Origin of the sequence: Nocardioides sp. SLBN-35 (assembly GCF_006715725.1) — a bacterium.
GTDB lineage: Bacteria > Actinomycetota > Actinomycetes > Propionibacteriales > Nocardioidaceae > Nocardioides.
Genome location: NZ_VFNU01000001.1, coordinates 2,980,227 through 3,089,437 on the forward strand (window position 1 = coordinate 2,980,227; position 109,211 = coordinate 3,089,437).

120 protein-coding genes and 1 riboswitch (2 of these 121 cut by a window edge) are annotated in these 109,211 nt (G+C 72.1%); of the genes, 39 read left to right on the forward strand and 81 right to left on the reverse strand.

The features are described from left to right. From FBY23_RS14445 to FBY23_RS14485, 9 genes are all read right to left on the reverse strand, one after another. On the reverse strand, window positions 1-1,107 hold the 5' portion of the coding sequence (locus tag FBY23_RS14445) for an urease subunit alpha (RefSeq protein WP_141798776.1). The gene continues 600 nt to the left of window position 1, outside the view; the window shows 1,107 of its 1,707 coding nt (coding positions 1-1,107); its start codon is at window positions 1,105-1,107; its stop codon lies beyond the left edge, outside the window. Beyond that, a complete protein-coding gene (gene ureB, locus FBY23_RS14450; protein WP_260805970.1) occupies window positions 1,100-1,438 on the reverse strand; it encodes an urease subunit beta in 339 nt (112 codons plus the stop codon). The genes FBY23_RS14445 and ureB overlap by 8 nt, the downstream gene beginning before the upstream one ends. 10 nt (window positions 1,439-1,448) lie before the next feature. Next, complete coding sequence (locus FBY23_RS14455; RefSeq protein ID WP_141798777.1) at window positions 1,449-1,751, reverse strand: urease subunit gamma; 303 nt, start codon at window positions 1,749-1,751, stop codon at window positions 1,449-1,451. 6 nt (window positions 1,752-1,757) lie between these two features. Next, window positions 1,758-2,438, reverse strand: a complete 681-nt coding sequence (locus FBY23_RS14460; RefSeq protein WP_141798778.1) for an ATP-binding cassette domain-containing protein — start codon at window positions 2,436-2,438, stop codon at window positions 1,758-1,760. Next, complete coding sequence (gene urtD, locus FBY23_RS14465) at window positions 2,431-3,183, reverse strand: urea ABC transporter ATP-binding protein UrtD (RefSeq protein WP_141798779.1); 753 nt, start codon at window positions 3,181-3,183, stop codon at window positions 2,431-2,433. Before urtD ends, FBY23_RS14460 begins: the two co-directional genes overlap by 8 nt. Continuing rightward, window positions 3,180-4,310, reverse strand: coding sequence for an urea ABC transporter permease subunit UrtC (urtC, locus tag FBY23_RS14470; RefSeq protein WP_141798780.1), 1,131 nt, complete (start codon window positions 4,308-4,310; stop codon window positions 3,180-3,182). The genes urtD and urtC overlap by 4 nt, the downstream gene beginning before the upstream one ends. Then, window positions 4,307-5,191 carry an urea ABC transporter permease subunit UrtB gene (urtB, locus tag FBY23_RS14475; RefSeq protein ID WP_141798781.1) on the reverse strand — a complete coding sequence of 295 codons (885 nt, stop codon included), beginning with the start codon at window positions 5,189-5,191 and terminating at the stop codon, window positions 4,307-4,309. The genes urtC and urtB overlap by 4 nt, the downstream gene beginning before the upstream one ends. Before the next feature lie 88 nt (window positions 5,192-5,279). Next, on the reverse strand, window positions 5,280-6,527 hold the full coding sequence (urtA, locus tag FBY23_RS14480) for an urea ABC transporter substrate-binding protein (RefSeq protein WP_260805971.1): 1,248 nt from the start codon (window positions 6,525-6,527) through the stop codon (window positions 5,280-5,282). 162 nt (window positions 6,528-6,689) lie between these two features. Beyond that, window positions 6,690-7,616 carry a 5'-3' exonuclease gene (locus FBY23_RS14485; RefSeq protein ID WP_141798783.1) on the reverse strand — a complete coding sequence of 309 codons (927 nt, stop codon included), beginning with the start codon at window positions 7,614-7,616 and terminating at the stop codon, window positions 6,690-6,692. Window positions 7,617-7,644: 28 nt separating this feature from the next. On the opposite strand from FBY23_RS14485, the gene FBY23_RS14490 reads away from it, so the two are divergent. The 4 genes from FBY23_RS14490 (at window position 7,645) to FBY23_RS14505 (ending at window position 11,380) form a co-directional block, all read left to right on the forward strand. Beyond that, a complete protein-coding gene (locus FBY23_RS14490; protein ID WP_141798784.1) occupies window positions 7,645-8,109 on the forward strand; it encodes an Lrp/AsnC family transcriptional regulator in 465 nt (154 codons plus the stop codon). 402 nt (window positions 8,110-8,511) lie between these two features. Beyond that, window positions 8,512-10,095, forward strand: coding sequence for an apolipoprotein N-acyltransferase (gene lnt / locus FBY23_RS14495; protein WP_141798785.1), 1,584 nt, complete (start codon window positions 8,512-8,514; stop codon window positions 10,093-10,095). Window positions 10,096-10,123: 28 nt separating this feature from the next. Beyond that, on the forward strand, window positions 10,124-10,873 hold the full coding sequence (locus FBY23_RS14500; protein ID WP_260806581.1) for a polyprenol monophosphomannose synthase: 750 nt from the start codon (window positions 10,124-10,126) through the stop codon (window positions 10,871-10,873). Window positions 10,874-10,894: 21 nt separating this feature from the next. After that, on the forward strand, window positions 10,895-11,380 hold the full coding sequence (locus tag FBY23_RS14505) for an FxsA family protein (protein WP_141798787.1): 486 nt from the start codon (window positions 10,895-10,897) through the stop codon (window positions 11,378-11,380). 12 nt (window positions 11,381-11,392) lie between these two features. Here FBY23_RS14505 and FBY23_RS14510 read toward each other — a convergent pair whose 3' ends face one another. The 4 genes from FBY23_RS14510 to FBY23_RS14525 form a co-directional block, all read right to left on the reverse strand. Beyond that, complete coding sequence (locus FBY23_RS14510; RefSeq protein WP_141007454.1) at window positions 11,393-11,782, reverse strand: RNA polymerase-binding protein RbpA; 390 nt, start codon at window positions 11,780-11,782, stop codon at window positions 11,393-11,395. Between the two features lie 113 nt (window positions 11,783-11,895). After that, entirely contained in the window at window positions 11,896-13,251 is a 1,356-nt protein-coding gene (locus FBY23_RS14515) for an MFS transporter (RefSeq protein ID WP_141798788.1), read from the reverse strand. Further along, entirely contained in the window at window positions 13,248-14,039 is a 792-nt protein-coding gene (locus FBY23_RS14520; protein WP_141798789.1) for a glycerophosphodiester phosphodiesterase, read from the reverse strand. The genes FBY23_RS14515 and FBY23_RS14520 overlap by 4 nt, the downstream gene beginning before the upstream one ends. Further along, on the reverse strand, window positions 14,039-15,580 hold the full coding sequence (locus FBY23_RS14525; RefSeq protein WP_141798790.1) for a UDP-N-acetylglucosamine 1-carboxyvinyltransferase: 1,542 nt from the start codon (window positions 15,578-15,580) through the stop codon (window positions 14,039-14,041). The genes FBY23_RS14520 and FBY23_RS14525 overlap by 1 nt, the downstream gene beginning before the upstream one ends. Window positions 15,581-15,644: 64 nt before the next feature. Here FBY23_RS14525 and FBY23_RS14530 point away from each other — a divergent pair, with 64 nt between their 5' ends. Both FBY23_RS14530 and FBY23_RS14535 read left to right on the forward strand, forming a co-directional pair. Then, complete coding sequence (locus tag FBY23_RS14530) at window positions 15,645-16,661, forward strand: zinc-dependent alcohol dehydrogenase family protein (protein ID WP_141798791.1); 1,017 nt, start codon at window positions 15,645-15,647, stop codon at window positions 16,659-16,661. Beyond that, the gene (locus tag FBY23_RS14535; protein ID WP_260805972.1) at window positions 16,658-17,458 is read left to right on the forward strand and encodes a maleylpyruvate isomerase family mycothiol-dependent enzyme; all 801 of its coding nucleotides are present in this window, start codon (window positions 16,658-16,660) and stop codon (window positions 17,456-17,458) included. Before FBY23_RS14530 ends, FBY23_RS14535 begins: the two co-directional genes overlap by 4 nt. Here the strand turns inward: FBY23_RS14535 and FBY23_RS25970 are convergent. Then, the gene (locus tag FBY23_RS25970) at window positions 17,443-17,598 is read right to left on the reverse strand and encodes a hypothetical protein (RefSeq protein ID WP_160158242.1); all 156 of its coding nucleotides are present in this window, start codon (window positions 17,596-17,598) and stop codon (window positions 17,443-17,445) included. The two genes, FBY23_RS14535 and FBY23_RS25970, sit on opposite strands and share 16 nt — an antisense overlap. 120 nt (window positions 17,599-17,718) lie before the next feature. Between FBY23_RS25970 and FBY23_RS14540 the strand changes: the two genes are divergently transcribed. Beyond that, complete coding sequence (locus FBY23_RS14540) at window positions 17,719-18,579, forward strand: SDR family oxidoreductase (protein ID WP_141798792.1); 861 nt, start codon at window positions 17,719-17,721, stop codon at window positions 18,577-18,579. Here FBY23_RS14540 and FBY23_RS14545 read toward each other — a convergent pair. The 4 genes from FBY23_RS14545 to FBY23_RS14560 are packed head-to-tail and all read right to left on the reverse strand — an operon-like array spanning window position 18,557 to window position 22,031. Next, window positions 18,557-20,146, reverse strand: a complete 1,590-nt coding sequence (locus tag FBY23_RS14545) for an FAD-binding oxidoreductase (RefSeq protein ID WP_141798793.1) — start codon at window positions 20,144-20,146, stop codon at window positions 18,557-18,559. The two genes, FBY23_RS14540 and FBY23_RS14545, sit on opposite strands and share 23 nt — an antisense overlap. After that, a complete protein-coding gene (locus tag FBY23_RS14550; RefSeq protein ID WP_141798794.1) occupies window positions 20,143-20,766 on the reverse strand; it encodes a TetR/AcrR family transcriptional regulator in 624 nt (207 codons plus the stop codon). Before FBY23_RS14550 ends, FBY23_RS14545 begins: the two co-directional genes overlap by 4 nt. Before the next feature lie 51 nt (window positions 20,767-20,817). Next, window positions 20,818-21,213, reverse strand: a complete 396-nt coding sequence (locus tag FBY23_RS14555; protein ID WP_141798795.1) for a hypothetical protein — start codon at window positions 21,211-21,213, stop codon at window positions 20,818-20,820. Further along, window positions 21,210-22,031 (reverse strand): alpha/beta fold hydrolase, encoded by an 822-nt coding sequence (locus tag FBY23_RS14560; RefSeq protein WP_160158243.1) that lies wholly within the window; start codon window positions 22,029-22,031, stop codon window positions 21,210-21,212. The genes FBY23_RS14555 and FBY23_RS14560 overlap by 4 nt, the downstream gene beginning before the upstream one ends. Before the next feature lie 39 nt (window positions 22,032-22,070). Between FBY23_RS14560 and FBY23_RS14565 the strand changes: the two genes are divergently transcribed. From FBY23_RS14565 to FBY23_RS14580, 4 genes are all read left to right on the forward strand, one after another. Continuing rightward, window positions 22,071-22,580: a helix-turn-helix transcriptional regulator gene (locus FBY23_RS14565; protein WP_141798797.1), complete on the forward strand. Its 510-nt coding sequence runs from the start codon at window positions 22,071-22,073 to the stop codon at window positions 22,578-22,580. Window positions 22,581-22,585: 5 nt separating this feature from the next. Further along, window positions 22,586-22,996 carry a VOC family protein gene (locus FBY23_RS14570; protein ID WP_174245213.1) on the forward strand — a complete coding sequence of 137 codons (411 nt, stop codon included), beginning with the start codon at window positions 22,586-22,588 and terminating at the stop codon, window positions 22,994-22,996. Between the two features lie 11 nt (window positions 22,997-23,007). After that, window positions 23,008-23,472, forward strand: coding sequence for a pyridoxamine 5'-phosphate oxidase family protein (locus FBY23_RS14575; protein WP_141798799.1), 465 nt, complete (start codon window positions 23,008-23,010; stop codon window positions 23,470-23,472). A gap of 92 nt (window positions 23,473-23,564) precedes the next feature. Next, entirely contained in the window at window positions 23,565-24,035 is a 471-nt protein-coding gene (locus tag FBY23_RS14580) for a nuclear transport factor 2 family protein (protein ID WP_141798800.1), read from the forward strand. Here the strand turns inward: FBY23_RS14580 and FBY23_RS14585 are convergent, their stop codons facing one another. From FBY23_RS14585 to helR, 4 genes are read right to left on the reverse strand one after another with little or no spacing between them, the layout of a single operon-like run. Further along, window positions 24,036-25,199 carry a sulfotransferase gene (locus FBY23_RS14585; protein ID WP_141798801.1) on the reverse strand — a complete coding sequence of 388 codons (1,164 nt, stop codon included), beginning with the start codon at window positions 25,197-25,199 and terminating at the stop codon, window positions 24,036-24,038. Then, complete coding sequence (locus tag FBY23_RS14590) at window positions 25,199-25,990, reverse strand: SDR family oxidoreductase (protein WP_141798802.1); 792 nt, start codon at window positions 25,988-25,990, stop codon at window positions 25,199-25,201. The genes FBY23_RS14585 and FBY23_RS14590 overlap by 1 nt, the downstream gene beginning before the upstream one ends. Continuing rightward, window positions 25,987-27,183 (reverse strand): hypothetical protein, encoded by a 1,197-nt coding sequence (locus FBY23_RS14595; protein WP_222117824.1) that lies wholly within the window; start codon window positions 27,181-27,183, stop codon window positions 25,987-25,989. Before FBY23_RS14595 ends, FBY23_RS14590 begins: the two co-directional genes overlap by 4 nt. A gap of 48 nt (window positions 27,184-27,231) precedes the next feature. Then, window positions 27,232-29,388, reverse strand: coding sequence for an RNA polymerase recycling motor ATPase HelR (gene helR, locus FBY23_RS14600; RefSeq protein ID WP_260805973.1), 2,157 nt, complete (start codon window positions 29,386-29,388; stop codon window positions 27,232-27,234). 150 nt (window positions 29,389-29,538) lie between these two features. Here helR and FBY23_RS14605 point away from each other — a divergent pair, with 150 nt between their 5' ends. After that, entirely contained in the window at window positions 29,539-30,000 is a 462-nt protein-coding gene (locus FBY23_RS14605; RefSeq protein ID WP_141798804.1) for a VOC family protein, read from the forward strand. A 380-nt stretch (window positions 30,001-30,380) separates the two neighbouring features. Here FBY23_RS14605 and FBY23_RS14610 read toward each other — a convergent pair whose 3' ends face one another. Continuing rightward, on the reverse strand, window positions 30,381-31,379 hold the full coding sequence (locus tag FBY23_RS14610) for an IS110 family transposase (protein WP_222117825.1): 999 nt from the start codon (window positions 31,377-31,379) through the stop codon (window positions 30,381-30,383). A gap of 197 nt (window positions 31,380-31,576) precedes the next feature. On the opposite strand from FBY23_RS14610, the gene FBY23_RS14615 reads away from it, so the two are divergent. Together FBY23_RS14615 and FBY23_RS14620 are read left to right on the forward strand one after the other, a co-directional pair. Beyond that, on the forward strand, window positions 31,577-32,323 hold the full coding sequence (locus FBY23_RS14615; RefSeq protein WP_141798805.1) for an SDR family oxidoreductase: 747 nt from the start codon (window positions 31,577-31,579) through the stop codon (window positions 32,321-32,323). 52 nt (window positions 32,324-32,375) lie between these two features. Next, complete coding sequence (locus tag FBY23_RS14620; protein ID WP_141798806.1) at window positions 32,376-32,798, forward strand: DUF3224 domain-containing protein; 423 nt, start codon at window positions 32,376-32,378, stop codon at window positions 32,796-32,798. A 2-nt stretch (window positions 32,799-32,800) separates the two neighbouring features. Here the strand turns inward: FBY23_RS14620 and FBY23_RS14625 are convergent, their stop codons facing one another. Both FBY23_RS14625 and FBY23_RS14630 read right to left on the reverse strand, forming a co-directional pair. After that, complete coding sequence (locus FBY23_RS14625; protein ID WP_141798807.1) at window positions 32,801-33,568, reverse strand: hypothetical protein; 768 nt, start codon at window positions 33,566-33,568, stop codon at window positions 32,801-32,803. Beyond that, the gene (locus tag FBY23_RS14630; protein ID WP_141798808.1) at window positions 33,565-34,128 is read right to left on the reverse strand and encodes an RNA polymerase sigma factor; all 564 of its coding nucleotides are present in this window, start codon (window positions 34,126-34,128) and stop codon (window positions 33,565-33,567) included. Before FBY23_RS14630 ends, FBY23_RS14625 begins: the two co-directional genes overlap by 4 nt. 59 nt (window positions 34,129-34,187) lie before the next feature. On the opposite strand from FBY23_RS14630, the gene FBY23_RS14635 reads away from it, so the two are divergent. Both FBY23_RS14635 and FBY23_RS14640 read left to right on the forward strand, forming a co-directional pair. Next, a complete protein-coding gene (locus FBY23_RS14635) occupies window positions 34,188-34,661 on the forward strand; it encodes a hypothetical protein (RefSeq protein WP_141798809.1) in 474 nt (157 codons plus the stop codon). An 18-nt stretch (window positions 34,662-34,679) separates the two neighbouring features. Then, on the forward strand, window positions 34,680-35,234 hold the full coding sequence (locus FBY23_RS14640) for a DapH/DapD/GlmU-related protein (protein WP_222117826.1): 555 nt from the start codon (window positions 34,680-34,682) through the stop codon (window positions 35,232-35,234). Here the strand turns inward: FBY23_RS14640 and FBY23_RS14645 are convergent. From FBY23_RS14645 to FBY23_RS14660, 4 genes are read right to left on the reverse strand one after another with little or no spacing between them, the layout of a single operon-like run. Further along, window positions 35,218-35,991 (reverse strand): hypothetical protein, encoded by a 774-nt coding sequence (locus tag FBY23_RS14645; RefSeq protein WP_141798810.1) that lies wholly within the window; start codon window positions 35,989-35,991, stop codon window positions 35,218-35,220. The two genes, FBY23_RS14640 and FBY23_RS14645, sit on opposite strands and share 17 nt — an antisense overlap. Then, a complete protein-coding gene (locus tag FBY23_RS14650; RefSeq protein ID WP_141798811.1) occupies window positions 35,991-36,500 on the reverse strand; it encodes a hypothetical protein in 510 nt (169 codons plus the stop codon). The genes FBY23_RS14645 and FBY23_RS14650 overlap by 1 nt, the downstream gene beginning before the upstream one ends. Before the next feature lie 2 nt (window positions 36,501-36,502). Then, complete coding sequence (locus FBY23_RS14655) at window positions 36,503-36,841, reverse strand: type II toxin-antitoxin system PemK/MazF family toxin (RefSeq protein ID WP_141798812.1); 339 nt, start codon at window positions 36,839-36,841, stop codon at window positions 36,503-36,505. Next, the gene (locus tag FBY23_RS14660) at window positions 36,825-37,022 is read right to left on the reverse strand and encodes a hypothetical protein (RefSeq protein ID WP_174245214.1); all 198 of its coding nucleotides are present in this window, start codon (window positions 37,020-37,022) and stop codon (window positions 36,825-36,827) included. The genes FBY23_RS14655 and FBY23_RS14660 overlap by 17 nt, the downstream gene beginning before the upstream one ends. Before the next feature lie 74 nt (window positions 37,023-37,096). Here FBY23_RS14660 and FBY23_RS14665 point away from each other — a divergent pair, with 74 nt between their 5' ends. Continuing rightward, window positions 37,097-37,732, forward strand: a complete 636-nt coding sequence (locus tag FBY23_RS14665; protein WP_141798814.1) for a hypothetical protein — start codon at window positions 37,097-37,099, stop codon at window positions 37,730-37,732. Here the strand turns inward: FBY23_RS14665 and FBY23_RS14670 are convergent. The 4 genes from FBY23_RS14670 to FBY23_RS14685 form a co-directional block, all read right to left on the reverse strand. After that, window positions 37,729-38,484 carry a class I SAM-dependent methyltransferase gene (locus FBY23_RS14670; RefSeq protein WP_141798815.1) on the reverse strand — a complete coding sequence of 252 codons (756 nt, stop codon included), beginning with the start codon at window positions 38,482-38,484 and terminating at the stop codon, window positions 37,729-37,731. The genes FBY23_RS14665 and FBY23_RS14670 overlap by 4 nt on opposite strands. A 241-nt stretch (window positions 38,485-38,725) precedes the next feature. Beyond that, window positions 38,726-39,277, reverse strand: a complete 552-nt coding sequence (locus FBY23_RS14675) for an AAA family ATPase (protein WP_160158244.1) — start codon at window positions 39,275-39,277, stop codon at window positions 38,726-38,728. A gap of 308 nt (window positions 39,278-39,585) precedes the next feature. Then, the gene (locus tag FBY23_RS14680) at window positions 39,586-39,975 is read right to left on the reverse strand and encodes a hypothetical protein (protein ID WP_141798817.1); all 390 of its coding nucleotides are present in this window, start codon (window positions 39,973-39,975) and stop codon (window positions 39,586-39,588) included. A 305-nt stretch (window positions 39,976-40,280) separates the two neighbouring features. Beyond that, complete coding sequence (locus FBY23_RS14685) at window positions 40,281-40,502, reverse strand: hypothetical protein (RefSeq protein WP_141798818.1); 222 nt, start codon at window positions 40,500-40,502, stop codon at window positions 40,281-40,283. 141 nt (window positions 40,503-40,643) lie between these two features. On the opposite strand from FBY23_RS14685, the gene FBY23_RS14690 reads away from it, so the two are divergent. Both FBY23_RS14690 and FBY23_RS14695 read left to right on the forward strand, forming a co-directional pair. Next, window positions 40,644-40,862, forward strand: a complete 219-nt coding sequence (locus tag FBY23_RS14690; RefSeq protein WP_141798819.1) for a hypothetical protein — start codon at window positions 40,644-40,646, stop codon at window positions 40,860-40,862. Between the two features lie 5 nt (window positions 40,863-40,867). Then, entirely contained in the window at window positions 40,868-41,836 is a 969-nt protein-coding gene (locus tag FBY23_RS14695; protein ID WP_141798820.1) for a hypothetical protein, read from the forward strand. 179 nt (window positions 41,837-42,015) lie between these two features. Here the strand turns inward: FBY23_RS14695 and FBY23_RS14700 are convergent, their stop codons facing one another. From FBY23_RS14700 to FBY23_RS14710, 3 genes are all read right to left on the reverse strand, one after another. Continuing rightward, a complete protein-coding gene (locus tag FBY23_RS14700; protein ID WP_141798821.1) occupies window positions 42,016-42,300 on the reverse strand; it encodes a type II toxin-antitoxin system RelE/ParE family toxin in 285 nt (94 codons plus the stop codon). After that, window positions 42,297-42,563 (reverse strand): type II toxin-antitoxin system Phd/YefM family antitoxin, encoded by a 267-nt coding sequence (locus FBY23_RS14705; protein WP_141798822.1) that lies wholly within the window; start codon window positions 42,561-42,563, stop codon window positions 42,297-42,299. The genes FBY23_RS14700 and FBY23_RS14705 overlap by 4 nt, the downstream gene beginning before the upstream one ends. Before the next feature lie 147 nt (window positions 42,564-42,710). Continuing rightward, window positions 42,711-43,109, reverse strand: a complete 399-nt coding sequence (locus tag FBY23_RS14710) for a response regulator transcription factor (protein WP_141798823.1) — start codon at window positions 43,107-43,109, stop codon at window positions 42,711-42,713. A gap of 361 nt (window positions 43,110-43,470) precedes the next feature. Between FBY23_RS14710 and FBY23_RS14715 the strand changes: the two genes are divergently transcribed. Together FBY23_RS14715 and FBY23_RS14720 are read left to right on the forward strand one after the other, a co-directional pair. Then, window positions 43,471-43,707, forward strand: a complete 237-nt coding sequence (locus FBY23_RS14715; RefSeq protein ID WP_141798824.1) for an SPOR domain-containing protein — start codon at window positions 43,471-43,473, stop codon at window positions 43,705-43,707. Between the two features lie 149 nt (window positions 43,708-43,856). Further along, window positions 43,857-44,249: a VOC family protein gene (locus tag FBY23_RS14720; RefSeq protein ID WP_141798825.1), complete on the forward strand. Its 393-nt coding sequence runs from the start codon at window positions 43,857-43,859 to the stop codon at window positions 44,247-44,249. A gap of 20 nt (window positions 44,250-44,269) precedes the next feature. Here FBY23_RS14720 and FBY23_RS14725 read toward each other — a convergent pair whose 3' ends face one another. Genes FBY23_RS14725 through FBY23_RS14745 form a run of 5 tightly spaced genes read right to left on the reverse strand, consistent with a single transcriptional unit; the run spans window position 44,270 to window position 49,427 of the window. Beyond that, the gene (locus FBY23_RS14725; RefSeq protein WP_260805974.1) at window positions 44,270-44,827 is read right to left on the reverse strand and encodes a DinB family protein; all 558 of its coding nucleotides are present in this window, start codon (window positions 44,825-44,827) and stop codon (window positions 44,270-44,272) included. Further along, complete coding sequence (locus FBY23_RS14730) at window positions 44,824-45,459, reverse strand: HD family hydrolase (RefSeq protein ID WP_141798826.1); 636 nt, start codon at window positions 45,457-45,459, stop codon at window positions 44,824-44,826. The genes FBY23_RS14725 and FBY23_RS14730 overlap by 4 nt, the downstream gene beginning before the upstream one ends. Window positions 45,460-45,475: 16 nt before the next feature. Then, complete coding sequence (locus FBY23_RS14735; RefSeq protein WP_141798827.1) at window positions 45,476-46,903, reverse strand: carboxyl transferase domain-containing protein; 1,428 nt, start codon at window positions 46,901-46,903, stop codon at window positions 45,476-45,478. Beyond that, window positions 46,900-48,084 carry a CaiB/BaiF CoA-transferase family protein gene (locus tag FBY23_RS14740; RefSeq protein WP_141798828.1) on the reverse strand — a complete coding sequence of 395 codons (1,185 nt, stop codon included), beginning with the start codon at window positions 48,082-48,084 and terminating at the stop codon, window positions 46,900-46,902. Before FBY23_RS14740 ends, FBY23_RS14735 begins: the two co-directional genes overlap by 4 nt. Before the next feature lie 11 nt (window positions 48,085-48,095). Continuing rightward, window positions 48,096-49,427, reverse strand: a complete 1,332-nt coding sequence (locus FBY23_RS14745) for an SLC13 family permease (protein ID WP_141798829.1) — start codon at window positions 49,425-49,427, stop codon at window positions 48,096-48,098. Window positions 49,428-49,558: 131 nt separating this feature from the next. Here FBY23_RS14745 and FBY23_RS14750 point away from each other — a divergent pair, with 131 nt between their 5' ends. Together FBY23_RS14750 and FBY23_RS14755 are read left to right on the forward strand one after the other, a co-directional pair. Further along, on the forward strand, window positions 49,559-50,266 hold the full coding sequence (locus FBY23_RS14750) for a FadR/GntR family transcriptional regulator (RefSeq protein ID WP_141798830.1): 708 nt from the start codon (window positions 49,559-49,561) through the stop codon (window positions 50,264-50,266). Then, entirely contained in the window at window positions 50,263-51,021 is a 759-nt protein-coding gene (locus tag FBY23_RS14755) for a sulfite exporter TauE/SafE family protein (RefSeq protein ID WP_141798831.1), read from the forward strand. The genes FBY23_RS14750 and FBY23_RS14755 overlap by 4 nt, the downstream gene beginning before the upstream one ends. A gap of 25 nt (window positions 51,022-51,046) precedes the next feature. On the opposite strand, the gene FBY23_RS14760 is transcribed toward FBY23_RS14755, so the two are convergent. Beyond that, on the reverse strand, window positions 51,047-51,340 hold the full coding sequence (locus tag FBY23_RS14760; RefSeq protein WP_141798832.1) for an antibiotic biosynthesis monooxygenase: 294 nt from the start codon (window positions 51,338-51,340) through the stop codon (window positions 51,047-51,049). Between the two features lie 22 nt (window positions 51,341-51,362). Next, the gene (locus tag FBY23_RS14765) at window positions 51,363-51,950 is read right to left on the reverse strand and encodes a TetR/AcrR family transcriptional regulator (RefSeq protein ID WP_222117827.1); all 588 of its coding nucleotides are present in this window, start codon (window positions 51,948-51,950) and stop codon (window positions 51,363-51,365) included. A 130-nt stretch (window positions 51,951-52,080) separates the two neighbouring features. Here FBY23_RS14765 and FBY23_RS14770 point away from each other — a divergent pair, with 130 nt between their 5' ends. Together FBY23_RS14770 and FBY23_RS14775 are read left to right on the forward strand one after the other, a co-directional pair. Next, complete coding sequence (locus tag FBY23_RS14770; protein ID WP_222117828.1) at window positions 52,081-53,748, forward strand: AMP-binding protein; 1,668 nt, start codon at window positions 52,081-52,083, stop codon at window positions 53,746-53,748. Next, a complete protein-coding gene (locus FBY23_RS14775; RefSeq protein WP_141798834.1) occupies window positions 53,745-54,293 on the forward strand; it encodes a hypothetical protein in 549 nt (182 codons plus the stop codon). The genes FBY23_RS14770 and FBY23_RS14775 overlap by 4 nt, the downstream gene beginning before the upstream one ends. Here FBY23_RS14775 and FBY23_RS14780 read toward each other — a convergent pair whose 3' ends face one another. Beyond that, window positions 54,294-55,166, reverse strand: coding sequence for an LLM class F420-dependent oxidoreductase (locus FBY23_RS14780; protein ID WP_141798835.1), 873 nt, complete (start codon window positions 55,164-55,166; stop codon window positions 54,294-54,296). It abuts the gene before it with no gap. A 59-nt stretch (window positions 55,167-55,225) separates the two neighbouring features. Between FBY23_RS14780 and FBY23_RS14785 the strand changes: the two genes are divergently transcribed. The 3 genes from FBY23_RS14785 (at window position 55,226) to FBY23_RS14795 (ending at window position 58,553) form a co-directional block, all read left to right on the forward strand. Beyond that, window positions 55,226-55,918 (forward strand): peptidylprolyl isomerase, encoded by a 693-nt coding sequence (locus tag FBY23_RS14785; protein WP_222117829.1) that lies wholly within the window; start codon window positions 55,226-55,228, stop codon window positions 55,916-55,918. A gap of 95 nt (window positions 55,919-56,013) precedes the next feature. Continuing rightward, window positions 56,014-57,351 (forward strand): hypothetical protein, encoded by a 1,338-nt coding sequence (locus FBY23_RS14790; RefSeq protein ID WP_141798837.1) that lies wholly within the window; start codon window positions 56,014-56,016, stop codon window positions 57,349-57,351. A gap of 77 nt (window positions 57,352-57,428) precedes the next feature. Then, window positions 57,429-58,553: an acetate/propionate family kinase gene (locus tag FBY23_RS14795; protein WP_141798838.1), complete on the forward strand. Its 1,125-nt coding sequence runs from the start codon at window positions 57,429-57,431 to the stop codon at window positions 58,551-58,553. Here FBY23_RS14795 and FBY23_RS14800 read toward each other — a convergent pair. Both FBY23_RS14800 and FBY23_RS14805 read right to left on the reverse strand, forming a co-directional pair. Continuing rightward, window positions 58,539-60,929: a phosphoketolase gene (locus FBY23_RS14800; protein ID WP_141798839.1), complete on the reverse strand. Its 2,391-nt coding sequence runs from the start codon at window positions 60,927-60,929 to the stop codon at window positions 58,539-58,541. The genes FBY23_RS14795 and FBY23_RS14800 overlap by 15 nt on opposite strands. Before the next feature lie 64 nt (window positions 60,930-60,993). Further along, window positions 60,994-61,875, reverse strand: a complete 882-nt coding sequence (locus tag FBY23_RS14805; RefSeq protein WP_141798840.1) for an oxidoreductase — start codon at window positions 61,873-61,875, stop codon at window positions 60,994-60,996. Window positions 61,876-61,940: 65 nt separating this feature from the next. On the opposite strand from FBY23_RS14805, the gene pepN reads away from it, so the two are divergent. From pepN to FBY23_RS14820, 3 genes are read left to right on the forward strand one after another with little or no spacing between them, the layout of a single operon-like run. Then, complete coding sequence (gene pepN / locus FBY23_RS14810) at window positions 61,941-64,370, forward strand: aminopeptidase N (RefSeq protein WP_141798841.1); 2,430 nt, start codon at window positions 61,941-61,943, stop codon at window positions 64,368-64,370. Continuing rightward, a complete protein-coding gene (locus FBY23_RS14815) occupies window positions 64,367-65,188 on the forward strand; it encodes a formate dehydrogenase accessory sulfurtransferase FdhD (protein ID WP_260805975.1) in 822 nt (273 codons plus the stop codon). Before pepN ends, FBY23_RS14815 begins: the two co-directional genes overlap by 4 nt. A 60-nt stretch (window positions 65,189-65,248) precedes the next feature. Then, window positions 65,249-66,655: a DNA recombination protein RmuC gene (locus tag FBY23_RS14820; protein WP_222117830.1), complete on the forward strand. Its 1,407-nt coding sequence runs from the start codon at window positions 65,249-65,251 to the stop codon at window positions 66,653-66,655. On the opposite strand, the gene FBY23_RS14825 is transcribed toward FBY23_RS14820, so the two are convergent. From FBY23_RS14825 to FBY23_RS14900, 16 genes are all read right to left on the reverse strand, one after another. After that, the gene (locus tag FBY23_RS14825; protein ID WP_260805976.1) at window positions 66,656-67,498 is read right to left on the reverse strand and encodes a thioesterase family protein; all 843 of its coding nucleotides are present in this window, start codon (window positions 67,496-67,498) and stop codon (window positions 66,656-66,658) included. A 22-nt stretch (window positions 67,499-67,520) separates the two neighbouring features. Then, window positions 67,521-68,879 carry a serine hydrolase gene (locus FBY23_RS26705; RefSeq protein WP_160158245.1) on the reverse strand — a complete coding sequence of 453 codons (1,359 nt, stop codon included), beginning with the start codon at window positions 68,877-68,879 and terminating at the stop codon, window positions 67,521-67,523. Beyond that, window positions 68,876-71,707, reverse strand: coding sequence for an aminomethyl-transferring glycine dehydrogenase (gene gcvP, locus FBY23_RS14835; protein ID WP_141798844.1), 2,832 nt, complete (start codon window positions 71,705-71,707; stop codon window positions 68,876-68,878). The genes FBY23_RS26705 and gcvP overlap by 4 nt, the downstream gene beginning before the upstream one ends. Before the next feature lie 85 nt (window positions 71,708-71,792). Then, a riboswitch (glycine riboswitch) is annotated at window positions 71,793-71,883 on the reverse strand. A 33-nt stretch (window positions 71,884-71,916) separates the two neighbouring features. Then, entirely contained in the window at window positions 71,917-72,615 is a 699-nt protein-coding gene (locus FBY23_RS14840) for a MerR family transcriptional regulator (protein WP_396954497.1), read from the reverse strand. Between the two features lie 53 nt (window positions 72,616-72,668). Beyond that, a complete protein-coding gene (locus FBY23_RS14845) occupies window positions 72,669-73,139 on the reverse strand; it encodes a bifunctional nuclease family protein (protein WP_141798846.1) in 471 nt (156 codons plus the stop codon). A 41-nt stretch (window positions 73,140-73,180) separates the two neighbouring features. Beyond that, window positions 73,181-73,912, reverse strand: coding sequence for a MerR family transcriptional regulator (locus tag FBY23_RS14850; protein ID WP_141798847.1), 732 nt, complete (start codon window positions 73,910-73,912; stop codon window positions 73,181-73,183). 13 nt (window positions 73,913-73,925) lie between these two features. Further along, entirely contained in the window at window positions 73,926-74,444 is a 519-nt protein-coding gene (locus FBY23_RS14855; RefSeq protein ID WP_141798848.1) for an FHA domain-containing protein, read from the reverse strand. Window positions 74,445-74,484: 40 nt separating this feature from the next. After that, window positions 74,485-74,874 (reverse strand): glycine cleavage system protein GcvH, encoded by a 390-nt coding sequence (gcvH, locus tag FBY23_RS14860; protein WP_141798849.1) that lies wholly within the window; start codon window positions 74,872-74,874, stop codon window positions 74,485-74,487. A 10-nt stretch (window positions 74,875-74,884) separates the two neighbouring features. Continuing rightward, on the reverse strand, window positions 74,885-75,640 hold the full coding sequence (locus FBY23_RS14865; protein WP_141798850.1) for a DUF881 domain-containing protein: 756 nt from the start codon (window positions 75,638-75,640) through the stop codon (window positions 74,885-74,887). After that, window positions 75,633-75,965, reverse strand: a complete 333-nt coding sequence (locus FBY23_RS14870) for a small basic family protein (protein ID WP_141798851.1) — start codon at window positions 75,963-75,965, stop codon at window positions 75,633-75,635. The genes FBY23_RS14865 and FBY23_RS14870 overlap by 8 nt, the downstream gene beginning before the upstream one ends. After that, entirely contained in the window at window positions 75,962-76,840 is an 879-nt protein-coding gene (locus FBY23_RS14875) for a DUF881 domain-containing protein (protein WP_141798852.1), read from the reverse strand. Before FBY23_RS14875 ends, FBY23_RS14870 begins: the two co-directional genes overlap by 4 nt. Next, on the reverse strand, window positions 76,833-77,411 hold the full coding sequence (locus tag FBY23_RS14880) for a CDP-alcohol phosphatidyltransferase family protein (protein WP_260805977.1): 579 nt from the start codon (window positions 77,409-77,411) through the stop codon (window positions 76,833-76,835). Before FBY23_RS14880 ends, FBY23_RS14875 begins: the two co-directional genes overlap by 8 nt. A gap of 38 nt (window positions 77,412-77,449) precedes the next feature. Further along, entirely contained in the window at window positions 77,450-78,514 is a 1,065-nt protein-coding gene (locus FBY23_RS14885) for a hemolysin family protein (protein WP_141798853.1), read from the reverse strand. Continuing rightward, a complete protein-coding gene (locus tag FBY23_RS14890; protein ID WP_141798854.1) occupies window positions 78,507-79,853 on the reverse strand; it encodes a hemolysin family protein in 1,347 nt (448 codons plus the stop codon). The genes FBY23_RS14885 and FBY23_RS14890 overlap by 8 nt, the downstream gene beginning before the upstream one ends. Continuing rightward, window positions 79,850-81,709, reverse strand: a complete 1,860-nt coding sequence (locus tag FBY23_RS14895; RefSeq protein WP_141798855.1) for an acetoacetate--CoA ligase — start codon at window positions 81,707-81,709, stop codon at window positions 79,850-79,852. Before FBY23_RS14895 ends, FBY23_RS14890 begins: the two co-directional genes overlap by 4 nt. Window positions 81,710-81,716: 7 nt before the next feature. Then, window positions 81,717-82,379, reverse strand: coding sequence for a DapH/DapD/GlmU-related protein (locus FBY23_RS14900; protein ID WP_141798856.1), 663 nt, complete (start codon window positions 82,377-82,379; stop codon window positions 81,717-81,719). A gap of 80 nt (window positions 82,380-82,459) precedes the next feature. Between FBY23_RS14900 and FBY23_RS14905 the strand changes: the two genes are divergently transcribed. From FBY23_RS14905 to FBY23_RS14915, 3 genes are read left to right on the forward strand one after another with little or no spacing between them, the layout of a single operon-like run. Further along, entirely contained in the window at window positions 82,460-83,608 is a 1,149-nt protein-coding gene (locus tag FBY23_RS14905; RefSeq protein ID WP_160158246.1) for a CDP-glycerol glycerophosphotransferase family protein, read from the forward strand. Window positions 83,609-83,620: 12 nt separating this feature from the next. Next, window positions 83,621-84,961 carry a DUF2786 domain-containing protein gene (locus FBY23_RS14910; RefSeq protein ID WP_141798858.1) on the forward strand — a complete coding sequence of 447 codons (1,341 nt, stop codon included), beginning with the start codon at window positions 83,621-83,623 and terminating at the stop codon, window positions 84,959-84,961. 60 nt (window positions 84,962-85,021) lie between these two features. Next, a complete protein-coding gene (locus FBY23_RS14915) occupies window positions 85,022-86,230 on the forward strand; it encodes a cytochrome P450 (protein ID WP_141798859.1) in 1,209 nt (402 codons plus the stop codon). Between the two features lie 5 nt (window positions 86,231-86,235). Here FBY23_RS14915 and FBY23_RS14920 read toward each other — a convergent pair whose 3' ends face one another. Continuing rightward, window positions 86,236-86,607 (reverse strand): hotdog fold thioesterase, encoded by a 372-nt coding sequence (locus tag FBY23_RS14920; protein WP_141798860.1) that lies wholly within the window; start codon window positions 86,605-86,607, stop codon window positions 86,236-86,238. Continuing rightward, window positions 86,604-87,458, reverse strand: coding sequence for an NAD(P)-dependent oxidoreductase (locus FBY23_RS14925; RefSeq protein WP_141798861.1), 855 nt, complete (start codon window positions 87,456-87,458; stop codon window positions 86,604-86,606). Before FBY23_RS14925 ends, FBY23_RS14920 begins: the two co-directional genes overlap by 4 nt. Before the next feature lie 102 nt (window positions 87,459-87,560). On the opposite strand from FBY23_RS14925, the gene FBY23_RS14930 reads away from it, so the two are divergent. Together FBY23_RS14930 and FBY23_RS14935 are read left to right on the forward strand one after the other, a co-directional pair. After that, complete coding sequence (locus tag FBY23_RS14930) at window positions 87,561-88,295, forward strand: PaaX family transcriptional regulator C-terminal domain-containing protein (RefSeq protein ID WP_141798862.1); 735 nt, start codon at window positions 87,561-87,563, stop codon at window positions 88,293-88,295. 17 nt (window positions 88,296-88,312) lie between these two features. Continuing rightward, a complete protein-coding gene (locus FBY23_RS14935; protein ID WP_222117831.1) occupies window positions 88,313-89,314 on the forward strand; it encodes a cation diffusion facilitator family transporter in 1,002 nt (333 codons plus the stop codon). Here FBY23_RS14935 and FBY23_RS14940 read toward each other — a convergent pair. Together FBY23_RS14940 and FBY23_RS14945 are read right to left on the reverse strand one after the other, a co-directional pair. Then, window positions 89,311-90,279, reverse strand: a complete 969-nt coding sequence (locus tag FBY23_RS14940; RefSeq protein WP_141798863.1) for a diiron oxygenase — start codon at window positions 90,277-90,279, stop codon at window positions 89,311-89,313. The genes FBY23_RS14935 and FBY23_RS14940 overlap by 4 nt on opposite strands. Window positions 90,280-90,450: 171 nt before the next feature. Next, window positions 90,451-91,248, reverse strand: coding sequence for an SDR family NAD(P)-dependent oxidoreductase (locus FBY23_RS14945; RefSeq protein ID WP_141798864.1), 798 nt, complete (start codon window positions 91,246-91,248; stop codon window positions 90,451-90,453). Between the two features lie 115 nt (window positions 91,249-91,363). Here FBY23_RS14945 and FBY23_RS14950 point away from each other — a divergent pair, with 115 nt between their 5' ends. Beyond that, window positions 91,364-91,966 carry a TetR family transcriptional regulator gene (locus FBY23_RS14950; RefSeq protein WP_222117832.1) on the forward strand — a complete coding sequence of 201 codons (603 nt, stop codon included), beginning with the start codon at window positions 91,364-91,366 and terminating at the stop codon, window positions 91,964-91,966. Here the strand turns inward: FBY23_RS14950 and FBY23_RS14955 are convergent. The 4 genes from FBY23_RS14955 to FBY23_RS14970 all read right to left on the reverse strand — a co-directional run bounded on the left by FBY23_RS14955 (window position 91,944) and on the right by FBY23_RS14970 (window position 95,937). Beyond that, a complete protein-coding gene (locus FBY23_RS14955) occupies window positions 91,944-93,272 on the reverse strand; it encodes a cytosine permease (RefSeq protein ID WP_141798866.1) in 1,329 nt (442 codons plus the stop codon). The two genes, FBY23_RS14950 and FBY23_RS14955, sit on opposite strands and share 23 nt — an antisense overlap. Window positions 93,273-93,430: 158 nt before the next feature. Then, window positions 93,431-94,129 (reverse strand): GntR family transcriptional regulator, encoded by a 699-nt coding sequence (locus FBY23_RS14960; RefSeq protein ID WP_222117833.1) that lies wholly within the window; start codon window positions 94,127-94,129, stop codon window positions 93,431-93,433. Between the two features lie 5 nt (window positions 94,130-94,134). Beyond that, window positions 94,135-95,151, reverse strand: coding sequence for an NADP-dependent oxidoreductase (locus FBY23_RS14965; RefSeq protein WP_141798868.1), 1,017 nt, complete (start codon window positions 95,149-95,151; stop codon window positions 94,135-94,137). A 9-nt stretch (window positions 95,152-95,160) separates the two neighbouring features. Beyond that, window positions 95,161-95,937 carry a helix-turn-helix domain-containing protein gene (locus FBY23_RS14970; RefSeq protein ID WP_141798869.1) on the reverse strand — a complete coding sequence of 259 codons (777 nt, stop codon included), beginning with the start codon at window positions 95,935-95,937 and terminating at the stop codon, window positions 95,161-95,163. Window positions 95,938-96,061: 124 nt separating this feature from the next. Here FBY23_RS14970 and FBY23_RS14975 point away from each other — a divergent pair, with 124 nt between their 5' ends. Further along, window positions 96,062-96,412 (forward strand): nuclear transport factor 2 family protein, encoded by a 351-nt coding sequence (locus FBY23_RS14975; RefSeq protein ID WP_141798870.1) that lies wholly within the window; start codon window positions 96,062-96,064, stop codon window positions 96,410-96,412. Window positions 96,413-96,467: 55 nt separating this feature from the next. Here FBY23_RS14975 and FBY23_RS14980 read toward each other — a convergent pair whose 3' ends face one another. Together FBY23_RS14980 and FBY23_RS26435 are read right to left on the reverse strand one after the other, a co-directional pair. Further along, on the reverse strand, window positions 96,468-97,343 hold the full coding sequence (locus FBY23_RS14980) for a helix-turn-helix domain-containing protein (RefSeq protein WP_141798871.1): 876 nt from the start codon (window positions 97,341-97,343) through the stop codon (window positions 96,468-96,470). 118 nt (window positions 97,344-97,461) lie between these two features. Further along, complete coding sequence (locus FBY23_RS26435) at window positions 97,462-98,304, reverse strand: helix-turn-helix transcriptional regulator (RefSeq protein WP_222117834.1); 843 nt, start codon at window positions 98,302-98,304, stop codon at window positions 97,462-97,464. Window positions 98,305-98,488: 184 nt separating this feature from the next. On the opposite strand from FBY23_RS26435, the gene FBY23_RS14990 reads away from it, so the two are divergent. Next, a complete protein-coding gene (locus tag FBY23_RS14990) occupies window positions 98,489-98,695 on the forward strand; it encodes a hypothetical protein (protein WP_141798872.1) in 207 nt (68 codons plus the stop codon). Here FBY23_RS14990 and FBY23_RS14995 read toward each other — a convergent pair. The 9 genes from FBY23_RS14995 to FBY23_RS15035 form a co-directional block, all read right to left on the reverse strand. Next, entirely contained in the window at window positions 98,674-100,134 is a 1,461-nt protein-coding gene (locus FBY23_RS14995; protein WP_160158247.1) for an oligosaccharide flippase family protein, read from the reverse strand. The two genes, FBY23_RS14990 and FBY23_RS14995, sit on opposite strands and share 22 nt — an antisense overlap. Continuing rightward, complete coding sequence (locus tag FBY23_RS15000) at window positions 100,131-101,234, reverse strand: GNAT family N-acetyltransferase (protein WP_160158248.1); 1,104 nt, start codon at window positions 101,232-101,234, stop codon at window positions 100,131-100,133. The genes FBY23_RS14995 and FBY23_RS15000 overlap by 4 nt, the downstream gene beginning before the upstream one ends. Next, window positions 101,216-101,974, reverse strand: coding sequence for an aminoglycoside phosphotransferase family protein (locus FBY23_RS15005; protein WP_160158249.1), 759 nt, complete (start codon window positions 101,972-101,974; stop codon window positions 101,216-101,218). Before FBY23_RS15005 ends, FBY23_RS15000 begins: the two co-directional genes overlap by 19 nt. Beyond that, a complete protein-coding gene (galE, locus tag FBY23_RS15010) occupies window positions 101,971-102,981 on the reverse strand; it encodes a UDP-glucose 4-epimerase GalE (RefSeq protein ID WP_141798875.1) in 1,011 nt (336 codons plus the stop codon). Before galE ends, FBY23_RS15005 begins: the two co-directional genes overlap by 4 nt. Before the next feature lie 4 nt (window positions 102,982-102,985). Then, window positions 102,986-103,786 carry a hypothetical protein gene (locus tag FBY23_RS15015; protein WP_141798876.1) on the reverse strand — a complete coding sequence of 267 codons (801 nt, stop codon included), beginning with the start codon at window positions 103,784-103,786 and terminating at the stop codon, window positions 102,986-102,988. Continuing rightward, window positions 103,783-104,883 carry a glycosyltransferase family 4 protein gene (locus FBY23_RS15020; protein WP_141798877.1) on the reverse strand — a complete coding sequence of 367 codons (1,101 nt, stop codon included), beginning with the start codon at window positions 104,881-104,883 and terminating at the stop codon, window positions 103,783-103,785. Before FBY23_RS15020 ends, FBY23_RS15015 begins: the two co-directional genes overlap by 4 nt. Then, entirely contained in the window at window positions 104,880-105,995 is a 1,116-nt protein-coding gene (locus FBY23_RS15025) for a glycosyltransferase family 4 protein (protein ID WP_141798878.1), read from the reverse strand. The genes FBY23_RS15020 and FBY23_RS15025 overlap by 4 nt, the downstream gene beginning before the upstream one ends. A 2-nt stretch (window positions 105,996-105,997) precedes the next feature. Further along, window positions 105,998-108,784 carry an oligosaccharide flippase family protein gene (locus tag FBY23_RS15030; RefSeq protein ID WP_141798879.1) on the reverse strand — a complete coding sequence of 929 codons (2,787 nt, stop codon included), beginning with the start codon at window positions 108,782-108,784 and terminating at the stop codon, window positions 105,998-106,000. A gap of 113 nt (window positions 108,785-108,897) precedes the next feature. Then, window positions 108,898-109,211, reverse strand: partial view of a cellulase family glycosylhydrolase gene (locus FBY23_RS15035; RefSeq protein ID WP_141798880.1) — the 3' end only. 832 nt of this gene lie beyond the right edge of the window; 314 of the gene's 1,146 nt are visible here — the last part of the coding sequence; its start codon lies off the right edge, out of view; it ends in the stop codon at window positions 108,898-108,900.

A 109,211-nucleotide genomic window follows, 5' to 3' on the forward strand; every position in this document is an offset into this window, starting at 1 on the left:
GCGTCCCATCGCCTGGGCGTCCGAGGAGGTGATCGACAGGGCGCCGATGTCGTGCAGCAGGTCCTCGGCCGCGATGGTCGTCGCCCGGATGCGTGACTCGGCGAAGGCGAGGTCCTCGGGCACCTGGGGGTTGAGGTGGTGGCAGACCATGAGCATGTCGAGGTGCTCGGCGACGGTGTTGACCGTGTGCGGAAGGGTCGGATTGGTCGAGCCTGGGATGACGTGCGGGAGGCCGGCGACCGTGAGGATGTCCGGCGCGTGGCCACCGCCCGCGCCCTCGGCGTGGAAGGCGTGGATGCCGCGTCCGGCGATCGCGCCGATGGTCGACTCGACGTACCCGGCCTCGTTGAGGCTGTCGGAGTGCAGGGCGACCTGCAGGCCGAACTCGTCGGCGGCGCGGAGCGACGCGTCGATCGCCGCGGGGGTCGAGCCCCAGTCCTCGTGGACCTTGTACCCCGCCGCGCCGGCGAGCGCCTGCTCGGCGAGCCCGCCGGCACTGACCGTGTTGCCCTTTCCGAACAGGAGCACGTTGAGCGGCACGGAGTCCAGCGCCCGGTGGACCGTCGTCAGGTGCCAGGCACCGGGCGTCACGGTGGTCGCCTTCGAGCCCTCCGAGGGGCCGGTGCCGCCACCCGCGATCGTCGTGGTGCCGGTGGCGAGCGCCTCGACGAGCTGCGAGCGCGACAGCAGGTGGACGTGCACGTCGATCGCGCCGGCGGTGAGGATCTTGCCCTCGCCGGCGATCACGTCCGTGCCAGGTCCGATCACCAGGTCCGGGTGCACGCCGTCGGCGATGTCAGGGTTGCCGGACCGGCCGAGCGCGACGATCCGGCCGGCGCGGATCCCGACGTCGGCGTGGACGACGCCCCAGTGGTCGAGCACGAGCGCGTTCGTGATCACCGTGTCGAGGGCGCCCTCGGCCGAGGTGCGGGTCGATTGCGCCATCGACTCGCGGATCGACTTGCCGCCGCCGAAGACCGCCTCCTCGCCGCCGACCACCCAGTCCTGCTCCACCTCGATCCACAGGTCGGTGTCACCCAGGCGGACCTGGTCGCCGACGGTGGGGCCGTAGAGGGCTGCATACGCGGCCCTGCTGATCTCAACCATCGAGCATGCCTCCGTCCGCACGCACCTGGATGCCGCGGACGACCCGGGCGCCGCGCAGCGCGACGATCGCGACCTCCTGTGACGCACCGGGCTCGAACCTTCGCGAGGTCCCCGACGGCACGTCCAGCCGGAACCCGTGCGCCGCAGCCCGGTCGAAGGACAACGCCGAGTTCGCGTCGGGAAGGTGCAGGTGCGACCCGATCTGGACCGGGCGGTCACCGGTGTTGGTGATCACGAGCAGACATCGCTCTGCTCCGGACCGGTCGGCGTTGAGTGCCACGGTGCCGGCCCCGGGACGGGTGGCCCCGGGGCCGTCGGTCAGGATTCCCACTGCTGGCTCCTCAGGCGATCGGGTGGTGGAGGGTGACGAGCTTGCGCCCGTCGTCGAACGTGGCCTCGACCTGGACGTCGAGGAGCATCTCCGCGACACCGGGCATGACCTGGTCGCGGACCAGCACCTCACGCCCGCGCTCCATCAGGTCGACGACGGTGCCGCCGGCGCGGGCCTCCTCGATGACCCAGCACGACAGCAACGCGACGGCCTCCGGGTAGTTCAGGAGCAGGCCGCGGGCGAGCCGGTCGCGCGCGACCATGCCGGCGACGCTGAGCAGCAGCTTCTCCGTGTCGGCGGGAGTGAGGTGCATGAAGCCTCACACCGCCATCGCCGTGCGGACCGCGTCCAGAGCGCCCGCGCCGCCGACGCCGCTGGAGGTCACCCGGCCGGACTCGAGCACTGCATACGCGTCGGTGCTGCGCAGGGCGAACCCCACGTGCTGCTCCACGAGCAGCACGGACAGGTCGCCCCGCGCGGTCAGCGCCGTGATCACCGATTCGATCTCGGCGACGACGTTGGGCTGGATGCCCTCGGTCGGCTCGTCGAGGATGAGCAGTCGTGGCTTCGTGAGCAGCGTCCGGGCGATCGCCAGCTGCTGCCGCTGGCCGCCGGACAACAGGCCGGCACGCTGGGTGAGCAGGTCGCGCAGCGCGGGGAAGGTGTCCAGCACCCCGTCGATCGCGGATCGTTGCGTGGTGACCAGCTGGAGGTTCTCCAGGGTGGTCATCTGGGGGAACGACAGCTGGCCCTGCGGCACGTAGCCCAGGCCGCGGGCGACCCGCTTGTGGGGGCGCAGGCGGGTGACGTCCTCGCCGTCGAGCAGGACCTGGCCTCGCATCACGGGCAGCAGGCCGACGGCGACGCGCAGGAGGGTGGTCTTGCCTGCTCCGTTGTGGCCCATCACGGCCACGGCACCACCCTCCGGCACGCGGAGCGAGACGTCCTCCAGGACCCGGGTCCGGCCGTAGCCGGCCGTCACGTCGCGCAGCTCAAGCATGGTCCGCCTCCTCGGCAGTGCGGCCCAGGTAGACCTCCTGGACCCTCGGGTCGGTCTGGATCTCGGCGACTGTGCCCTCGGCGAGGACCTTGCCGGCGTGCATGACCGTCACGACGTCGGCGTAGCTCCGCACGAACTCCATGTCGTGCTCGATGACCACGATGGTCCGCTCGCCGCCGATCCGGCGGAGCAGGTCGCCGGTCTGCTCACGCTCCTCGGCGCTCATCCCAGCCACCGGCTCGTCGAGCAGCATCACCCGCGCGTCCTGCACGAGCAGCATGCCGATCTCCAGCCACTGCTTCTGCCCGTGGGCGAGGACGCCCGCGGGCCGGTCCCGCAGCGCGGTCAGCCCGATCGTCTCGAGCGCCTCCTCGACGTACGACGGCGTGCCCCGGCGAGCCAGCCCCATCTGCCAGGCCCGGCGATGGATCCCACCGGCGATGTCGAGGTTCTGCAGGACGGAGAGGCCCTCGAAGACCGTGGCCGTCTGGAAGGTGCGTCCGATGCCGGAGCGCACGATCCGGTGCGGCTTGGTCCGCAGCAGGTCCCGGTTGCGGTGGCGGACCAGTCCGGTCGCGGGCACCAGCCCGGTCACGGCGTCGACCAGCGTGGTCTTGCCGGCGCCGTTGGGCCCGATCAGGAAGTGCAGTCGGCCCTGGAGCAGGGTGAGGTCGACGTCGTCGACCGCCCGGAACCCGTCGAACTCGACACACACTCCGCGGACCTCGAGGTAGTCGTCCTTCACCGAGCCACCTCCGGCTCGTCTCCTGCCGCGACCGCCGCGACGCGGGTGCGGCGGGGAAGCGGTCGCAGGGCCCGCAGCCGGCCGCGCACCTGGGACCCGATGCTGCCCAGTCCGGCGGGGAGGAACAGGATCACCACGATGAAGAGCAACCCCAGGAAGTAGGTCCACTGATCGGGGAAGGACTCCGAGAGGGCGGTCCGGCCGAACCCGACGGCGATCGCGCCGAGTGCCGGCCCGAGCAGCAGGGCGCGTCCCCCGAGAGCGACGCCCGCGAGCAGGAAGATCGATGCGGTCGCGTCGACGTCGGAGGGGGAGATGATCCCGGTGATCGGCGCGAACAGCGCACCGCCGATGCTGGCCATCACCGCCGCGAGCGCGAAGGCGACCAGCTTGATGTTGGCCGGGTCGTGGCCGAGGAAGCGGACCCGCTCCTCAGCGTCGCGCGTCGCGACGAGCAGCTCGCCGAACCGGCTGCGGTACAGCTGCCACACCACGACGAGGCAGACCACCAGGACGCTCGCGGCGATCGAGTAGATCATCCGCTTGTTCGCCGGGTCGTAGAGGTTGTAGCCGAAGAACTGGGTGAACTGGTTGAGGCCGTTGAACCCGCCGGTCTGCTTGATGGTGGCGACCAGGAGTGTGGCGAACGCGACGGCCAGCGCCTGGGTCAGGATCGCGAAGTATGCGCCCCGGACCCGACGCTTGAAGATCGCCCAGCCGAGGGCGGCGGCCGCGAGTGCCGGCAGCACCACGATGGCGGCCAGGGTGAAGGCACCGCTGCGGAATGGCTCCCACCAGCCGGGCATGGTGCCGTCGCCGTACAGCACCATGAAGTCGGGAACCGCGTCCGGGCCGCCCGTGGCCATGGCAGCCTCGAGCTTGAGGTGCATGGCCATCGCGTAGCCGCCGAGGCCGAAGAAGACGCCCTGGCCCATGACCAGCATGCCGCCGCGGCCCCAGGCCAGGCCGATGCCGACACCGGCGATGGCCCAGCACACGTACTTGCCGAGGTTGTTGAGCCGGAACGGGCTCAGCACTGTTGGCGCCACGACGAGGAGCGCGACCGCGATCAGTGCGATGCCCAGGAGCGGGCCCCACACGCGGGCCCAGGTCTGCAGCCGGTTCATGCGAGCCCCCTGGTGCGCACGGTGAACAGGCCCTGCGGTCGGGCCTGGAGGAAGAGGACGACCACGGCGAAGGTGAGGACCTGCGCCATGCTGGAGCTGAACCAGTCGGTGAGGAAGGCCGTCATCACGCCGACGGCGAAGGCCGCGATCACCGTGCCCCGGAGCTGGCCGAGGCCACCGGCGACGACCACCAGGAACGCCGAGATGATGTACGTCGTCCCGAGGTTCGGGTTGGTTCCGGAGATCAGGGAGACCGCGACCCCGCCGATCCCGGCCAGGCCGGAGCCGACGAAGAAGGTCACCCGGTCGACCGTGCGGGTCGAGACGCCCATCGTCTCGGCGAGGTCCCGGTTCTGCACGGTGGCGCGGATCCGGCGCCCGTAGGACGTGTACTTCAGCAGCGCCCCGAGGGTGCCCAGCGCCGCGACGGCCAGCAGGATCGTGAACATCTGGCGGTAGGGCCAGTGGTAGCCGAGCACGTCGACGTACCCGTCCAGCCAGCCGGGGGTGTGCACCGGGTCGCCCTGGGCGCCGAAGAGGTCTTTGGCGAGCTGCTGGAGGAGCAGGCTCACTCCGACCGTCACGAGCAGGGTGTCGAGCGGTCGCCGGTACATCCACTGGATGATCGCGACCTCGAGCAGCAGCCCGAGGGTCCCGGCGACCAGGAAGGCGACCGGCAGGGCGACCAGGATCGACAGATCGGTGTCCGTCACGACCCGTTGGGTGAGATAGGTCGTGTAGGCACCGGCCATGAGGAACTCGCCGTGCGCCATGTTGATGACGCCCATCTGGCCGAAGGTGAGGGCCAGGCCGAGCGCCGCGATGAGGAGCAGCGCGCCGGTCGCCGTGCCGGCGAGCAGCGGGGTGGTGAACGCGTCCACGGGGGACTCCTGACGGGAGGCCCGGGGTGCCGTGCTCGCGCGAACGCGGCACCCCGGGATCGGGAGAGGAACGGGAGGGACGCTCAGGTCACTTCGCGCTCGGGTCCCACCAGGCGTAACCCTCGAGGAACGGGTCGGGCTCGATCGCCTTCTCCGAGGACCACACGACGTCGAACTGGTTGTCGGAGTTGATCTGGCCGATCAGCGCGGTCTTGGCGATGTGGTGGTTCTCGCCGTCGATGGTGACGGTGCCCTCCGGCGCGTCGAAGCTGACGCCGTCGGCCGAGGCGTTGATCTCGTCGACGTCGAACGAGTCCGCCTTCTCGACCAGGTTCTTGTAGAGGTACAGCGAGGTGTACGCCGCCTCCATCGGGTCCGAGGTCGGACGGTCCGCGCCGTACTTGTCCTGGAAGGCCTTGATGAACGCGTCGTTCGTGGGGCTCGAGACCGACTCGAAGTAGTTCCACGCGGCGTACTGGCCGGTGACGTCCTTGCCCATGGCCGGGGCCTCCTCCTCGGCGATGGACACCGAGATGATGGGCGAGGTCTTCGGGCTCAGCCCCTGCTCGTAGTAGGCCTTGATGAAGCCGACGTTCGAGGAGCCGTTGATCGTGTTGAACACGAAGTCGGGCTTGGCGTCGACGATCTTGGCGACCTGGGTGGTCCAGTCGTCGTCGTCCAGCGGGACGTACTCCTCGCCGACGATCTCGATGCCCAGCTCCTTGGCGTACTGCTTGATGATCTTGTTCGCCGTGCGCGGGAAGACGTAGTCGGACCCCGCGAGGAACAGGGTCTTCACGCCCTTGGACTTGAGGAAGTCCATGGCTGGGATGATCTGCTGGTTGGTCGTGGCACCCGTGTAGTAGATGTTCTTCGAGGCCTCCAGCCCCTCGTACTGCACCGGGTAGAAGAGCAGGCCGTGATCGGCCTCGACGACCGGCAGCATGGCCTTGCGCGAGGCAGAGGTCCAGCCGCCGAAGACGGCGGCGACGCAGTCGCCGGTCAGCAGCTTCTCGATCTTCTCGGCGAAGATCGCCGGGTCGCTGGCTCCGTCCTCGACGACCGGTTCGATCTTCTTGCCGAGGATGCCGCCGGAGGCGTTGATCTGCTCCGCCGCGAGGGACAGCGAGTCGCGGACGGTCTGCTCGCTGATCGCCATCGCGCCGGAGGTGGAGTTGAGGAAGCCGAGCTTGACGGTGTCGCCGGAGGTGTCGACGCAGCTCGTGGAGCCGGCGCCTTCGTCTCCGGCCTTGGAGCCACCGCAGGCGCTCAGGCTGAGTGCCGCGGTGAGGGCGAGGACGGTGCCGGCGGTGAGGCGGGAACGGGAGTGGAACACAGGGGACAACCCCTCTCGGTCATCGCACCCGTCGTCTCGGGGGACGGGGTGCTGGGCCAGGGGGCACGACGCCGTGCCCCGGTGGCGATGAACCTAGGAAGGGCTGATTTCCAGTTACTACCAAATGGAATGAAATGGGTGTTTCGCGATCCGCACCGCGCGTTACACGGCTGTTGCGGCCAGCACGCCCGTCAGCCGCTCCACCGGCGAGGCCAGCGACCAGCGCTCGACGAGCGCAGTGAGCCCGTCCGGGTCGGCGGGGGAGGACGGGAGCGCGAGGTGGTCGCGCGGGAGGTCGATGTCGCGGGCGACCGCGACCACCTCGGGCGCCACCGCGAGGTAGGGAGCGGCCTCACGGATCTTGGCCCGAGGTCCTGGACCGAGGTCGCTGGCCGGGTCGTCGACCGCGGCGAGGATGCCGGCCAGGTCGTCGTACTTCTGCAGCATCGAGGCGGCGGTCTTCTCGCCGACGCCCTTGACGCCGGGCAGGCCGTCGGAGGCGTCGCCGCGCAGGGTGGCGAAGTCGGCGTACTGGTCGGCGCGCACGCCGTACTTGTCGAGCACCCAGGCCTCGTCGACCCGTTCGTGACGACCGACGCCCTTGCCGACGTACAGCACCCGGACGGCGGCGGCGTCGTCGACGAGCTGGAACAGGTCGCGGTCGCCGGTGACCACGTCGACCGGCATGCCGGCGCCGGTGGCCAGGGTGCCGATGACGTCGTCGGCCTCGTAGCCGGGCGCGCCGACGACGGCGATGCCGAACGCTCCGAGCACCTCGCGGATGACCGGCACCTGCAGCTCGAGCGGGTCGGGCACCTCCTCGACGTCCGGAGCGCCGACGACCTCCTCGACCACCCGGTGCGCCTTGTAGGTCGGGATCAGGTCGACGCGCCACTGCGGACGCCAGTCGTCGTCCCAGCAACAGACCAGGTGGGTGGGCCGGTACTGGTCGACCAGCTGGGAGATGTAGCCCAGCAGCCCGCGCACCGCGTTCACGTTGGTGCCGTCCGGCGCGAGGATCTCCGGAGAGCCGAAGTAGGCCCGGAAGTAGAGGCTGGCCGTATCGAGGAGTAGAAGGCGCTCAGTCATCGCGGCACAGCCTATTAGGCTGCGCGATGTGAGTCAGAGCATCAATCCAGCTGTCGAGGCGACGGACCGGCAGATCCTGGAGCTCCTGGCCAAGGACGGCCGGATGTCCTACACCGACCTCGGTCGGGCCACGGGGCTGTCCACCTCCGCGGTGCACCAGCGGGTCAAGCGCCTCGAGCAGCGCGGCCTGATCCTCGGCTACGGCGCCACGGTCAACTACGCCGAGATCGGCGTACCGCTCACCTCGTTCATCGCGATCCGCCCGATCGACCCCTCGCAGCCTGACGACTGCCCCGAACGGCTGGTCGACATCCCCGAGATCGAGTCGTGCTGGTCGGTCGCGGGGGAGGAGTCCTACCTCCTCAAGGTGCGCACCACCAGCCCCGTGGAGCTCGAGCTGCTGCTGGGCCGCATCAGAGCGGCCGCCAACGTCTCGACGCGCACGACGATCGTCCTGTCGACGTACTACGAGAACCGGCCCGTCGGTCACTGACCGGCGTGTCGCCGTGCGACACGCCGCTGATCAGCCGACTTTTTGCGAGATCTTGCGGTTCGCGGGGCCCTCGCTGACCTGCGGGAACGTGTATCACCGCAGGTCAGGCGGCGGTTGACAGATGTGGTGCGCGTCACCAGAGTACGGAAACGTTCGCTCGTGCAGGTCGTGGCCGGCGGACCGACGTCCGAGTGGCCGTATGTCGGCGGAGTAGCACCAGCTCCGCACGGGGACGGTTCGCGGAGGTCGGTTCGCTCCTCGAGAGCGAGCCGGAAGGACCCGGGTCTCCCTAGACAACGTCGCGGGCGTCGGCAGCCAGTCGGGAGCCGGGATGGTCCGAAGGTGGCCCGGGTCCTTCCGACACCTGCAAGCGAGCACCCGGGCCTCGTCTAGGCTCACGCCGTGGTGCAGCGCCCCCTCCTCCCGGCCGTCGGCCTCGCCGCCGTCGGCGGCGTGCTGCTGACCGCCTCCTACGAGCCGGTGGCGCTGCCGTGGCTGCTGCCGCTCGGCGTGGCCTGCTTCGCGCTCGCGACCCGGGGGCTGGCCGTACGCCGCTCCGGCCTGGTCGGCCTGGTCTTCGGCGTGGTGTTCTACTTCAGCCACATCTCCTGGATGAAGGACTCGATCGGGGCCGACGCCTGGCTCGCTCTCTCGACTGTTGAGGCCCTGTTCTACGGCCTGCTCGGCCTGGCCGCGCCGCTGCTGCGCCGGCTGACCGGCTGGCCGCTGTGGCTGGCCGCCGCGTGGACGACCATGGAGACGGTCCGCAGCGGGTGGCCCTTCAGCGGGATGCCGTGGGGCCGGCTGGCGTTCGCCGCGATCGATACCCCCGCGGCCCCCGCCGTCGCCTACGTCGGCATGACGGGCCTCTCCTTCCTGCTCGCCCTGTCCGGCTTCTGCCTGGCCCGGTTCGCCGAGGCGGCCCTGGCCCGCGAGCACCGGCGGGTGTGGGCCGCGGCGGCCGTGGGCGTCCTGGCGTTGCTGGTGACCCCCGCCGTGCTTGCGTACGACGTCCCGCAGACCGGCTCCACCACGGTGGCGGTCGTCCAGGGTGACGTCCCCGGCCCGGGCAACGACATCCTGTGGGACCACGAGCAGGTCACCCGCAACCACGTCGACGCGACGGTGCGGCTCGCGGCCGACGCCGCCGCCGGCCGGGTGCCCCAGCCGGACTTCGTGCTCTGGCCCGAGAACTCGACCGCCGTCGACCCGTTCGAGCCCGGTCAGGTCAACTCCGGGATCCGCGAGGCGGTCAACGCGGCGCAGGTGCCCGTCGTGGTGGGCGGGATCGTCGACGGTGGTCGCAGGTACGTCCTCAACCAGGGCGTCGTGTGGGACCCGCAGACCGGGCCGGGCGACCGCTACACCAAGCACCACCCGGTGCCGTACGGCGAGTACATCCCCTTCCGCGACATCTGGAACCCCAAGTTCGGCCAGCTCGCCCTGATCTCGCGCGACATGAAGAGCGGCACCCGCACCACGCCGCTGCGGGTCGCCGGGGTGCGGGTGGGTGACGCGATCTGCTTCGACGTCGCCTATGACGACGTGATGCCACCGCAGGTGCGCGACGGTGCCGAGCTGCTGACCGTGCAGACCAGCAACGCCAGCTTCATCTTCACCCACCAGATCGAGCAGCAGTTCGCGATCACCCGGCTGCGAGCCATCGAGGCCGGCCGGTGGCTGGCGGTGGCGTCCACCAACGGGCAGAGCGGAGTGATCGCCCCCGACGGCAGCGTCGTCGCCTCGGCCGAGCCACGCACCACGGCCGTGCTCGTCGAGAAGGTCGGGCTGAGCACCGCGCTGACCCCCGCGATGCGGCTGGGAGCATGGCCGACACGGATGTTCACCCTGCTGACGCTCGCCGCTCTCGTGTCAGGTGCCGTGGCGTACCGTCGAAGGAGACAGTTCGATGGCCCCGCGCAGGGGGATCCCGCCGAGGAGCCGCCTGCGCTCTCCCCGACCCCGAGTGAGGCACCCGTTGTCTGAGCAGCACTCCACCCTGGGCCGCACGGTGATGGTCATCCCGACCTACAACGAGGCCAGCAACATCGCCTGGATCGTCGAGCGCGTCCGCACGGCCCAGCCGCACGTCGACGTGCTCGTCGTCGACGACGGCTCGCCCGACGGCACCGGCGCCGTCGCCGACGGCATCGCACTGGCCGACCCGCAGGTCCACGTCCTGCACCGCACCGCCAAGGGCGGCCTCGGCGCGGCGTACCTCGCCGGGTTCGGCTGGGCCCTCGACGCCGGCTACGACGTGATCGGCGAGATGGACGCCGACGGATCGCACCAGCCCGAGCAGCTCCAGCGCCTGCTCGCGGGCCTGCAGGACGCCGACCTCGTGATCGGCTCTCGCTGGGTCCCCGGTGGCTCGGTCGTCAACTGGCCCTTGCAGCGCGAGCTGCTCTCCCGCGGCGGCAACCTCTACGTCCGGATGCTGCTGGGCATCGCGGTGCGCGACGCGACCGCGGGCTACCGGCTGTTCCGCCGCTCCACGCTGGAGCGCATCCGCCTCGACGAGGTCCGCTCGACCGGCTACGTCTTCCAGACCGACCTGGTCACCCGCACCCTGCAGGCCGGGCTGACGGTGCGTGAGGTCCCGATCGAGTTCGTCGAGCGGGTCCGTGGCGAGTCGAAGATGAGCGGCCAGGTCGCCCTGGAGTCGCTGAAGCGGATCACGTGGTGGGGCCTGCGCCAGCGCTGGGATCGGTTCAAGGGCCAGCCGCAGGTCGCCTCGATCCGGGAGCTCCAGGACACGAGGTGACGAGTTGAGAGGCAGGGAGCGATGAGCAGGCGGAGGAGCCGGCGGGCAGCGGTGCTGCTGTTCCTCGCCTTCGTGGTGATGCCGATCCTCGAGATCGTCGTGCTCATCAAGGTCGGCCAGGTGATCGGGCCCTGGTGGACCATCCTGCTCCTCGTCCTCGACAGCCTCGTCGGCGCCTGGCTGATCAAGCGAGAGGGACGCAAGGCCTGGCAGGCACTGCGCGAGCGGGTCGAGACCGGTCGCCTCCCGCATCGCGAGCTCGCCGACGGCGCTCTCGTCGTCCTGGGCGGAGCGTTCATGCTCAGCCCCGGCTTCGTCACCGACGTGCTCGGGATCCTGCTGATCCTGCCGGTCACCCGTCCGCTGTTCCGCGGCCTGCTGGTGTCGTACGCCGGCCGCCAGGTCGCGCGGCGCGCCACCGTGTCGTACGGTCCGGCATCCGGGCCCGGAGACGACACTCGCCCCGGACCGACCGTGGTCCGGGGCGAGGTCATCGACGAGCAGTGATCGAGCGGTCGATCAGGCCTTCGCCGGCTTCTTCTTGCGGGCGTTGGCGCGGTGCAGGTGCGCCGGGCCGATCTCGCCGCCGCGCAGCAGCTCCAGGCGCTCGGTGAGGATCTCCTCCAGCTCCTTCTCGGAGCGGCGCTCGAGCAGCATGTCCCAGTGCGTGCGCTGGGGCTTCTCGGCCTTCACCTCGCGCTCGATGCCGGCGGTCGACTCGGCCTCGAGGCCGCAACGCGGGCACTCCCAGACGGCGGGGACCTCGGCCTCGATGGACATCGTGATCTCGAACTCGTGCCCCTGGGGACACTTGTAGCCGACCTGCTGCCGGGCTGCGAACTCGATACCCCGCTCGTCCTCGAAGGACTGGCCCCCCAGTCGGGCACCGCGCAGTGTGCGCTCAGCCATCAGACTCCACCTCCCATGTTTCGTCTATCCCCTCAACGCTACCCAGCCCGAAAAGGTTCCAATCCGGAACCGAGCAGGTCGGGACCCCGTCCTGGTCGTGTCGGATCGGCGTCCTAGATGACCGCCGGCCGGGCGTTGCCGGCCTCGCGGATGCCGCGCTCGGTGTCGACGCGCAGCAGGAGCAGGCCGCCGAGCACGAAGAACGCGATGAGGGCGAAGATCGCCGGTCGGTAGGAGTCGGCGAACTGGTAGACGAGGCCGAAGGTGAGCGTGCCGAACCACGAGGTGCCGCGGTCCATCGCGTGGTAGAGGCTGAAGTACTCCGCCTCCTTGCCGCGCGGGATGAACAGAGAGAAGTAGGACCGCGCCAGCGCCTGGGTGCCGCCCAGCACGATGCCGATCGCGACGCCGAGCAGCAGGAACGGCACCATCGTCTTCTCGGGCACGACGAGCGCCACCGTCACGATCGCCATCCAGCCGACCAGGCCGCCGAGGATCACCTTCTTGGCGCCGAGGCGGCCGGCCACGCGGGCGAACAGGATCGCGCCGCCGATACCGACGAGCTGGACCAGCAGGTAGGTGCCGAGCACGAACCCGTCGCCGAACCCGAGCTCCTTGGTGCCGAAGGTCGAGGCGGAGTTGATGACGGTCTGGATGCCGTCGTTGAAGAACAGGTAGGCCGCCAGGAAGGTCAGCGCGACCGGGTAGTTGCGCAGGTCCTTCAGCGTGGCCCACAGCTGGCCGAACGACCGGGTCAGCACGCCACCCTCGACCGCCTCCACGGCGACCGGCTCGTGTCGGCGGATGCCGCGCCACGGGATGACCATGAAGGCCGCCCACCACACCGCCGCCGACAGCAGGGACAGCCGGACGGCCATCTCCTTGTCGAGCCCGAGCGCGTCGTGGAAGCTGACGACCAGGAAGTTCACGGCGAGCAGCAGCCCGCCGCCGGCGTACCCGTAGGCCCAGCCGTTCGACGACACCCGGTCGCGCTCGTCCTCGGTCGAGATGACCGGCAGGATCGAGTCGCTGACCACGATGGCGGCGCCTCCGGCGAGGTTGGCGACGATGAACGCGATGCTTCCGTAGAGCCAGTTCTCGCCGCTCATGAAGAACAGGCCGCCGGCCGCGGCCGCGCCGAGCCACGAGAAGGCGACCAGGAGGTCGGGCTTGCGAGCGATCCGGTCGGCGTAGGCGCCGATCACCGGGTAGAAGAAGACGCTGAGCACCGTCGACAGCGTGATGACGTACGACGGCAGCGAACCCGGCGCGATGGACAGGCCCAGCAGGTGGATCCGCCCGTGCTCGCCGACTGCGTTCTCGGCCACCGAGATCAGGTAGGGCGCGAACAGCACGCCCGCGACGGTCGTCTGGAACGCCGATGCAGCCCAGTCGGTGAAGTACCAGGCCCGCTGCTCCCGGGCGCGGTTGAGCGGCCCCAGGTCCGCGATGGGCGCCGATGCGTTCATGCTGATGTCCCTCCCTGCGCGGACCACCACTGGCCGCGTCCCTGGAGGACATCCTTGAGCAGATCGGTGCGGTCCGTGAAGATTCCGTCGACGCCGCGGTCGAGCAGGGTGGTCATCTCGGCCGGGTCGTCGATGGTCCACACGTGCACCTGGTGGCCCGCGGCGTGGGCCCGGCGCACGAAGCCGGGCGTCGTGACGGTGAGCCCGCGCTGCCGGTGCGGCACCTGGAAGGCGGCGAAGCCGTCGCCCGCGATCAGCCGGGCCACCCGGACGCTGGGAGAGAGCCGGAACGCCACGATCTGCCACGGGTCGGCGGCCGTCGGCACCCGTCCGTCGGTCAGGTCCCGGAACCGGCGGATCCGCCGGCGCGAGAAGGACGCGACCAGCAGCCGGTCCCACAGGCCGCGCTCGCGGACCAGGTCGGCCAGCGCGTCGACCGCGCCGTCGGCCTTGAGGTCGATGTTGAACCGGGCGTCCGGGAACGCGTCGAGCAGGTCGACCAGGGTCGGGACCTGCTCGCGGCCGCCGATCCGGGCCCGGCGTACGTCGGCCAGGGTGAGGTCGCGGACCGCGCCCTGCTGGTCGGTCACCCGGTCCAGCACCTCGTCGTGGAACGCCAGCAGCACGCCGTCGGCGGTCAGGTGGACGTCGGTCTCGAGGTAGTCGTAGCCGAGCGTGGCGGCGTGCCGGAACGCGGCGAGGGTGTTCTCGAGGCCCTCGATCTCGGGGTGGTAGGCGCCGCCGCGATGGGCGAAGGCCAGCACCTTGCCCGGGGCGAGGTAGGGCATCAGATGTCGCGGAAGGTCTCGATGTCCGCGCCGAGCGAGCTGAGCCGCTCGGCGAGGTCCTCGTAGCCGCGGTGGATCACGTAGGTGCTGCGCAGCACCGAGGTGCCCTTGCTGGCCAGCATCGCGAGGAGCACGACGACCGCGGGCCGCAGGGCCGGCGGGCAGACCAGCTCGGTGCCGGTCCACGACGTCGGTCCGTCGATCTGCACCCGGTGGGGGTCGAGCAGCGTGACCCGGCCGCCGAGCTTGTTGAGCTCGGTGAGGTAGATCGCCCGGTTGTCGTAGACCCAGTCGTGGAGGTACGTCGTGCCCTCGGCCACCGCGGCGATCACCGCGAAGAAGGGCAGGTTGTCGATGTTGAGGCCGGGGAACGGCATCGGGTGGATCTTGTCGCCCGGCGCCACCAGGTCGGAGGGGTGCGTGGTGATGTCGACCAGGCGGGTGCGGCCGTTGGCGGCGAGGTACTCCTCGGACAGGTCGTAGCGGAAGCCCATCCCCTCGAGGACGGCCAGCTCGATCTCGAGGAACTCGATCGGTGCGCGCTGCACGGTGATCTCGGAGCGGGTCACGATCGCTGCGGCGAGCAGCGACATCGCCTCGATCGGGTCCTCGCTGGGGGAGTAGTCGACGTCGACGTCGATCGACTCGCGGCCGGTGACGGTGAGGGTGGTCGTACCGATGCCGTCGACCTCGACGCCGAGTGCCTGCAGGTAGAAGCACAGGTCCTGGACCATGTAGTTGGACGAGGCGTTGCGGATGACGGTGGTGCCCGGGTGCAGGGCGGCCGCCATCAGTGCGTTCTCGGTGACCGTGTCGCCGCGCTCGGTGAGCACGATGGGGCGGCCGGGGACGATCGCCCGGTTGAGCTGGGCGTGGTACCAGCCGTCGGTGGCCTTGACCTCGAGGCCGAAGGGCCGCAGCGCCGACATGTGCGGCTCGACCGTGCGGGTGCCGAGGTTGCAGCCGCCGGCGTAGGGCAGCTCGAAGGTGTCCGCGCGGTGCAGCAGCGGGCCGAGGAACATGATGACCGATCGGGTACGGCGCGCGGCCTCCTCGTCGATCCGGGTCAGGTCGAGGTCCTTGGGCGGGATGATCTCGAGGTCGTTGTCCGCGTTGATCCAGCGGGTCTGCACGCCGATGCTGTCGAGCACCTCGAGCAGCCGGTTGACCTCCTCGATCCGCGCGACCTTGCGCAGCGTGGTGCGCCCGCGGTTGAGCAGCGAGGCACACAGCAGCGCGACGCCCGCGTTCTTCGACGTCTTGACGTCGATGCTGCCCGACAAGGTGGTGGGGCCCTTGACCCGCAGGTGGGTCGGTCCGGCGCCGAGCGCGACGATCTCCGAGTCGAGGGCGGCACCGATCCGGGCCAGCATCTCGAGGGACAGGTTCTGGTGTCCCTTCTCGATCCGGTTGATCGCGCTCTGGCTGGTGCCGAGCCGCTCGGCGAGCTGGGCCTGGGTGAGGCCGCGGTGCTTGCGGGCGTCGCGGATGAGGTTGCCGATCCGGCCCTTGTAGTCCTCGTGGGGCGCCTCGAAGGTCATGTCACGACCGTAACTCACATATGAGATAACGCAAGACGCCACGACGATCTGGAAGGATCCTCACATGCGTGCGACGACCATCCACGGCGCCCGGGACATCCGGGTCGACGAGGTCCCCGACCCCACCCTGCGCCGGCCCACGGACGCGATCGTCCGGGTGACCGCGGGCTGCATCTGCGGCTCCGACCTGTGGCCCTACCGCGGCGAGAACCCGATCCGTCCCGGCGCCACGATCGGCCACGAGTGCATCGGCGTCGTGGAGGAGACAGGCAGCGAGGTCCGCGACGTCCGGGTCGGCGACTTCGTCGTCGTCCCGTTCTGCCACTGCGACAACACCTGCCCCCACTGCCTCAACGGCGCCCAGTCGGTGTGCACCAACCTCGGCTTCACCGCGAGCGGCCAGGCGGAGTACGCCCTGGTCAACCAGGCCGACGGCAGCCTGGTGCGCACCGGCGGCGTCCCCGACGCCGACCTGGTGCCCTCGGTCCTCGCCCTCTCCGACGTGATGCCGACGGGGTGGCACGCCGCCGTCTCTGCCGGGGTGAAGCCCGGCGACACCGTGGTCGTGGTCGGCGACGGCGCGGTCGGCCTGTCCGGCGTCCTGGCCGCCTCGGTGATGGGCGCCGAGCGGATCATCGCGATGTCACGCCACGAGCCCCGCCAGGCGGTCGCCCGTGCCTTCGGAGCGACCCACGTGATCGCGGCCCGGGGTGACGACGCCGTCGCCGAGGTCCGCGACCTGACCGACGGTGTCGGGGTCGACGCGACCCTGGAGTGCGTAGGCACCAACGACGCGATGACCACCGCGATCGAGGTGACCCGCCCCGGTGGGGGCGTCGGGTTCGTCGGGGCGCCCCACGGTGTCGAGCTGTCTGCCCGCCGGCTGTTCGACAAGAACGTCGGCGTCCGCGGCGGCATGGCGCCGGTGCGCCGCTACCTGCCCGAGCTGCTGCCGATGGTCCTCGAGCGCCGGATCGACCCCGGGCAGGTCTTCGACCTCACTCTCCCTCTCGAGGAGTCGCCCGACGGTTACGTGGCGATGGACGAGCGCCGGGCGATCAAGGTGCTGCTGCAGCCGTGACCCGACTCGACCCCGCGACCTACCTCGCCCACATGCGGACCGAGTCGGCCCGCTTCGCCGAAGTGCTCGCCGCCTGCCGGCCCGACGCGCGGGTGCCGTCGTGCCCCGAGTGGGACGCCGCCGACCTGGCCTGGCACCTCACCGAGGTCCAGCACTTCTGGGAGCACGTCATCACCCACCGGCCCGCGCCGCCGGAGGCCTACACCGAGCCGGAGCGACCGGCGACGTACGCCGAGGTGCTGGCCGCGTTCGGCGCGACCCACGCGGCGTTCGTGGCGGCCCTCGAGACGGCCGACCCCGCCGAACCGGCCTGGTCGTGGTCCGTGCCCGGCGACCAGCACGTGGGCTTCACCTTCCGGCGTCAGGCCCACGAGGCGCTGATCCACCGCCTCGACGCCGAGCTCGCTGCGGGCCAGGTCACCCCGCTCCCGGACGCCCTGGCCGCGGACGGCATCGACGAGGCCCTCGCCGTGATGTACGGCGGCCTGCCGCCCTGGGGGCGGTTCGAGCCGGGCCCGCACCATGCCGAGTTCCGGGCCAGCGACACCGCCACGTCGGTGTGGGTCCGGCTCGGCACGTTCTCGGGCACCACGCCCGAGGGCGTCGAGCGCAGCGGCGAGCCCGACCAGCACGTGGTGGCCGATCCCGGCGTACCCGCCGACCTGGTGGTCGCCGGCACCGCCGCCGACCTCGACGCGTGGCTGTGGCACCGCGTCGGCGACGAGCGGGTGACGATCACCGGCGACGACGACGTGCGCGCCCACGTCGGGGCGGTGCTGGGTCAGGCGATCGACTGACCGCGGGGCTCAGCGACCTGGGCGGCCTGGGCCTTGCGTCCGGACCGGCCGGCGACCAGGACGACACCGAAGAGCGCGCCGATGGCGAGGACGAACAGCAGCACGAGCGCCAGCAGGACGACGATGGCGAGGAGACTCATGGGTCCCACCCTCGCATGACGCAGGTCACATCCCAAGGGTGATGCAGGTCACATGGCGCGGCAGCCGATTGCGACCGGGGGAGGACGACATGTCGGCCGGTCGCCCGCGAGGATCGCGCCATGGGTGACCTCGTGCCTGACCTGAGCGGCAAGACCTTCCTGGTGACCGGAGCCAACACCGGGATCGGCAAGGAGACCGTCCGCGGCCTGGCGGCTCGCGGCGCGCGGGTGGTGGTCGCGGGCCGCTCGGAGGAGAGGACCCGCGCCGCGATCGGCGAGATCACGTCCGACACCGGCAGCACCGACCTCGACTTCCTGCCGCTCGACCTGGGCGACCTGGCGTCCGTGCGCAGGGCCGCGGAGAGGTTCCTGGCCTCGGGCGAGCGCCTGGACGTGCTGGTCAACAACGCCGGGCTCGCCGGCAGGCGGGGGATGACCGCGAGCGGCTTCGAGCTCGCCTTCGGCACCAACCACGTCGGGCCGTTCCTGCTCACCGAGCTGCTCCGCGACCGGATCGTGGAGACCGGGCCCGGGCGGATCGTCAACGTCGCGAGCGCCGGGCACTACCGCGCCCCGGGCATCGACTGGGACGCCGTGCGGCAGCCGTCGGCTACCCGCACCGCGTTCGACGAGTACTGCGTCTCCAAGCTGGCCAACGTGCTGCACGCCCGCGAGCTCGGCCGACGGCTGGAGGGCACGGGCGTGACGACGTACTCCCTGCACCCCGGCGCGATCGCCTCCGACGTGTGGCGCGAGGTGCCGTTCGGGCTGCGCCACGTCATGAAGCTGTTCATGAAGTCGCCCGAGCAGGGCGCCCGGACCTCGTTGTACTGCGCGACCTCGCCCGACGTCGACGGCGACACCGGGCGCTACTACGACTCGGAGCGGGAGAAGACGCCGTCGAAGGTCGTCACCGACGAGCTCGCCGCCGAGCTGTGGGAGCGCAGCGAGGCGTGGGTCAGACCAGTACTCCGGGGTTGAGGATGCCGCCCGGGTCGAGGGCGGACTTGGCCGCCCGCAGGGCGGCGGCGAAGGGCTCGGGCCGCTGGGCGTCGTACCACGGGCGGTGGTCACGGCCCACCGCGTGGTGGTGGGTGATCGTGCCGCCGTGGTCGGCGATGGCGGTGGAGACGGCCGCCTTGATCTCGTCCCACTGGGCCAGGGTGCTGCCCCACCGGCCGCCGGCGTAGACGCCGTAGTAGGGCGCCGGGCCGTCCGGGTAGACGTGCGTGAAGCGGCATGTCACCAGACCCTGGCCGCCGCACACCTCGTCGATCGCCCGCTGCGCGGCGCCGGTGACCGCGGCGTGGAACGCGGGGAAGGCGTCCCAGGTGCACGCGGTCTCGAAGGTCTCCACGACCATCGAGCGGCGGGCGAGCGCGTCGCGCTGGTAGGGCATCCGGATGAAGGACGATCGCCAGGCCTGGGAGGCGTCGGTGCCGGTCGTGCCGGTCGCCTTGTCGCGGGTTGCCAGGACGGTGCCGCGGTGGTCGGCGACCAGCTCGAGCGCCCGGTCCAGCCAGGCGTCGACCGGGTGGTCGGCGGACTCGAACGCGAGGATGAGCACGCCGCCGTCGACGGCGGTCCCGGCATTGACCAGCGCCTCGGCCGGGTCGAGGAGCCGGCAGTTGGCGGGGTGCAGCCCGGACTGGGCGATGGCGCGGGTCGCGGCCACCGCGTCGTCGTACGACCCGAAGCCGATGGTGGCGGTGCGTTGCCACTCCGGGCGCCGCTGCAGTCGCATCCATGCCTCGGTGATGACGCCGAGGGCGCCCTCGGAGCCGAGGAACATCCGGTCGGGGGACGGACCGGCACCCGACCCGGGGAGCCGGCGGGACTCGCCCGTGCCGGAGGGGGAGACGACCCGGATCGACTCGGTGAGGTCGTCGATGTGCGTGGTGAGGGTGGCGAAGTGACCGCCGGCGCGGGTCGCGAGCCAGCCGCCGAGGGTGGAGAACTCGAAGGACTGTGGGAAGTGGCGCAGCGTGAGGCCCTGGGGGCGCAGCTGGTCCTCGAGAGCCGGGCCGTAGGCGCCGGCCTGGATCCGGGCGGCGCGGCTGACCGGGTCGACCTCCAGGACCCGGTCGAGCGCGGCGAGGTCGAGGGTGACCGCGGGGCCGTCGAAGCGGGGCTCGACGCCGCCGACGACCGAGCTGCCGCCGCCGTACGGGACCACGGGGAGGCTGATCGCCGTGCACCAGTCGAGGACGTCGACGACGTCCTGCTCGGTGCGCGGCCGCACGACGAGGTCCGGGACGTGGGCGACGTCGCCGTGCAGGTTGCGCACGACGTCGCGGAACGCCTTGCCGCGGGCGTGGGAGAGGCGGTCGACGACGCCGGTCGAGCACAGGCCCGCGAGCGCCGCGGGCGGTGCCACCCGGGGAGCCGGTACGCCGAGCGCGTGCGGGTCGGGCGGCTGGTGGTCGGTGAGGTCGTGGCCGGGCAGCAGCGGTGCGACCCGGTCGACGAGGGCGGCGGTCTCGGTGGGGGTGAGTTGGGCGGCGTCGGCTCCCCAGCCCCACCAGGACCGGTCGGTGCTCGGGTTCACGAGGTGCTCCTGGCGAGTGCGGTGAGGGCGCGGCGGCCGCGGGCGGTCATCTCGGTGGGGCTGCGGTCGGGGTGGCGCAGCCACCAGGCGACCAGCGCGGACACGCTGCTCATCCAGATCTCGGTCAGGATCGCGACGTCGTCCGCGTCGCCGACCTCCGCGAGCGAGCCGACCCCGGCGCCCGCCTGGGCCGCGATCCGGAGCCGGGCGGCGCGTGCGGCCTCGTGGGCGGCCGAGCCCGGTGGAGGCGTGCGGTCGTTGAGGACGTTCCAGTCGTGGGGGCGCGGCTCGAGGGCGGTGAAGATCGCTGCCAGGGTGCCCTCCGCGAGCTCGAGCGCCCCGCCGCCGTGGGCGAGCACCTCGTCGACCCGGTCGGCGATGCCGTCTCCGGCGCGCCGGGCGCAGGCGGCGAAGAGCGCGTCCTTGGAGCCGAAGTAGCCGAGGACGAGCTGCTTGGAGACGCCGGCGCCGGTCGCGACGGCGGACAGCGAGGCGCCGGCGTACCCGAGCCGTCCGAACTCGCCGACCGCGGCGTCCAGGATCTGCTGCTCACGCGTGGCGCGGGGGACGCCCTTGCTGCCCGCGGTGCTGCCCGACGTGCTTCCGATGTGGGCCGGCATGACCTCTCCTTCGGTTGACCGATCGGTAATTTACCGATCGGTCAACCGAAGTCAAGAGGCCAGGATCGCGACGACCGGCAGGCCGATCGCCACCACGAGCAGCGCGACGAGGAGCAGCACGAACGGCAGCAGGCCGGGGACCTTCTGCTTCGTGAACCCCATCGCGCCGCCCATGAAGGTCAGCACGGGAGCGGCGTAGAAGACATCGACGGTCTGGCCCGGCGCCAGCTGGACCTGCTGGCTGGCCTGCCCGTAGCGCCACATCCACTGCGCGTGCGCGGACACGGTGTGCACGCCCGGCGGCATCGGGACGACGTTCGGCCCGAACTGGGCCGGGACGGGGTAGCCGTTGACCTGGACGCTGGGCGTGATCATGGTGAGCATCCGGTTGCCCTGGAGGTTGACGCGGAGGTAGCCGGGCGGGGGCGGAGGGGGCTGCGCGCTCATGCGCGCGACCCTACGAGGTCGAGCAGCGCGGGCCAGGCGGCGGACCCCAGCCGGCGGTCGGCATCGGCCGTGCCGCCGCGACACATCCGCTGACCGGCCTCCACGACGTCCTCGCCGGGCAGCACCGCGCGGTGCCCGGCCTGCGGATCCGCGACCAGGGAGGTGGCGCGGCCGTGCCGGGCCCGACGGAGCACGATCTCCTCCGCCTGCTCGCGCGCGGGCCACACCTGGTCGTCGTCGCCGGCGACGAGGACGACGTCGGGGATCCGCTCGACGGGCAGGCTCGCCGCAGCGACGTCCTCGGGTGCCGCGGCCCGGGAGCGGGCGTAGAGGTCGCGATAGGCGGGCGGGTCGGTCGGCGGCTCCCAGTGCACGAACCGGACGAACGGCACCGGGGCGCCGTCCAGCGTCCAGTGGGAGGTCTGCCGGCCGTCACCGGTGACCCCGGCCCAGACCACGTCGCTGGGCGCGAAGGCCGCCACCCCGTCGACCGGCGCCTGGGTCAGCGAGGCGGTCGCGAGCGCGGCCTCGGCGCCGAAGGAGAGACCGACGAGAAGCACCCGGTCGCACTCGGCGGCGAGCGACTCGGCCCGGGCGGCGAAGGTCTCGAGCGGGATCTCCCACGGTCCGTCGTGCTGCTCGGGGCCGCCGAACCACTGGATCGACTCCGCGAGCACGCCCTGCTCGGCCAGCAGCCGGGCCCGCTGCTCGTCCACCCGGCCGCTCGACCCGCCGAGCACGAGGGCACCCACGCCGACGGGGTCGTCCGGCTCCCAGCGGACGCCGACGGGTGCGGACAGCTCGATCCGGCGGGCCATGGCTGCGACCCTACTCACCCGATCGGCCATCATGGGGGCGTGAGCACCCTCGATCCCGAACGGCTGCGCACCCTCACGCTGTTGCGGAGGGTGCGCGACCGGATCGATCGCGAGTACGCCCGTCCGCTCGACGTCGAGGCGCTCGCCCGCGACGTGCACATGTCGGCCGGCCACCTGAGCCGCGAGTTCAAGAAGGCGTACGGCGAGCCGCCGTACTCCTACCTGATGACCCGCAGGATCGAGCGGGCGATGGCGCTATTGCGCCGCGGCGACCTGAGCGTCACCGACATCTGCTTCGAGGTGGGCTTCTCCTCGCTCGGCACGTTCAGCACCCGGTTCACCGAGCTGGTCGGGGTGCCGCCGAGCGCGTACCGCGACGACGCGCCCGTGCCCGGGGACGGTGCCGTCGAACCGCCGTCGTGCGTGACCAAGAAGGTCACCCGGCCGGTACGACGAGGCGGCGCGCAGACCAGCCCGGACGGTCCCGGGGCGGGCCCGGCATCGGTCAGGAATCGAGAAGCGCCGCACTTCGAGCCGCCACTAGCGTGAGCGACATGGACATCAGCATTCAGCACAGCTTCCTCCCGCAGACCGACCCCGAGGCCTCGCTGGCCTTCTACCGAGACGTGCTCGGCTTCGAGATCCTCAACGACGTCGGCTACGGCGAGATGCGGTGGATCACCGTGGCGCCCAAGGGGCAGTCGACCCCGTCGGTCGTGCTCGCCCCGCCGGCGGCCGACCCCGGCATCACCGAGGACGAGAAGCGCGTGATCGCCGAGATGATGGCGAAGGGCACCTACGCCACGCTCGTGCTCAGCACCCCCGACCTCGACGGCACCTTCGACCGGATCCAGGCCACCGGCGCCGAGGTGATCCAGGAGCCGATCGACCAGCCGTACGGCGTGCGCGACTGCGCCTTCCGCGACCCGGCCGGCAACCACATCCGCATCAACCAGGCCGGCTGAGCCGCGCGCCCATGGCCGACTTCGACCCGCCCCCGGCGCGTGACCGTGCGACCCGGCAGGCCGACACGCGAGCCCTGCTGGCGACCCCCGCGGTCGACGTGTGGGTCGCCACGGCGTCCGCCGCCGGCGTACCCCACCTCGTGCCGGTGTCCCTGGCCTGGGTGGGGGAGCGGATCGTGGTCGCGGTCGAGGCGAGGTCGACCACCGCGCGCAACCTGCTCGCCTCCGGCGTCGCGCGCCTCGGCGTCGGTCCGACGCGCGACGTCACGATGATCGACGCGGTGCTCGAGCGCTCGCTCGGCGTGGACGACGACGCCGGGCTGGGCGAGGCCTACGCGGCGCAGGCGGACTGGGACCCGCGCGGGCTGCCCGGCTACGTCTTCCTGGTGCTCCGGCCCGAACGGATGCAGGCCTGGCGCGAGTCCAACGAGATCGCGGGGCGCACGATCCTGAGGTCGGGGGACTGGCTGCCATGACGGGTCGGTCCCGCTGATCGGGAGACACCTCTCCCCGGGCGGTCGCCGCCGCCACGCTCGGCTCTCGACCGTCCCCGAGCCGAGGAGTCCCGATGTCCGACCCGCAGTCCGCCGACCGGTGGGCGATCATGGAGGTCCGCCACCGCTACATGCGCAGCGTGGACCTGCACGACTGGGACGCCGTCGCGGCGACCCTCGCGCCGGAGATGGTCGCGCGCTACCGGCCCGACCTGGTCACCGAGGGGGCCGACGCGCTGGTCGCCGAGCTGAGCAGCCGGCTCACCGACGAGCGGATCACCGTCCACCAGGTCGGCAACCCGAGCATCGAGGTCGACGGCGACGAGGCCAGCGGCACCTGGACGGTGTCGGACCGGACCGTGTGCACCGACGTCGGCTACGTCGTCGAGGGCGCCTCGCTCTCCACCGACCGCTACCGGCGCGACCCCGACCGGGGCTGGCTGATCACCGAGATCTCCTACCGCCGCTTCTGCGAGACCTCGGTGTCGCTGGCCGACCTGCCGAGCTTCCGGGTGCTGGCGACGCCGGCCGCCGGGCTCGGCTGATCAGCGCAGGGCGAGCTCGGGGAAGGCCGTCAGGTAGCGGTCGAACCGCTCGGTGACCTCGCCGGCGCTCAGCCCGAACTCCTCGAGGGAGTAGGCGTGGTCGGGTCGGCGGTCCCCGCGCCGGCTCACGTCGTCGGCCGCCGTCACCGCGGCGTGGGCCTCGTCGTCGAACGGCAGCCGGAAGGCGTCGTACAACCGCTCGACGGTGCCGACCGGGTCGGCGACGAACTCCTCGTAGCGCACGTCGGCGAACTGGGCCGGGTCGTAGGTCGCCCGCGCGTCGAGGAACCGGTCGGTGGCGCCGGCCCACAGGTCCAGGCTGTCGCGCCCGACGGTCGCGGCCTCGAAGACGGTCGAGTTCCCGGCCGAGGTCTTCGACGTCAGGCTGCTGACCGACGCGACGACCGTGCGCGGGTCGCGGTGGGTCTGCACCACCAGCGCGTCGGGGTAGGCCGCCATCAGCGCGTCGAGCGAGAACAGGTGGCCCGGGTTCTTGAGGACCCAGCGCTTCTCGGGGCTGGTCATCCCGATCAGCTGGAGGATCCGGCGGTGCCGGCGGTAGCTGCCGCCGAGGTCCTGCTCACCGAGCCAGGAGGTGTACGACGGCAGGTGGGCCACGCTCGGGAACGCGAGCGAGCGCATCGACTGGTGCTCCAGCCACCAGCACTCCTCGACCACCTCGGGCGCCATGAAGTGCATGCCCTTCAGGCCGGGGACGGCGGCGTTGCGGCGGTCGATCTGGTCCTGCATCGCCTGGAAGTCGGGGCTCGACGCCCAGTGGTCGCGCAGCGGACGCGGCTGGGGCGCGGCGGCCAGCCAGAGCTGGAGGCCCTGGTGGCGCGGGTCGGCGCACAGGAGGCGGTGCAGGGCCGTCGTACCGGAGCGGGGCAGGCCGGTGACGAAGATCGGCCGGGTCACCGGCGTCTCCGCGTGCGCGGGGTGCTCGCGCCAGGCGGCCTCGGTGCGCAGCCGGCCGGCGAGCGCGTTGGCCAGGGCGCCCTCGACCTTGGCGCGGCCCTTGTCGGTCAGCCCCGCCTCGTGCTCGTAGCCGTCGAGGAGGGCGTGCAGCCCCTCGACGTACTCCCGGTCGCCGAAGTCGGTCAGTCCGGTCCGGGTCGTGGCGCGCTCGTGCAGCTCGTCGGCCAGGTTCATCGTGTGCTCCATCAGTGGTGGGTCGCGCCGGACGTGACGTCGAGGCACTGCCCGGTGATCGCCCGGGCGAGGTCGGAGGCGAGGAACACCGCCGCGTCGGCGATCTCCTCGGGGCGGGGCAGGCGCCGCAGGTCGGTGTCGGCGGCGATCTCGTCGTGGATCACCTCGGGTGTCACCCCGCGGGCCCGCGCCGCCTTCGCGAAGCTGGCCTCGACGGCGTCGCCCATGATGTAACCCGGGGCGATCGAGTTGACCCGCACGCCCTGCGGGCCGAGCTCGATGGACAGGCCGCGGGCCAGCGCGAGCAGACTGGCCTTGGTCATCCGGTAGGCGCCGAACCGGGGGAGCCGGTTGCGCACGATCATCGAGTTCACCACGACGACCGAGCCCCTGCTCGCCACGAGTGCGGGCGCGGCACGGCGCACCATCTCCAGCGCCATCAGCGGCGAGGCGAGCTCGTCACGGACCCGGTCGAGACCGCTGTCGAGGAGGTTCTCCCGGCTGGGCGGGAGGTAGGCGTTGTGCAGCACCGCGTCGAGCCGGCCGAGCTCGGCCAGCGTCGTGTCGACGAGGTGGCCGACCGCGACGGGATCCGCCAGGTCGGTCGGTACGACGACCGCGCGGCGCCCGGTGGCACGCACCTCCTGCGCGACGGCGCCGAGACGCTCGGCGTTGCGAGAGGCGAGCACCACGTCCGCGCCGGCGATCGCGCTGCGGACCGCGAGGGCCTGGCCCAGGCCGGGGCCCACGCCCGCCACCAGGACGGCCTTGCCGGCGAGGACGCCGGTCACCGGGTCCGTCATGCCATCATCCGGTCGCCCACGGCGGCCTGGCGCGCGGCGATCCGCTGTGCCCACTGCGCGGAGGTGACCCGCTGCTGGTCGTGGAAGGGCAGTCGCCGCGCGAGCTCGGCGTACGGGACGACCTCGGTGGTCGGTCCGTCCTCGGCGGTGAGCGGGCGGTCTACGCGCTGCCAGCGGATCTGGAGGTAGCCCTCGGTGAGGCCGGTGGTCTCCAGCCAGTTGGCCAGGCCGGGGTCCTGGCGGCTCACGACGAACCGGATCCGGCCGTCGGGGTCCACCTGCGCCTGGTCGGCGGTGAGGCTGGTCTGGTGGTCGACGTAGTCGAGGGAGACGTACCACTTCGTGCCGAGCTGCATGCCCTGGTACGGCATGCCGGACGCCGGGACCGTGATGACCAGCGCCTGGTCGTCGGCGAGGTCGAAATGGCCGGCGGAGCTGTACTGGCTGGCCAGGCCGCCGGGCGTGATCTTCGGTGCGTACATCGTGTTGACCGGCTGGTCGAGGTAGAACCGCTCGACGAACTCGAGGAACGTGCGGGCGTAGCCGAGGAGGGTGCGCGCGGCGCGGGCGTAGCGGGCCTCGATGGCCGCCAGGGTGACCGGCACGCCGGGCACGCCGATCCGGTCGGCGCGCTGGACGCGCAGGGTGCCGGCCCGCTCGGACGTCCAGTCGCTGAAGGTCTGGCGCACCAGCAGCCGCTGGGCGTCGGGGGACAGGGTGAAGTAGCCGGGGCCGCCGTCCTCGCGCGGCCCGAACCGGATCTCGAAGCTGCCGTCGTCGGCGACCGGGAAGTCACGGTCGTCGAAGGCCAGGTGACTCGCGGGCGCGGTGTTGCCGGCGTGGGAGCCGGCGAGCACCTGGAAGACGAGGTCGGCGCTGGAGCCGCGGTTGCCGGTGACGACGTACTCCGCGTCGCCGGAGATCTGTGCGGCGAAGTAGAGCGTGTCCGGGTTGTCGAGGCCCATCTTCGTCCACTGCGTGGAGGGCCGGGCGAAGTGCGGGTCGGCCGGGTCGCTCGCCCACGCACTCGCCAGGCCGACCCGGACCAGGCCGGCGAGGTAGTCCAGGCCCTCCGCGACGTCGCGCTCGGTGCGGACGTGCGGCGCGGCGAGGAGCACCCGCTCCGCCTCCTGGATCGCCTCCGCGAGCAGGGCGGTGCCGGCACTGGTCGTGATCTGGGTCTCTTGCGTCACCCAGCGGAAACTAGGGAGCGGCGCTCGGCGCCCGAGCAGGGGTCCCGCTCATCGGGACCCCTCGATCACCACCAGGCGCTGGGTGGCGCGGGTCATCGCGACGTACCTGTCGACGGCACCCTCGATGCCCGTCCCGAACCGCTCCGGCTCGACGAGGACGACGAGGTCGAACTCGAGCCCCTTGGCATGCTCGGGGCTGAGCGAGCGGACCCTGGCCGTCGGCGTGAGCCCGGGATCGCCGATGACGCAGGCGATGCCCTCGGGATGGGTCCGCTCCCACTCGTCGAGGATCGCCGGGAGGTCGGTGCGAACGGCGTACTCGACCGGAACTCCCGTGCTGCGGACCGAGGTCGGGACGTTCGCGTCGGGGAGCACGGCACGGATCACCGGCGCCGCCGCCTCCATGACCTCGGCCGGGGTGCGGTAGTTCACGGTGAGCGAGGCGAGGTCGACGTCGTGGAGGCCGGCCCGCTCGAGCCGCTCCGTCCAGGTCTCGGTGAACCCGTGCCGCGCCTGGGCCCGGTCGCCGACCACGGTGAAGCTGCGCGACGGACAGCGGCGCAGCAGCATCTGCCACTCGGCGTCGGTGAGCTCCTGGGCCTCGTCGACGACGACATGGGCGAACGGGCCGGCGTACCGGTCCGGGTCGGCGGCCTGCCCGGACTGCTGGTCGCCGGCGGCGAGGGCGCCGCGCAGGTCGGTGCCGCGGAGCATCGACATGATCATCATGTCGGAGTCGTCGGTCGCGATCAGGTGGTCGACGACCCTGTCCATCTCCTCCCGCTCCCGGGCGGCGGTGGCCTCCTGGCGGCGCCGGGCGCGAGCCGCCTCGGGGTCGCCGAGCCGGGCCCGTGCGGCGTCGAGGAGGGGGAGGTCCGCGGTGGTCCAGGCCTGCGGTGGCCTCCTGCGGAGGGTGGCGACCTCGTCAGGGGAGAGCCAGGGGGCGCAGTGGCGCAGGTACGCCGGGACCTCCCACAGGTCACCGACGACGTCGCTCGCCTCGAGCATCGGCCACGCCTTCGCCACCGCGTCGACCAGCTCGCCGTTGCGGCGCAGGGAGCGGCGCAGCTGCTCCTCGGTCGCGTCGGTGTCGTCGTGCTTGTCGACGAGGATGTCGAGCAGCGCCTCCCAGACCTGGTCCCGGCCCTCGTTGTGAGGCGTGCCGGGGTCCGGTGCTCCGAACGCCTCGGCCCAGTCACTGGCGCTGAGCCATACGTCGGACCAGTCGGTCGCCACCACCATGCCCTCGGTCGGCGGCTCCTCGTAGAGCCGCACCGCCGGCTCGACGGCGCCGACCATCCGGGCGTCCGCCTTGAGCCGGGCGACCTCGGGGTCGGTCTCCTCGGCTGCCGCCGCGCCCTCGGCGACGAGGTTGCGCAGCGTGCAGGTGCGCACGCCCTCCTCGCCGAGACCGGGCAGCACGTCGGCGACGTAGGAGAGGTAGGGCTCGTGCGGGCCGACGAAGAGGACGCCGCCGCGGCCCTCGCCGAGCCGCGGGTCGGCGTACAGCAGGTAGGCGGCGCGGTGCAGCGCGACCACGGTCTTGCCCGTGCCGGGGCCGCCGTCGACGACGAGGGTGCCGCGCGAGCCGGCGCGGATGATCGCGTCCTGGTCGGCCTGGATGGTGGCGAGCACGTCGCGCATCCGCTCCGAGCGACTCGTGCCGAGGCTCGCGACGAAGGCGGACTGGTCGTCGAGGGCGGCGCCGGCGGCGGCGAGCGCGTCGGCGGTGAAGACCTCGTCCCAGTAGTCGGTGACCCGGCCGTTCGTCCAGCGGTACCGGCGCCGGCTGGCCAGGCCCATCGGACTGCCGTGGGTGGCGCCGAAGAACGGCTCGGCCGCCGGGGAGCGCCAGTCGACGAGGAGGCGCCGGCCCTCGGCGTCGGTCAGTCCGAAGCGGCCGATGTGGACCGTCTCGCCGGCGGTGGTGACCATGCGACCCAGGCACAGGTCGAGCCGGTAGCGGCGCAGGGCCCGGAGGCGAGTGCCGAGCCGGTGCACCTCGAGGTCGCGGTCCATGGCCTCCTGGCCGCTGCCGCCGGGCTGTCGTCGTACGTCGGCCAGGCGGTCCTCGAGGTCGGCGACGGTGTCCTCGAGGCTGGCCTCGATCGCGGCGAAGTGCTGTTCGTCGGTGGCGATGAGGGCGGGGTCGGCCTTGGCCGGGTGGTCGTGCAGGTCGAACGCGCGGGTCGTCGCGTGGGTCAAATCATCAGCTCCCATGGGGGTTTCGCGGCTCCGCCGCTCGGCGGAGACCGGGATTCTGCCTGCTCCAGGGGGCCTTGCGGCAAGACCCCCTGTGCGCTATACGTTGAGTACGGAGGGAGCTGTGTCGGTGGGGCCCGGTAGAACCGGAGCATGAGCCGAGACCTCCAGATCACGTTCGACTGCCACGACCCGCGCGCTCTCTCGAGGTTCTGGAGCGCGGTGCTGGGCTACGCCATCCCGGGCCCGCCGGGGGTGCCGCTCGCCGAGGGGGAGGATCCGCTGGCGGCGTGGGACGCCTTCCTCGAGCGGATCGGGGTTCCGGAGTCCGAGCGGAACTCACGCTCGGCGATCGAGGACCCCGACGGGACCCGACCACGGGTGTTCTTCCAGCGGGTGCCCGAGGACAAGGTGGTCAAGAACCGGGTGCACCTCGACGTGCGCGCCGCGCCCGGGCTGGCGGGCGACGAGCGGATGGCGACTCTCGAGGCGGAGTGCACCCGCCTGGTCGGCCTCGGCGCCCGGCGGATCGGGCGGTTCGAGCCGGAGCCGCCGATGGGTGGTGGGCACATCGTGATGGCCGACCCCGAGGGGAACGAGTTCTGCCTGGACTGATATGTAGGTCTTTCCTGTCAAGTGGCAGGGTGAAGCGCCGCCACGGCTGGTTGTCGTGGCGGCGCTTCTGTTCTGGCCTGGGGGTGCCGGTTCGTTTTGAGCGGGTCTGTCGACGCACGTGGTCAGACTGATATGCGCGGGTTGGTTACCGCAGGGCCGCGATTCGGCGGGAGCGCTGCGCTGGTGTCTGAGGTCGAGCGTCACGAACACGGCACGAACAAGGTCGTTGGCCGGTGCGTGGCTCACAGTCCAGGCGCGGGTCGGCTCCAGCACGTTGCTGTCGACGAGTCGGCGGTCCGGGCCAGAAGCTTCAGGGGCCGGGCGTCAGTCGGGCAGTTCAATCGGGCAGGGTGGCCAGGGACCAGCACCAGCCGGCCAGCTCACGCGCGATCGCGGTGCTCGCCACGGTGTGCTTCTTCTTCCGGGCGCTCATCGTGACCCAGCGCTGGTGAAGGCGCTGGTTCCCGGCATGGGCACGCGCACGGGCCGCTGCGGGGGCTTGGTCCCAGCGGGCCTGGAGGAGTCTTGCCCACCAGATAGCGACGCTGGTGATGCCAGGCCGCCTCGACCAGCAGCCGTCGGACGTGGGTGTTGCCGGCCTTGGTGATGCTCCCTTGGCGGCGCGACTGGCCGCTGGAGTGCTCGGACGGCACCAGTCCGAGGTAGGCGCCGATGCTGGCACCGGTGAACCGTTCCCAGTCACCGATCTCGACCGCGAGCGCGAACGCGGTCAACGTCGAGACACCGCGCAGGCACCACAGCTTGCGCACGATCGGTGTGAACTCGGACTCGGTAGCCATCGCGGTGATGGTCGCGTCGAGCCGGTCGCGGCGAGCCACCGCGAACGCGACCGCTTCCAGATCGGCCTCATAGGCGGCACGAGTGCCGGCCTGGTGGGGCAGGTCGAACCGGATCCGGCGCAGCCACGCCTCGTGAACGCCGGTCCACGCCCGCCCGCCGTAGTAGACGTGCCCGTGGCGCAGCAGCAGCTTGGATACCCGGTGCCTGGCCCGGAGCAGGTCGACGCGAACGTCTTCGCGTGCCCGGACCAGGTCACGCGCGGCCTCTTGGGTCACCGTCGGCACCCGCACGCTGGTGATCTGTCCGACCCGCAACAACTGGGCCAGCAACAACGCGTCCTTGGCGTCGGTCTTGACCCGATCGCCCGAAGGTCGGGTCAGCTTCGAAGGAGCCGCGACCTCGCAGCGGATCCCGGCCGCGGTCAACGCCCGGTACAGTCCGAACCCGGTCGGGCCGGCCTCGTAGGTGGCTGCGACCGGACCGGGCAGGGTCCGCAACCACTTGATGACTTCCTCGTGGGCTGGCACGAGGGTCGTCTTGAACACCTCGCCCGTCACCGAATCCAGACCGGTCGCCACGACCGACCGTGCGTGCACATCGAGCCCAACACTCGTACGCTCAACAATCACCGGGGCCTCCTTACGACTGTGGATAGGCCGAGCAGGCGGCCCCTGCTCGGTAACCCACGAACATGCGCAAGAGAGGCCCCGGCCCGCAACCACCTCAAACCGAGGCAGTCACCTCATACGGTCTGACGGATCGGTAGCGTCACGGCATGGAGCGACGACTCGCGGTGGTGACCGGCGGCAGCAGGGGGATCGGTGCGGCCACCGCCCGGATGCTGGCGGGCTCCGGGTGGAACGTGCTGCTGACCTACCGGTCGAACCGGGCCGCCGCGGAGTCGGTGGCTGCCCGGTGCTCGGACCTTGGGGGGTGGGCCGGGGCGGTCGAGCTCGACGTGGCTGAGGAGTCGGCCGTCGAGGAGGTGTTCCGGTCCCTGCCGGCCGAGGCGGGGACGTTGCGGGCGCTCGTCAACAACGCCGGGATCGTCGCGCCCACCTCGCGGGTCGTGGACCTCTCGGCCGAGCGGGTGCGCCGGGTGCTCGAGGTCAACGTGCTGGGCGTGCTGCTGTGCGCGCGGGAGGCGGTGCGGCTGATGGCACCGCCGTCCGGTGCCGGGGGTGCGATCGTCAACGTGTCCTCCCGCGCCGCCGAGCTCGGCTCACCGGGCGAGTACGTCGACTACGCCGCCTCGAAGGCGGCCGTCGACGCCGTCACCCGTGGCCTGGCGCTGGAGACCGCCGGCCAGGGGATCCGCGTCAACAGCGTGCGGCTCGGGCTGATGGACACCGCCATCCACGCCCGCAACGGGGAGCCGGGACGCTTGGAGCGGGTCGCGCCGACGATCCCGATGGGTCGGCCCGGCACGACCACCGAGGCCGCGGCCGCCATCTGCTGGCTGCTGGACGACGCGTCGTCGTACACGACCGGTGCGGTTCTCGACGTGTCGGGCGGGCGGTGACCTGTCGGATTCGTTCAAGCGGTCCGCACGGCCGCTGCGTAGCCTCGGCGCCATGAGAGCCGCCGCGACCTTCACCGTGTCCGACTGGACGCCCCTCGACCTGCCCCGGGCCGTCGGCGGGGTCGGCGTACCCGAGACGGCGGCGCCCGCCGGCGTCGCCGCCATGGTGAAGACCTTCGCCGGCGACCTCGCCGGCCGCTCGGTCACCTGGTTCGTCGGCGGGCTGAACACCACCAGCGGGGCCGGGACCTATGTCGCGGTCGAGTCGTTCGAGGGGACGCTCGGCGGACGGCCCGGGACGTTCGGGTTCGTGCACGCCGCCTCGACGCACGGCAGCGACAGGTACGACGAGTACTTCACCGTGGTGCCCGACAGCGGCACCGGCGCCCTGGCCGGGATCACCGGCCAGGGCTCGCTGGCGATCGACGAGGACGGCACCCACCGCGTCGAGCTGGAGTACCTGCTCCCGCAGTGAGGTCAGCCGACCGGAGCGACGCTGACCTTGGTGCCGAGGACCCGGCCCTCGGCGTCGAGGAAGGTCAGCGTCACCTGCGGTACGCCGACCGCCTCGGGCAGCGCGGCGCCGTAGCCGTGGGAGTCGGCTCGGACCGGGAGGGTTCGGTCCACGCCTGGCGCCTGGATCCGCACCTGGGTGGCGGTCGGCCAGGGCGAGATCCCGTAGATCAGGGGCTCGCTGTCGGTGAAGTAGCCGCCGATCTGCTCCGGTGAGGTGAGCTCCTGGGGCGGGACGTCGTCGCCGACCCAGATCATGCCGCCGCAGCCGTACTCGAGCTCCTTCTTCGTCGGCATGCCCGTGCCGTCCCAGACGCCGTCGCTCATCGCATAGCAGACCTTGCCGGTCGAGGAGGTCGCGACCCAGAACGCGAAGACGCCGTGGTCGGTGTCGAACTGCGCGACCAGTGCGGGCTCGTGCAGCTTGCCGAGCCCGTTGCCCGTGGTGTTCGGCTGCCGGGCGAAGTCCTCGATGACACTGGACACGACCTCAGTCGGGCCGCCGAGGGCGACGGCGGTCGTCGTACCGATGACGGAGAAGGCAAGGCCGACACCGATCGCGGTACGACGGCGAGCGCGCCGGCGTCGTGCGGCGGCGGCGTGGTGGGTGGCCCGGTCCTCCCGCAGGATCCGGGCCAGGGTGGCCTCCGACCAGGCCGGGTCGAGCGGCGGGGGAGCGGGGGCGAGGGCGGTGAGAACGGCAGGGGCGGCAGGGGCGTGGTCCGTGGTCATCGGAGTCCACCTTCGGTGAGAGGTCGGCTGGGGGAGGCGGCACGCTTGTCCGCTGGTGGGTCGTGGTCGAGGTGTGCGTCGAGGGCGGTGCGGGCGCGGTGGGCGCGGACCCGGAAGGTGCCCGGTCGCAGGCCGAGGACCTCGGCCGCGGCGTCGGGGGAGAGGCCGTCCCAGGCGACGAGCAGGAGCGCCTCGCGCTGGGTGTCGGGCAGAGCGGCCAGTGCCTCGAGTGCGGCCATCCGGTCGGTGGCGAGCATCGCCGCATCGGCCTCCGGGCGCGCGGCCCGGTCGAGCAGCGTGAGCCGGTCGTGGAGGGCGGTGCGTCGGCGCGCCGAGCGACGGCTGTTGCCGATCACCTTGCGTGCGGTGGCGATCAGCCAGCCGATCGGCGGCTCGGGTACGTCGTCCCAGCGGCGCCAGGCCTGGACGAAGGTCTCGGCCACGACGTCCTGCACGTCGTCCGGCGCCACGTGGCGGCGCGCGTAGGCCGCGACCCGCGGGCCGTCACGGCGCCACGCCTCGCTGAACGCTGCCTCGGGGGCGTCTTCGGAGTTGCTCATGTCCTTGTAGTGTCCGGCTCGCTGCTGGTGTTACCGCTGGGGTCACTAGTGTGGTCGCGATGATCCGGGAGCGCATCGAGCGGGACCTCGACCGGTTGGTCGCCGTCCTCGATTCGCTCGACGCCGGGCCGGGCGTGCTGGCCGGCCGGTCTGCCTACGACTGGCTGACCGAGGTCGACGCCGACGTGTCCTGGGTGTTCGACCAGGCGCCGGTCAGTGTGGCGCCCACCCGCAACGTCGTCGGGCACGTGCAGGTGTTCGTTCCTCCTGTCGGTGCGCCGTGGGTGGATGCGGTCGCCTCGGCGGCGGGCGTCGAGGCGGACCGGCTGCTGGTGATCGGGCGGTTCTTCGTCAAGGACATGCGATTCGACCAGGGCATCGGTCGGTACCTGCTCACCGAGTGCGTCAAGCGGATCGCGGCCCGGGGGAGCGTCGCGGTGCTCGATCCCGACGGGCTCGCGCTCGTGCCGCGGGTGCTGTGGTGCCGCCTCGGGTTCTCCGAGGACACCGCGGCCCCGGTTCTGTTGCCGTGACGTGCCAGCATCCAGGCTGTGCGCAACGAGCAGCGGATCCCGACCCGAACCCCTGAGTCCCGCGCGTTCGCCGAGCGCGTGAACGTCGTCATGAGCCTGACCGCGCAGCTCAACGCGCTGCCGTACGAGGACCTCGAGCAGCGCCGGTCGCTGATCACGCGGATCTTCGGCGGCGACGTGCCCGAGTCGCTCTCGATCCTGCCGCCGTTCCACTGCGACTACGGCCTCGGCGCGAGCTTCGGCGAACGCGTGTTCATCAACCAGGGCTGCTACTTCCTCGACCTCGGTGGCATCACCATCGGAGACCGTGTCCTGATCGGTCCACGGGTCACGCTCAGCACCGCCGGCCACCCGGTCGAGCCCGCCGAGCGCTTCGACTTCCTCACCCACGCGCCGATCGTGATCGAGGACGACGTGTGGATCGGCGCCGGTGCGACGATCACCCCCGGGGTGACGGTCGGGCGCGGATCGGTGGTCGGTGCCGGCGCGGTCGTGGCGGCCGACGTACCGCCGATGTGCGTGGTGACCGGCACCAGCGTCGTCGTCCGCAAGGAGCTCAGCGACCCGGTCTGAGCACTCCCTGGACCGCCTCCGGGCGCACCCGGACCATCGAGACGAGCGCGATGCCGTCCTGGGTCCACGCGTCGGCGACGAGTCCGGTGACGTCGAGCAGGTAGGTGTCGCTGACGTCGCCGGAGCGGGCGCTGAGGTCGTCCTGTGTCGGGCACAGCAGGACGTCGGTGCTGGTCGGCCAGCCCCGACGCACGAGCTCGTCGTGCAGCGCATCGGTGACCAGGACCTCGACCTGGTCCACCTCCGCCAGCGACTCGTTGGCGAGCAGCGCACCGTTCAGCCCGACGACATAGCCGTCGTGGGGGAGCTCCAGTGCTCTCAGCGCGTCGCTCAGCCGGCGCCACGTCCAGGTCGACCGCCCGGGCAGGGGCTGGTCCGCGGTGCTCGACGCCGCGAGGAACGCCGCGACCGCGTGGCGGTCGAGCTGCAGCATCGAGACGACTCGCACGTCGTCCTGGACCCACGCATCCGTGATCAGGTCGACGATCGGCGCCAGGTAGACATCGCTCACCTCGCCGGCCCGGACGACGAGTCCGGGCTCGCCCGGGCAGGCCAGGCCGTCGTCCGCCGTACGACGCGGCCAGCCTTCCCGGAGAAGCGCGCCGTTCAGGTCGTCGGTGGCGAGCAGCACCACCTCGGCGGTGTTGTCGACCGACTCGTTGGCGAGCATCGCGCCGGCCAGGCCGACGACGTACTCGTCCGCGGGCAGCTCCAACGTGGTGACGGCCGCGTGCAGGCGGGCCCAGGTCCAGGACACTAGAGCACTGCGCTCCAGGTCCGCGGCTCGCCGGTGTGCACGATCGCCCACGTGCCGGTCGCGGGATCGAGCATCACCGAGACGGATCGGTCAGCGGTGCCCCGGCCGGCCGCCTCGCAATCCGACCAGTCGCACACGTGGCTGAGGATGGCGTGGCTCCCGTCCGACAGCGTGACCCGCACCTGTAGCTCTCCCTCGGTGCTTGCGGTCTCTCGCGGGATCCGCGTCCATCCGATCGCCCGGGCCGGAACCAGCGACCCGGTCCGGGCGAGCTCCTGGGTCGCGGCGAGCTTGCGGCGCGCAGCACGGGGGAGCCGCACGCCTGCGACCAGGCAGCCGACGGTCGGCAACGACAACACGGCCAGCAGGAACCACCCCGGCACCGCCTGGCCGGTGGCGATCAGTCCGACGGGGATCGACAGCAGCACGAGTCCCAGCGCCAGCACCACGGGTGCCATGCGCCGGTCGTTCCTCGCCATGGCGGGCGTCTGCCACACGATCTCGGTCATCGTCACAGGTCCAACAGCAGCCCGAGCGTCTCGCGGACCTCGCCGAGAAGCACCGGACCGATGTTTCCCGTACGGCCGTGGATCCGGGTCGCGGCCACGGAGCGCACGTGCTGGCACTGCGCCGCCGACGTCGCGTCCAGGCGATTCACGTCGTCCGGGTCGATGATCACCTCGGCTCCGCTCTGGCGCACCGTGCGCGTCAAGGGCACGACCTGGACCACGTTCGGCCCACCTCGCAGGACGCGCGCAGCCGTCACCACGACAGCAGGCCGACGGAGCCCGGCCTCGCTGCCGCTGGGGATACCGAGGTCGAGGTCGACGACGTCACCCGGCGTCAGCATCAAGCCAGGCTGTCTCGTCGTCGGTGAGGTCGGTGGAGAGGTCTCGGGCCATGGCGTCCTGGCGGAGGGCGCGAATCGCCCGGCTCACTGTCTCGTCGATGGTCTCGTGACGCTCGGTGGCCAACCGGATCACCCGCGCATGCGTCTGCCTGCTGATCCGGATCGTCGTCGTGTCGCCCATGAGGTCCATATTACGGCGTGTAGACAGAACCATCTACATGATCGTGCGGGCCGCAGTAGGGGAGACTTGCCGGCATGACAGATCGACCACCCACCGACGACGAGAGCATCGCCGGCCACAACGACCTGTGGAGGAGTCTCACGCGCCCCGACAACGAGGTCCCGGCATCGGTCGCCGTCGATCTCGTGCTGGGCTCGAACGCGGACGTGGTGGCGTTCGTCTCGGGCATGTTGGTCTTCAGCACCGGCGTCGAGCTGACCCTCGACGTGCGGGCCCGGCCGGGCCACCGCATCGACGGCGAGGCACTGGCGGACCTGCTCTTCCACAGGAGTCGCGGAGGCAAGCCCTACCTGTTCGGCGTCGAGTACGCCGACGGGCGACGCTCTGCCCGACGCCACACCTTCTCTCCCGTCCCCGAGTCCGATCCGGACGCGGTATCGCTCCTCCAGTCGGGCGGCTCGGGCGGTGGCGGCAACAGCTACTCGTCGAGCTACTTCCTCTCGCCCCTTCCTCCGCCCGGTGAGGTGCACTTCCACTTCCTGTGGCCCGACGCCGCGATCCCCGAGACCAGGTCCACCATGAGCGCGGATGCGATCATCGACGCGGCGTCGAGAGCCCGCGTGCTCTGGCCCTGGGAGGACGAGACGTGGGGGGAGGAGGACGCCCCGGAGATCGTCCACGACCTCCCTGCCGGCAGCTGGTTCGCCTAGGCCCTGCTCGCGACCACCCTGTAGTCCTCGGCGTTGCCGTCGAACGTGCTCATGTCGATGCGGAGGCCAACGCTGTACAGCTCGGCCTCGAGCTCGTCGTACCGGAAGGGCCAGCACGAGAGGAGCTCCGAGCGGACGAGGACCGGCCCGGCCGCGTCGACCTGCGCGATCGCGATCTCGATGTGGTGCTCGTCCTCCCACCGCGGTGCGATGTCCCAGCGGTAGACCACGAGCGCATCGCGACCGTTGCGGTGCACGAGGCGGTCACCGATGTCCAGCCGGGAGCCCCTGGCCCGGACCAGCTCCCAGGTTCGGGAGGTGAGCACGAGGCGCCCGCCGGGGCGCAGCAGCCGTGCCATCGACTCCAGGGCGGCGACCCTGCCGCCGGCGCCTGCCGCGTGGGCGAGCGAGTTGCCGACGCAGAACACCACGTCGAAGGTGCCGTCGTCGAGATGGTCGGGCAGCTCGTGCCAGTGCGCCCGCAGCGTGCGTACCGACGCCCCGAACTTCTCGGCCAGCTCCGCCGTCCGACGGACCATCGTCTCGCTGGCGTCCGTCGCGACGACCTGCAGGCCGCGACCGGCGAGGCCCACGGCCAGCTGTCCGGTCCCGCAGGAACAGTCGAGGACGTGAGCGTTCGGCGGCAGGGGAGCGATGACGTCATCGAATGACGCCACGAACTCGGCCGGGCTCAGCCGTGCGTCCGAGATGAGCCATTCGTACACCTCGCCGAGCGCGTCATAGCCCGTCATCAACACCACCTCCGCCCGCAGCCCGATCTGGGGGACTCAGTAGACCAGCGCGATCGCCAGGCTCACCAATGGTTTTGCACGCTGCAGCGAAGATGGGTTTGTGACCGAGGTGCCCACTCCTGAGATGGACGTCCTACGGGAGGTCGCGGGCTGCGCGGTCGTTGCAACGAGCATCGATCGGCGCAGGCAGGTGTTTCCGTTCGGGGGCGCTTCGAGTGAGGCCGTCTTCTTCGGCCGGCACTCAGTCGAGTGAGGCGATCAAGCGCTGATAGGTGACCCCGGGGTCACCCTCAGCACTCTCGATCACGATCGCGTCGGGACGTTGCTTGGTCAACGCCTCGAGTGCCGAATGCCGTGTGCGAAGCGCTTCGTCGCCACCCTGGGCAGCCACGATGGCCCGAACCTGGGAGTGCCACGGCTCGCCAGGCTCTGATTCCCCTCGGCGCCTGAATCGAGCCACTGATCGCTCCCGATCATCCATCAGGAGGCGCTCGACGAACAGCGCGCCGGCCTGAACGGCGCACGCCTCGAAGAGCGCGATCTCAGCGGGGTCGATCAAGAGTTGGGGGAGCACCACATCGTGGCCGCTGGACAGGTAGGCCTGGATCATTCCCAGAGCCGCCGGGCGGATGAGGCGGCCCGCCTCCAGGAAGTCGGCCGACCACCCGCCGATGAACGTTCGCAGGACGTCGATGTCGCAGTTCAGCACGCCGGGATGTTCGTCGGTGTATCGCCTGGCGATCGTGGACTTGCCGATTCCCGGCGGGCCGTTGAGGTGAAGGAGGTAGGCCACGCCCAGGACAGTAACCGCCGACGGACAGGTCGGTTGCTCGCACTGGGCATGAGCGGACGGGTCGGGGGAGGAGGCGGCCCGAGGGATCGGACCGAGCCCTGTCGCCCTTCCCGATTGCGCTCTGAGCCCGGTTCCCGGCATTCCCGAGTTTCTGCACCTTGGGAGCGATTCGCTGATCTTGCTCGAACCCCGCTCTGAACTGCTAAACAACTGCCAAGCGTAAACTGGCAGGCACGGGAGTTGATGAGCCGGAAGTAGCGGGGGCGCGGATGCCCGGATCGCGGCAGATGAGGGCGTCCCGAAGATCGTCAGTCCCCGTTGAAGTCCCCGAAGCGGTCGATGACATTGCCCTCGGCATCCTCCACGACCCACTCGCCCGGCCCAGGGTTGAAGTCGTCTCCGGGCAACTCGCGTGCCTCGGAGGGTTGCCAGTCGTAGGTGCCGTCGTAGACCAAGTAGCGAGCCGTGTCAGGCGTGGCGAGGACCTTTTCCCTGAATGGCGTGGCGCGAGGGTCGCCGGTCCCGTAGATGGTGCTGATGTAGTCGTCCCACTCGGCTGAGGTCACCACGACCTCGACGGTGCGGGTCACGCCCTGTGCGGTCCTGAAGGTGACCTCGATGCCACCGGGCACCTCCCGTGCGCTCGCCCATTCGTTCACGTACTCGAAGAGGCGCTCCCAGAGTCGGTCGAACTTCATGGAGGAAGCATGGGCCATGGCGCGCACATCGGCATGTGCGGACGTTCTGGCGCTGCCTCAGGCCCTCCGTCACTCCCGTTGTTTATCTGGTAGGCACGGGAGTTGATGAGCCGGGAGTAGCGGGGGCGCTGATGCCCGGATCCACGTCAGGCGTTGTGCGTGGTGGCCAGGAACGGTTCTTCAGGCGGTCGCTCCAGCGTGTGTGGGTGTCGTCAGGTTCTCTGGCCGTTGCTCGTCGCGAATCATCATTTGGGACGGTCCTAGTTCTGACGAGCCGTTGACGAAATTCCTCCTCAGGCGCACCGTCAACAGATGCGGACGAAGCTGATCTGGGCGGTGGGGTTTCCGGCATGTGTCGCGGCGTTGGTCGCGCAGGTGGCCGTGCCAGGGCCGGCACATGCTGCGTTGAGCGGAAGCGACCACGCCTTCGTGTCGCCGGGAAGCCAGTACGCGTACTGGGATGCGTCGTTCAGGAACATCCAGCTGATCAGCTCACCAACGTCCAGCATGAGCACGACCCGGTGCATGGACGCGATGCTCGACTGGCAGGTGACCTCGGGGCACTACGACGCCCGGGTCATTCGCTCCTGCCAGCAGGCGGTCAAGAGTCGACCGACCCGGGAGGAAACGGCGTATGGACTGAGCCGAGCGGCTGGGGCGGGGCGACCGTGACCGACATGCAGAAGGGATGGGGCATGCGGATCTCCGACACATATTCGGGCGGCAACTTCGCGTGGTATGCCAAGGAGGCCTTCGCCGGCACGCTCGGCGTTGAGTACGACGCCCGGCCCCGGACCTGCATCGACAAGTTCGCACGGGTCAGGACCAAGTACCAAGACGGGCACACCGAGTCATGCGACTCCGATCCACGAGACGCGAACGGGTGATGGCCATGGACACGACCAAGTACCGGTGGGTAGCGGCGTGGGCTGCTGCCATGCTCACGACGACGGTACTCGCGGGATGCGGGACCCAGGTCGCCGACGGCACCAATGCGGAGGCGAGCAGCAACTACTCAGCTGCTGACGTGCGCGCCGAGGCGCAGCGCGTCTACGAGAGCTTCGCTGGAACCCAGGACCAGCGGGACGCGGCCTATGTGGTGCAGACCTACACGCGTAACGGGCCGCTGGACGAGTGCCTCGCGCAGCGGGGTTATCCGGAGTGGGACTGGTCGTTGTCGCGACCGTACGCCTCGCCCTACGACGCCCTGCGTCCATCGGTATGGTTCGCCGAGCCGGGTGACCGGATCTACTCCGAGAACGAGATCGCCACCCGTCCGTTCGCCGAGGCGGAGAAGGTGATGAACGCTGACGACCGTTGGCCGACCGGGTTCTCGAAGACGGTCCTGGAGTGTGAGGACAGCATCAAGCCCGCCAGCGACACCGAGGTCGAGAACGCGTCGCGCCCCGCCGGGTCAGCGAAGCTGATCGAGTCATGGCGTACGGCGCTGACCGAGGCCGGCGAGAAGCTCGGCGGCAGCTTCGATGCGTACTTCGACTGCATGGCTGCAGCTGATCTGACCGCCCTGAAGGCGAACGGCGCGAGCTACGACGACCTGGCTGCGGTCATGGCCGGCGAGGCCGACAAGGCTGGTCCACCACCGGCCGCGGACCAGGACCCGTCGACCTACTCCGATGCCTGGAAGGGTTTCCTCGCAACAGAGGATCAGGTCCTGGCGGCCGACACGGCCTGCCGGAGCGACGTGTACGACGCGAACATCGGCAAGGTCATGGCGACCATCACGGACTTCAGCGAGAGCCACGCCGACGAGATCGCCGCGGCCCGGAAGGGCTGGGACGAGATCGTGGCAAAGGCGGCCCAGTTGGGCTACCACGGCCAGGTCGGCCCGCTCGGCAAGTAGCGCCTGAAGCGCTGGGGGACCCGGTACCGCTCTCAGTAGTGCGATGACGGCGCTGCGCGTGTCTTGAGGGTGCCTATCCCGCGGGGCGTGCCGGTCCAGTTCGAATCGACCGGACGAGCATGAGCTCCTGGCCGCGGACGCGGCCGAAGCGTTGCCTCGACCGCCCTTGGCTCAAGTCGTCACTTGTAGATGTCACGGCGGTGGCCGAGAGCGAGGACCAGGACCAGGAGGACGTCGTCCTGGATCGAGTAGACGACCCGGTAGACGCCGGTGCGCACTCGCCACTCGCCGCCGCCGCCGACGAGCTTCTTCGCGCCAGGCGGTCGCGGCGCGTCGGCCAGAATCTCGATCGCAGCTTGAACCTGCCTCTGGGCCGGCGGGTCGAGCTTGCGAAGCTGGCGAGCAGCAGCCGGTGTCAGCTCGATCCGGTAGCGCTCCGTGCGGTCGGCATTATCGGTGCTCACGCGAGACCGAGGTCGGCCTTGACCTGCTCCCACGGGATGGCAGCGGCGCCGGGCTCGTCGAGCTCGGCGCGAGCAGCCGCGGCGGCTCGAATGTCGGCCAGGTCCTCAGCGGCCTCGAGCAGCTGGTCGAGCTGGTCGGCGTCGACCACGGCGGCGATCCGACGACCACGGCGAGTCAGGAAGACGGGGTCGTGCTGGATGCGGGCCTCGTCGACGACGTCGGCCAGCCGGGCACGGGCCTCGGTCACGGTCATCTCGCTCATGCACCTACGATACGCCGAGTACGCCGAGAAGTACAGATGCGCACAGATGTACAACTGGCAGCACGGGAGTTGATGAGCCGGGAGTAGCGGGGGCGCTAATGCCCGGATCCACGTCAGGCGTTGTGCGTGGTGGCTAGGAACGGTTCTTCAACCGGCCTGAGAGTGGTTCTGTTGTGAGCCGAAGCGAGTCTGTCGGTCGGTGAGCGGGTGCCAGTTCGCGCGGTAGGCGGCGCCGACCGCGGCGAGCTGGGAGGTCGTGCGGAGTTTCGAGAGAATGTTCTTGACCTGGGTGCGCACGGTGGCCTCGGACACGACGCGGTCTCGTGCGATGTCGCGGACTTGGGCACCCGTCATCAGCGCAACGAGGGTGTCCAGTTCACGGTTGGTGAGGCGTTCTAGGCGGGCGCGGATCTCGTGGATCTCGGCCTGGTCCTGTAGAGCTTCGTTGACGAGCGCCTGGCGCTCGATTGCCGGCATGGCAGGCATACCGTCGCGGACCCGCCGCACCGTGTCGGTCAGTTCGTCGAGGTTGCAGGACTTCGACATGACCGCTTTGGCGCCGTGGCGTAGGCACGTGCCCCATCGGGCCCGTTCGCGTCACCCCGACGGCCGATCGCGGCAGTGTCGCGCGCTGGCAGGTGCCATTGCCACGGCCCGCGACGGTGGGCGATGACTGAGGTCGGCCACAGGCAACACGGGTTGACCTGCAGATACGTGGTCAGACTCGAGGAGCGGGAGTGGTCGCACCTCCTTCTACTCCCGTTTTTTAACTGGCAGGCACGGGGGTTGATGGGCCGGGAGTAGCGGGGGCGCTGATGCCCGGATCGCGGCAGATCCGCGCTCGCTGACGAGCCGACTATGCAGCAGATGCGTGCGCATCCTGAGCCACTTGGACGAGACTGACAGCGTGACCGCGGACGAGGGACGCCCTGAGGGCTACATCGAACCCATCACCGCGTGGTGCGTCGAGTACGTCGACCCAAGAGAGCCCGAAGTCGGCTCGCATCAAGTCGGCACGTTCACCACCGAGACCGAGGCAGAGAAGCTCCGGCGGCGCTTGGTGGCCGAGGGCTTCTTCGCCGAGTTGCACATCAACCTCATCCCGGTCCACACGAGGGTCGAGGACTGGGAGTGGGACCGCTAGGTTCGAAACGCGCGCTCATCGGCATGTGCGGACGTTCTGGCGCTGCCTCAGGCCCTCCGTCACTCCCGTTGTTTTCTAGCCGATAAGTGACATTATGTCAGTTAGCGAAAATCGGGGTTACGGTGGAGGCGTCAGGAAGGAGGTCTCCCATGACGACTCCTGGCTCCCCTGCCGCGACCGTCGGCGTCCGCTACCTCGTCGACGACGTGGACGCAGCGATCGCGTTCTACACGACGCACCTGGGCTTCACGCTGAACATGAGCGCCGCGCCGGCGTTCGCCGACGTGAGCCGCGGGCCGCTGAGGTTGCTGCTGTCCGGCGCCGCCAGCTCGGGCGCTCGTGCGACGCCGGACGACATCGCAGCGGCCCCGGGTCGCAACCGGATCCATCTCGTCGTCGCTGACATCGAGGACGAGATCGCCCGGCTCGGTGCCGGCGGTGTCGATTTCGTCAGCGGCCTCGTGAGCGGACCGGGTGGCAGCCAGGTCCTGCTGGCGGATCCCTCGGGCAACCTCGTGGAGCTGTTCCAGCCCAGGACCTGACATAACGCTGCTCGTCCTCGCTACTGACCCACCCGCCCGTCGACACACTCCCGCAGCAGGTCCGCGTGGCCGCAGTGGCGCGCATACTCCTCGATCCGGTGCACCATCAGGTCCCGTACGACGACCCGGGAGCGCCCCAGCGTCGTCGACAGGTCCTCGACCGGCGCGAGGACCGCGTCAGTCGCAGCCTGCTCACGACCGAGGTCGGCCCAAGCGGACTCGACGAGCGAGGATTCGCCCGCGGCACCGAGGAAGTCGCCGTCGGGCTCGCCGTACAGGCCGGGCTCGGGCTCGCCGGTGGTGATCCAGTTGCGCCAGTCGCGCTCGACCTCGGCGAGGTGGCGGACCAGGCCGAGCAGCGACATGGTCGAGGGCGGCACCGAGCGGGTGGCGAGCTGGGCGGGGTCGAGGCCGTCGCACTTGAGGCGCAGGGTGAGCCGGTAGCTGCGCAGGTAGTCCTCGAGCGTGGCCCGCTCCCCCTCGGCGCCGGGACCGTCGGACTCCCGCGGGTCGTCGGCGGCGTCGAGCCACATGTCGGGGTGGACGGTGGCCCGGGTCCAGCGCTCGGGGGTGGTCACGGGCGGATCCAGCCGCGGCGCACGCCCTCGTCGACGAGCAGCCCGGTGAGCAAGCCGAGCGAGGTCGAACCGGCCACCACGCCGGCCTCGCGGACGCGGACGAGTGCCTCGGTGGCGCCGGGCATCGCCCAGGTCCCGCCGCCGTTGAGCCAGTTCAGCAGCATCGGCTCGAGGCGGTCCATCGCCTTGGCGAACCGGGCCTCGGGGGTCGCGGCGGACTCGAACTCGTCCCACAGCGTCCGCATCCACGTCGCCTGGTCGGCGGGCAGCAGCCCGAACAACCGCTCGGCCGCGGCGATCTCGCGCTCCTGCTGGTCGTCGGCCGCGCCGGGGACGAACACGGGGCTGTCCCCCGCGTAGATCTCGACGAGGTCGTGGACGACGACGAGCTTGACCGCGTGCCCGACGTCGATCGGCTCGTCGGCGTACTCGGCCAGCAGGATCACCATCAGCGCGAGGTGCCAGGAGTGCTCGGCGTCGTTCTCACGACGGTCGTCGGCCGCTAGTAGCGAGGCCCGCAGGACGGTCTTGAGCTTGTCGGCCTCGGCGAGGAACCGGAGCTGACCCGCCAGACGATCGGGTACGCCGGCCGGTAGCGGCTGGCGGTCGATGAGGAGTGCGTCGTCGTCCATGCCCCCACCCTGCCACCTACACCGGCGCCGTCGAGGCCGCGAGCACGCCGCCGCACGCGGCCGCCACGGCGATGGCGAGGTCGGCCGGGGCGTCCTCGTCGAGCTCGGGAACGAGCACGTCCACCGCGCCCGCTGCGTGCATGTCGACGGCCCGGACGCCCTGCGCCCGCGCCATCTCGGCCGCGTGGTCGACGTCGCCGTGCACGATCACGCTGGCGCCCTCGGGCGGGAGCGGCGAGAGCCAGGCGCGTTCGGTCGCGACGACGGTCCGGGCGGGGAGCAGCGCGAGGGCTCCTCCCCCGCAGCCCTGGCCGAGCAGCACGGAGACGGTCGGGACGGTGAGCGTGGTCAGGGTGGCGATGCAGCGGGCGATCTCGCCGGCCATCGCGCCCTCCTCGGCCGCCGGTGACAGCTCGGCGCCCGGCGTGTCGATCACGGTGACCAGCGGCAGCCGCAGCTCCTCGGCCAGCCGCATCCCGCGTCGCGCCTCCCGCAGCGCCGAGGGCCCCATCGGCGACTGCTCGGACTGCCGCGACCGGTCCTGGCCGACGACCACGCACGGCTGCCCGTCCAGCCGGGTCAGCGCCACGACGACCGTCGCGTCGCGCTCCCCCTCGTCGGTGCCGTACAGCCGCACCGTCCCGGAGGCCCCGTGCCGCAACAGGTCGCGTACGCCGACCCGGCCACTCCCGCGCGTCGCGGTGATGCAGTCCCAGGCGTCGCGCTCGGTCACCTCCCCGGTACGGCCCGGCAGTGCCGGCAGGCCCGGCGGGTCGACGAGGACGCCGAGTGCACGGTCGACGAGCTCCGGGAGCTGCGGGACCGGTACGACCGCGTCGATGACCCCGTGCGCGGCGAGGTTCTCCGACGTCTGCACGCCGGGCGGGAAGGGCGTACCGGTGAGCGCCTCGTAGACCTTCGGGCCGAGGAAGCCCACCAGGGCGCCGGGCTCGGCGACGGTGACGTGCGCGAGCGAGCCCCATGAGGCGAAGACCCCGCCGGTCGTGGGGTGCCTCAGGTAGGCGAGGTAGGGCAGGCCGGCCGCTCGGTGCTCCATCAGCGCCCGCGAGATCTCGGCCATCTGCAGGAAGGCCGGCGTGCCCTCCTGCATCCGGGTGCCACCGGACGCGGTGGCGGCGAGCAGCGGCAGGCCCTCGGCGGTCGCGCGGCGTACGGCTGCCACGATCCGTGCCGCGGCCGCCTGCCCGATGGAGCCCGCGAGGAAGCGGAACTCGTTGACGACGACCGCCACCGGGCGCCCGCGGACCAGGCCGCGGCCGGTCAGCACCGACTCGTCGGTGCCGGCCCTGAGGGCGGCTGCCTCCAGCTCGGCACGGTACGACGGCTCGATGCCGCTCAGGTCGACCGGCCGGTCCCACGAGGTGAACGTGCCGGCGTCGAGGACGAGGTCGAGCAGGTCGCGCGCCCCGAGTCGTGCGTTCACGACTCCCCCACCCACGCGCGCAGGTCGGCGCCGTGCTGGTCCAGGGTCGGCGGTGGCCGGTGCCCACGCGGAGTCCGCTCGGCACCGTCGCCGCCGAAGAACCGCAGCGGCGGCCCGGGCAGGGTGAGCGGGCCGAGGGTGGCGTGCTCGACGTCGACCAGGAGCCCCTGGCTCGCGGTCTGGTCCCACGCGTAGACCTCGTCGAGGGTGCGCACCTTGCCCGCCGGGATGCCGACCTCGGCCAGCCGGGCCAGCAGCGCCTCGGCCTCCCAGGAGGCGAACGCCGCCTCGACGAGGGCGATCGTCTGCTCGCGGTGGGCGACCCGCTCCGGGTTGGTGGCCAGCCCGGACTGTGTCGGGTCGAGGTCGAAGGCGGCGCAGAACCGCGCCCACAGGGCCTCGGAGCCGACCGAGATCTGCACGGCGCCGTCGGCGCACCGGAACAGCCCGTAGGGAGCGATCGACGGGTGGTGGTTGCCCTGCGCCCGGCCGACCTCCCCCGCGACGGTCCACCGGGTGCCCTGGAAGGCGTGCACCCCGACGACGGCCGAGAGGAGCGAGGTCCGCACGACCTGGCCGCGGCCGGTGCCGGCGCGCTCGTGCAGGGCAGCGAGCACGCCGTACGCGCCGTACATCCCGGCCAGCAGGTCGCCGATCGGTACTCCGACCCGCTGCGGGTCCTCGGGGCCGGACCCGGTCAGCGACATCAGGCCGGCCTCGCCCTGCGCGATCTGGTCGTACCCGGCCCGGCCGCCCTCGGGCCCGTCGTGGCCGAACCCGGTGATCGACAGGGCGACCAGGCGCGGGTTGCGCTCCATGAGCGCGTCGAGACCGAGCCCGAGGCGGTCGAGCACGCCGGTGCGGAAGTTCTCGACCAGCACGTCGGCCCGGTCGACCAGACCGAGCAGCACCTCGCGGTCGGCGTCGTCCTTGAGGTCGAGTGCGATCGACTCCTTGTTGCGGTTGGCCGAGAGGAAGTACGTCGACTCCCGCTCCCCTCCCCCGCTCGACTCCGGGGGCGTCACGAACGGCGGTCCCCAGCCACGGGTGTCGTCGCCGTGTCCGGGCGCCTCGACCTTCACCACCCGGGCACCGAGGTCGCCGAGCATCATGGTGGCGTGAGGTCCCGCGAGGGCGCGCGACAGGTCGACGACGAGGATGTCCGAGAGCGGTCCCTGCATGATCATCGTCCTCACCAGCCCGGCAGCACGAGGGCCGCCCAGACGAACAGCGGTCCGGCGAGGACCACGATCACGCTGTAGGTCAGGATCTGCTTGTAGTACACCTGCTCCTCGATCGTGTCGGGCTTGTTGGCGAGCATCAGGGCGCCGTTGGTCGAGAACGGGCTGACGTCCACGATGGTCGAGGCGACGGCCAGCGCGGCGACGAACATCGCGGCGGAGATGCCGTGCTCGGCGATGAGCGGCAGCGCGATCGGGATGATCACCGGCAGCAGTGCGGTGGAGGACGCGAACGCCGAGACCACGCCGCCGACGTAGCAGAGCACCAGTGCGCCGACCGCGGCGACGCCGAGCCCGGCGGCCCACTTGCCGACGAACTCTGGCGAGCCGGCGGTGGTGAGGACCGTGGCGTAGGTGCTGACGCCCGCGACGAGCAGGACGGTCGGCCAGGCGATCTGCTTGACGGCGTCCTTGTGCTCCTCCGCCGAGAGCATCGCGAGGATCACCGCGGCGGTGATCGAGGTGAAGCCGATGTTCTTGTCGAAGACCAGCGCGATGGTGGCGACGCCGACGAAGGCGACGAGCGTGATGACCTGGTCGAGCCGGGCGCCCTGGGCGCGGGTGCCGACCGGGGTGGCGGTGCCCATCCCCCGGGCCGGGACGGGCGTGCCGCCGCGGTGCAGCTCCTCGGTGACCCCGGTGACCTCGTCGTCCTCGGTGGTCGGGTCGATGCGCACCGAGAGCAGCTTCGTGCCGCCGAGGAGGAAGAAGAGGATCGCGGCCATGATCGTGTTGACCACGAGGCTGGCCAGGAAGATGGTGAGCTCGCTGTCGGGCAGGCCCGACTCCTTCATCACCGAGTTGGTGATCGAGCCGTAGATGCTGATCGGCGAGAACCCGCCGGCCTGGGCGCCGTGCACGACCATCATGCCCATCATCAGCGGGCTGATCCGGTAGCGGCCGGCGAAGCCGAGGGCGACCGGCCCGATGATCGCGCAGGCGGCGGGGCTGACCGCGCCGATGGCGGTGAGCAGCGCGGTGACGGCGAACATCACCCACGGGATGAAGGCGACCCGGCCGCCGACGGCACGCACGGCCGATCTGACGATGAGGTCGACGGTCCCGTTGTTGCGGGCGATCGCGAACAGGTACGTCACGCCGATCAACGTGAGGATCAGGTCCCCGCTGACGCCGGCGAGGATCTCCTTCTCGTCCAGGTCGAGCGCGTACATGCCCACGAGCCACGCGGCGACGTACGCCAGTGCACCCATGTTGATCGGGAGCAGCGTCCCGATCACGAACAGCGCGACGAGCGCGAGGATGGCGACCCATTCAGGTCCCATGGACTTCACCTTCTCCGAGAGCGGCCGGTGCGGCCGGGTGTGGTGGCCGGTTGGTGACCCACGCCACATCTACTGTGGATCAGTGGCCTAGCCAATAGGACACTGGGCCGAAATGTCAATAGGATGAGGTCATGGCTGACCCGACCGGACGCCCGCTCCCCCCCAAGGTGACGCGCACCCGCCTCTACGAGCAGGTCGCCGAGCAGATCACCGCCTGGGCCGCCGCGACCGGTCTGACGGTCGGCGACCGACTGCCCCCGGAGCGCGAGCTCGCGGTCCAGCTCGGCGTCAGCCGGGCGACCCTGAGCCAGGCCCTGGTGGCGCTCGAGGTCGTCGGCGTGGTCGCCGTACGCCATGGCGACGGCACCGTCCTGGTCCGCCCCACCACCGAGACCATCGGCCAGGCCATCCGGGACCACGCCAGCCGGCTGCCCGAGATCCTGGAGACCCGCGACGCGCTGGAGACCAAGCTCGCCGCACTGGCCGCGGAGCGTCGTACGGACGAGGACCTGGCGGCCATCGACGCGGCCCTCGCCGAGATGGAGGCCGACATCGCCGCCGGCGGCCGGGGAGTCGACGGCGACGAGCACTTCCATGCTGCGGTGACGTCCGCGAGCCACTCGGCCCTGCTGGCGCGGTTGATGCTCGAGATCGCCCCACTGGTGCGCGAGTCGCGGCTCGAGTCGCTCGCCCAGCCCGAGCGTCCCCAGTCCTCGCTGGCCGGCCACCGCCGGATCGCCGAGGCGATCACGGCCGGTGACCCGGTCGCGGCCTCGCAGGCGATGCACGACCACATCGCGATGGTCAGCGACGTGGCGCTGATCCGCGAGGACGCGTGAGCGGGCCCGAGCAGCTCGCCGTCCTCGGTGCCGGCTTCGGGGCCGGCGTCCTCAGCTCGACGGTCGGCGTCGCCTCGCTGCTCAGCTTCCCCGTCCTGGTCGCCCTGGGCCTGCCACCCGTCGTCGCCAACGCGTCCAACACCGTCGGGCTGATCCCGGCCGGACTGAGCGGCTCGTTCGGCTACCGCGCCGAGCTGCGCGAGCATCCCGGCATCACCCGGGTGGTCCTGCTGTGCTGCGCCCTGGGGGCGGTCGCCGGCGCCGTCCTCCTGCTCGCGCTCCCGGCCGCTGCATTCGAGGCGGCGGTGCCGTGGCTGATCCTGCTCGCCTGCGGTCTGGTCGGGGCGCAGCCCTGGATCGCGCGCCGGCTGGCCCGCTACCGCGACCAGGACGCCGGTCCGCGTCACCACCTCTCCCCGCTGACGACGGTCTTCGCCGGCCTGACCGGCGTGTACGGCGGCTACTTCGGGGCCGGTGCCGGCGTGATGATGGTCGCCGTCCTCGGGCTCGGCACCGACGTCGAGCTGCGCGTGGTCAACGCCCTCAAGACGCTGTCGCTGTTGGCCGGCAACCTGGTGGCCGGAGCCATCTTCGTCGCGGTCGCCGACCTCGACTGGGCGGCGGTCGGGCTGCTCGCTGCGGGCTCGATCGGTGGTGGCTACCTCGGTGCCCGGATCGGCCGGAGGCTGCCGTCCGGCGTGTTCCGCGGTGCGGTCGTCCTCGCGGGCGTGGTCGTCGCCTTCGTGATGCTCTGACCCGGGGACGACCGGCCGGGAGGGTTCAGAAGGTCACCTCGACGAAGTGCTCGACGACCGGGAACGGGTCGTAGAACCGGTGCAGCAGGGCCCGCCACTCGTCGTACTGCGGCGAACCGCGGAAGCCCTGGGTGTGGTCCTCGACGGTGTCCCACTCCACGAGCAGCAGGTAGAGGTTCGGCGACTCGAGCGAGCGGCGCAGCGCCAGGCTGCGGAAGCCGGGCATCGAGGAGATGATCGTGCGGGCCCGGCCGAAGGCCGCCTCGAACTCGGTCTCCTGGCCGGGAAGAACGGGCAGGACGGCGTGCTCGAGGATCATGGCCCCAGTCTGTCAGTGGGTCTCAGTGGGCCCGGACGCCGTCGACGATGCTGGTGACGAGACCCTCGACCCAGGCGTCGTCGACGGCGTCGCGACCGCGCAGCACGATCGCGACCAGGGTGGTCCCGAAGACTGTCTCGATGAACAGCCCGAGGTCGACGTCGGAGCGGGCCTCGCCGCGCTCGACCGCCTGGGCGAGGCGGGCGGCCAGGCTCTCCCAGCCCGAGGACATCAACCGGGCGCTGAGCTCCTCCTCGAGGGCGTGGTCGGCCATCATCTCCCCCATCAGCGCGGGGATCGCCCGGCAGCCGGCGGGCGAGCCGACGACCTCCAGGCAGCTCTCGACGACCGCGCGCACGTCGGCGCGCAGGTCGGCGCCCGGGCTCGTCGAGGTGACGGATTCGGACGGGAACACGGCCTCGTGCACCAGGTGGGCCTTCGAGGCCCAGCGCCGCCGGATGGCGGGCACCGACGTGCCGGCACGCTCGGCGATGGCCCGGAAGGTCAGGTCGGCGTACCCCACCTCCGCCACCAGCTCACGGGTCGCGGCCAGCACGGCCTCGTCGATCCGGCCGTCCCGGGGGCGGCCGACAGCAACGGACTCGCTCACTGCCACCTCCTCTCGGCGCCGGTCCAGGTTGTTCCCGGAGTCATTGTCGCGAGCCCCCTTGACGAGGCTGCGCGCGGTATTTATGTTGCGTGTCACAACGCAATGTAATCCGTATCGCCCGGGAGCACCAGTGACACCCACCTTCGCCCACGGCTCGGTCGCCGAGCTGCTCCTCGCCCGCGCCGAGGACGACCATCCTGCGCTGCTGTTCGGCGACGACGCCTTCAGCTGGCGCGACGTCGTGGCAGGTGCCCGGCGTCGCGCCGCCGTGCTGACCGGACTGCGCCGGCCGGGCCCGTGGCACGTCGGGGTGCTCATGGACAACGATCCGGAGTACCTCCTGCTCATCGCCGCCGCCGCGCTGTCCGGCGCGACGATCGTGGGCGTCAACCCGACCCGGCGCGGCGCCGAGCTCGCCGCGGACATCCGCGGGACCGACGTACAGACCCTGATCGTCGGCAGGACCTACCGCACGCTGATCGAGGACCTCGACCTCGACGGGGTCGAGGTCCTCGACGAGGACGGCGACCGCTACCGCGACCTGCTGGCCGACGGCGCCCAGAAGCCGGTGCGCACGACCGCTCCCCCGGGCACCGAGCACACCCTGCTGCTGCTGTTCACCTCCGGATCCACGGGCGCCCCCAAAGCGGTCGTGTGCTCGTCCTTCCGGCTCGCCGTGATCGGGCAGCTCAATGTGCACGGCCTGACCCGCGACGACGTCGCCTACAACGCGATGCCGCTGTTCCACGGCAACGCACTGATGGCCGCTTGGGCGCCGATCCTGGTCGTCGGCGGGACCTACGCGATGCGCCCGAAGTTCTCGGCGTCCGGCTTCCTGCCCGACGTGCAGAGGTTCGGCGCCACGTTCTTCAACTACGTCGGCCGCGCGCTGTCGTACGTCCTGGCCCAGCCCGAGAGCCCCACCGAGCGCGACAACAGGCTCCGCCTCGGCTTCGGCACCGAGGCCTCGACGCGGGACCGCGAGGAGTTCCAGCGTCGCTTCGGGTGCCGCATCGTCGAGTCGTACGGCTCCTCCGAGGGCGTCTGCACCATCCTGCGAAACGAGGACACCCCGCCCGGTGCCCTCGGTCGTCCCGACCCGAGCATGGGTCTGGTCATCCTCGACTCCGAGGGCCGGGAGGCTCCGCCCGCCGAGTTCGGCGAGGACGGCCGGCTGCTCAACGCGGCCGAGGCGACGGGCGAGATCGTGGTCCGCGGCGGTGCCGCCCGCTTCGAGGGCTACTACAAGAACCCGGGCGCCATGGCGGCGAAGGTCCGCGACGGCGACTTCTGGGCCGGTGACCTCGCGTACGCCGATGCCGACGGCCACTTCTGGTTCGCCGGCCGCAGCTCCGACTGGATCCGCGTGGACAGCGAGAACTTCGCCGCCGCACCGATCGAGCGGATCCTCGCGCGGCATCCCGCGGTCGCCACCGCGGTCGTGTACGGCGTACCGGACCCCCGCACCGGCGACGAGGTGATGGCCACCCTCCTGCTCCTGCCCGGCGAGCGGCTCGACCCCGCCGACCTCGGCACCTTCCTCGACGAGCAGGCCGACCTGGGCACCAAGTGGCGTCCCCGCCTGGTCCGCCTCGTCGAGGACCTGCCGCTGACCGGCACCGGCAAGCTCGACAAGCAGGCGCTGCGCAGCCAGGCCTGGCTGGGCGACGACCCGACCTACCTCGCCACCCCCACCGGCTACCGCGCCTTCACCGCGGCCGACCGCGCCGAGCGGGAGGCCGCCTTCGCCGCGCACGGCCGGATCGCACTCCACCCCACCGAGAGGAAGCACCCATGATCGAGCTGAACCGCAGCCACCTCGTCGACTTCATCACCGAGCGGCTCGCGACCACCGAGTCGCCCCGCCAGCGAACCATGCTGGAGCGGATGAAGGTGCACGCCGCCGCCGAGCGCGACGGCGACCTGGAGACCTTGGTCGGCACCCTCGGCGAAGCCACGAACTACCACTTCTGGGAGCTGTCGGGCGACGTCGGCCCGAAGACGCGGGAGGGCGTCGCGGAGTACTACCGCAACCTGGTCGAGAACAACGGCCACGTGCTGGAGTTCTTCTGCGAGCGGATGGTCGTCGACGACGACTGCATCGTCATCGAGGGCGTCCTGACCCTGATCCAGCCGGGCGCGCTGATGGTCCAGCACCCGATGGCCGCCGGCTTCGCTGAGGCCGACAAGACCTACCTGATCAAGATGCGCAACGTGATCTTCTGGTCCTTCGACGAGGACCTGATGATCATCGCCGAGGACTCCTACAGCGGCGGGCCGATCGAGATGCGGGTGCTCGAGGACGACGAGCTCCCCGCCGACTTCGTCACGCTCGTCGGCTGATCAGCCCAGGGCCGCCGCCCGCGGCACCGCCTGCTCGACCAGCGCTGCCGCCCACCGCTCGGGATCCTCGGTGGGCGGCATCAGCGAGGTGAGCGAGACGCCGAGGGCGGCGTACGCCTCCATCTCACGGGCGAACCGCTCCGGCTCGGCGACCGGGTCGCCGAACCACAGGATCGTCTTGCGGATCCGGTCGTAGTCGCGGCCGACGTCGTCGCAGTGGCGGCGCAGCACGTCGAGCTTGGCGGCCACTCCGGCCGGGCCCTCGCCCGTGAAGAGGTTGCACGCGTCGCCGTACTGCGCGACGAGGCGCAGCGTCTTGCGCTCCCCCGAGCCCCCGATCACGATGGGCACCGTCGCGTTGACGGGTGCGGGCACGCAGATCGTCTCGGCCAGCCGGTAGTGGCGGCCGTGGAAGGGCCCGTCGTCGTCGCTCCACATCTGGCGACATATCCGCAGTGTCTCCTCGAGCCGCTCGAACCGCTCGGCGACGGGCGGGTACGGCACACCGAGACCGTCGTGCTCGCGCTCGTACCAGGCCGCGCCGATCCCGAGCCAGGCCCGGCCGCCGGAGAGCACGTCGAGTGTGGTCACGATCTTCGCGAGCAGGCCCGGGTGCCGGTAGGTCACACCGGTGACGAACAGCCCGAGGGCGATCCGCTCGGTGCGTCCTGCGACGAAGCCGAGCGTGGTGTAGCCCTCGAGCATCGGCTCGGCCGGCCCGCCGGACATCTCCATCTGGAAGTAGTGGTCCATCACGGTGAACAGCGCGATCCCGCCGTCGTCCGCGATCCGTGCGGTGGCCGCCAGCCGCTCGACCAGGCGCCGGTCCCAGTCGGGGTGGCTGAAGCTCGCGTAGTGGATGCCCAGGTCCATGGCGCCAACCTACGCCCGCACGCGTCGGCTCCGGCCGCTCGCTGCGTACGATGCGCGGCATGCGCTCTCGCCTCGTCGCCGGCATCCCGGCCCTGCTGGTCGTCACGTCCCTGTCTCCCCTGCTCGCCGCGTGCGGCGACGACGAGAAGCCGGAGGCGACGTCGTGCGACTGGACGCAGACCGGCGACGCCGCCCGCGACGTCGACCTCCCCGCGAAGACGACCGGCCTCAGCGGCGACGTACCCGCCGTGCTCACGACCTCGATCGGCGAGCTCAAGGTGACCCTCGATGCCGACCAGGCTCCCTGCACCGTCGCGTCCTTCTCCTCGCTCGCCGAGCAGGCCTACTACGACAACACCTCGTGCCACCGCCAGGGCAACGACCCCGGCTTCGAGTTCCTCCAGTGCGGCGACCCGTACTTCGACCCGACCGCCGCCGACGCCGACCCCAAGACCGGCACCGGCAACCCGGGCTACACCATCCCCGACGAGGTCGACGGCTCGGAGACCTACCCCGCCGGCACCCTCGCCATGGCCAACACCGGCCGGCCCCATTCGGGCGGCGGCCAGTTCTTCATCGTCTTCGGCGACTCCGAGTTCCCGCCCGACTACACCGTCTGGGGTCACCTCGACGCGGCGTCGTTGGAGCTGGTGAAGAAGGCGACCGCGAGCGGGAACGACGGGTACTGGGCACAGAGCGGTGGTGGGCGGCCGAACACGCCGGTGACGTTCGAGAGCATCGACGTCGGGTAGGTCGCTACGGACCGAGCGGAGCTCGTCTCAGAGCAGGACGCGCACCAACACACCATCCGCTTGAGATCGAACACCAGTTCGACTGCCATACTCGTATGGCACCCACCGTCGACGCCGGCGCAGCGGAGCTGCTCGCTGCCGAGGAGGCCGGCGTGCGCCACAGGAGGCAGTTGGAGGTCGACGCGCTGCTGCGGCTCCTGGCCTGGTGCGACCTGCACTCGCTCGACCCGCAGTCCCAACCGGGCGCCGTACCAGTGCGGTTCGGCGGCGACCGCCTCGTGCGCCTGGGCGGCGAGGGCACGCCGCAGACCTCCGAGCTCTGCATGGCCGAGTTCGCCGTCGCCAGCAACGCCGGATGGATCGCCACCTCCCACCGCGCAGCCGCGGCACTCGACCTGCGCCACCGCCTCCCCCGCCTGTGGGAGCGGGTCCAGCGCCTCGACGTCGAGGTGTGGGTCGCCCGCAGGATCACCGACCTCTCCCGCAACCTCACCCGCGCCGCGGTCGAGATCGTCGACATCTCCCTCGCCGCGGCCTGCGACCTGACGCCGGGCAAGCTGATCGAGCTCGCCGAGGCCCGCATCATCGAAGCCGACCCGCAGGCCCACCGCGACCGGATCGCCGCCGAAGAGGCCCGCATCACCCTCAGGCTCCCCAACGCGGGCGCCCTCGAGTTCACCACCAGCGTCGAGGAGCTCGCGCAGGCCCTGGCCGACCACCACGTCCCCGACGACGAGGACGACGTCGCGACCATGGACCAGCTCCGAGCCCGCGCGGTCGAGCTGCTCGCCGACCCCCATGCCGCCGTCCGCTTCCTCGAGGGGCTCCGGGAGCCCGAGACACCTCCCGCGCCGACGACCACTCGGGCCCCGCGCAGGGCCACCGTCTACGTCCACATCGACGCCGCCGTCCTCGCCGGTCTCGCCACCGGTGTCGCCCGCGTGGAGGACCTGGGACCGATGCTCCTCGAGCAGATCGCCGCCCTGGTACGCCACCGCTCCATCGACCTGCACCCGGTCATCGACCTCAACTCCGGCACCGCCGTCGACGCCTACGAGCACCCCACGGCCTGCAAGGAGCGCACCCAGCTCCGCACCGGCGGCGACGTCTTCCCCCACTCCGCCTCCCGCACCCGCCGCCTGGACCACGACCACGTCACGCCCTACGACAAGGACGGGCCACCCGGCCAGACCGGCGACCTCAACGACGCCCCCCCCCTCACCCGACGACACCACCGGGCCAAGACCCACCTCCCCTACCGCACCCGCCAGCTCGGCCTCGGCGCCTACCGATGGCAGACCCCGCACGGCCTACTCCGCGTCGTGACCCGGTACGGCACGACCGTGGTCGAACCGCTGCGCACCACCGACGGCACACTGGTCGGTGAGGTCTACCCCGCGCGGTATGACGTGCGGTACGACGTCGGCGCGTAGACACCCGCCTGACCCCGCACCAGAACGGTCAGTACGTGCGTCCGTTGCCGTGCCGAGCGGACACCTACGCTGAGAGGATGAGCCGAGCCGATGCCGTTCTCGTCCTCAACGCCGGCTCGTCGTCGCTGAAGTACCAGGTCCTACGCCCTTCCGCGGGTGAGCGGATGCTGCGAGGAACTATCGAGCACCGGCACGGTCCGTGGAGCTCCGCGTTCGACCGCGTCATCGCAGCAGTGGACCAGGCCGGGCTGGCCGACCAGCTCACCGCGATCGGCCACCGCGTGGTCCACGGTGGCGATCTCCGCGAACCGGTCCTGATCGACGACAGGGCGGTCGAGAGGCTGGAGGCGCTGAGCGACCTGGCGCCGCTGCACAATCCCCCGGCGGTCGAGGGCATCAGGCACACCCGGAGGAGGTACCCGCACCTCGCACAGGTCGCCGTCTTCGACACCGCCTTCTTCGCCGACCTCCCCGACGCGGCCGCCACCTATGCGCTCGACCGGCAGGTGACCGAGGCCCAAGGGATCCGCAGGTACGGCATGCACGGCATCAGCCACGAGTACGTCGCCCGACGCGCCGCGGTTCTCCTCGGCCGTGATCTCACCGAGCTCAGCCTGATCACCCTGCACCTGGGCAACGGATCGTCGGCAGCGGCTCTCCGCGGGGGCCGTCCCCAGGACACCAGCATGGGACTGACACCACTCGAGGGCCTGGTCATGGGCACCAGGGGCGGCGACCTCGATCCGGGGATCCTGCTCCACCTGCTGCGTCTGCCGGGGTTCGGCGTCGACCGTCTCGAAGACCTGCTGCACCACCGGAGCGGACTCCAGGGCCTGGCCGGCTTGAGCGACTTCCGCGATCTCGTCGCCGCGATGGCGGCCGGCGACCGTCAGGCAGCGCGGGCGTACGACGTCTACTGCCACCGGGTCCGCAAGTACGTCGGCTCCTACCTGGCTGTGCTCGACGGAGCCGACGTCGTCGTGTTCACGGGCGGCGTGGGCGAGAACGTGCCGCGGGTACGGGCCGATGCCCTGGCTCGGCTGGACCGGCTGGGCATCGAGGTCGACGGCGAGCGCAACGCCGCGGCGGGAGGCGGACCTGCCCTGATCAGCGCGCTGACCTCGCGGGTGGCGGTGGTCGTGATGCCGACCGATGAGGAGCTGGCGATCGGCCTGAAGGTCGTGGACCTACTCGGGCACTGACAGGTTCGCCGTCGAAGGGTCGGCAGCAGGTGCTGTCCACCGCCACTGCTCGACCTCCGGAAGGTCCACGCCGTGCTCGCGTGTCCACGCCCGGGCCCGGCGTCGGGTGTCCTCCATCAGCTGCCGGACCCCCGCCGCTCGCTGGCCGAGCCCGGGCACCCGGTCGATCACGTCCATCACCAGGTGGTAGCGGTCCAGGTCGTTCATCATGAGCATGTCGAACGGCGTGGTCGTCGTCCCCTCCTCCCGGTAGCCGCGAACGTGGATGTTGTCGTGGTTGGTGCGGCGATAGGTCAGGCGGTGGATCAACCAGGGATAGCCGTGGTAGGCGAAGATCACCGGCTTGTCCGCCGTGAAGACCGCGTCGAAGGCGGCGCCGGTGAGTCCGTGGGGGTGCTCGCGGTCGTCCTGGAGGCGCATCAGGTCGACGACGTTGACGAAGCGCACGCTGAGGTCGGGCAGGTGCTGGCGCAGGAGGGCGGCGGCCGCCAGGGCCTCGTGGGTGGGCACGTCGCCGGCAGCGGCGAGGACGACGTCGGGCTCCGGCGCACCCGTCGAGGCCCACTCCCAGATGCCCAGGCCGCGAGCGCAGTGCAGGTCCGCCTGTTCGGGGCCGAGCCAGTCGAAGGTGGGTTGCTTTCCCGCCACCACGACGTTGACGTAGTCGGTGCTCGCCAAGCAGTGCCGCATGGTCGCCAGCAGCGTGTTGGCGTCCGGCGGGAGGTAGACGCGGACCACCTCCGCCTTCTTGTTCACCACGTGGTCGATGAACCCGGGATCCTGGTGGGAGAACCCGTTGTGGTCCTGCCTCCAGACGTGCGAGGTGAGCAGGTAGTTGAGCGAGGCGATGGGCTCCCTCCACTCGAGTGTCCGGGTGACCTTGAGCCATTTCGCGTGCTGGTTGAGCATCGAGTCCACCAGGTGGATGAACGCCTCGTAGCAGCTGAACAGGCCATGCCGGCCGGTGAGCAGGTAGCCCTCGAGCCAGCCTTGGCAGGTGTGCTCGGAGAGGATCTCCATCACACGACCGCTGGTCGCCAGGTGCTCGTCGGTGGTCCGGATCTCGCCGGCGAAGACCTTGTCGGTGACCTCGTAGATGGCGTCGAGGCGGTTGGAGGCGGTCTCGTCGGGGCCGACCACACGGAAGTCGCGGGCGTTGCGGCGCACGACCTCCGCGAGGTAGCGCCCCAGGACGCGGGTGGGCTCGTGGACCGAGGCACCGGGAGCGCTGACCGGCACTGCACACGCGGCCGCGGGCGGCAGGTCGAGAGGCCGGCGCAGGGTGCCGCCGTTGGCGTGCGGGTTCGCGCTGGTCCGGCGGGGGCCGCGGGGCGCGAGCGCCAGGACGTCGGCGACGGGCTGCCCCTGGTCGTCGAAGAGCTCCTCCGGACGGTAGGAGCGCATCCACTGCTCGAGCTGCCACCGGTGGCCCTCGTCCTCACGCGTGCTCGACAGCGGCACCTGGTGCGCGCGCCACGTGCCTTCCACCTGCTGACCGTCCACGACGCCCGGACCCGTCCACCCCTTCGGTGTGACCATCAGGATCAACGGCCACGGGCGTCGGGCGAGGTCGCCCTCCTCGCGGGCCAGTCGCTGGATCTCGCGGATCCGGTCATGGGCCGCGTCCATCGCGGCGACCATCTGGCGATGTACGTCGAAGGGCTCGTCGCCCTCCACGGTCAGCACCTCGTGGCCGTAGCCGCGCAGCAGCGACTCGAGCTCCGCGCGCTGGATGCGGGCAGGAACGGTCGGATTGGCGATCTTGTAGCCGTTGAGGTGGAGCACCGGCAGGACCGCGCCGTCGCCGACCGGGTCGAGGAACTTGTTCGAGTGCCACGATGCCGCCAAGGGGCCTGTCTCGAACTCGCCGTCGCCCACGACGGCCACCGCGAGGAGATCGGGGTTGTCCAGCACTGCGCCATAGGCGTGGGACAGGACATAGCCCAGCTCCCCGCCCTCGTGGATCGAGCCGGGTGTCTCGGGCGCCACGTGACTGGGAATGCCGCCCGGGAAGGAGAACTGCCGGAAGAGGCGCCGCAGGCCCTCCTCGTCCTGTCCGATGGCGGGATAGGTCTCTGAGTAGGTGCCCTCCAGCCAGGCGTTGGCGACTGCCGCCGGGCCCCCGTGGCCCGGGCCGGCGAGCACGATCGCGTTCACGTCGCGTTCGCGGATCAACCTGTTCAGGTGAGTCCACACGAGGTTCAGGCCTGGCGTCGTGCCCCAGTGGCCGAGCAGCCTCGCCTTGATGTCGTCCGACTCGAGCGGACGACGGAGCAGTGGGTTGTCGAGCAGGTAGATCTGCCCGACGCTGACATAGTTCGCGGCTCGCCACCAGCGATCCAGGGCCTGCAGGTCCGCATCGGCTCGAACGCTCATGCATCCACATCCTTCGGTCCGGACTGTTCCCACGATGGCAGGCCGGCGCAAGCGGGCCCGCCGGTCAGAGACCGGTCAGCTCGACCGACCGGTCCCACAGCGCCCGAGCGAGCATCTCGTCGTCGGCCTTGCTCGACATGCGGGCCGGCGCGGGCCAGCCCCACAGCTCGGTGCGCCCGTGGGGGCCGATGTAGGTGCCGCCGTCGACGGGCATGGTGGCGGCGTAGACGGTGCACAGGGCGCCGCGCCAGGCGGGCATGCCGACCAGCTTCTGTCCGTAGTGCCCGATCGCGGTGACGACCGGGTGGCCGGAGCCGCTGGTGATGGCGGTGGCGGAGGCGCCGGGATGGGCGGCGGCGGCGCGCAGGGGCATCCGCTCGGAGCGGAACCGGCGGTCCAGCTCGCGCATGAAGAGCAGGTCGGCGAGCTTGGAGTCGCCGTACGCCTGGAAGGGGCGGTAGGGACGGCGCTGCCACCCGAGGTCGTCGAGGTCGATCCGGCCGGACCGGTGCTCGCGGGAGCTGATCACGACGACGCGGTCGCAGAGCAGCGGGAGCAGCAGCTGGGTGAGCAGGAAGTGGCCCAGGTAGTTGGTCGCGAAGTGCATCTCGACGCCCTCGGGAGTGACGGCGTGAGGTACGCCGAGCACGCCCGCGTTGTTGACGAGTACGTCGACCGGCCGGCCCTCGTCCGCCAGGCCTGCGGCGAACAGGCGCACCGAGTCGAGCGAGCTCACGTCGACCTGGCGCACCTCGACGCGCCCCTTGTCGTGGCCGGGCACGGTCCGGGCTGCTGCCGTGCCCTTCTCCACGCTGCGGCAGGCCATCACGATCTCGGCGCCGCGGGAGCCCAGGATCCGAGCGGTCTCCAGGCCCAGACCGCCGTTCGAACCGGTGATGACGTACCGCCGGCCGTGCTGGGGCGGTACCTGGGTCCACGCGCGCATGGCCCGAACCCTCCCACATCCACACCGCATCCACGCCCCATCCGGGCGAGTTCTAGGCTGGCCGGATGAGCCTCACCCGCGCCGAAGCCGAGCACCGCGCGAGCGTGCTCACCGTGTCGTCGTACGACGTCGAGCTGGACCTGTCGCTGGGCGAGGAGACCTTCCGCTCGGTGACCACTATCCGGTTCCGCAGCGAGCGCGCGGCGACGTTCGTGGACGTGAAGCCGCGGGCGCTGCACGCCGTCCGGCTCGACGGCCGGCCGCTCGACGTCGACGACCTGGCCGACGGCAGGATCACCCTCGACCTCACTGCCGACGAGCACGAGCTGGTCGTCGAGGCGACGATGGCCTTCCGCAACGACGGCGAGGGCCTGCACCGCTCGGTCGACCCCGTCGACGGCAGGGCGTACATCTACGGGATGTCCTTCATGGACGCGGCGCCCTCGATCTTCGCGTGCTTCGACCAGCCCGACCTCAAGGCGCCCTACTCGATGCGGGTCACCGCGCCGGCGGACTGGCTGGTGCGCGGCAACGCCCCGGCCGTCGAGACCGGTCGGGACGGCGCCACGAAGCAGTGGACGCTCGGGCCCACGCAGCCGCTGGCGACGTACTTCGTCACCGTGGTCGCCGGGCCGTACCACCTGATCAGCGACGTGCACGACGGCATCCCGCTCGGCCTCAGCTCGCGGCAGAGCCTCGCCGCGACCCTCGACCGCGAGGCCGAGGAGCTGCTCACGCTGACCCGGCAGTCGTTCGACGAGCTGCACCGGCTGTTCGGCGTCCGCTACCCCTTCGGCGACTACCACCAGGCGTTCGTGCCCGAGTTCAACGCCGGCGCCATGGAGAACCCCGGCTGCATCACGCTGCGTGATCCGCTGCTGTTCGAGGGTGCGAGCACGCGTGCCGACCGCAGCTTCCGCGCCAACATCATCGCCCACGAGATGGCCCACCAGTGGTTCGGCAACATCGTGACGCCGAAGTGGTGGGACGACCTGTGGCTCAACGAGTCCTTCGCCGAGTACATGGGGCTGCGGGTCATCACCGACGCCACGGAGTACGCCGACGGCCCGCTGCACGACTCCTACGCCCGTCGCACGTGGGGCATCACGGCCGACCAGCGCCCCACGACGCACCCGGTCGCCGGCAACGCCGCGCCCGACGCGCTGTCGGCGCTGCAGAACTTCGACGGCATCTCCTACGCGCGCGGCTCGAACGTCCTGCGCCAGCTCGCGCGCCGGCTCGGTGACGACGCCTTCCTCGGCGGCGTGCGCGACCACTTCGAGCTGCACCGGTTCGGCAACGCGACCATGCACGACCTGTTCGCGAGCTGGGAGCGGGCCGCCGGGGGCGCCAGCCTCGACGGCTTCGTCAAGGACTGGCTCCTCACCCCCGGCGCGGACCGGCTCGACCTCGATCGCGCGGCCGGCGTGGTCCGCCGTACGTCGCCCGCGGCCCATCCCGCCGACCGCCGCCACGACCTCGTCGTCGCCACCCACGGGCCGGACGGCTGGACGCAGCGCCCGTTCGTGGCCGACGGCCCGGCCACGCCGCTCGACGTCGGCGACGCACCCGTCCTGCTCGACGCCACCGAGACGACGTGGGCGGTCAGCCCGCCCGACGCGCTGACAATGGCGGCGCTGCCGGCCCTGGCGCCTGCGATGACCGACCCCCAGCTGCGCGCGACCATGTGGAACAGCGTCCGGCTGGGCATGTTCGAGGGCGCGATCACCCCCACGCAGGTGGCCGAGCTGCTGGCCACCGCGCCGCCCGTCGAGGACACCTCCGACGGCCATCGCAACCTGCTGCCGTGGGTGCTGGAGACGGTGCTGCCGATCGCGCCCGCGGGTACGACACAGCGGTTCCACGCCGCCGTACGCCGGGCGGCCGACAGCGCCGAGGCCGGCTCCGAGCTGCAGCTGTCGGCCTTCCGGGCGACGGTGCTGTCCGGTTCCGACGCCGGCGAGCTCGAGCGGTGGGCCGCCGGCGAGGGCCTGCCCGAGGGGATCGTGGCCGACAGCGACCTGCGCTGGAAGGCCCGTCGCCGGCTCGCCGAGCTCGGCGCCACCGACCGCGCGGCCCTCGACGCCGCGCTCGAGGCCGAGCGCAGCGGTGCGGCGACCGTGCACCACGCGCGGGCGGTCTCCTCGCTGCCGAGCGTCGAGGGCAAGGAGTTCGCCTGGGCCCGCGCCACCGGCGAGGTCTCGGTGCCCAACTACGAGGTCAAGGCGGCCGGCAACGGCCTGTGGCAGGCCGGGCAGCGCGACATCACGGCACCCTTCGCTGTCGCGTACTTCGAGCAGCTCGCCACCATCATCGGCGCCCACCAGGGCTGGGTGCAGGGCGACGTCGTCGAGGCCTACTTCCCGATCACGCACCTCGACGACGCGACCGAGGCCGCGGCCACCGCAGCGCTGGAGCAGGACCTGCCGGGCGCCGTACGGCGGCGGTTGACCGACCGGCTCGACGAGCTGCGCCGGCGCCGGGCCGTGCTGTGACCGGGGTGAAGGCGCGCCGGCCGGGGCCGACGACCCGGCTGCGGGTCGAGGAGCACCGCGGCGACGACGTACGTCGCCACGAGGACCGGGTCCTGACCGAGGAGCCGCTAGAGATCCGGCTGGCCTGGCCGGGCGCCCCGGCGCGACGGGTGTGGACGACGCTGCGCACGCCCGGCAACGACTTCGAGCTGGCTGCGGGGTGGGTGCACCACGAGGGCCTCGGGCTCCCGTCCGGCGTCGCCTACTGCACGGACGTGGAGCTGCGCCCCGAGCAGGAGTTCAACGTCGTCACCGTCACCCTCGGGCAGGCCCCGCCACGGGTGCCGAGCCAGCTCGACGCGCTCAGCGCGGGCTCGGCCGCGTGCGGGGTGTGCGGCACCGACGAGGTCGACGAGGTGATCGCCCGGCGGCCGTCGCTGCCGTGGTCGGGCGCGCTCCCCTCCCCCGAGCTCGTGCGCAGGCTGCCCGACCTGATGCGACCCCACCAGCAGCTCTTCGAGCGCACCGGCAGCGCGCACGCGGCAGGGCTCTTCGCCGCGGACGGCACCCTGGTCGCCGTACGCGAGGACGTGGGGCGCCACAACGCCGTCGACAAGGTCGTCGGCGCGCGGATCCTGGCCGGCGCGCCGTCGGCCGAGGCGGTGCTCGTCGTGAGTGGGCGGGCCGGGTTCGAGCTGGTCCAGAAGGCGGTCGCGAGCGGCATCGGCGCACTCGTCGCGGTCGGCGCCCCGACCGGGCTGTCGGTCCGGCTGGCCGAGGCCGGCGGGCTCGGGGTCTACGGCTGGACCAAGGGCGAGCGGACGGTCCGCTACGCCTGATCCGGCCGTGCCCGGCGTGCCCCGAGGGGTTCTGTCGGGCCCTGCTGTTTGACTGCTCCCATGGCCATCCTCCTCGCTCTCCTCGTCGGTCTTCTGCTCGGTGCAGGGGTCGGCTGGATGGTGCGCCAGTCCACCCTGCCGACCGTCCCCGAGGTCGCGCCGGGTGAGGCGCCGGAGGTCGTCGCGGCGCGTCACGAGGCCGCCCTGGGCGAGCTGCGCCACGAGATCGAGCGGGTCCGGCTCCAGGGTGAGTCCGCCGCCGCCGAGGCCCGTGCCGAGGAGGCCGCGGCCCGGGCCGCGGTGCAGGCCGAGCTCACCGGCGCCCTGGCGACCGTCGACGAGCTGCGTGACGCCGTCGACGACGCCCGCGCCCGCTATCGCACCCTGGTCGAGCAGCAGCGCCAGGCCCAGCAGGAGCGCGAGCGCGGCGAGTCCGGCCAGACCCAGGTCCTCAAGACCCTCACCCCGGTCGTCGAGCACCTGCGCTCCATGCAGCAGAAGGTCGACGAGCTCGAGAAGGCCCGGGTGCGCCAGCACACCGAGCTCGCCACCCAGATCCAGCACACCCAGCGCTCGGTCGAGGACTCCCGCAAGGCCGCCGACACCCTCGCCTCGGTCCTGAAGAACAACGCCGTCCGCGGCGCCTGGGGCGAGACCCAGCTGCGCACCCTGGTCGAGACCGCCGGACTGCTCAACCGGGTCGACTTCGAGCTGCAGCACTCCGTCGAGGCCGACTCCGGGGCCCGGCGCCCCGACATGGTCATCAACCTGCCCGGCGGCAAGCAGATGGCGATCGACGCCAAGGTGCCCTACAACGCGTTCATGGACGCCCAGCGCGAGGGCCTCGAGCCCGAGGCGCGCCAGCGGCTGCTCGAGGACCACGCCCGCAAGGTCCGTGGCCACGTCGACACCCTCGCCCATAAGGGGTACTGGACCGGCCTGGCGATCAGCCCCGAGTTCACCGTCGCGTTCATCCCCAACGAGCAGCTCCTCAACACCGCCCTCGAGGTCGACCCGTCGCTGATGGAGCACGCCTTCAAGCAGGGCATCGTGCTCGCCACCCCCACCAACCTGTGGGGCATGCTCAAGACGGTCGCCTTCACCTGGAAGCAGGAGGCGCTCACCGAGGACGCCCAGGTGCTGTTCGAGCTCGGCCAGGTCCTCTACCGCCGCATCCTCAAGCTCTCCGAGCACGTCGACAAGCTCGGGCGCTCCATCCAGCGCAGCGTGAAGGACTACAACAACTTCACCGGCTCCCTCGAGCGCTCCGTCCTGCCCGCCGCCCGCAAGCTCAACGCGGCCGACCCGGTGGCCACCATCCCCGCGCCCACCGAGATCGAGGAGACGCCCAAGGCGCTCACCTCGAGCGAGTTCTCCGCGCTGGCCGACCTCGACCGCGAGGAGCTCACGTTCGACTTCGACCTCGCGGTGGACGCCGAGGTCGTCGACGACACCCAGGCTGGTTGATCAGACCGCGCCGCGCGGCTCGACCCCGCCCGACAGGTCGACCGTACGACGGGTGTTGGCCAGCGAGGTGACGGTCGCGGTACCGAGGACGCCGGTGGCGTCGAAGACCTCCGCCGTACCGACGGCGATGCCGTCGCTGGAGACGTGGTCGGTGGCTCGCAGCCCGAGGCGGACGCTGTCGGGCAGCCGGCACAGGGCGAGGTCGATGTCGGTGTTGATGTGCTCGACGCCGCGGCTGCCCCAGTTGGTGACCATGCTGGTCGCGTCGGCGATCGAGGCGACCGCCTGGAACGGCGTGCAATCCTCGCCGTACACGATCGGGACTGCGGTCTGCCAGGTCTGGTGGCGACCGGCGTTCTGGTGGTCGCCGAAGTTGTCGGACCACGCGGACGCACTGGCGAACCACGGCACGTGATGCTCACCGGGGGTGGGCAGGCTCTCGGCGGGCGGCGGGACGGGCCGCTCCCCGGCCGCGGCCCAGACCTCGCCGGCGGCGTCGGCCGACGGGGCGAGGAAGGTGGCGCCGGCGCGGGCGACGACCTCGCCCTCCTGCTCGACGACGGCGTCCAGGAGCACCAGGCGCGGCCCTTCGCGCACGATGGTGGCCGACGCGGTGGTCGTGATCATCCGGGCGGGGCGGAACAGGTCGACGTGGTAGCGCGCGGGCACCAGACCGGTCCGGCCGGCCTCGGCGGCGGCCCGCTCGAGTGCGCGGGCGAGCAGGCCGCTGACCGCGACGCCATGCATCTGGTCGTCGCGCCACAGGCTCTGCGCGAGCGGCAGCGGGTCGAAGCCGGCAGTGGACTGCTGGAACCAGGCGAACTGGAACGTGTTCTCGTTCACGGGAGCATCATGCCCCCTCCGGTCACGACTGCGGTGCGGTACCCCCCGGGATGGGCGCCTGCGGGTCGTACGGCGTCCGCGTCCAGATGAACGTCGCGCACTCGATGTGCCCGATCGCGCCGTCGGCGCGGCGGTGCGGGCGCAGGAGCTCCCCGGCGAGGTATCCGCTGGTCCCCCGGAAGGTGCCGTCGCCCACCGGGGCGAAGGCCATCTCGCGGCCCGGACCCTGCGGCGGACCGGCGGTGAGCTCGGTGCCGTCCCAGCGCAGCACGGTCGGGGCGTGGCCCCAGTGCCAGGTGCCGAGCAGCTCGCGAACCGCGGTGGGGACCGGCGCCGTGGTGGGCGTCCACTCCTCGGGCAGCGGCGGCTCCTGATCGAGCACGAGGTGCACCAGCTCGCTGGTCGCGGCACCGAGGCCGTAGGCGCCATTGGTGAGCACGATCGCGCCCACGCCCGATGCGCTGTCGATCATCGCGCCGCAGCAGAACCCCGGCATGGAACCGGCATGACCCACCAGCTTGCGACCGCGCGAGCGGGCGATCTCGATCCCCAGCCCCCACGACTGGCCGGACCGGTCGTCGGGGTCGCCGTGCTGGGGTGTCGCCATCGCACGCAACGTCGCGGCGTCGAGCACCGAGCGGTCCGGGTCGACCAGGGCGGTCAGCCAGGTGGCGAGGTCGCCGACCGTGCTCCACAGCTGGCCGGCCGGAGCCATCGCTCCGGTGTCGGGAAGCCGGTCCGGGATCGCCTCGCCCGTGAGGGCGTCGACGGCGAAGCCCTCGGCGGCGGGCTCGACCCACTGGTACGTCGTGCGCGACATGGCGAGCGGGCCGAGGATCTCGGCTTGGAGGGCCTCCCACCACGACACGCCCCAGACCCGGTCGACGACCGCTCCCAGTAGGCCGTAACCGAGGTTGGAGTAGTGCATCTGCGCGCCGGGCTCGAGCGTGGTGCCCGCCCCCTGGTGGGCCGCCGCGAGCGCCACCAGGTCACCACCGTCGCTCCGCTCCCACCAGGAGCCGTGGGGCTCGGCGGTGATCCCGCTGGAATGGGTGAGCAGGGAGCGGAGCGTGGCCTCGCCGAAGGGGCCCTCGGGCCAGAACCTCCCGACCCGGTCGTCGAGCGCGAGCTGACCGCGCTGACGGGCCAGCAGGATCAACGCGGCGGTCATGGTCTTGGTGACCGAGCCGATCTTGTACTGGGTGTCGCTGTCCGGGCGGGCGTCGCTGTCGCGGCGCACGTGCCGCCCCCGCCCCGCGGACCAGGCCAGCTCGCCGTCGCGGACGACACCGGCCGCCACCGACGGCAACCTCCCCTCCGCCTGGGCCGTGGCGACCTGGCGGAGGGCGGCTGCTGCGGTGGTATCGAGGAGCGCGCTCACGCGTCCGACTCGGCGTAGGCCTCCAGCGGCGGGCACGCGCAGACCAGGTTGCGGTCACCGTAGGCCTGGTCGATGCGGGCGACCGGCGGCCAGTACTTGTCGGGCGAGATGCCGGCCGGGAAGACCGCGACCTCCCGCGAGTAGGCGCGGTCCCAGTCGCCGACGAGCGTGCGGGCGGTGTGGGGCGCGTGATGCAGCGGCGAGTCGTCGACCGACCACTCCCCCGAGCCGACCTTGTCGATCTCGTCCTTGATCGCGATCATCGCGTCGCAGAACCGGTCCAGCTCGGCGAGGTCCTCGGACTCGGTCGGCTCCACCATGAGGGTGCCGGCGACCGGGAACGACATGGTCGGCGCGTGGAAGCCGTAGTCGATGAGCCGCTTGGCGACGTCGTCGACGGACACACCGGTCTCGGCGGTGATCGGGCGCAGGTCGAGGATGCACTCGTGGGCGACCAGGCCGGACTCGCCGCGGTAGAGCACCGGGAAGTGCTCGCCGAGGCGGGCCGCGACGTAGTTGGCCGAGAGCACCGCGACGGCGGTGGCGCGGGTCAGACCCTCGCCGCCCATCATCCGGATGTAGGCCCACGAGATCGGCAGGATGCCGGCCGAGCCGAACGGCGCCGCGCTGATCGCGCCGGTGCCCTCGCGCCGGGCGGCGTCGGGGTGCAGTGGGTGGGTGGGCAGGTACGGCGCCAGGTGGGCGCGCACCGCGACCGGGCCGACGCCCGGGCCACCGCCGCCGTGCGGGATGCAGAACGTCTTGTGCAGGTTGAGGTGCGAGACGTCGCCGCCGAACTTGCCGGGCGCGGCGTAGCCGAGCAGGGCATTGAAGTTCGCGCCGTCGATGTAGACCTGACCGCCGTGCTCGTGCACCAGGTCGCACAGCTCGGTGATGGTCTCCTCGTAGACGCCGTGCGTCGAGGGGTAGGTCACCATGATCGCGGCGAGGGTCTCGGAGTGCTGCTCGCACTTGGCGCGCAGGTCGGCGAGGTCGACGGTGCCGTCGTCGTTGGCCTTGACCACGACCACCTTCATGCCGGCCATCACCGCCGAGGCCGGGTTGGTGCCGTGGGCGGAGGACGGGATCAGGCAGACGTCGCGCTGGCCCTGGCCGTTGGCCCGGTGGTAGTTGCGGATCGCCAGCATGCCGGCGTACTCGCCCTGGGCACCCGCGTTGGGCTGGATCGAGACCCGGTCGTAGCCGGTGACCTCGGCGAGCCAGCCCTCGAGCTGGTCGATCAGCCGGCGGTAGCCGTCGGCATCGGCGGCCGGTACGAACGGGTGCAGGTTGGCGAAGCCGGCCAGAGAGATGGGCTCCATCTCGGTGGTCGCGTTGAGCTTCATCGTGCACGAGCCGAGCGGGATCATGCCGCGGTCGAGCGCGTAGTCCCGGTTCGAGAGCCGCGCGAGGTAGCGCAGCATCGAGGTCTCGTTGTGGTGGGTGTTGAACACCGGGTGGCTGAGGAACTCGGTGGTGCGCTCGAGCTCCTCGGGCAGGCCGGCGTCGCCCTCGGCCGACACCTCGGTGACGCCGAAGGCGTCGAGGACGGCGACCAGCGTGGCCTCGCGGGCGGTCTCGCCGAACGAGATGCCGACGGTGTCGGCGTCGACCAGGCGCAGGTGGACCGACGCCTCACGGGCTGCGGACACGACGGCCTCGGCGCGGCCGGGGACCCGGACGTTGAGGGTGTCGAAGAAGGTCTCGTTGACGACCTCGATGCCAGCCGCCCGGAGAGAGGCGGCAGCGCGACGGGCCAGGCCGTGGATGTCGCCGGCGATCGCCCGCAGCCCGTCCGGGCCGTGGTAGACGGCGTACATGCCGGCCGTGACGGCGAGCAGCACCTGGGCGGTGCAGATGTTGGAGGTCGCCTTGTCGCGGCGGATGTGCTGCTCGCGGGTCTGCAGCGCGAGGCGGTACGCCAGGTGCCCCTCGGCGTCGACGGAGACGCCGACGAGACGACCGGGCAGCTGGCGCTCGAGGCCCTCGCGCACGGCCATGAAGCCGGCGTGCGGACCGCCGTAGAACAGCGGGACGCCGAAGCGCTGGGCCGAGCCGACGACGACGTCGGCACCGAGCGCGCCCGGCGCCTCGAGCAGGGTCAGCGCGAGCAGGTCGGCGGCGACGACGGCCAGGCCGCCGTGCTCGTGGACCGCGTCGATGACGGGCTTGAGGTCGGGCACACGGCCCGACGCGCCGGGGTACTGGACGAGCACGCCGGAGACGGGGCCCTCGGGCAGCCCGTCGGTCAGGTCGGCGACGAGGATCTCGATGCCGAGGCCCTCGCATCGGGTGGCGACGACGTCGATCGTCTGCGGCAGCGCGTCGGCGTCGATGACGAACGGACCGGCCGCCTTGCGGTTGGCGCGGTGGGCCAGGGCGACCGCCTCGGCCGCGGCCGTGCCCTCGTCCAGCAGCGACGAGCCGGCGGTGTGGAGGCCGGCCAGGTCGGCGACCATGGTCTGGAAGTTGATCAGCGCCTCGAGACGGCCCTGCGAGATCTCCGGCTGGTACGGCGTGTAGGCGGTGTACCAGCTCGGGTCCTCGAGCACGTTGCGCCGGATGACGGCCGGGGTGACCGTGGCGTGGTAGCCGAGGCCGATCATCGACTCGCCCGGGACGTTGGCCCCGGCGAGGGCGCGGAGCTCGGCGGCGGCCGTCTCCTCGTCGACTCCGGCCGGCAGGCCGAGCGGGTCGGTGGCGCGGATGGACTTCGGGACGGCGGCGTCCATCAGGGCGTCGAGCGAGGTGTGGCCGAGACGGTCGAGCATGGTCTCGACCTGGGCCTCGTCCGGGCCGATGTGACGGTTGACGAAGGGTGCGCTCATGAGCAGGCGTGCTCCTCGGGTCGGGTCGATGAGATGAATCGAGCCCTCCCCCTCTGTCGGCGCGTCACTGCGCCTTCAGAGTTGCCTGCTCCACACGGTCCTGGCGCCTGAGAGGTTCCGGGGAGGGATTGCCCCTTCGGCGCAGGCACGGGGCCTGACTCTCCCGTGCAGCATCAACAGCAGGTACAGCCTACAGGTCTGCGACCTGTTCAGCCGACGTTGCGCGCCGCGCGGCGAGCGGCCAGCTCGTCGCCGGCGACCGGAGCCGACTGCTCCGACTCGTTGGCGTGCTCGCTCGGGAGCTCGGCCAGCGTGCCCTCGATCTCGCGCCACACGCCGCCGATCGCGATGCCGAAGACGCCCTGGCCACCCTGCAGCAGGTCGATGACCTCGTCGTTGCTGGTGCACTCGTAGACCGATGCGCCGTCGCTCATCAAGGTGACCTGGGTGAGATCGTCGGTACCGCGCTCGCGCAGGTGGCTGACCGCGGTGCGGATGTTCTGCAGCGAGATTCCGGCGTCGAGGAGTCGCTTGATGATCTTGAGGATCAAGATGTCGCGGAAGCTGTAGAGACGCTGCGAGCCGGAGCCCTTGGCGCCGCGCACGCTGGGCTCGATCAGGCCGGTGCGGGCCCAGTAGTCGAGCTGGCGGTAGGTGATGCCGGCGGCGTTGCACGCGGTCGGGCCGCGGTAGCCGAGGTCGCTGGGCAGCGGCGAGACATCGTCGGTGAACAGGAGCCCCTGTTCCTGCGCGGCAGCAGTCGCCGCGGTCACGTCCTGACCGACCTTCTCGGGCTGCTGCTCGTTCACGGAACCTCCAGGTCGCGGCGCTTCAGGCAAGGGGGATTGCACTGCTGTCATTTCGACTCCCTCACGGTACGACCGCGGTGTCGGGCCGGTCAAAGACATGGCTGGGCGTGTCGCCGAAAACCCTCAACCTCAGCCTGAGGCTGACAGCCGCCTCAGCCCTCGGCGCCGAAGTCCTCGGGCGAGACGTGGTCGAGGAACTCGCGGAAGGCCTCGACCTCGTCCTCCTCCTCGGCGGGGGCCGCGAGCCCGGCCTCGGCGAGGACCTCTTCGGAGCAGAAGATCGTCGTACCGGTGCGCAGCGCGAGCGCGATCGAGTCGGAGGGACGCGCGCTGACCTCCACGCCGGAGGCGAAGACCAAGGTCGCGTAGAAGACGCCCTCGCGCACGTCGGTGATCCGCACCTCGCTCAGCTCGTTGCCGGTCGCGGTGAGCACGTCGCGCATCAGGTCATGGGTCAGCGGCCGTGGCGGGACGACCCCCTGCTGGGCGAAGGCGATCGCGGTGGCCTCGACGGCACCGATCCAGATCGGCAGGTAGCGCTCGCCGGTGACCTCTCGGAGCAGGACGATCGGCTGGTTGGAGGGCATCTCCACCCGGACACCCATCACGTCGACCTCGCGCATGCCTCCAGCCTACTGCGTCGGCCCGAGCCGTCCGGGAGGGCTCAGATGCGGCGCAGTCCGGCCTTGACCAGGGTCGCGTGGAGGCGCACCGAGAGAGCGGCGATCTCGCTGACCGCCTCCTCCGCGCGCGCGCTCGCACCGGCGTCGCGGCCCTTGCGGGGCGTCACGACCTGCTGGATGAGGCCGACCTCCCGGTCGGCCGCGGTGCGGAAGGCGCGCAGGTGGCGCGGCTCGATGCCGTAGTCGGCGAGCTCGTGCGCGGTCTGCGCGATCACCAGCGCGTCGGTGTCGTAGTGGCCGGTCGGCGAGGGGCTGATCAGCGCGAACGACTCGAGCTGTCCGAGGAGGTCCTCGTCGATCTCGGCCACCTTGATCAGCTCCTTGCGCGAGAGCCGCAACCGGTCGGTACGGCGGAACGACTCGGGCGCCGGCAGCCCGTCGGCGCCGAGAGCGACGGTCGGCACCGTGGGCACGACCGGCTCGGGCTCGGGTGGCGTCAGGCCCCGGTCGAGCGCGTCGAGGTGCTCGCCGATCACCTTGAGCGGCAGGTAGTGGTCGCGCTGCATCCGCAGGATGTAGCGCAGCCGCTCGATGTCGGCCTCGGAGAACTTCCGGTAGCCGGCCGGCGTGCGCTCCGGCTTCACCAGCCCCTCGGACTCGAGGAATCGGATCTTGGGGATGCTGATGTCCTCGAAGTCGGCGCGCAGCCGGTCGAGGACCTGGCCGATGTTGAGCCGTGGCTCCCGCTCCCCCCGAGCGACGGCAGCAGTCATCCTGCGACCGCCCTCAGACGCTCTCGTGGCCCGCGAAGAAGACCAGGCGGTACTTGCCGACCTGGACCTCGTCGCTGTCCTTGAGCTGGACCTTCTCGATCCGGTCGCGGTTGACGTAGGTGCCGTTGAGGCTGCCGGCGTCCTCCACGGTGAACGTGTCTCCGTCACGACGGAACACGGCGTGGCGACGCGAGACGGTGACGTCGTCGAGGAAGATCCCGCTCTCCGGGTGCCGCCCGGCGCTGACCTCGTCGGCGTCGAGCAGGAACCGGCTTCCCGAGCCCGGCCCCTTCTGGACGACCAGCAGGGCATGGCCGACCGGCAGCGCGTCGACGGCCGCGGCGTCGACGGGGCTCAGCGCACGGTCGGAGGTCTCGACGCCGGCGGTGCCGGTCGCGCCACCGCCGAACTGGATGGTCGCGGTGGCATCGCTCACGGGCGCCGGCTCGGGCGCGACGAGGCGGGTCCCGCACTGCGAGCAGAAGCGGGCGTCATCGGGGTTCTGCCGACCACAGGCGGTGCAGAACGGCATCAGTTGCTCCTCACGGTGGATCTCTTACGAACCTACCGGATCAGTTGTCGAGCTGGGCCTCATATGCGGCGGCGTCCAGCAGTGCGTCGAGGTCCGCGGCGTTCTGGGGCACGACCTCGAAGAGCCAGCCGGCGCCGTAGGGGTCGTTGTTGACCAGCTCGGGGGTGGCGTCGAGCGTCTCGTTGACCGCGACGACCTCGCCGGTGACCGGGGCGTAGACGTCACTGACCGACTTGGTCGACTCCAGCTCGCCGCACGAGTCGCCGGCGGTGACGCTCGCGCCGACCTCGGGGAGGGAGACGTAGACGATGTCGCCGAGGGCGTCCTGGGCGTAGTCGGTGATCCCGACCCGCACCGAGCCGGCGGTCTCGCCGGGCTGCCGCAGCCACTCGTGCTCGACGGTGTACTTCAGGTCCGCGGGGTTCGTCATGGCCCGAAGGCTACTGCCCCTGGTCCGGAACGGCATACGAAGGCCGGTCGCGTCGCACCACGGATTCGATGTCCACGGTGCGCAGCTGCTGGACGCCCACGGTGGCGCCGTCCTCCTCGAGCTGCTTCTTGGGCCCGAGGGCGAAGGTCATCGCGTTCGCGAGCGCTCCGGGCTCGCCGATCGCGACGATGACGTACGGCGCCTCGATCCGCTCGCCGTCGACGAGGAACCCGCCGTCGGCCTCGGTGAACGACGTCTGCGCCACGACCCGCACCTTGCCGTTGATCTCGATCGCCTCGGCCCCGACGGTCCGCAGCTCCTGGATCGTGTCGAGCAGGGAGCCGAGCCGGACCCGGCCCTCCTCCTCCTCGATCGTGACCCGCAGGCCCGGGCCGGTGACCGGCACCAGCCCCGCGAGGATGTTGAGGTCGTCGACCTCGGCGTCGGCCTGGTCGATGGCGGTCTGCCGCTTGGACGAGTCGTCGCGCAGCCCGCCCGCGACCTCCTCGAGCCGGTCGATCTCGGTCTCGGTGCGCTGACGGGTGCCGGCGAGACCGTTGAGGAGGTCGATCAGCTCCTGCTCGCGCAGTCCGGCGTAGGTGTCGTCGGTGCCGGCGGTGCGCACCTGCGTCACCGCGCCGAAGCCGAGCAGGGCCAGCAGCGCGGCGGCGACCAGCTGCTTGCGCGAGGGCCGCAGCAGCGCCACCTTGAGCCGGTCGACGGGGCTCTGCTCGCTCGCCTGCTCCTCGGGCTCCGGCTCAGGCATGGAAGATGTGTCTCCGGATCGCCGCGACGTTGGTGAAGATCCGGATCCCGAGGACGACGATGACGCCGGTCGAGAGCTGGCCGCCGACGCCGAGGCGGTCGCCGAGGTAGACGATGCCGGCCGCGATCACCACGTTGCTGAGGAAGGAGACGACGAAGACCTTGTCGTCGAAGATCCCGTCGAGATAGGCGCGCAGGGCGCCGAAGACGGCGTCGAGCGCGGCGACGACGGCGATCGGGAGGTAGGGCTCGACCGAACGCGGCACGTCGGGCTGGAACACGAAGCCGAGGACGACGCCCACGACGAGTCCGAGAACCGCGATCACGGCCCGTCACCTCCCTGCTGCCCCTGGGGCTTGGTCTTCTCCTGCTCAGCCGACCGTAGCCGCAGCAGCGCGCCGGGCGCGGCAGGCAGGTGGAGGTCGTCCACATTGTCCATCTTCTGCTCGAAGCCGTACTGCCGGGCCAGGGCCAGGAAGCGCAGCCCGGCCTGGGTCTCGGCGAACCTCGACGCCAGCGTCCTGCGGTCGCCGATCGCCAGGACCGTGAACGGGGGCGCGATGCCGAAGCCGTTGACCTCGATCGCCTCGCCCACGTTGGTGATGCCGCCGTGGGCGTTGACGCGCTGGCCGTTGATCGAGATCGCCTCGGCGCCGGCCGCCCACAGGCCGTCGACGAGGAGGGCGAGGTCGGAGTCGCGCAGCTGCTCGTTCGGCCCGGCGTACGGCGGGTTGTCGACCCTGACCCGGACCCCGGAGCCGGTCACCGGGCTGAAGCCGGTGAGCGCGCCGAGCCGGGAGCGGCGCGCCTGGAGGTCGCCGACCCGGTTGCCGAGCGAGCGCAGCCGGTCCTCGGCGTCGGCGTTGGCCGCCCGCAGCGCGGCGAGCTCGTTCTGCAGCCGGCGCACGGTGGCGCGGCGGGCCTCGATCCGGTCGATCAGGCTGGCCCGGCTCGCGTCGTCGACGTCGGCGTTCTGCGAGGTCTGGACGCCGGCCACGGTGACCAGCATCGCGAACAGGCCCACCACCACGACCACGCCGACCCGGTAGCCGTGGCGTGGACCGCGCTCCCCCTCCACTCCGGTCGCCGTCGCGGCCGTCGCCGCGGCGCGGGAGGCCGCGACCTGGTAGTCGCGATCGAGCGCCTCCTGCGTGATCAGCGTCAGCAGGGGGGTGCGGGACCGGTCGAGGGTCTCAGGCATGGGTACGTCGCTCGGTGGTCGCGAGCAGCTTGCGCACCTGCCAGGCGTAGAGCACGCCGGCCCACCAGTACAGGCCGATCCCCCACAGCGCGAACGCCCAGCCGAACACCTGCGCCAGCACGGCGACCCGTCCGTCGCCGTCGCCGAGCAGCAGCAGTGGGAAGGCGTAGAGCAGGTTGAAGGTCGCGGCCTTGCCGAGGAAGTGGACCGGCAGCGCGCTGTAGCCGCGGGTGCGCAGCAGCGGCACCAGTCCCCACAGCAGCAGGTCGCGCAACGGCAGGCACAGGGCGACCCACCACGGGATGATGTCGCGCATCGCGAGGCCGACGACGACGGCGAGGATGTAGAGGCGGTCGGCGATCGGGTCGAGCAGCTGGCCGAGCTCGGAGGTCTGGTCGAGCTTGCGGGCCAGCCAGCCGTCGAGGAAGTCGGTGACGCCGGAGGCCATCAGCACGACCAGCGCGAGCACGTCGGCCTCGGGGCCGAGCACCAGGTAGAGGAACAGCGGGACGCCGAGCAACCGCAGGAAGCTGATCAGGTTGGGCAGCGTCAGCACCCGTCGAGCAGCCACGGACGACACTGTAGTGGCGGGGGTGGGCGTCGGCGTGCTCACGGGGCCGACGATTCCTCGGAGTGGGCGGCATCGCGGATCTCTCCGACGAGCTCCTCGATGACGTCCTCGAGCGCGGCGACGCCGAGCGTCGTACCGCGCGGGTCCACGACGCGGGCCATGTGCGCGCCGCGACGCTGGAGGACCTCGAGCGCGTCGTGCAGCAACGTGTCGTCGGTGACGGTCGCGAACGGGCGGATCCACCGGTCGGCGACCGGGCGCTCACGGCGCTCCTCGTCGGGCTCGAGGACGTCCTTGATGTGGAGGTAGCCGAGCAGGTCGACCGGCTCCTGGTCGGCGGCGACGACTGGGAACCGGCTGAACCCGGTGGCGGCGCACAGCGCCTCGACCTCGGCGCCGGTGGAGCCGCGGACCACGGTGGCTAGCGACTCGGGCCGCATCATCACCTCGGCGACGGTCTTCTCGGTGAAGCCGAGCGCGCCGGAGAGCCGGTCGTACTCGTCCTCGGCGAGCAGGCCCTCACCGTGGGACTCCTCGACCAGCGCCGCGACCTCCTCACGGGTGAAGGTGCTGCCGATCTCGTCCTTCGGCTCGATTCGCAGCAGCCGCAGGATGGCGTTGGCGATCGCGTTGATCGTGGCGATGAGCGGGCGCAGCACGGTGACGATGCCGAGCATCGGCGGGCCGAGGATGAGGGCGGCGCGGTCCGGCCCGGCGATGGCGATGTTCTTGGGGACCATCTCGCCGAGCACGACGTGGAGGAAGACCACGATGGTCATCGCGATCACGAAGGCCACCGGGTGCAGCCACTCCTCGGGCACGTGCAGCTCGTGGAACACCGGCTCGATCAGGTGGGCGAGCGCGGGCTCGCCGACGGCACCGAGGCCGAGCGAGCAGATGGTGATGCCGAGCTGGGCGCCGGCCATCATCTCCGAGACCCGCTCCATCGCGGCCAGGGTGATCCGGGCCATCCGGGAGCCGGACTGCGCACGGGGCTCGATCTGGCTGCGTCGCGCGGAGATCAGCGCGAACTCCGCGCCGACGAAGAAGGCGTTGGCGGCCAGCAGGACCACCGCGAGCAGCACGCCGCCGAGGTCACCCATGCTGCTCGACCTCCTCGACCCGCAGCGAGATCCGGTCGATCCGCAGCCCGTCCATGTGGTCGACGCTCAGCACGGCCCGGCGGGCGGGCTCCTCGTCGTCCTCCCCCGTCGACGGGAGGGGTACGACGGCCACGTCGCCGGTCTGCGGGATCCGGCCGAGCACCTTGAGCACGAGACCGGCCACCGTGTCGTAGTCCTCGCTCTCGGGGAGCTCGATCTCGGTGAGGTCCTCGACCTCGTCGGGGCGCAACAGGCCGGACAGCGACCAGGTGCCGTCGCGACGCAGCCGCCCGCGGCTGCCGAGCCGGTCGTGCTCGTCGGCGATGTCGCCGACGATCTCCTCGATCACGTCCTCGAGCGTGACGATGCCGGCGTGGTCGCCGTACTCGTCGAGGACGATGGCCATCTGGAAGCCGTCGGCGCGCAGCAGCGCGAGCAGCGGGTCGAGGCGCAGCGAGTCGGGCACCAGGATCGGCTTGGCCATCAGGTGCTTGACCTTGGTGGTGGCCCGCTCGTGGAGCGGGAGCGCGACGGCGTTCTTGACGTGGACGGTGCCGACGACGGCGTCGGTGTCGTCGAGGACCGGGAAGCGGGAGTTGCCGGACTCGCGGGCCAGCGCGATCACCGCACTGGCGCGGTCGTTGGCGTCGAGCGAGCGGGTGCGCACCCGGGGCGTCATGATCTCGCCGGCGGTGCGGGTGCCGAACTCGACGGAGCGCTCCATCAGCTCGGCGGTGTCGGCGTCGAGGGTGCCCTCGTCGGCCGAGTGCTGGATCAGCGAGGCGAGCTCGGTGGAGCTGCGCGCGGAGCGCAGCTCCTCCTGCGGCTCGACACCGAGGCGCCGCACGATCGCGTTGGCGCTGCCGTTGAGCACCTTGATCGGGCCGCGGGCGGCGGCGGTGAAGAAGCGCATCGGTCGCTGGGTCAGCCGGGCGGTCGTCATCGGCAGGGCGATGGCGACGTTCTTGGGGACCAGCTCCCCGATCAGCATGGTGAGCAGGGTGCTGAGTGTCAGGCCGAGGGCGACGCCGACCGGGCGCACCGCGCTCTCCGCCACGCCGGCCGCCCCCAGCGGGTCGCGCAGCAGCTCCGCTATCGCGGGCTCGGCGAGGAAGCCGATGGCCAGGTTGGTGATGGTGATGCCGACCTGGGCCCCGGAGAGCTGGGTCGACAGGGAGCGCAGCGCCTTCTGCAGCCCGATCGCCGCCGCGTCGCCGTCGGCGGCGGCCCGGTCGACCTGGCCGCGGTCGACGGTGACGAAGGCGAACTCGGCCGCGACGAACAGGCCGCACGCGAGCACCAGGAGGATGGCGAGTCCCAGCAGTAGCCAGGCGGTCATCGGGTTCTGCGGCTCCTGCCCACGGTTCGGTACCAGTCGATCAGCTCTGGGGCGTCCACACTACCGGGGTCGTAGGAGCGACCGAGGTCCTGGCCCGCGAGCACCTTCTTCACGGGCACCTCGAGCTTCTTCCCGGTGCGGGTGTGCGGGACGCCCGGAGCGGCGATCACGACGTCCGGGACGTGCCGCGGCGAGGCGTGGGTGCGTACGGCGTCGCGGATCCGGGCGTCGAGCGCCGCGTCGAGCTCGACGCCCTCGGCGAGGACCACGAACAGCGGCATCCAGTAGCCGCCGTCCGGCTCCTCCAACCCGATGACCAGCGCCTCGCGCACCTCGGGCAGCGCCTCGACCGGCTCGTAGATGTCGCCGCTGCCCATCCGGATCCCGTTCCGGTTGAGCGTCGCGTCCGAGCGGCCGTGGATGACGACCGAGCCGTGGTCGGTCACGGTGATCCAGTCGCCGTGGCGCCACACGCCGGGGAAGGTGTCGAAGTAGGCCTCGTGGTAGCGGCTGCCGTCGTCGTCGCCCCAGAAGTACAGCGGCATGGACGGCATCGGTCGGGTGACGACCAGCTCGCCGACCTCGCCGCGCACGGAGCGTCCGTCGGCGTCGAACGCGTCGAGGGCCACGCCGAGGCACGGCCGGGACAGCTCGCCGGGCCACACCGGCACCGTCGGCGCCGGACCGACGAAGGCGCTGACCACGTCGGTCCCGCCGCTGATCGAGCAGATCTGCACGTCCGGACCGAGGTCGGCCTGCAGCTCCTCCTGGCTGGTCGCGGGGAAGGTCGACCCGGAGATCCCGACCCGGCGCAGCCGCGAGAGGTCGTGCCCCGCGGGACCGACGCCGGCCTTCTGGCAGGCGGCCACGTAACCGGGGCTCATCCCCACCACGGTCACGCCGAGCCGGGCGGCCAGCGCCCACAGGCCGTCGGTCGCGGGGTGGGCCGGGCTGCCGTCGTACGTCACCACGGACGCGCCGGTCAGCAGGGCGCCGACGACGAAGTTCCACATCATCCACGACGGGGTGGTGAACCAGAGGAGCCGCTCGCCGGGCCCCAGGTCGAAGTGGTACGCCGCCACCTTGGCCTGCTCGAGCAGCGCGCCACCGTGGCCGTGGACGATGCCCTTCGGGCGGCCGGTCGTGCCCGAGGAGAACAACACCCACAGCGGGTGGTCGAACGCGACGGCCACCGGCTCGAACGGCACGTCGGCGGCCAGCGCCTCCTCCCAGGCGGGCGTGCCGACCTCGAGCACCGCGCGCAGCGTGGGCAGCGCGCCGGTGAGCTCGGCGACGACATCACTGCGGTCGTGGACCGACTGAGCGTGGACGTAGGACGACGCGTGCACCAGCACCACCGGCTCGAGCTGCTCGAAGCGCGAGCGGGCGGCCGAGGCGGCGTAGTCCATGCCGCACACCGACCAGACCGCGCCGAGGCTCGCGGTGGCGAGGAAGGCCACGACCGCGTCAGGCGCGTTGGGGAGGAAGCCGACCACGCGGTCGCCCTCCCCCACTCCGAGGCCGCGCAGTGTCGCCGCCAGGCTCGCCGTACGACGCCGCAGCTCGCCCCAGGTCAGCTCGACGGTCGCGGCCGGGTCCTCGGTGACGCCGACGACGGCGACCTCGTCGTCGGGGCGCCCGTCGAGGACCGCCGCGGCGTAGCTGACCCGGGCCTCGGGGAACCAGACCGCGCCGGGCATCCGCTCCTCGGCGAGCACCGGGCCGGGCAGGTCGAGGCCGAGGTCCCGGGCCACGCCCGACCAGAACCCGTCGAGGTCGCGGACCGACCAGGCCCACAGGTCGTCGTAGCCGCCCGTGACCCCGACCGACCGTGCCAGGTCCTCGATGCGGCTCATGAGGTCCTCACGGGGTCAGCGTAGGCGCGTCGGCGACGACCCTCGCCCAGCTTCCGTCGGGGTCGAGGCGCCGGATCAGCCGGGCCGGGACGCCGCCGACGACCGCGTGGTCCGGCACGTCGCCGCGGACGACGGAGCCGGCCGCGACCACGACGTTCCGGCCGATCGACGTGCCGGGCAGGATCATCGCGCCGTGCCCGACCCAGGTGCCGGAGCCGATCGAGACCGGCTGGTGGGTGCCGAACTGGAGACCGACGGGGATCTCGGGGTTCGTGTAGCCGTGGCTGGCGTCGGAGACGAACACGTCCTGGCCGAACCAGACGTCGTCGCCGATCTCGATCGACTCGTGGGCGGTGATGGTGATCCGGGCACCGAGGACGCAGCGCTCGCCGACGCGCAGGCCGCGCTCGGGCAGCACCTCCTGGGTCGGGCCGTAGCCGACCGAGAGGGTCGCGTACTTGCCGATCAGGGTGTCGCGACCGATGTGGATCGCGCTCGCGTTGACCACGTCGGACAGGGGGAACGCCAGGCAGGCGCCGGGGCCGAAGGTGCCGAAGGTGGCGGCCAGGGAGCTGTCCGGAGAGACGTCCCCGACGTGCTCGACCCACCGCCAGGCGGCGTGGACGGAGCGGTTGAGAAGACGGCGGAGCGGGCGCCGGAGATCGAGCACCGGCGAAGGTTACCGAAATGCAACGTTCACGCGGCTCCGCTGGTTGGGCGGGCCATCATTCGTGGCCGTATCATCCGTCGGTGCAGAAGCCCCACGTCATCGCCTACTTCGCCGACGACCCGACCCGGGTCTACCAGCTCCTGCAGTGGATCCCGGTGCTGGAACGGCTCGATGACACCCACCCCGTGGGCATCCTGACCCGGGACCCGCAGACCCGCGCGATCGTCGAGGAGCGCACCTCGCTTCCCGTGCTCCTCGCCCCGGGCTTCGCCGACCTCGCGGCGACGTACGACGAGCTGGACGCCAAGGTCGTCGTCTACTGCAACAACTCCATGCTCAACTTCAACTCGCTGCTCGACGGCCGGATGCTGCACGTGCACATCAACCACGGCGAGAGTGACAAGCAGTCGATGATCTCCAACAACGCGAAGGCCTACGACCGCGTCTTCGTCGCCGGCGAGGCGGCCGTCCAGCGGCACCGGGCCGCGCTGATGGAGCTCGACGAGCACCGACTGGTCCGGGTCGGCCGGCCGCAGCTGGACCTGCGTCCCGCTCCCCTGCTGCCGGCGAGCGAGCGCCGTACCGTGCTCTACGCGCCCACCTGGGAAGGCGATGCGGGCTACAACGACTACACCTCGGTCGACGTGTTCGGCGTCGACATCGCACGCTCGATCCTCGCCGTGCCGGACGTGCGACTCGTCTACAAGCCGCACCCGAAGGTCACCACCAGCCTCACACCGGCGATCCGCGAGGCGCACCAGGCCATCCTCGAGCTGGTCGAGCGGGCCGCCGAGCGCGACCCCGAGGCCGGGCACGCCGCGATCTGGCAGGGCGACATCCTCGCGGTGTTCCCCGGCTGCGACGCGATGGTCACCGACGTCTCCTCGGTGGGGCTGGACTGGCTCTACCTGCAGACCGACAAGCCGATCCTGATCACCGACCGGCACCACGACGCCGAGCGGCTGCGCCAGGAGGTGCCGGTGAGCCGGTGCGCCGACGTCATCGACACCGAGGACCTGCCCGGCCTGACCGAGCTGCTCACCGACCGGCTCGCGCACGACGAGCACCGGATCGCCCGGGCCGCGATGCGCCACCACTACTTCGACGACAACGGCGTCGGCGACAGCACGGTGCGCTTCGTCGAGGCGATCACCGAGCTCGTCGACCTGCGCGACCGGCTCCGGGGCGAGCTGGCCAGCGCCGACGACGGAACTGTCGGGGCCGCCTGAAAGGCTGGGCGCATGCCCGACACCCGCGAGGTCTATGCCGCCGAGGACCTGTTCGCCGGCTGGCTCGACGAGGCCGCGCGCACCCCGGGCGAGCCGCTGCGGATCAGGGTCGGCGAGACGCTGCAGGCGTTCGAGCCCGAGACCGAGCCGCGGTTCACCGACCCGGCCCACGTCCAGGCGTTCGTCGACAAGGTGCTCGCCCACCTCGTCGCGACCGGGAGCGCCTATGACGACGGCACGGGTCACGACCGCGCGGGGGTGCCGGTCGTGGTCCGCCCACGCCGGGGTCACGCCAAGGCGCACTACGAGTACGACGAGCTTCCCGCCCGCGGCGTGATGGCGATCCCGCCGCGCGAGGTCGGCGGGGCGTGGTCGCTGCGTGCCGCCGTGGTGCTCCACGAGGTCGCCCACCACCTGGCCGGGGCCGTCGGGCACGGGCCGGAGTTCCGCACGACGTACCTCCGGCTGCTCGAGGACGTCGGCATGCCCGTGCTGGCCGACCTGCTCCACACCGCCTACCGGCTGCACGGCCTCGACACCGGCGTCGACGGCGAGGACCGCACCCTGCTGCGGATCGGCCGGCTGCTGCGCCAGGCCGAGCGGACCTCCAACACCGCCGAGCGCGAGGCATTCTTCGCCAAGGCGCAGTCGCTGGCCACCCGGCACCAGATCGCGCTCGCGGTCGCCCGCGCCACCGCAGGCGCGGAGGAGCGGCGCGAGGAGCCGACCTGGGAGACGGTGCTGATCGGCGAGTCCGGCAAGCGGTCGTTGGCCCGCTACGTCCGGCTGGTGCTGGAGATCGCCCGCGCCAACGATGTCCGGGTGGCGATCTACACGAGCAACACCCGGGTCACCCTCTACGGCTTCCCGTCCGACATCGCGGTCGTCCAGGCGCTCTACGCCACGCTGGTCACCCAGATGGTCGCCGACGGCGACGCCCACCTGCGCTCGGGCGCCCACAAGGCCGACCAGCGCGAGGTCTGGAACGCCCGGCGCCGGCGCTGGGAGCTGAAGCCAGTGCACGGCTCGACCGCCCGGGCGGCGTTCTACGAGGCCTGGGCCGACCACATCGGCGATCGCCTGGCGACGGCGCGGGCCTCGGCGCGGGCCGCAGCGGTCGCCACCGACGCTCCGGTGGCCGACGGGCCGACGTCCACCGAGCTCGCCCTGCGGGCGCGCGAGATCGAGATCGTCGACTACTTCGGCCGGATGCAGCGCGACCACGGGATCCGCGGCACCTGGAAGGGCGCCGCGCAGGCCGGCCACGCCGCCCCCGGGTCCCGCGACGCCGGCACCCGGGCCGCCGCGCGGGCCAGCCTGGGCACCGAACGGGCGATCACCGGCGGCGGTTGACGTCTCGACGGCCTGACCGCTTCTGCTGACGCGGGGGTCCGGCGGGCTGACACTGGCTCCATGTTCGACGTGTTCGACCCGGCGCTGGTCGCCGACCCGTACCCGGCCCTGGCCCGGTTGCGGTCCTGCTCGCCCGTGTACCGCGTCCCCGGCACCGACGTGCACCTGGTCTCGTCGTGGGAGCTGGTCCAGGAGGTGCTCGCGGCCCCGCAGACCTACTCCTCGCACCTGCGCTCGGTGCTGCTGCGCCGTCCCGACGGGTCCGCCTCGGTGCTGCCGATGGACGGCGGCGGCACCGTCGAGCAGGTCCTCGCGACCGCCGACGACCCGACCCACCGGATCCACCGCACGGCCGTGCTCGGCACCATCGGGCGCCGGATCCGGGCCCTGGAGTCGTCGGTCGTCGGGCAGGTGGACCGGCTCTGGTCGGCGTACTTCTCCGGGGAGGGCGGGGACTGGGCCGTCGACCTGGCCGACCGGCTGCCGCTGGCGCTGGTCGCGGAGCTGATCGGGCTCGCGCCGGGGGACGTGCCGGACCTGCTGCGGTGGGCCTACGACAGCACCGAGATGCTCGGCGGCTGGGTCGACGAGACCCGCCTGGACGCGACGATCGGCGCGTCCTTCGCGCTGCACGCGTACCTCGCCGACCGCTTCGACGCCGCCCTCGACCGGCCGGGCGACGACCTGATGGGCGAGCTCGCGCTGGCGGTCCAGCTCGACGAGCTGGAGGTGGGGACGGCGGTCCTGATCCTGCTGCAGCTGGTGGGCGCCGGTGGCGAGTCCACCGCCGGACTGCTCGGTACGGCGGCGCACCGGCTCGCGACGGACCGCTGCCTGCAGAACCGGCTGCGCGCCGAGCCCGACCTGATCGACCCGTTCCTCGACGAGTGCCTGCGGCTGGAGTCGCCCTTCCGCGGGCACTACCGGCACGTGGGTGCCGACACCGCGCTCGGCGGCGTCGACCTGCCGGCCGGAAGCACCCTGCTGCTGCTCTGGGGTGCGGCCAACCGCGACCCGGCGCACTTCGAGGACCCCGACGTCCTCGACCTCGGCCGCGACGGTGTGCGCCAGCACCTGGCGTTCGGTCGCGGCATCCACTTCTGCGTCGGCTCCGCGCTGGCCCGGCTGGAGGCCACCGTCGCGATCCACGCGCTGCTCACCCGGACCTCGTCGTTCCGGCTCGACAGCCCGGAGGACGAGGCTGCCGCGTGGGTGCCGAGCATCTTCGTGCGCCGGCACTCGCGGCTGCGGCTCGCGCTGGAGGGCTGAACCGGCTAGCGGGGACGGCGGTTCGCCCGCCCGTTCGCCCGGGCCACCAGCTCGTCGCCGCGGGTGACCCGGATGACGAACAGGTCCTCCTTGGCGAGCCGCTCGGCCACCTCGGCGGTCGCCACCAGCGCGTCGCCCACCCGCGCGGGGCGCACGTAGTCGATGTGGACCGCACTCACGACGCCGGAGTGCTCGGCATCGTTGGCCGCCGCGGCCAGGGCGATGCCGGCAAGGGAGAACAGGAACGAGCCGTGCGCGGTGCCGTGGGGGTTGAGGTGGTCGTCGGTGACACTCACGCGCGCCTCGGCCCGGCCGCCGCCGTACCCGAGGACGTCGACGCCGAGGGTCGCCGCGAACGCGTCGCGGGGGCCACTCATCGGCCCTGCCCCGAGGGCCCGTCCACGAAGATGTCGTACTCCAGCTCGCCGGTGCCACCGTACGACGACAGGTCGCGCACGCCTGCCTCGCGCAGCACGTCGACGTCGAGCACCGCGTTGCCGGTGAACTCGCGCGACGGGCGGGTCAGCACCTCGATCGCGGCATCGGCCATGATCTCGGGCGTCCGCGCCCTCTGCATCGCGGCGTCGCCGCCGAGCAGGTTCTGCACGGCGGAGGTGGCGATCAGGGTCTCGGGCCACAGGCAGTTGGCGGCGATGCCCGCCTCGGCGTACTCCGCGGCCCAACCGAGGGTCAGCAGCGACATGCCGTACTTCGCGAGCATGTACGCCGGGTGCTTGCCGAGCCACTCCGGCGACATGTTCAACGGCGGGCTGAGCGAGAGCACGTGCGGGTTGGTGCCCTTGCGCAGGTGCGGCAGGCAGGCGCGGGTGAGCAGGTAGGTGCCGCGCAGCTGGATCTGGGTCATCAGGTCGAAGCGCTTGACCGGGAGCTCTTCGGTGCTGTCGAGCGCGATGGCCGAGGCGTTGTTCAGGCAGATGTCGATGCCCCCGAAGCGCTCGACCGCGCGGGCGACGGCGTCCGCCACCGACGCCTCGTCGCGGACGTCGCCGACGACGGCCAGCGCCTGCCCGCCGGCGGCCTCGATCTCGGCCGCCGCGGTGTGCACGGTGCCGGGCAGCCGTGGGTCGGGGACGTCGGTCTTCGCGAGGAGGACGACGTTGGCGCCCTCGCGCGCAGCCGCCAGCCCGATCGCCAGCCCGATCCCCCGGCTGCCGCCCGACATCATCAGGGTCCGTCCTGCAAGTCGCTTGCCCGTTGTCTCCGTCATGGCGGCACCGTTACACAGATCTGACAGCCGCGCCAATAGTGTTAGACATAGGTCACAACATAGCGCCGCCAGCCGTCGGAGTTCTGTAACATCCCTGTCGTCATGCCCGACCTGAAGCCCGTCTCGACCCGGTCCGCGCTGCTCACGTTGCTGCTCGGCGCCGAGGTGCCGCGGCTGACCACCCGCGAGCTGGTCGCCGCCGCCTCGGTGGTCGGCTTCGCGGAGCCGACGGTGCGGGTCGCGCTCTCGCGAATGGCCACCGCCGGTGACGTGGTCCGCGACGACGAGGGCGCCTACCGCCTCTCGGAGCGGCTCGTCGTACGGCAGCGGCGGCAGGAGGAGGCCACCCACCCGTCACTGCGGGAGTGGGACGGGACGTGGGAGCTGGTGGCCGTCACCACGGTCGGTCGTACGGCGAGTGAGCGGGCCGAGCTGCGCGCGGCACTCGCCGAGCTGCGGCTCGCCGAGCTCCGCGAGGGCGTGTGGACCCGCCCGGCCAACCTCGCCCTGGCCTGGCCGGAGCCGGTGGACGAGGTGTGCGAGCGGTTCACCGCCGCGACGCCCGCCGCGGACGCCGCCTCGCTCTCGGCGCGGCTGTGGGACCTCTCCGCGTGGGCCGCGACGGCGCGACGGCTGCTCGACGCCACCGACACCGAGGACCCGGTCCTTCGGTTCACCGCGTGCGCCACCTCGGGGCGCCACCTGCTCACCGACCCGGTCCTGCCGCCCGCACTCCTTCCGGACGACTGGCCCGGCGACGCCCTGCGCGCCTCCCACGTCGCCTACAAGCAGTGGGTCGTCGACATGCGGCACAGCCTCACCGACGGCGCGGGCTGAGCCAGCACAATGGCCGGGTGACGTCCGCCCCGCAGTCGGCCCCACCGCCGCCCGAGAGCGGCGAGCGCAGCGAGAGCCTGGTGACCGTGCTCGTCGCCCTCGCCGCGAACGCCCTCATCGCGGTCGCGAAGTCCGTGGCCGCCGGCGTGACCGGCTCCGCCTCGATGACCGCCGAGGCCGCGCACTCGTGGGCCGACACGGGCAACGAGGTGTTCCTGCTCGTCGGGGAGCGCAAGGCCGCCCGGCCACCCGACGCCGAGCACTCCCTCGGCTACGGCCGGGTCGGCTACATCTGGTCGATGTTCGCCGCGTTCGGGCTGTTCACCGTCGGCTCCGCGGTGTCGATCTGGCACGGTGTCCAGTCGCTGCACGCCGAGGAGGAGGCGCCGTCGTACGGCTGGGCCTATGCCGTGCTCGCCCTGGCCTTCCTGCTCGAGGGCACCTCGTTCCTGCAGGCGCTGCGCCAGGCCCGCGACGCCGCCGTACCGCGTCGGCTGCACCCGCTGCGCTACCTGCACATCACCTCGAACCCGATGCTGCGCGCGGTCTTCGCCGAGGACTTCGCCGCCCTGGTGGGCCTGGCGATCGCGTTCGTCGGCATCCTGCTCCACCAGGTCACCGGCGACCCGCTCTGGGACGCGATCGGATCGATCCTGGTCGGCGTCCTGCTCGGCGCGGTCGCGCTCTTCCTGATCCGGCGCAACATGGACTTCCTGACCGGAGAGGCCGTCACCCCGCTGGCCCGCAATGTCGCACTGCGTGCGCTGCTCGAGCACCCCGAGATCGCCCGGATCAGCTACCTGCACATGGAGTGGGTCGGCGCCGACCGGATCTTCCTGGTCGCCGCCGTCGACCTGGTCGGCGACGCCCCCGAGTCCGACGTGGCCGAGCGGCTCGGCGCCATCGCCGACGCCCTGCACGACCGCCCCGAGATCGTGCGCGCGGTGCTCACGCTCACCCGGCCCGGCGACGACACGGACCTGCGTCCCGGCTCGCTGCCGGACTGGTACCGGACCTAGTCGGCGACGGGCGCCGGCTCGCTCCGGAACCGGTTGGGGCGACCGGCGATGCCGAGCGCGCGCCAGACCCGGCGCGAGACCGGGTTCATCAGGCCGGTTGCCTCGGCGAGCATCCGCACGTCGCCGAACATGTCGCGCAGGAACTTCCGCGACTCCGGGCTCTCCCACCAGACCTCGCGGGCGACCTCGCGCGGGATGCCCATGTCGCGGATCGCCTTCGGGCCCGGTACGACGATCGCGTCGCACAGCACGCGCATCAGGATCGGGGTCAGCACCGAGGCGACCCCGCGCTGAACGACGTTGAGGCGGGGTGCGCGGTGCTCGAGGAACTGGTGGGCGAAGCCGATGTGGCGGGCCTCCTCGGCGACGTGGATCTGGCTGATCCGCTCGAGGAGGGGGTGCATCGGGGCACCGGAGCGCAGCATCACCTTCTGCACGTGGTCGATCGGCTCCTCACCACCGAGCACGCCGACGAAGAAGACGAACGGCAGGTGCTTGGCGGCCAGCGGGAGGAAGGGACCGAGGGCGCGGAACAGGCTGTGCGCGCCGGGGACGTCCAGGCCGGTCCGGTTCACGAACTCCTGGAACATCTGGGTGTGGTGGCACTCCTCGGTCGCCTCGTGCGTGGAGTAGCGGAACTCGGCGCGGCCGTTGGGCAGGTCGAGGCAGTACATCATCAGCCCGGCGATGAGCACCTGCTCGAACTGCAGCCCGACCTTGACCACGTTCGTCTGGCGGTAGAACCCGACCTCGATCTGCCGTTCGCGCGGCAGCCCGCGGTACCAGGAAGTCCGCCCCAAGGGGTCGACGTCGGGCAGGATCCAGCGCGGGTCCTGCGGGTCGATGACGTACGCCGGGTCGTCCCACGCGATGTCGACGAAGGCGTCGAAATGATGCTCGACCGACGCCTCGGACAAGGTCCGGAGCTGGTCCTGGTAGCTGATCGTGTCCACGCCCGTAGCCATACCTACATGCTACTCGCGGTAACACCTACCGCAAGGGAGCCCCGCCAGTTTCACCGGTCGACCGGTGAAACTGGCGGACCGGGACGACGAAACTGGCGCCTGGACGAGGATGCTTCCTCGTCCTAGCGGGAGTTTCACCGGTCGGCCGGTGAAACTCCCGCCCCGGCGCGCTCAGAAGTGGGTGCCGCCGTCGACGCGCACCTCGGTGCCGGTGACGAAGGCGCCGTCGTCGCTGGCGAGCATCGCCACGACTCCGGCGACCGTCTCCGGGCCGGCGAAGCCGTGGCCGAGGGCGGGGGCGAGCTTCATGAACAGGCTCATGTCGGCGTCCGCCGGGAGGCCGGGGCCGGCGCTCTGCTTGCTGGCGCCGCTGCCGTCGGTCATGCCCGAGGAGATCGAGCCGGGCTGGACGGAGTTGAAGCGGATGCCGGCGCCGGCGTACTCGGCGGCGAGCGCGTGGGTCATCGACTGGATGCCGCCCTTGCTGGCGGCGTACGCCGCCATGTAGGGGTGGGCGAACATCGCCGAGGTGGAGCTGAAGTTCACCACGGCAGCGCCGTTGCCCTCGCGCAGCGCGGGGATCGTCTCGCGGATGACGAGGAAGGTGCCGACCAGGTTGATCCGGAGCACCTGCTCGAACGACTCGAGCGTGGTCTCGTGGGTGTGGCCCGAGCGCAGGATGCCGGCGGCGTTGACGACCACATCCAGGCCGCCGAGGGCCGCGACGGCGCCCGCGACACCCGCCTTGACCGACTCCTCGTCGGCGATGTCCATGACGACGGTGGCCAGCCGGCCGGCCGCGTCGCCGTCCAGCGCGCCCGCCCTGGTGACGGTGTCGGCGAGACCGGCCTCGCTCACGTCGGCGGCCATGACACTGCCGCCCTCGGCCAGCATGCGCAGCACGGTGGCCTGCCCGATGCCCGAGCCGCCGCCGGTGACCAGAGCCCGGCGTCCCTCGTAACGGTTCATCTCGATGTCCTCTCGATCGTCGCGATGGCTTCGGTGTCATCGCGATCCGTTGGCACAACGTGCCACAGCGGCACAATATGCCCGGATCGGCACGAAGATCGGTACGCTCGTCCCCGTGAGCGAGACAGCGGGCCTGACCGAGCGTCGCCGGGCGGCGACCCGGCTCGAGATCGCCCGCGTCGCAGCCCGCCTGTTCACCGAGCACGGCGCCGCCGGTACGACGGCCGAGGCGATCGCCGCCGCTGCCGGGATCGGGCTGCGCACGTTCTACCGCTACAGCCGGACCAAGGAGGACGCGGTCGCGCCGCTGCTCACCGTCGGCGGTGACGCCTGGCGGGCCCGGCTGGCCGCGACCGAGCCGGGGGCGCCGCTGATCCCGGCCGTCGAGGCGGCGATCCGGGACTCCCTCGGCGCGAGCGACGACGCGACCGTAGCCGACCTGCCATCGGTGCGCGGGCTGCTGCGTGCGGCCGCGGACGACCCCGACCTGGCGGCGGTCTGGTACCGGGTCAACCGGGACTCCGAGGCCCGGCTGCTGCCCGTGCTGGCGACGATCGCGCCCACCGCCGACCCGCTCGAGCTGAGGCTCGTGGCGGCGGCGGCGACGGACGCGATCCGGGTGTCCCTGGAGCACTGGGCGCGGGGCCAGAGCCCTGAGGCACCGGTCGAGCTGGCCGTCCGGTGCCTGCGCGCGCTCACGCGCGGGCTGGCGTCCTGACGTCGAGGACCCGCTCGATCACCAGGTAGGCGACCAGGCCGACGACCAGGCCCACGACGGCGTCGGACAGGAAGTCCGCGGAGTAGTGGACGATGACAGCAGCACCGGCGCCGATGGCCCAGGCCAGGAACGCGGTGATCCGCACCGGCGACTCCGCGCGGCCGTCGAGGCGGCCCCGGAGCAGGACCTGGTCGGCGATGAGGACGGCGCCGAGAGGCGGCACCAGGACGCCGAGGAACGCCAGCCAGCTGACGAAGTGGTGCCAGGCGCCGGCCAGTGCGACGACGATGCCGAGCACGCCGAGCACGAGGGTGAGCAGCCTCATGGTCGAGCGGGTCAGGTGCGACCAGCCGAGGGCTCCGTTGTAGAGGCAGTGGGTGCAGACCGAACCGAGGTTGATCAGCACGAACACGACGACGAATGCGTTGAGCAGGACGTTGTCCTCGCCGGTGAGGATCGGGGTGAAGTCGCCGCCGACCGCGCCGGCGTTGGCGATCGCGCCGGCGGCGACCAGGACGCCGCCGCTGAGCTGGGCGACCAGGCTGGCGATCGGGAACGCGGTGACGGTGGCGAGCACCGCCTCGCGGCCGTTGCGCGACCAGCGGGTGAAGTCGGCGGTCATCGTGCCCGAGTCGGCGAAGGTCGCCATGATCGAGGTGACCGCGACGCCGAAGGTCATCGCTCCCCCGCCGACCCCGGCATAGCTGGTGACCTGCGAGAAGTCGGCGGTGCTGGCGGCCACCACGATCGCGATGACGACCGCGACGATGAACAACGGGGCCGCGATCGCGCCGAGCCACGAGAGCGCCTTGATGCCGACGTACGTCACGGCGATGAAGGCGGTGCCGGCGACGAGGACGACGAGGGTCTCGTTCCAGCCGAAGGCCTGGTTGAGGCTCGCGCCGGTCGCGCCGGTGTTGAACGCGAACCAGCCGACGACCACGGTCGCGAGGAAGCCGGAGGCGATGGCGTACCCGAGGGTGCCGAAGGTCTCGGTGGCCTGCAGCGCGAAGCTCTTGCCGGTCTGGCCGGCGCGGTAGCTGAGCAGGCTGACGTAGACGAACATGATCGCGTTGGCGACCAGGATCGCGGCCACGCCCTGCCAGAAGCCGAGGAGCGCGACGACGAGTCCGCCGGGGATGGCGTTGGTCAGGATCATCGGGAAGCCGAACCACACGGCCGAGACCGTCAGGAGCGACTTGCGGTGCGTCGCGGGGACCGGGCTGTGCTCGAACTCGGACTCGAGCTCGCGCCCGGGCGTCTGGTCCCGGTCGGTTCCGGACGGGGTTCCCGTGGAGGTCGTCATCGGCAGGGCTCTCTGCTGGGCCGGGCAGCGAGCACCCGGAGATTGGTATGCCATCGAGCGGCGTACGACGACGCGCGCGGTCGCAGTTGCTCGCGATTGGTATACCATTACGGGCGGGGCCGATGGAACCCCTGTCCGCCCAGCGGGTCGAGCAGCGCTCAGCCGGTCGACTCGACCCCTACCGCACCGCCGAGGAGCGGGTCGTCGTCGCGCCAGGTCGGGTCGTCGAGGTAGCGGATGTTGCCCATGTGGGCCAGGATCAGCGTGCTCACCCGCGCGACGTCGCGTTCCGCGATCGCGTCGTAGAGCGCCTGGTGCTCCTCGGCGACGCCGTCGACGTCCTCGTGCTGGAGCAGCAGCCAGCGGATCCGGCTCTTGAGCAAGCCGCCGATCTCGTGGAGCAGGTCGTTGCCGGCGAGCATGGTGACCTGCTCGTGGAAGTCCGCCGCCGCCCGCCGGGCCAGGGCCGCGTCGTTGCGGCGTACGGCCTCGTGCTCGGTGTCGAGCACGTCGCGCAGCCGGGCCAGGCCGTCGCGGGTACGTCGGTTGGCGGCCAGGCGGAAGGTCAGCACCTCGAGGGCCGAGCGAACCTCGTTGAGGTCGGCGACGTCGGCGGGCGAGAACTCGCGCACGATCGCCCAGGTGCGGGGCCGGGGCGTCACGAGGCCCTCGCCCACCAGGGTCTTGAGCGCGTCGCGCACCGGCACGCGGCTCACGCCGAGCTCGTCGGCGAGGTCGCGCTCGACCAGCTTGCTGCCCGGCGAGCGGGTGCCGTCGAGGATCTGGTCGCGGATCGCCGCGGCGACCCGGTCCGCCTCCGACTCGAAGTCCGTGCTGTCGTGGGTGCTGCCCCCCATGGAGGTCATTCTCCGACCTTCACCAGCAGCTTGCCGAAGTTGCGCCCGACGAGCAGTCCGCGGAACGCCTCGGGCGTGCTCTCCAGGCCTTCGACGACGTCCTCGCGGTAGCGGACCCTCCCGTCGCGGACCCACGCGGTCATGTCGCGCTGGAAGGCCTCGGTCAGGGTCGGCTCGAACTCGCTCTGGATGAAGCCGCGGATCGTCAGGCTCAAGGTGAGCACCCGGGCCATGAACCCCGGCAGCCGGTCCGGACCGGCCGGCGCCTCAGTCGCGTTGTAGTTGGCGACCAGCCCGCAGACCGGGATCCGGGCGTAGAGGTTGAGCCTCCGGGCGACCTCGTCGGCGACCATGCCGCCGACGTTCTCGAAGTAGACGTCGATGCCGTCCGGCGTGGCCGCGGCCAGGTCCTCGCGGAAGGTCGGCGAGCGGTGGTCCAGGGCGACGTCGAAGCCGAACTCCTCGGTGAGCGCGCGGACCTTCTCCGCTCCCCCGGCGATACCGACGGAGCGGGCGCCCTTGAGCTGGGCGATCTGGCCGACGGCCGAGCCGACCGGCCCGGTCGCGGCCGCCACGACCACGGTCTCGCCCGGCTGCGGGCGGCCGATCTCCAGCAGTCCGGCGTAGGCCGTGAAGCCGGGCATCCCGAGCACGCCCAGTGCCGTGGACACCGGGGCGGCCTCAGGGTCGAGCCGGCGCGTGTGGCGGGCGTCGGCGACGGCGTACGTCTGCCAGCCGGTGTAGGCCAGCACGATGTCGCCCACGGCCCGACGCTCGGAGCGACTCTCGACGACCTCGCAGACGGTCTGGCCGACCATGACGCCGCCGACCGGCACCGGCTCGGCGTACGACTTCGCCGCGCTCATCCGGCCCCGCATGTAGGGGTCCAGCGAGAGGTAGATCGTCCGCAGCAGGACCTGTCCGTCGGCGAGTGCGGGGAGGTCCTCGGTGACGAAGGCGAAGTCGTCGTCGGTGGGCTCGCCCACGGGGCGCGCGGCGAGCCGGATCTGGGTGGTCTGCACGGACCGAACCTATCTCCCGAAGAGCGCGCGGGTCGTCTCGTCGGCGGGCAGGAAGGTCTCGAGTCGCAGCCCCTCGAGGGCGACGTCGGTGGCGGTGGTCAGCTGGGCGGAGGTGCTGAACAGCCGCAGCACGCCGTCGCCGGTGCGCAGCCGCAGGCTCAGCACCGGCCCGAGCGTCGGGTCGAGGCGAGGCGTGCCGCCGTGCAGCCGGACGATCTCGGCGACCAGCTCGTGGTGGCGCGGGTCGTGGGTGCGCGCTGCGCGGCTGAGCGCCTGGTGGTGCAGGTGGCCGGCCCACTCGTCGAGGTTCTCGATCCGCGGGGCGAGACCACCCGGGTGCAGGCACAGCCGGACCACGTTGACCGGCGGCTCCAGCAGCTCCGGCGCGCAGTCGGCCAGCAGGACACCGATCGCGGCGTTCGCGTCGACCACGTCCCAGTGGTCGTCGAGGAGCACCGCGGGGTACGGCAGGTGGGCGTCGAGCAGGCTGCGCAGCCCGTCCATCACGACGGCGAGCGACCCGTCGTCGAGCGACTGCTCCGAGTAGCGCGGGGCGTAGCCCGCCGCCAGCAGCAGCCGGTTGCGCTCGCGCAGCGGCACCTCCAGGTTGTCGGCCAGGTGCAGGATCATCTCCGGTGTCGGGTGCGCCCGCCCGGTCTCGACCCGGCTGAGGTGACGGGTCGACACGGTCGAGAGGTTCGACAGCTCCTGCTGGCTGAACCGACGCCGCTCGCGCCACGAGCGAAGCATCGGGCCCACCTGCGGGCTCTCCACGAGCGTGGTCATGGCCCCACCCTAGGCAGCGCCTGGCGCAGGTCCCATGACCTCGCAGGTCATGGCCACGCTCCCCCGTTCGGGCGACGGTGGTGCCCGTCCACCACCACGGAACACCCACCGAACGGAGCAGACCATGAACCACCTCGTCGACGCCTACCTCGCCACCTGGAACGCCGGGCCCGCCGATCGCGACCGGTTGCTCGCCGAGCACTTCGCCCCCGACGTCAGCTACACCGACCCGCTGGCACAGGTCAGCGGGCACGCCGGCCTGCACGCTCTGGTCGACGGCGTCCAGGCACAGTTCCCGGGCTTCGTGTTCACGCCCGTCGGCGCCGTCGACGGCCACCACGACCGGATCCGGTTCCAGTGGGGCCTGGGGCCCGAGGGCGCCGATCCGGTCGTCGTCGGGTTCGACGTCGTCGTACTCGCCGAGGACGGACGGATCCGCGACGTGCACGGTTTCCTCGACAAGGTGCCCGGGTGAACACCAGGCGGGCGCTGCGGACGCGTCCCGGCCGCCACCACCGGCTCGTCGCGCCTCAGGCCCGGACGGGCGAGGCCACGTTCGCCGAGCTACCGGCGGCGCCGGACAGCTCGGCCTGGAAGGCCCGCGCGGAGCGCTGGATCCGGAGCAGCATCGTGGCCGACGGGGTCACCGAGCCGCCGACGTAGCTCGACAGGCGCGAGGGCGACGTACCGATCCGGGCGGCGAACCGGCGCTGGCTCACCCCGCTGACGGCGACCAGGCGCTGCACCTGACGTCCGACCAGCACCCGGTCGCGGTCGGTGCGCCACGACCGGCACCAGCCGAGCAGGGTGGCCACGACCTCGAGGTCCGCGTCGTCGGCCTCCTCGACCAGCTCCTCGGCGGCCGGGCCCCAGGGCGAGGCCGCGAGCATGCCCAGGCCGCGCCGCCCGGCGGCGACCGAACCGCCGCGGCCGAAGGCGACCAGGTCGGCGCGGGCCGCCCGCACGGTGACCCGGTCCTCGGGCGCGACCTGGACGTCGAGGTCCTGGAAGAGCAGTGCGCGGCCCACGCCGGCCGTGGTCTCCTCGGCGAGCAGGCGGTGCACGACCACCGTGGTCAGCGGTAGGTCGGGGTCGAGGTCGACCAGCCGCGCGGCCCGCTGCAGGCGTTGCGCGACCCGCTCCTCCCCCAGCGCCTGGGTGAGGGCCGCCGCCCGGGCCAGGTCCACCGGGTCGTCGAGGACGGCGAGCGCCAGGAAGCCGGCCAGGACCGCACAGAACGCGGCCGTACCGGTGCCGCCGTGCTCCTCCTCCCAACGCCGCCAGCGCTCGCTCGCCTCCGGGCACCTCGCCGACAGCTCGGCCTCGCGTGCCCGGAGTGCGAGCACCGTCTCCTCGAGGAGCACGGGGGTCGGGAGGTCGGTCAGGACTGCGGGGTTGCGCATCATCGCTGGGTCACCTTCGGGGGGAGGTACGGGGCCGCCGACGCAGGCCGGCAGTACCTGGACGCGCGAGCCCTCGGTTCATGACGCGATTTCGGGACCTCGAAGGTAAAAGGTTGCTCAGCTAGTCGCCGGCTCCGCCGCGGCGGGCCCGGCGCGCGGCCCGGTTGATGCGCAGCAGCATGGCTGCCGAGGGCGTCACCGAGCCGGTGACGTACGTCGACAGCCGCGACGACGAGGTCCCGACCAGGGCCGCGAACTCCCGCTGGGTGAGCCCGGTCTCGGCGATGGCGTTGCGGATGTGGGCCGCGATCGCGGCGCGCTCGTCGTCCTCGACGATGCGGCGGATCATCTCGCTGACCGCCTGCAGGCTCCGGGCCTCCGCGACGTGGACCTCAGGGTCCAGCATCGCGAGGTGCTTGTCGATGATGCCCGACCACGGCTCGGCCCGCGTCGCGCCGGTGAGTGCGCGCCACTCGAGCACACCGCCGTCGCGGAAGACCGCGAGCAGCGCGTCGAGGTCGGTGATCGCGGGCACCTGCGCCGCGGCGTCGCCCACGGTCATCAGCCACGTGACCGCCTCCGCGCAGACCGCGACCAGGTCGGGACGCTCGCGGAGGTCGAGCGTCCCGGCGGCGCCGCCCTGGAGTCCCCAGGCCCGTTCGCCGAGGGCGCGGGCCAGGGCCGTGGTGAGCTCGCGGTCCTCCCCTTCGACGCTCACCAGCGCCTGGTCCTGGAACTCGGCGACCTGCCGGCCGCCGAGCTGGGCCACCAGCTGGGCGAGGAACTCGATGTCGGTGACCTCGCCGAAGCTCACGATCGACAGGGCGTTGGCGAGCACGGTCCGGACCAGCGGTGCCGGTGCCCCTCGGCGTACGGTCAACCGGTCGACGGCGCGCTCCCACGTCGCGGTCAGCTCCGCGTCGCCGTCCGCCCGTTGCTCGAACGACGCGACGATCCCCCACATGCCGTGCGCCCCCTCCAGCCGGCCCCGTCACCGAGCCGTGCGGGACAACATTGCCCTGCCGCGCCAACCCGAACCTCGCATTTCGGGCGGCGCGATATCGGATCTGACATCACCTGCGCAAGATCCGGCCGGCCACCGGGACCCACGCCGTCGCGCAGGCGCCGCGAACTACGATGTCCCGACCATGTCGCACCGGATCCAGCTGGCCGTCCTCGCCCTTCTGATCAGCGGGATCAGCGTCCAGGCCCTGGCCGGCAGCTCGCGGCTCTCGGGCCCGATCATCGTGACCCTCACCGCGTCCCACGGAGTCCACCTCGACGACCTGCTGGTCGTTGCCGCGTGGGCACTGTGCATGGCGTGGTGCGTGCGTCAGTGGCGGCGCAACCTCTGAGCCTGCCCGACCAGCCGCGGATCGGCGGCCAGGGTCACGACGGTCGTCGCGACGACGTACGCCGCGCCCGCGGCCAGCACCGCGGGCAGGAGCGGCGGGAGCGCCGCACACCACGCGGCGGCCGCAGCGCAGCCCGCGCCGAGGCCGAGCAGGTGCCGGGGAGCGACGACCGGCCCGATCCGGCGGTGCACCACGACGAGCAGCACGACGGCCTGCGCCGCGAAGGACACGGTCGTGGCGACGGCGGCCCCGAGCAGGCCGCACCACGGGATGAGCACGAGGTTGAGCCCGATGTTGACCACGAGCGCCAGCACGCTGGCGACGAGGACCACCGGGTCGGGGCGCAGCGCCAGCAGGAGTGAGGCGCACTGGTGGCCGATCCCGAACAGTGCCGGGGCCAGCGCCAGGGCGACGAGGAGGCCGGGATCGGCGTACTCGGCTCCGAGCAGGGCCGTGACGATGTCGTCCCCGCGCAGCGCCATGAGCACGCCATAGGGCAGGTAGGCCGCCAGCATGGCGGCCATCGAGATCTGTGCCCACCGGCGTACGTGCTCGAGGTCGTCGGGCCGGCTGGCCACCACGGGCACGATGCCGCGGGTGAGTGTCCAGGTCACGAAGGTGACGGTCTCGAAGATCCGGTAGTTGGCGGCGTAGACGCCGACCGCCGTGGTGCCGAGCATGACCCCGACCAGCGCGGTGTCGATGCGGAACAGGCCCATGGAGGCGAAGGCGTTGAGGCCGAGCACGGGCAGCGCCTGGAGCAGCAGCCGCGCCTGCGGCCGGCTGCCCCGGAACCGGAGCCGGACCCCGGCGCGGCGCGCGGCGAGGTGCATGGCGAGCGCTCCCCCGACTGTGCCGGCGAGGTAGGCGAGTGCCGCGCTCTCGGCCCGGGGGGCGAGGACGAGGGAGCCGGCGACCAGGGCGAGGGTGAGGAACCGCTGGATCACGAGCACCAACGCCGAGCGGTGCTGCTCCTGGCGGGCGCCGCAGCAGGCGCGAGAGGCGTCGGAGAAGGTGTCGACGAGGCACGCGAGCACCACCAGCCACACGGTCACCGCGTCGGCCGACGGCATCGTGGCCAGCAGGACGGGACCGGCGACGGCACAGATCGCCCCGCTCAGCACCGCCCGGATGCCCACCAGTGCGCCGTAGCAGCGGTCGAGGAGGTCCGGCTGCGCGCTGCCGAGCTGGATCAGCCGGGCGTCGAGGCCCGAGGACGAGAGCACGGCGAGCAACAGGCCCAGGCCGAAGCCGAGCGACAGCACGCCGAACTCCGCCAGCCCGAGCAGGCGCGCCAGCAGCAGGAACATGACGAACGTGGCGACCTTGCCGAGCAGCTCGGAGGCAGCCAGGGCGGCGACCGTCGAGCCGGTACGACGCAGGGTGCCGTCCGCGGGGCGTGGCGGGGTCGCCGTGGTCGGCTCCGTCGTGGCCGTCACCGCTCTGCGATCCTCTGCAGCACGCCGGCCGGCAGGGCAGCCTTGAGCCGGTCCCGGGCCGACCGCTCCCACCGGTCGAGCCGGTCGACGGCAGCACCGGAGGAGGCGAGGAGGTGAACGCGGTGCACCTCGTGATTGCCGAACTTGCCGTCGGTGCGGCCTCGCAGCCAGTCGAAGGTGGTCACGCCGGGGTCGGCGGAGGCGCGGGCCGTGGCCGCGAGGTCGCACACGACCGCACCCCGGTAGTGCTCGAGGCCGTCGGCGACACGACCGTCGAAGACCCGGTGGACGCCGGGCTCCTCCACCACCATGCCGTAGCCAGCGATCTCGCCGTCGACGAGCAGCAGGTCGAGGGTGAGGGCTCCGGCGGCGGCAAGGTCGGACACATTGGTCTCGTAGAAGCCCCGCGCGGCGGGGTCGTCGAGGTGGCTCCGGCGGCCGCAGGCGTGGTCCCGACGGCGGCGTACGTCGACGACGCGGGGCAGCCAGCGGGCCACCTCGGCGGGCTCCCGGACGGCGAGCTGCTCCGCGCGGCGACCGTCCGCGGCGATCCGGTTGAGGGCGTTGTTGGCCTTGCGTCGCCGGTTGCGGCTGACGACGTAGTCGGTGCCGATGCCGAGGATCTGCGGGATCGGCGCACCGGGCTCGAGCCGCACGCGGCCCAGCCTGCGCAGCAGGCCCGCGACGACGGGGCTCTCGCCCGGCAGCTGGGCGAGGTCGAGGGACCAGGCGGCGTGCTCTCGCTCGACCCAGTCGACGAGTGCCGCGGCGAGGGCATCGCCGGTGTCCTCGTCGTGGTGGAGCTGGCCGTAGTCGTTGAACGGTCCGCCGAGCAGCTCGATGTGCCACACGCCGCGCCGGCGCGAGCGGGTGAGGGCGGCCAGCCCGGCGACGGAGCGGTCGGCCGTGCCGATCGTGAGGGCGACGGCCTCGCCGGGCAGGTGCGCGGCGGCCGCGCAGAGCCAGGCCGCGCGGGTGCAGTACGCCGTGCTGCGGGCGTCGACGTAGTCCGCCAGCTCGAGGAGCCGCTCCCGGGCCGGGCCGCCCGTGGCGACCCGGGTCGACCACGTCCGCGGCGCGCTCACAGCCCCGCGGTCCACGCGAACACCTCCCGCCAACGGCGCCGGCGACGCTCGACGAGGTCGGGGCGGAGATCGGCCGCGGGGATGCAGACCTCCGAGCCGTAGGTGCGCAGCGCCAGCCACCGCAGCTGGTGGGCGATCGCGGCGTGCTCGGCACGCGGCGCGGACCGCAGCACGCTCTCGAGGCCCCCGCGGGCGAGGTCGGCGTCCACGACATCGACGAGCAGCCGCAGGAAGTCGTGGTGCCGGGGCCCGGTGGAGGTGTACTCCCAGTCGATCACCACGACCTCGCCCGGCCCGGCGCGAAGCACGTTGGCGCGGTGGAAGTCGTTGTGGACGGTGACGGTGCACGGAACCCGGGCAGCGGCGGTCCGGGTCGAGGCGAACAGCCACGGGCTCACGCCCGCGGCCGCCAGCCGGAGGGCGTTGCCCACCGTCGCCGACCGGGGCGCCGCCCAGCTGGCGCCTTCGGTGCGGAAGCGCGGGGCGGGGATCCTCTCGATGCGCCGGGCGACATCGAGAGCGGCCTCCAGGTAGTCCTGCGACTCCCCCGGTTCGTCGGCGACCCGCCGGCTCGCCATCCAGCGGTCGTCGGGCCCGACGGCGACCGTCCGGGCCGTCGGGAGCCCGTGCGCGGCCGCCCATGCGCGCCCCTCGACCTCGCGCCGGATCCGCCGGACGTCGCCGGGCTCGGTCGCTGCGAAGACGATGAACGACGGATCGAGCAGGTAGTCCTGCGGCACCGTCGACGCCCTCACGGGGTCGCCTCGGCGAGGTCGGTCAGGACGTCGCCGCGCCGAGCGGACCAGGCCAGGGCGTCGCGGACGCCGGCCTCGAGGTCGAGCTCGGCCTTCCAGTCGAGGAGCTCGGCTGCCCGCTCGCAGCGGGCGAAGGCACCGACGGCGTCACCCGGGCGGCGGGGCGCAGCGACGACCTCGACGGCGCGGCGGGACACCGCGGTGAACACGTCGAGGAGCTCGCGCACGCTGGTCCCGCGACCGGTGCCCAGGTTGATCACCTGGTGCCGGTGCCCGTCGAGCGCACGGTCGAACTGCTCGACGGCGGCGACATGGGCACGGGCGAGGTCCCACACGTGGACGTAGTCGCGGATGCCGGTGCCGTCGGGCGTCGGGTAGTCGACGCCGGTGATCAGGAACGGCTCGTCCCGGCGGCCGGCCTCGACCAGGCGGCCGAGCACGTGCTGGGGCACCGGCTGTTGCGGGCCGGTGCGCAGCGCGGGGTCGGCACCCATCGGGTTGAAGTAGCGCAGGGCGAGCGAGCGCAGTCCGGTGACGGCGCTGACGTCGGCGAGGATCGCCTCCGTCATCGCCTTGGTGCGGGCGTAGGGGCTGCTGGGACCGAGCGGGGCGGTCTCGTCGACGCCGGGGTCCTCGCCGGCTGCGTAGACCGCGGCCGAGCTGCTGAAGACGAGGTCGGTGACGCCCCCGTCGGCGAGCGCGGCCACCAGCTCGAGGGTGCCGGAGACGTTGGTGCGGTAGTAGCCCACCGGGTCGCTCACGGACTCGGGGACGACGACGCGAGCCGCGCAGTGCACGGCGGAGCGCAGGTCCGGGTGGGCGGACAGGATGCTGCGCACCAGGGCGCGGTCCGCGATGTCACCGCGGTGGAACGGCAGGTCGCGGACGAACTCGACCCGTCCGGCCGACAGGTCGTCGAGGATGATCGGCTCGTGCCCGGCGTCGAGGAGCGCGGAGACGACGGTGCTCCCGATGTAGCCGGCGCCGCCGGTGACGAGGACCTTCATCGCCTCAGCACCGGCCCTTCGGGCCGGCCGGCACGCCGTCGGGGATCGAATGGGCGATCACCCGGTCCAGCCGCAGGTCGGCCGGCACGGAGCGGTAGAGCTCGAGGCGAATCCGGCGGCGGGTGCCGGGCTCGTAGCACCAGTAGCGCCCGGAGATGACCTGGGCGACGTCACCGTCGGCGTCGACCAGGATCGCCTGGGCCGCGACGTAGTCGCCGACCGGGCCGGCCGCGCTCAGGGTGGCGGTCACGACGGCGTTGTCGGCGGTCCGCTTCAGCTTGCCCTTGCGAGCCACGACCCGGGGCTCCTCCTCGCGCACCGGCCGGAAGTCCGTCGAGACGTACTCGACGGCGACGTCGGTGACCTCGGCCGCGGCCGGGCCGAGGGGTGCGTAGACGGCGAACTCCTCGCCCGGCGGCAGGCCGAAGACCGTGCAGCACACGTCGTTCTCGGGTCCGGTGGTCGACACGACGGGCCGGCCGGAGGCGTTGCGGCCGGTGATCCGCACCCGAGCCTCGTCGAGGACCTGGTCGGAGTCGTTGCGCAGCACCACGGCCAGCTGACGGCCCTCCTGGCCCCAGGAGACGACCTCGGGGCCGACCCCCGCCGTACCCGCGGTCGCGCCGCCGTCGGTCGGTGTCGCCGGGACGGGCGCGGCGGTCGGGACCGGGTCGTCGCTGTCGGAGCCGTCGTCGCCGCCGATCATGCCCGACATGAGCAGCGGCCCGGCGACGAGGCCGGTCGCGATGCATCCGGCGCCGACGTACAGCAGCCAGCGGCTCTGGCTCAACTTGTTGGCACTCATGGTGAAACTCCCGTCGTAGTGGGGATCCGGACCGAGCTTCCGGTCATGGCGGAGTGGAGGGCGCGATAGCGCGCGATCATCGGAGCGGCGCCGAAGCGCTGGTCGAAGGCCGCGGAGGCGCGCGCGGTGAGCCGGTCGCGGCGCCCGGCGTCGCCGAGCACCGCCCGCAGCCCGGTGGCGAGGTCCGCGGCGGACCCTGGGCGCACGGCGTGGACCGCGTCGCCGAACTGGTGCGCGATGCCGGGGACCTCGGAGATCACGACCGGGAGCCCGGCGCCGAGGGCCTCGAGCACGGCGATCGGCAGGCCCTCCCAGTCGGTGGCCAGGGTCAGCAGGTCGCTGGCGGCCACGAGCCGGGGCATGTCGGCGCGCTCGCCCAGCAGCCGCACCCGGTCGTCGAGGTCGTGCCGGGCGACCGCGGCGGCGATGCGCGCCCGGTTCGGTCCGTCGCCGGCGAGCAGCAGCAGGGGCGGCCGGTCGTGCGTCGCCAACGCCGCCCAGGCCTCGACGAGCAGGTCGTGCCGCTTCTGGTCGACGAGCCGGGCCGGGCACAGGGCGACGGTCTCGCCGGGCGCGATGCCGAGCTCGGCCCGCGCCCGCCGGCGTGGGTACGACGGCAGCCGGGCCACACCGTTGGGGATCACCGTGACCCGGTCGGCCGGGAAGCCGCGGCCGGTGAGCTGCTCGCGCAGGTGTGGCGAGACGACCACGACCTGGTCGGCGGACCACCGCAGGATCCGGACGGCGGCGCCGAGCTCGTGGCCGGCGACGCCGTGCAGGGTGACGAGGAGCGGGACCCGGTGCCCGTAGGCGAGCCGGGACAGCAGCGCGGCCTTGGGGTTGTGGGCGTGGACGAGGTCCGGCGCCGGGACGCGGCGCAGCCGCGCCACCGAACGGGCGAGGTCACGGGGGCGTCGGCCCACGGCCGGGAGGGTGGTGTGGGCGATGCCCGCGGCCAGGATCTCGGCGACCCTGAATCCGGGGGCGCTGGCGATCCGCGCCTCGTGGCCGTCGTCGGCGGCGGCCCGGGTGAGGGTCACCGCGACGACCTCGGCGCCGCCGGCCCCGAGCTCGGGGATGACGGTGAGGATCCTCATCCGGCCACCGCCTCGTAGACGTCGACCAGCGCCCGGGTGGTGCGGTCGATGCGGTAGTGGTCCTGGACCCGCCGGCGCCCGCTCGCGCCCATCCGTCGACGCAGCCCCGCGTCGGCCGCAAGGTCGGCGAGGGCGCGGGTGAGCTGGTCGATGTCGCCGGGGTCGACCAGGATCCCGTCGATGCCGTCGCGGACCAGCTCGGGCACGCCGCCGACCCGGGTGGCGAGGACGGGGACGCCCAGCGCCATCGCCTGCAGCAGCGCCATCGGGCAGGCCTCCGCCGCGGAGGTGAGGGCCACGACGTCGGCGTCGCGCAGGATGCCGGCGGGGTCGGCCCGGAAGCCGGCGAACGAGACCCGGCCTGGCTCGGCGGACGCCGCGACGGCCGCCTCGATCCGGGGCCGCTCGGGGCCGTCGCCGACGAGCCGCAGGTGGACCCCGGGCGCGCGGTCGACGGCGGCGACCAGGTCGGGGACCCGCTTGACGGGCTGCATCAGGCCGAGCCAGGTGACCCGGACCGGCCCCGGGCGGTCCGGATCCGCACCGGCCGGGTCGTGCGCGAGCCAGGACCGCCCGACCCCGTTGGGTACGGCGTGCACCAGGTCCGCGGGGATGCCGACGTGCTCGTGGGCGTAGTCCGCGAGCGCCCGGCACGGCGTGACGACCGCGGAGCGGGGGGTGCGGGCCAGCAGGGCCTCGAGCCGGAGGTAGCGGAGCCGGTCACGCCGGTGGGCCGGGGCGACCGGCAGGTTGCCGGGCACCAGGCCGGCGAGCTGGTCGGGCACGCCGTGCAGCGTGTAGACCGACGGCAGCGAGCGGGACCGGGCGAGGGCGCGGCCCACCAGGCCGGCGCGCCGGTCCTGGAGGTGCAGCACGTCCGGCCGCACCTCGGCGAGCACCCGTGCCACCGCGCGCGCACCGCGCAGGTCGCGGACCCGGTCGATGCCCGCGACGTGCACGCTCACGCCCTGCTCGGCGGCCGCGACCAGGTGCGGGCCCGGCGGGCCGGCCAGGTGGCTGCGGTGGCCCTGGCGGGCGAGCTCGACCGCCACCTCGACGGCGTGGTCGACCGGGCCGCCGCGGTCCTGGGTGATCAGCTGGAGGACGCGCATCGTCAGGTCTGCCTCTCGCGGACGGGCGGTCCCGGGTCGAGGGCGACGCCGAGGGCGACGAGCAGCCAGATCGGGAGGTAGAACTGCTCGCTCAGGAAGCCGGCCGCGGTGAGGGTGCCGGCGAACGCCACGAGCACGGCGTCGGCCAGCGGCCGCTCGGCCGACCCCGGGACGGTGCGGCGGCGGGCGCGCAGTGCGCCGCGCACGGCGTACCCGATCAGGACGAGGAAGCCGGCCAGGCCGAGCAGGCCGAGCTCGGAGGCGACGTCGAGGTACATGTTGTGCACGACCGTCTGCGGGACCGCGCCGACGTCACCGGGCAGGTACGCCTGTGTGGCGGCGGCGAACCCGCCCGGCCCCTGGCCGAGGAATGGGCTGTCGGCCGTCATCTCGGCGGCCATGGTCCAGGTGGTGTAGCGGGACTCGACGTTGGCGGCGGCGATGTGCTCCTTCTCGAGCAGGCTGCGCTCGACGACCTCGGCATGGGTCGCCCACAGCAGGCCGAGAGCGGCCAGGGCGGCGAGCGCGACGGTGACGACGGTGGCCGGGCGCAGCGTGCGGAGCAGGAGCGCGGTGAGCAGCATGACCCCCATCGCGAGCAGTGCGCCGCGGGAGAAGGTCGCGCAGGTCGCGACGACCAGGACCGCGGCACAGCCGGCGACCGCGGCGACGCCGAGGGGCGAGCGCCGGTGGGCGGCGACGAGCGCGAACGGCAGCGCGGCCACCAGGAAGAAGGCCAGGTCGTTGGGGTCCTCCAGCGGGCCGGCCGCGCGGCCGCCCGTGGTGAGGAAGCGGACGGTGGCGACCACGCCGGCGGCGGTGCAGGAGAGGAGGAAGGCGGTGGCGATCCGGGCGGCCACGGCCTCGGCGCCGGGGCGGCCGCGGCGTACGGCATCGACGAGAGCGACCACCACCAGCGCGTACGACGCGTAGCTGACCGCGTGGTCCTGCCCGACCGCGAGGTCCATCCCGCGGACCACGAACGAGGCGAGCAGCACGAGCACCACGACGCCCAGCGCGCCCCCGGCCGGGTGCCGGGGCAGGGACGGCCGGGCACCGGAGACCAGGCGCAGCAGCCAGGACACGAACAGCAGCAGCCCCGCGACCTTGACGGCAGCCGGGTGGACCTCGCGCAGCAGGTCGCCGAAGGGCTCGACCACGACGAGGAGGACCGCGGCCCACTCGAGGCGGTACGCCGCGGCGGCCACGACCGCTCCCCCGCCGAGCGCCGCGAGCACGGGGAGGGGGGCCAGCACGGCCAGGACGGCGGTGCCCAGGCAGAGCGCGACGGCCACGACGAGGAGCGCGACGGTGCCGGCGCGGCGACCGGGGCGTGGCAGCCGCCCGAGGACTGCAAGGGTGACCAGGTAGGCGGCCAGGGAGGCCGAGCCGGCGCCGAGCAACCCGGACAGCGACCCCCGGTCGACGGGCAGCAGCGCGCCGACACCGAGGGCGGTCAGCCCGAGGACCAGCCCGGCGGCGGCCACGGGGAGCAGGCCGCGGCGCAGGCCGTGCCACGGGATCCCGGGGACCCGGTGGGCGACGAGGACGCCGGCGGCGAGGACGGTGAGGCCGCCGGCGGCGACCTGGGCGGCGGCGACGGCGGTGATGCCACGGTCCACGACGAGCAGGAGCAGGACGAGCAGCAGCACGAAGTGGAGACCGGTCAGCACGAGCACGTCGGTGGTGCGGCCGGCGGCCTTGAGCACCACGACCAGCACCTCGAGCGCACTCAGCGCGAGTCCGTAGACCGCCAGCCAGCGCAGCGCGGGCACGGCGGGCGCCCACGCGTCGCCGAGCAGGGTCAGCGCGGGAGCGAGGACCAGCAGGCCGGCGTACAGCGGCACCACGAGGACGTGGACCAGGACGGCGGCGTCGACGGCGGCCCGGCCGACGGCGGCTCCGCGCAACCGGGCGAGGTGGGCGAACAGGCTGCCGCCGATCACCATCGCGATCAGCAGGTAGGGCATGTAGGCCAGGCGGAAGGCCATCGAATAGGTGCCGACGTCGTGGGCGCCCAGCCGGTTGGCGACGAGGACGAAGTCCAGGTTGAGGATGAGCAGCGTCAGCAGGCCGCTGCCGGCCCAGCCGCCGCCGAACGCGAGTAGCGAGCGCACGTCGGCGCGCGACCAGCCGGGCAGCACGGGACGGCGCAACACCCAGAACAGGACCAGGACCAGCACCGCCTGGGCGAGCTGGCCGATGACGAGCGCGGACACGCCGCGGCCTGCCGCGAGGGCGGTCACGGTGACGGCGGCGCCGACGAGGTTGCCGCCGAGGTCGGGCAGCACCCGGCGCCGGAAGTCGAGGGACCGGCGCAGCAGCTCGCCGCTGACGCCCGACGCGGCGGCGAACGGCACGCAGAGCACGACCCCGCGCAGCACCGCCGCGCCCTCGGGGCCGATCTGCAGGGTGGTGGCGAGCCGGGGCGCCGTCGTCCACACCACCGCGACCAGGGCGAGGGACAGGCCCAGGGCGAGGGTGAGGGCACTGCGGGCGGCGCGCTCGGCGTCGCCGCGGAACGGGACCAGCGCCGTGCTGGTGCCGAGGTCGGCGACCACGACGCACACGTTGAGCAGCACGGCCGCGAGCGAGATGATGCCGAACTCGTCGGGCGCGAGGACCGCGGCGAAGACCAGCAGGACGGCGGTCTGGCAGGTCTTGGCGGCCACGGCCCCGAGGCCGAGCCAGCCCGAGCCGGCCACGTACGGCACGGCCCGGGGCCGGGTGGGCACGCCGGCCGCACCCTCCCCCGGGGAGGGTGCGCGCTGGCGACTGGACTCGAGCATGGCACCTCACCAGTGCACGCCACGCCTGCTGGTGATCCATCGACCTGGAAAAGTTCTGGCCCTGCCGACGATGGGGCGTCAGCAGGGCCAGAACGATCGGGTGCGCCCGGCGCTCACTCGCCGCGCACGGCGGCCTCGAACGCCTCGAGAGCGGGCTTGGCCCGCAGGTCGCCGCGCATCAGGCCGAAGCCGTCCTGGTAGCGCCTGCTGGGTCCGTCGACGTCGCGGTACCAGATGATCGGGCCGACGTAGGGGTACTCGGCCCGGATCAGCCGCACCGCCCGGCGCAGGTAGTCGGCCTGCTGTGGCACGGTGACCGGCCGGTCCCAGGCGTTCCCGTCGTTCTCGGTGCCGGTGGACCAGCCGAGCTCGGTGATCCAGATCTGCTTGCCGCCGTCGCCCCACTGCTGCATCACGTCGTGCACCA

Excerpts from the sequence above, each read along its gene's own strand:
- FBY23_RS14455 (WP_141798777.1), bottom strand. The coding sequence starts at position 1,751 with ATGCACCTCACTCCCGCCGACACGGAGAAGCTGCTGCTCAGCGTCGCC.
- FBY23_RS14460 (WP_141798778.1), bottom strand. The coding sequence starts at position 2,438 with ATGCTTGAGCTGCGCGACGTGACGGCCGGCTACGGCCGGACCCGGGTC.
- urtC (WP_141798780.1), bottom strand. The coding sequence starts at position 4,310 with ATGAACCGGCTGCAGACCTGGGCCCGCGTGTGGGGCCCGCTCCTGGGC.
- FBY23_RS14485 (WP_141798783.1), bottom strand. The coding sequence starts at position 7,616 with ATGACTGAGCGCCTTCTACTCCTCGATACGGCCAGCCTCTACTTCCGG.
- FBY23_RS14500 (WP_260806581.1), top strand. The coding sequence starts at position 10,124 with ATGGTCATCCCGACCTACAACGAGGCCAGCAACATCGCCTGGATCGTC.
- FBY23_RS14505 (WP_141798787.1), top strand. The coding sequence starts at position 10,895 with ATGAGCAGGCGGAGGAGCCGGCGGGCAGCGGTGCTGCTGTTCCTCGCC.
- FBY23_RS14510 (WP_141007454.1), bottom strand. The coding sequence starts at position 11,782 with ATGGCTGAGCGCACACTGCGCGGTGCCCGACTGGGGGGCCAGTCCTTC.
- FBY23_RS14515 (WP_141798788.1), bottom strand. The coding sequence starts at position 13,251 with ATGAACGCATCGGCGCCCATCGCGGACCTGGGGCCGCTCAACCGCGCC.
- FBY23_RS14520 (WP_141798789.1), bottom strand. The coding sequence starts at position 14,039 with ATGCCCTACCTCGCCCCGGGCAAGGTGCTGGCCTTCGCCCATCGCGGC.
- FBY23_RS14525 (WP_141798790.1), bottom strand. The coding sequence starts at position 15,580 with ATGACCTTCGAGGCGCCCCACGAGGACTACAAGGGCCGGATCGGCAAC.
- FBY23_RS14530 (WP_141798791.1), top strand. The coding sequence starts at position 15,645 with ATGCGTGCGACGACCATCCACGGCGCCCGGGACATCCGGGTCGACGAG.
- FBY23_RS25970 (WP_160158242.1), bottom strand. The coding sequence starts at position 17,598 with ATGAGTCTCCTCGCCATCGTCGTCCTGCTGGCGCTCGTGCTGCTGTTC.
- FBY23_RS14540 (WP_141798792.1), top strand. The coding sequence starts at position 17,719 with ATGGGTGACCTCGTGCCTGACCTGAGCGGCAAGACCTTCCTGGTGACC.
- FBY23_RS14550 (WP_141798794.1), bottom strand. The coding sequence starts at position 20,766 with ATGCCGGCCCACATCGGAAGCACGTCGGGCAGCACCGCGGGCAGCAAG.
- FBY23_RS14555 (WP_141798795.1), bottom strand. The coding sequence starts at position 21,213 with ATGAGCGCGCAGCCCCCTCCGCCCCCGCCCGGCTACCTCCGCGTCAAC.
- FBY23_RS14560 (WP_160158243.1), bottom strand. The coding sequence starts at position 22,031 with ATGGCCCGCCGGATCGAGCTGTCCGCACCCGTCGGCGTCCGCTGGGAG.
- FBY23_RS14570 (WP_174245213.1), top strand. The coding sequence starts at position 22,586 with ATGGACATCAGCATTCAGCACAGCTTCCTCCCGCAGACCGACCCCGAG.
- FBY23_RS14575 (WP_141798799.1), top strand. The coding sequence starts at position 23,008 with ATGGCCGACTTCGACCCGCCCCCGGCGCGTGACCGTGCGACCCGGCAG.
- FBY23_RS14580 (WP_141798800.1), top strand. The coding sequence starts at position 23,565 with ATGTCCGACCCGCAGTCCGCCGACCGGTGGGCGATCATGGAGGTCCGC.
- FBY23_RS14585 (WP_141798801.1), bottom strand. The coding sequence starts at position 25,199 with ATGGAGCACACGATGAACCTGGCCGACGAGCTGCACGAGCGCGCCACG.
- FBY23_RS14590 (WP_141798802.1), bottom strand. The coding sequence starts at position 25,990 with ATGACGGACCCGGTGACCGGCGTCCTCGCCGGCAAGGCCGTCCTGGTG.
- FBY23_RS14605 (WP_141798804.1), top strand. The coding sequence starts at position 29,539 with ATGAGCCGAGACCTCCAGATCACGTTCGACTGCCACGACCCGCGCGCT.
- FBY23_RS14615 (WP_141798805.1), top strand. The coding sequence starts at position 31,577 with ATGGAGCGACGACTCGCGGTGGTGACCGGCGGCAGCAGGGGGATCGGT.
- FBY23_RS14620 (WP_141798806.1), top strand. The coding sequence starts at position 32,376 with ATGAGAGCCGCCGCGACCTTCACCGTGTCCGACTGGACGCCCCTCGAC.
- FBY23_RS14625 (WP_141798807.1), bottom strand. The coding sequence starts at position 33,568 with ATGACCACGGACCACGCCCCTGCCGCCCCTGCCGTTCTCACCGCCCTC.
- FBY23_RS14630 (WP_141798808.1), bottom strand. The coding sequence starts at position 34,128 with ATGAGCAACTCCGAAGACGCCCCCGAGGCAGCGTTCAGCGAGGCGTGG.
- FBY23_RS14635 (WP_141798809.1), top strand. The coding sequence starts at position 34,188 with ATGATCCGGGAGCGCATCGAGCGGGACCTCGACCGGTTGGTCGCCGTC.
- FBY23_RS14650 (WP_141798811.1), bottom strand. The coding sequence starts at position 36,500 with ATGACCGAGATCGTGTGGCAGACGCCCGCCATGGCGAGGAACGACCGG.
- FBY23_RS14655 (WP_141798812.1), bottom strand. The coding sequence starts at position 36,841 with ATGCTGACGCCGGGTGACGTCGTCGACCTCGACCTCGGTATCCCCAGC.
- FBY23_RS14660 (WP_174245214.1), bottom strand. The coding sequence starts at position 37,022 with ATGGGCGACACGACGACGATCCGGATCAGCAGGCAGACGCATGCGCGG.
- FBY23_RS14665 (WP_141798814.1), top strand. The coding sequence starts at position 37,097 with ATGACAGATCGACCACCCACCGACGACGAGAGCATCGCCGGCCACAAC.
- FBY23_RS14670 (WP_141798815.1), bottom strand. The coding sequence starts at position 38,484 with ATGACGGGCTATGACGCGCTCGGCGAGGTGTACGAATGGCTCATCTCG.
- FBY23_RS14680 (WP_141798817.1), bottom strand. The coding sequence starts at position 39,975 with ATGAAGTTCGACCGACTCTGGGAGCGCCTCTTCGAGTACGTGAACGAA.
- FBY23_RS14685 (WP_141798818.1), bottom strand. The coding sequence starts at position 40,502 with ATGCACCGGGTCGTGCTCATGCTGGACGTTGGTGAGCTGATCAGCTGG.
- FBY23_RS14695 (WP_141798820.1), top strand. The coding sequence starts at position 40,868 with ATGGACACGACCAAGTACCGGTGGGTAGCGGCGTGGGCTGCTGCCATG.
- FBY23_RS14705 (WP_141798822.1), bottom strand. The coding sequence starts at position 42,563 with ATGAGCGAGATGACCGTGACCGAGGCCCGTGCCCGGCTGGCCGACGTC.
- FBY23_RS14710 (WP_141798823.1), bottom strand. The coding sequence starts at position 43,109 with ATGTCGAAGTCCTGCAACCTCGACGAACTGACCGACACGGTGCGGCGG.
- FBY23_RS14720 (WP_141798825.1), top strand. The coding sequence starts at position 43,857 with ATGACGACTCCTGGCTCCCCTGCCGCGACCGTCGGCGTCCGCTACCTC.
- FBY23_RS14730 (WP_141798826.1), bottom strand. The coding sequence starts at position 45,459 with ATGGACGACGACGCACTCCTCATCGACCGCCAGCCGCTACCGGCCGGC.
- FBY23_RS14740 (WP_141798828.1), bottom strand. The coding sequence starts at position 48,084 with ATGCAGGGACCGCTCTCGGACATCCTCGTCGTCGACCTGTCGCGCGCC.
- FBY23_RS14745 (WP_141798829.1), bottom strand. The coding sequence starts at position 49,427 with ATGGGACCTGAATGGGTCGCCATCCTCGCGCTCGTCGCGCTGTTCGTG.
- FBY23_RS14750 (WP_141798830.1), top strand. The coding sequence starts at position 49,559 with ATGGCTGACCCGACCGGACGCCCGCTCCCCCCCAAGGTGACGCGCACC.
- FBY23_RS14760 (WP_141798832.1), bottom strand. The coding sequence starts at position 51,340 with ATGATCCTCGAGCACGCCGTCCTGCCCGTTCTTCCCGGCCAGGAGACC.
- FBY23_RS14775 (WP_141798834.1), top strand. The coding sequence starts at position 53,745 with ATGATCGAGCTGAACCGCAGCCACCTCGTCGACTTCATCACCGAGCGG.
- FBY23_RS14780 (WP_141798835.1), bottom strand. The coding sequence starts at position 55,166 with ATGGACCTGGGCATCCACTACGCGAGCTTCAGCCACCCCGACTGGGAC.
- FBY23_RS14785 (WP_222117829.1), top strand. The coding sequence starts at position 55,226 with ATGCGCTCTCGCCTCGTCGCCGGCATCCCGGCCCTGCTGGTCGTCACG.
- FBY23_RS14790 (WP_141798837.1), top strand. The coding sequence starts at position 56,014 with ATGGCACCCACCGTCGACGCCGGCGCAGCGGAGCTGCTCGCTGCCGAG.
- FBY23_RS14795 (WP_141798838.1), top strand. The coding sequence starts at position 57,429 with ATGAGCCGAGCCGATGCCGTTCTCGTCCTCAACGCCGGCTCGTCGTCG.
- FBY23_RS14800 (WP_141798839.1), bottom strand. The coding sequence starts at position 60,929 with ATGAGCGTTCGAGCCGATGCGGACCTGCAGGCCCTGGATCGCTGGTGG.
- FBY23_RS14805 (WP_141798840.1), bottom strand. The coding sequence starts at position 61,875 with ATGCGCGCGTGGACCCAGGTACCGCCCCAGCACGGCCGGCGGTACGTC.
- pepN (WP_141798841.1), top strand. The coding sequence starts at position 61,941 with ATGAGCCTCACCCGCGCCGAAGCCGAGCACCGCGCGAGCGTGCTCACC.
- FBY23_RS14820 (WP_222117830.1), top strand. The coding sequence starts at position 65,249 with ATGGCCATCCTCCTCGCTCTCCTCGTCGGTCTTCTGCTCGGTGCAGGG.
- gcvP (WP_141798844.1), bottom strand. The coding sequence starts at position 71,707 with ATGAGCGCACCCTTCGTCAACCGTCACATCGGCCCGGACGAGGCCCAG.
- FBY23_RS14840 (WP_396954497.1), bottom strand. The coding sequence starts at position 72,615 with ATGTCTTTGACCGGCCCGACACCGCGGTCGTACCGTGAGGGAGTCGAA.
- FBY23_RS14845 (WP_141798846.1), bottom strand. The coding sequence starts at position 73,139 with ATGCGCGAGGTCGACGTGATGGGTGTCCGGGTGGAGATGCCCTCCAAC.
- FBY23_RS14850 (WP_141798847.1), bottom strand. The coding sequence starts at position 73,912 with ATGACTGCTGCCGTCGCTCGGGGGGAGCGGGAGCCACGGCTCAACATC.
- FBY23_RS14855 (WP_141798848.1), bottom strand. The coding sequence starts at position 74,444 with ATGCCGTTCTGCACCGCCTGTGGTCGGCAGAACCCCGATGACGCCCGC.
- gcvH (WP_141798849.1), bottom strand. The coding sequence starts at position 74,874 with ATGACGAACCCCGCGGACCTGAAGTACACCGTCGAGCACGAGTGGCTG.
- FBY23_RS14865 (WP_141798850.1), bottom strand. The coding sequence starts at position 75,640 with ATGCCTGAGCCGGAGCCCGAGGAGCAGGCGAGCGAGCAGAGCCCCGTC.
- FBY23_RS14875 (WP_141798852.1), bottom strand. The coding sequence starts at position 76,840 with ATGCCTGAGACCCTCGACCGGTCCCGCACCCCCCTGCTGACGCTGATC.
- FBY23_RS14885 (WP_141798853.1), bottom strand. The coding sequence starts at position 78,514 with ATGGGTGACCTCGGCGGCGTGCTGCTCGCGGTGGTCCTGCTGGCCGCC.
- FBY23_RS14890 (WP_141798854.1), bottom strand. The coding sequence starts at position 79,853 with ATGACCGCCTGGCTACTGCTGGGACTCGCCATCCTCCTGGTGCTCGCG.
- FBY23_RS14895 (WP_141798855.1), bottom strand. The coding sequence starts at position 81,709 with ATGAGCCGCATCGAGGACCTGGCACGGTCGGTCGGGGTCACGGGCGGC.
- FBY23_RS14910 (WP_141798858.1), top strand. The coding sequence starts at position 83,621 with ATGCCCGACACCCGCGAGGTCTATGCCGCCGAGGACCTGTTCGCCGGC.
- FBY23_RS14915 (WP_141798859.1), top strand. The coding sequence starts at position 85,022 with ATGTTCGACGTGTTCGACCCGGCGCTGGTCGCCGACCCGTACCCGGCC.
- FBY23_RS14920 (WP_141798860.1), bottom strand. The coding sequence starts at position 86,607 with ATGAGTGGCCCCCGCGACGCGTTCGCGGCGACCCTCGGCGTCGACGTC.
- FBY23_RS14925 (WP_141798861.1), bottom strand. The coding sequence starts at position 87,458 with ATGACGGAGACAACGGGCAAGCGACTTGCAGGACGGACCCTGATGATG.
- FBY23_RS14930 (WP_141798862.1), top strand. The coding sequence starts at position 87,561 with ATGCCCGACCTGAAGCCCGTCTCGACCCGGTCCGCGCTGCTCACGTTG.
- FBY23_RS14940 (WP_141798863.1), bottom strand. The coding sequence starts at position 90,279 with ATGGCTACGGGCGTGGACACGATCAGCTACCAGGACCAGCTCCGGACC.
- FBY23_RS14945 (WP_141798864.1), bottom strand. The coding sequence starts at position 91,248 with ATGAACCGTTACGAGGGACGCCGGGCTCTGGTCACCGGCGGCGGCTCG.
- FBY23_RS14955 (WP_141798866.1), bottom strand. The coding sequence starts at position 93,272 with ATGACGACCTCCACGGGAACCCCGTCCGGAACCGACCGGGACCAGACG.
- FBY23_RS14960 (WP_222117833.1), bottom strand. The coding sequence starts at position 94,129 with ATGGGGGGCAGCACCCACGACAGCACGGACTTCGAGTCGGAGGCGGAC.
- FBY23_RS14970 (WP_141798869.1), bottom strand. The coding sequence starts at position 95,937 with ATGACCACGCTCGTGGAGAGCCCGCAGGTGGGCCCGATGCTTCGCTCG.
- FBY23_RS14975 (WP_141798870.1), top strand. The coding sequence starts at position 96,062 with ATGAACCACCTCGTCGACGCCTACCTCGCCACCTGGAACGCCGGGCCC.
- FBY23_RS14980 (WP_141798871.1), bottom strand. The coding sequence starts at position 97,343 with ATGATGCGCAACCCCGCAGTCCTGACCGACCTCCCGACCCCCGTGCTC.
- FBY23_RS26435 (WP_222117834.1), bottom strand. The coding sequence starts at position 98,304 with ATGTGGGGGATCGTCGCGTCGTTCGAGCAACGGGCGGACGGCGACGCG.
- FBY23_RS14990 (WP_141798872.1), top strand. The coding sequence starts at position 98,489 with ATGTCGCACCGGATCCAGCTGGCCGTCCTCGCCCTTCTGATCAGCGGG.
- galE (WP_141798875.1), bottom strand. The coding sequence starts at position 102,981 with ATGAAGGTCCTCGTCACCGGCGGCGCCGGCTACATCGGGAGCACCGTC.
- FBY23_RS15015 (WP_141798876.1), bottom strand. The coding sequence starts at position 103,786 with ATGAGTGCCAACAAGTTGAGCCAGAGCCGCTGGCTGCTGTACGTCGGC.
- FBY23_RS15020 (WP_141798877.1), bottom strand. The coding sequence starts at position 104,883 with ATGAGGATCCTCACCGTCATCCCCGAGCTCGGGGCCGGCGGCGCCGAG.
- FBY23_RS15025 (WP_141798878.1), bottom strand. The coding sequence starts at position 105,995 with ATGCGCGTCCTCCAGCTGATCACCCAGGACCGCGGCGGCCCGGTCGAC.
- FBY23_RS15030 (WP_141798879.1), bottom strand. The coding sequence starts at position 108,784 with ATGCTCGAGTCCAGTCGCCAGCGCGCACCCTCCCCGGGGGAGGGTGCG.